We start from the raw sequence: 115343 nt of genomic DNA, 5'->3' as shown, positions 1-115343 counted from the left end.
CTAAATATAATGTTCAAGAGCGTGTAGAGGTTTGGCAAAACGTTTTGCAAGCAAAACCTAAGGCACAATTGGTGATAGGTGCACGTTCAGCAATGTATTTGCCCTTTAGTAAGTTGGGATTGGTAATTGTTGATGAGGAACACGAGAGTTCTTTCAAGCAATTTGATCCGGCACCAAGATATCACGCTAGAGATGCTGCTATAGTATTAGGTCATTTACATAAGGCAGGTATTCTGTTAGGTTCGGCAACACCAAGTGTAGAAAGTTATTACAATGTGCAAACGGGTAAATATGGCTACGCGGAAATTACCAGACGTTATGGTAATGTGCTAATGCCAGAAATGGAGTTGGTAGATATTAAAGAAGCTTCTAGAAAAAGAAAGATGAAAGGTCATTTCTCTGAGCGTCTTTTTATGGAAATTGAAGAAACCCTTAAAGAAGGTGCGCAAATCATACTTTTTCAGAATAGACGTGGTTTTGCGCCATTAATGGAGTGTTTAACATGCGGTCATACACCGCAATGCCCAAACTGCGATGTAAGTTTAACGTATCATCAATATAGAAATCAATTACGTTGTCATTACTGTGGTCATCATACAGCATTGCCAGAAATTTGTTTTGCATGTGGTAGTCCAGATTTAGATACCAAAGGTTTTGGTACCGAACAAATAGAGAAAGAGGTTTCAGCGTTATTTCCAGAAGCTAAAGTTGGTAGAATGGATTTAGATACTACCAGGGGCAAACATGGTTATGAAAAAATAATTACGGCTTTTGAGCAAAACGAGTTAGATATTTTGGTAGGTACCCAAATGGTAACTAAAGGCCTCGATTTTAGAAATGTGAATTTGGTAGGGGTTATGAATGCAGATTCGTTATTAAATTTTCCTGATTATCGTGCTCATGAGAGAACCTATCAATTATTAACGCAAGTATCGGGTAGGGCAGGGCGAACCAAAAAAAGAGGTCGCGTAGTTATACAGACCTATAATCCATATCATCAAATATTAAAACAAGTAACTACCAGTGATTATGAAGGTATGTATACCGAGCAGCTGTATGAAAGAGAGCAATTTAAATATCCTCCGGTAAATAGAATTATTAAGGTAACATTTAAGCATAAAAATTACAATGTGCTGAATGAAGCTGCAGATTGGTTTGCAGGGGCGCTACGTACTAATTTTGGTGGTACTGTTTTGGGACCTGAATATCCGCCAGTGGCGAGAATTAGAAATCAGTATTTGAAACATATCGTTATAAAAGTTCAAAAAGCACATTCATTGCCGCAGACAAAAGCAAATATTAGGCGAATAGAAAAATCGTTTAAAGCAGTGGCAATGTATAGAAGTGTTAGGGTCATATATAATGTAGACCATATATAAACTAAAAAAGACCGCTAATTAGCGGTCTTTTTTGAAAGTAAAATTATACCATATATTATACGTTACTTAGCGCTTCCGCTAATTCTGTCTTTTTATTTCTACTTAGAGGTATTGATCTACCGCTAACTTCAACGTTTTTACTGTTGAATTTTTCAACCTTTTCAAGGTTAATGATGTATGATTTGTGAATTCTTAAAAACTTATCTTCTGGCAATTGCTTTTCAAAAGACTTCATTGTTGATAAGATTACGATATTAGCTTCATCAGTTACTAGTTTTATGTAGTCACCAAGTGCTTCAATCCACTTAATATCATTTAAAATAACCTTTCTTTTCTTTAGGTTACTCTTTACGAAAATGTGCTCTTCGTCTTCATTGACTCTGTGCAATTGTTCGTAGTTCGCAACAGCTCTTTTAACAGATGCGTCAAAACGTGCCATGGTAATCGGCTTATGTAAATAATCCGTTACGTCATAGTCAAATGCTTTAAGTGCATAATCTGGTTTACCGGTAATCAAAATTACCTGAGGACTGTTTTCTAGGGACTCGAGTAGGTCAAATCCTGTAATGATTGGCATCTCAACATCAAGAAATATAAGATCGATCTCATGGTTCTTGATTCCGTTTTTGGCCTCGATAGCATTACTGTATTCAGCTACCATTGTCAAATTCGGATGATTGTTTACCAACTTGGCAACGGCCATCCTTTGCATAGATGAGTCGTCAACGATGATACTTCTTAACTTCATAAGGGTTGATTTGTGGGGTTAAATCATCGACAAAGAACCGAAAAAACATGCTGAACTGCAACAAAAGATGTGAACAATGCACTGTTGATCGTGTAATTGGTAATGATGATATATTTAAGATTTGGATTAATTTTTAATGTTGTTACCACTTAATAACGAAGAATATTCGTATTTCTTATAATTATTTTAAAAAAATATCTATTTTTGCACTCTTTAAAAACAAATATAATATGAACCATTACGAAACTGTTTTCATTTTGAATCCCGTTCTATCTGATGTTCAGATAGAGGAAACAGTTAAGAAATTCGAAGATTTCTTAATTAACAATGGCGCCAAAATGGTAGCTAAAGAGAATTGGGGGCTAAAAAAATTAGCTTATCCTATTCAAAACAAAAAGAGTGGCTTTTACCACTTGTTTGAATTTACTAACACTGGTGAGGTAGTTACACCTTACGAACAGGAGTTTAGAAGAGATGAACGTGTTATGCGTTTCTTGACCGTTAAGTTGGACAAGCACGCTGTTGCATGGGCAGAAAAAAGAAGAACAAGAAACAAAACCGCTAAAGCTTAAGTATTATGGCAACATTACAACAACAGGCAAAAGGAAAGAAAGATGGAGAGATCAGGTATCTTACTCCATTAAACATTGAAACCAACACTAAGAAGAAGTATTGTCGTTTTAAAAAATCTGGTATTAAGTACGTAGATTATAAAGATGCTGATTTTTTATTGAAGTTGGTAAACGAGCAAGGTAAATTGTTACCTAGAAGACTTACTGGAACTTCATTGAAGTATCAAAGAAAAGTGGCACAAGCCGTAAAAAGAGCTCGTCATTTGGCATTAATGCCATATGTTGCTGATTTATTAAAATAAAAGAAAAGAATCATGGAGCTTATATTAAAAGAAGACGTACAAAATTTAGGTTTTAAAGACGACGTAGTAAATGTTAAGAACGGTTACGGAAGAAATTTCCTTATACCTCAAGGCTTAGCTGCTATGGCTACCGTTTCTGCTAAAAAAGTTTTAGCTGAGAACTTAAAGCAAAGAGCACATAAAGATAAAAAAGTTGTTGATGCTGCTAAGAAAGTAGAAGAAGCATTAAAAGCTTTAGAATTAAAAATTACTGCTAAAACAGGTACTGCCGATAAATTATTCGGTTCTGTTACCAATGGTGATTTGGCTGCTGCAATTGAAAAAGAAGGTCATGCAATTGACAAAAAATTCATTAGCATTCAAGGTGGTGCGGTTAAAAGAACTGGACCTTACAACGCACAAATTAGATTACACCGTGAGGTGATTGTTGATTTTGCTTTCGAAGTAGTTGCGGAGCAAAAATAATTAACTATCTAAGTTGATAAATTTAAAAGAGCTATGCCTGCATAGCTCTTTCTTTATTGGTATTTTTGTTAAAGAACTCATAAATAACTCAAAACCAATTAAAATGAAAAACAACTTGTTTTTTCAAGTACTGTTCCTACTTTTTGTAGGCGCAGCTTACGGTCAAGTTACCACCTCAAATATTCGAGGTTTAGTAATGGATGACCAAAATCTTCCACTATTTGGCGCAAATATTGTCGCTGTCCACACTCCAACGGGTACTAAGTACGGATCAATTACCAATGAAGATGGTAGATTCAACCTTTTAAACCTTCGTGTTGGTGGTCCTTACAAAGTTGAAATTTCATATGTAGGTTTTAAACCTTAAGAACTTACCGATGTTAATTTGTCATTAGGGCAAACTTTCAATGTTGATATTAAATTAGCAAGTGAAAGTCAAGCATTAGATGAAGTTACTGTTGTGTCTGATCGTTCAGGTACTTTTAGTAGCGACCGTACTGGTGCGGAAACAAGCGTAGGTAGAAGAGAATTAACACGACTACCAACTATTTCTCGTTCTGTTGCAGATTTTACACGTTTAGAGCCAACGGCAAGTGGAAATTCATTTGGAGGACGAAATGACCAATTCAATAATTTCTCTTTAGATGGAGCTATTTTCAACAATCCTTTTGGTTTAGATGCTGCGACCCCAGGTGGTCAAACAGATTCGCAACCTATTTCTTTAGATGCAATCGAGCAAATTCAAGTATCAATAGCGCCCTATGATGTAACACAATCAGGATTTACAGGAGCTTCTGTAAATGCAGTTACTAAGAGTAGTTCTAACGAATTTCACGGTACTGTTTACGGTTTCTTCAGAAATGAAGATATGACCGGTGGTAAAATTAAAGGTGATGACATCGTTAAGCCTAAACTAGATCAAAGTCAGTACGGAGTAAGTATTGGTGGTCCAATTGTTAAGAACAAATTATTCTTCTTCGCCAACTTTGAAAAAGACGAACGTACAGATTTAGGTACTAATGGTTGGGTGCCAAATACAGGTTCAGGAGCAATCAATGAATCTAGAGTATTAGAAAGTGATTTAATTAATGTGCAAAATCAGTTATTGGCAGTTGGTTATGATCCAGGTACTTACGAAGGTTTTACACATGATGCTGAATCTATAAAAGGTCTTTTTAAGTTAGATTGGAATATTAACGATAATAATCGTTTAGCAGTTATTTATAACTTTTTGAAATCTTCAAAAGAGAAACCTGCACACCCAACGGCAATACAATTTAGAGGTCCTAATGCAAACACATTACAGTTTCAGAATTCAGGATATGAAATAAATAATGACCTAAAGTCTATTCAAGTTGAATTGAACTCAACCTTATCAGAAACGGCTTCTAATAAGTTACAAGTAGGATATACCCACTTTGACGATTATAGAAATCCGTTTTCTACACCCGCTCCTTCAATTAATATAGCAAAAGACGGGTCTAATTATATAATTGCGGGGCACTAGCCTTTTTCTGCACATAATAGATTGGATCAAAAGGTATTTCAGATAACGAACAATCTTAATTTCTATAAAGGTGATCATACGTATACAGTAGGTTTCTCATTAGAGAAATTTATGTTCGATAATTCTTTTAATCTAACAGCTTACGGATTTTCAAAATTTGGAAGCGTAGATATAGCTGAATTTGATGCATCATCTTATGATTTTGCTGGTCCACAAGCTACTTTTAATGCTAACAATGCGGTACCAGATGGCGAAGGTTGGGCTTTGGCAGAAACTAATGTAGGTCAATTGGCATTTTACGTTCAAGATGAATGGAATGTAAGCGAGAAATTTAAATTAACATACGGTGTTCGTTTCGATAAGCCGTTGTTCTTTGATTCTGCAGAAAAAGCACAAGATGTAATCGATAGAGGTTTTGTTATTGCAGATCAACCATACCAAAACCCAAATACGGGTGAAACTGTATTTATAGACAATACTCAAATGCCTTCTAATGATTGGTTGATTTCACCAAGAGTAGGTTTTAACTATGATGTGTACGGCGATAGATCTTTACAATTACGAGGTGGTTCTGGTTTGTTTACAGGTCGTTTCCCATTCGTATGGTTAGGAAATCAAATTTCATCACCAGATGTATTTTTCTTGCAAGCGGTTGATCCAGATTATAAGTTTCCACAAGTTTGGAGAACTAATTTAGGTGCAGATAAACGTTTAGATAATGGTATGGTCCTTACTGCAGATTTATCTTATACTAAAGATATCAATGGACCACATGTTCATAACTGGGCATTGACTTCTCCTTCAGGTAATTTGTCTGGGGTTGATACAAGAGCGACTTATACCGCTGGCGATTTATTAAATAGCTTTGGTTTAGGGGCAGGACCTTACGTTTTTACAAACTCTAATAAAGGTAGAATTTGGAATGCGTCATTAAAAGCTCAAAAGACATTTGATAAAGGTTTGTATGCAATGTTGGCATATAGCTATTTAGATGCTAAAGATGTGAATTCAATTGAAGCAGAGATTACATCAGATGCTTTTGCAGGCAACCCAATTATTAACGATGCAAATGCAGATGTTTTAGCACCTTCTAAATATGGGGATAAGCATAGATTCATTGGTGTAGCCAGTAAAAATTGGGAATACGGTAACGGTAAGTGGGGAACTACACTTTCTACATTCTTTGAATATGCTCAAGGTGGTAGATTTAATTATACTTATGGTGGTGATATTAATGGTGATGGATCAGGAATCAATGATCTTATTTATGTACCAACATCTACTGAAATAGGTCAAATGCAATTTTCGGGAACAGGTCAAGGTGCTGCTTTTGATGCTTTTATTGCTCAAGATGATTACTTAAGTGATCGTAGAGGGCAATATGCAGAGCGCTATGGGGCTTTAGCTCCATGGAGAGGTAGATGGGATGTTAAGTTCTTGCAAGATTATAAAATCACTGTATCAGAAGGAAAAACAAATACTATTCAATTTAGTGTTGATGTATTGAATATTGGTAACATGATCAGTTCTGATTGGGGATTGGTTCAACAACCAAACAATATTCAGCCGGTAGGTGTTACGGTTGATCCAGATTCTAGTATACCAACATATACTTTTAATCCAGAGTTGACAGAAACATTTGGTTATGATGCTAGTTTGTTATCTAGATGGCAAGCACAAGTAGGATTGAGATATATATTCTAAGTTTTTAAAATTAAGTTGTAAAAGCCCTAACAAATATGTTAGGGCTTTTTATTTTTGCAAAATGAAATATACGAGGCTAACAAAAGAACAGTTGGAAGAATTGCATCCAGAATTTATTAATTTTCTGGCAACACAATCTATTACGGGTGATGAGTGGGATTCGATAAAAAAAGATAAACCAAAAGTAGCAGAGGAAGAACTAGACGTTTTTAGTGATTTGGTTTGGGAAGGAGTGTTGAGCAAGGTTTCTTATTTAGAGAATATTTCAGATAAGCAAATGCACCTATTTCATTTAACCGATAAAGAGATGAAATTGATATCGGTAAAAGTGATGAATCCAGAAATTGATTTAACTACTCCTGTAGGTTTTGATTGGTTTAAAAGAAATTGGCAATCAGATTTTGTAGAATATTTGACCGCAGCAAAAGCATATACCGATGATAAGAATGTGGATAAATTTTTGTTACTACAACAAGGCGCGGTAATTACTAAAGGAGATTTGTATAAGTGGTTCGAGAAAGTGATAGGTACTTCTTAAAACAACTAAAATCTAATATTCATACTATTGAAATGTTGCCTTACTTATTTGAAGGTTATATTTGTAATACAATAAAAAATTAATGGCACAGAAACCATCTATACCAAAAGGAACTCGTGATTTTAATCCATCAGAAATTGCAAAGCGTAATTACATTTTTGATATCATAAAAAAGAATTTTCAAACGTATGGCTTTCAGCCCATTGAAACTCCTTCTTTTGAAAATTCAGATACGTTATTGGGTAAATATGGAGAAGAAGGTGATCGATTAATTTTTAAGATATTAAATTCTGGCGATTTTATTAGTAAGGTAGATGATGCTACTTATGCGGATAAAAACTCGAACAGTATTGCTCCTAAGATTACAGAAAAAGCATTGCGTTATGATTTAACAGTGCCGTTTGCACGTTACGTAGTAATGCATCAAAATGAGTTAGATTTCCCTTTCAAGCGTTATCAAATTCAGCCAGTATGGAGAGCAGATAGACCTCAAAAAGGTAGGTTTAGAGAATTTTTTCAATGCGATGCCGATGTCGTTGGGTCAAATTCCTTATTACAAGAGGTAGAATTAATTCAGTTGTATGATGCCGTATTTTCCGATTTAAAATTGGAAGGGGCAACCATAAAAATGAATAATAGAAAAATATTGGCAGGTATAGCAGAAGTTATCGGAGCTAAAGATTTACTAATAGATTTTACCGTTGCTTTAGATAAGCTAGATAAAATAGGGGAGGACGGAGTTAAAAAAGAAATGCTTGCTAAAGGAATTTCTGAAGAAGCTATTGAAAAAGCATCTCCATTATTTTTACCTCAAGGCAGTAATGAAGAGCAATTAGAACGATTAGATTCACTTTTAAAAGATTCTGAAGAAGGAAAAAAAGGACTGGAAGAACTTCGTTTTATCTTAGAAACGATAGCTGTTTTAGGCTTGCAATCTGCTAATTTATCTATTGATGTAACTCTTGCACGAGGACTAAATTATTATACAGGAGCCATTTTTGAAGTTGCAGCACCAGAAGGTGTGAAAATGGGATCTATAGGTGGTGGTGGTCGCTATGATGATCTTACCGGTATTTTCGGACTAAAAAATGTAAGCGGAGTAGGTATTTCTTTTGGTCTAGACCGTATTTATTTGGTGTTAGAAGACTTAAATCTTTTTCCAGAAGCTATTGATCAATCACTTCAAGTATTATGTGTCAATTTTGGTGAAAAAGAAGCTATGGCTGCTTTAAAGCTTGTAAGTCAGTTGCGTAAGTCGGGTGTTAAAGCTGATATTTATCCTTCGAGTGCCAAGATGCAAAAGCAGATGAAATATGCTAATAACCGCAATGTACCTTATGTTATTTTAATAGGAGAGCAAGAGTTGGATAAGAATACTTTCGTAGTTAAGAATATGAAAGAAGGTTCACAAAAAGAATATAGCTTAAGTAAAGTTTCAGAATTTATAAGTCAATTGAGCTAAGTACTTTAAAATCAGATTGATTTACTGCGTCATTTTTGATTATATTTGGTTAACCAATCTGGTTGTGCAATTTTGTATTGTATGACCGATATGTTTAAATCAAATCAAAATCAAGTTATACAAATAAAAAAATAATGACGAATAGTAACAAATTATCTGGAAAAAATATACTCATAACTGCTGGTGCTCAAGGAATTGGAGAAGCAATTACCAAACATTTTATTGATAGTGGTGCCAATGTTGCTATTCATTATTTTTCTAGTGCAGATACTGCAAATGAATTAGTAAAATATGCTACTGATAAGGGTTTAAAGGCAATTGCTATAAGTGGAGACCTAACGAAAGAAGAAGATGCGAATGCGTTAGTAGAGAAAACAGTTGAAGCTTTAGGAGGTCTTAATATCTTGATCAACAATGCAGGTTCGTTAGTGGCACGTAAGATGCTAAGCGAAATGGAAACTGAATTTTGGCACAAGGTGATGGATATTAATCTTACATCAATGATGTTCGTAACCAGGGCAGCAGCACCTTATTTAGCAAAAAATGAAAATAGTAGTATTGTCAACTTAGCTTCATTAGCTGGGCGTAAAGGAGGGCATCCAGGATCTTTAGTCTATTCTACTAGTAAAGGAGCCATTTTAACTTACACGAGGGCACTTGCTTCAGAATTAGGTCCACAGGGCACACGTGTAAACGCTGTTGCACCTGGTCTTATCTTAGGCACTTCATTTCACAATACACATACTACTAAAGAATCTGCTGCAGAAACTACAAAAGGTATTCCTATACAGAGAGCGGGTAATGCAGACGACGTTGCCAGAGCAGTATTGTATTTAGCATCTGAATACGATGGCTTCATTACTGGTGCTACGCTTGATATCAATGGTGGTGTCTACAATATGTAGCATTTCATAAAACTATAGAGAACGCTAGTTTGTAATTACGAACTAGCATTTTATTTTTATTTTCTTAAAATATAAATATGCTAAAGACTCCTATCATACATCCAACAATTATGGAAGCGCTTGGACGTTCAGGTCATTTTGCACAAGTGGTCATTGCGGATGGTAATTTACCTGTAGGTGCGATGTCTGGACCGAATTCTACAACAGTTCACCTTAATTTTAAACCAGGCTTATTAGATGCTCTTACGGTTCTTGAGGGTATATTAAAAGTTTGCCCGGTACAAGGAGCTATAGTAATGGAAAAGCCTGCAGAAGCAAATGCTGAAATTCACGATGCATATAAAAAATTACTTGGTGATGTTACTTGGGATGAAATGGAGCGCTGGGCTTTCTACGATAAAATTAGAGATCAAAATACTACGCTGATTATACAAACAGGAGAGCAACGTCGTTTTGCTAATTTAATTTTAACCGTTGGTGTAGTTAAGATGGCTGAAGAGTCCGGATTTTAAATGATTCCTTTTTCCTCTCGGAAATACTACTTTCTAAATACTGTTTATTCTATGGGATATCTCTTTTAGTATGGTTTCATAATACAAAATGTCATGAGGTACATAATTGAATTTGGAAACGTCTTTTAACTCAGAACTTAACTGTTTTTTTGAGACTAGTTTTAATGCTTCAACCTCACTGTCTTGTTTCTGTAGCGAATTAAGTGGCATTTTTAGTTCAGCTATAAACGTATGATGAAACTCATTGTCTTTCAGTACTTCATTGTGATTTTTTACGGATTTAAAAATCCCTATTTTTTCTAAATCAGAAGAGGCTATTGTCAATCCTATTTCTTCTTGAATTTCTCGTAAGGCGGATGTAATAATTTCTTCACCAGTACCAATATGTCCGGCAACAGATACATCCCACAGTAAAGGATAAACATCTTTGTCCTTCCCGCGTTGCTGCAGTAAAATTTTTCCATCCGAAGTATAGAACCAAATATGAACGGTTTGGTGAAACCATCCATTTTTATGCGCTTCAGACTTCATGGCAGTCATGTTAGTCATGTTGCCTTCACTATCCAAAATGTCTATTAGTTCGTCCATAGCACAAAAAAATCCCTCCGATGAAAGAGGGATTGTATAAATTTAATCGAAGTAGCTAAAAGTTTCTCCGTCTTTAATTGTTAAGAGTGTTTCGTAAATCAAACGAATTACATTTTCAACATCGTCTTTATGAACCGTTTCTACCGTTGTGTGCATGTAACGCAATGGTAAAGAAATTAGCGCAGAAGCAACACCACCATTACTATATGCAAAAGCATCAGTATCTGTACCAGTGGATCTAGATGCAGCCATTCTTTGAAATGGTATCTTATTATCTTCGGCGGTTTTAATGATACGTTCACGTAATTTATTCTGTACCGCTGGGGCATAAGAAATTACAGGTCCAGCACCAATTTCTGTATGGCCTTGTATAGCCTTGTTAATCATTGGTGTAGTAGTGTCGTGACAAACATCTGTTACTATGGCTACATTTGGCTTTATGGTCTGGGTAATCATCTCTGCTCCACGTAGACCGATCTCTTCTTGAACGGAGTTGGTAATGTAAAGTCCGAATGGCAGCTTTACTTTATTTTCATGAAGTAAACGAGCTACTTCAGCAATCATAAATCCGCCAGCACGATTATCAATCGCTCTACAAACATATTTGTTCTTGTTAAGAATTTGAAACTCATCTGGGTAAGTGATAACACAACCTACATGAACCCCTAGCTTTTCTACTTCTTCCTTATTTGTGGCACCAACATCAATAGTAATATTCTCAATTTTTGGAGTTTCCTCTTTAGGTCCCTTTCTAGTATGTATTGCCGGCCAGCCAAAAATACCTTTGACAATACCATTACTTGTATGAATATTTACCCATTTAGATGGAGCTATTTGATGATCACTACCACCGTTTCTAATAACATGAATTAAACCGTTGTCAGTAATGTAGTTTACATACCAAGAAATTTCATCAGAATGCCCTTCAATAACTACTTTGTATTTGGCATCAGGATTTATAACACCTACAGCAGTACCGTACGTGTCGGTAATGAATGTATCTACATAAGGTTTTAGGTAGTCCATCCATATTTTTTGCCCTTCCCACTCATATCCTGTCGGGGCAGCATTATTCAAGTATTTTTCAAAAAAGTCTTCAGACTTATTAGTAATTATTTTTTTATTAGCCATCAAAATAAGTTTAGAATACAAACTTAAGAATATTAGCGTTGTATTAGTAATAACCTTCTTTAATAATCGTTAATTTTGGCAAGACTTTTGTTTAGCTCATGGTAATGAAACATAACTTTTTACTACTTTTTTTACTCTTGAACGGTATTTCTATTTGCAATGCCCAGGTTGCAGAACAAGAACTTGATTCTATTACAGAAAAGATGATTATTGTTGCTGGTGATTCCTTGGTGCAAAGTTCAATTGCACTAGAGGAAGCTTATGTATTTGGCAAGCTTAAATTTTCATCTTACGATGATAAATTGCGGTATTACATTTTACGTAGAAAGACGCAGAAAGTATATCCGTATGCAAAAATGGCAGCGGAACGTTTGGTAGAGTTGAACGATAGTTTGGCTGATATGAAGAATGATAGAAAGCGAAAAAAATATACAAAAAAAGTACAGAAGTTTATTGAAGAGGAATTTTCTGAAGAGTTGAAAAAGTTAACACGAACCGAAGGTCAAATTCTAGTGAAGTTAATTTATAGGCAAACAGGTACAACTGCATTTGATTTGGTTAAAGACTTACGTAATGGCTGGCGCGCGTTTTGGTACAATACTACAGCGAAGCTTTTTAGTATTAGTATAAAAGAAGAATTTCATCCTGATTTAATAGAAGAAGACTATTTAATTGAAGATATATTACAACGAGCTTTTTCTAAAGGTAAACTTGAAAGGCAAGAAACCGTTCTTGATTACGATTATGATAAGTTGTATAATAAATGGAAGAGAACAACTAAAGTGCCTAAAGATTAAGATGATTTTGGTTTCTTACCGAACATAGAATCCATTATAGTCATTATGCCTTTAAAGCCTGTTCTAACGGCGAAGAATGCAAGAATTATCCCAATAATACATACAGGCCAAAATAAAAAGTTTTCTTGATTTTTAAATGCTTGATATAATACTATAGGTGCGGTAAACATTAATACCACTGTTATGGCTAGGCGTTTTAAACCAGTTACCAGCATGTCTTTATCAGTTCGTCTCATTGTCTGTAATTATTATACTATCCTTGTATTCCTCAATTATGGCAAAATAACCCAGGGCAAAATTATCTGACCTTTCTATATTATCAAAAATCTCGTTATTATCGATGCCCGTAATATTTATAATATTTCCGCGAACAGTTGCTGCAGGCGTCTGAAATGGACCTTGGTCACCACCAGACTGGACAATAATTTGGTTCATATAGTTATAAAATGATTCGTCTACACCTAAAAGGCTGATATCGACCACGGAGCTAGTATCTAGCTCTAAGTCATTATCATAAAAGTATGAAAACACAAAAGTTTGTCCTTGATAAAATTCATCTTCAGTTACCAGAAATTCTCCAAAATCTAAGTCTAAAAGATAAAAATCATCACTATCATCAGGGTCTGTAAAGGTTACGATAACCTCTGTTTCATCACCTGAAAATAGTGTTTCATCACCTTGAACTAGCGAGTCTATTGGCACCGATTTTACATAAGTGGTAGTTGCGAAATAGCGCTCGTCGTTGGTTTCTATTGTAAGTTGAAAAACATCTCCTTCATTTATACTACTAACTCTAATTCTTTGGTCACTGTCAAATGTTGGGTCTGGAACCCATATACCGCTGCCTGGTTCTAGTTCTGCTAAATTCGATACGCCGCCACCTTCTAGTATTTCAGGAGCATCTGGGTTTGGTGTGCCATAATAAATGATAGCACTGTTGATAGAGGCAATAGTGTTCTTGTCAAAGAATGAACTACTTTCAGAAACGACAATTTCTATAGGTAGATATTCTTGTGATTCATCAACTCTTATAACACCGTTTACGATAAGTCTAGTTTCGTTTTCAGGGAGCTCTAAATCGATTACGTCTTCACAAGAAATGAAAGACGTAAAAGTTAACAATAATAACAAATAACGTTTCATAGCTTATAATTTAAAGTTGTAGGTAACTGCCGGCACAATACCAAAAATTGAAGTACGAACAGCTTCGTTGACACCAGTATCATCATTTTGTCTAAAGCTAATAGAAGCTGCATTTCTTCTGTTATAAACATTGTAAAGGCTAAATACCCATTCTCCTTTTATTTTCTTATTCTTATTCTTTCTGGGTGTTAATGTTGCAGACAGATCTAGACGATTATATGCTGGTAGTCTTTGGGTGTTTCTAAAACCGTAATAAGGTACTGTCAAACTTTGAAATTCAAATTGACCAATAGGGTAGTTGGTCGGCTGCCCTGTTTGGTAGGTGAAGTTACTACTGACACTCCATTTTTCATTAACATCATAATTTACGAACAAAGATACATCATGCGTTTTGTCGTAAGGTGTGTTATACCAATTGCCAAAATTAATACCTGATTCTAAATTGCTACGACCATCATCTGCGGTAGATGCTCTACCAGGGGTGCGTTGCTCAGATTTTGATAAGGTGTATGCTAACCAACCTTGTAATCTGCCTTCGTTTTTACGTAATAAAAACTCCAAACCGTATGAACGAGCTTCTCCGTTTAAAATTACCTGCTCTATGGCATTGTTTGCAATTAAATTAGCACCATCGATATAATCTATTCTGTTTTGAACGTCTTTATAGAAAACTTCAGTTTCAACCGAATAATCTCCATCTTTTAAATTTTTAAAGTATCCGAAGGCATATTGATCTAATAACTGCGGTTTTGTAAACGGTCCGCTTGGTGTCCAAACATCTAAAGGAGTAGGGGAGCTTGTGTTCGAAAGTAGATGTAAGTATTGTGCTAATCTTGTATAACTAGCCTTTATAGAGCTCGTTTCGCTTAAGGTATAAGACAGTGATACTCTTGGCTCAAAATTACTGAAGTTCGATATTGTGGTTCCTCTACCAGGATTTATGACATCAATAGGCTCAGCTTCTTTATAAATCAACAAAAAAGGATCGAACTCAACAGGGTTGTTATTGGCATAGACATTCAGTTCATCTTGACCAAGTCTCATAAAATGGCTAAAACGTAAACCGTAAGCCAGACTTAAATTATCGGTAACTCGGTGTTCAAAATCTACATAGGCAGCAAATTCGTTGGCGTATTTCTGAATTAGTTGTTCTTCGACAATTCCTGATTCGTCATTACTAGGTTCTATTTTACCAGGATTAAATTGATAGTACACATTATTGACTCCGTAGTTTACCTGTAACTTATCGGTAGCGTAATGTTTTAAATCGTATTTGATATTGAAATTACGAATGCCTGAATTCCAGTTGAATCCTACGAAATCTAATTTCAATCCGTAATAGTAATCCGAGTAAATTAGTGATAGGTTTGAGAAGAGTTTGTCAGAGAACAAATGGTTCCATCTAAAATTACCAACAGTATTTCCGTAGGTATTAACAAAGCTATCATTAATGCCGAATACATCTCTACCAAAATAACCAGATAGAAAAATATTGTTTTTATCGTTTAACCTATAATTTAACTTGGTGTTAAGGTCATAGAAGTAAGCTGTATTGTCAACATCGAAAAGAGGTAAAAAAAGATGTGCGTACGAGGCTCTACCACCAATAAGAAAAGCAGCTTTATCTTTTTTAATAGGGCCTTCAATTAAAAGTCTACTAGCTACGGCACCAATACCACCGTTCATTTTAAATTCTTTGCTATTTCCTTCTTTTTGAAAAATATCTAAAACGGAAGAAACCCTACCGCCGTAACGAGCGGGAATGCCACCTTTGTATAGTTTTACATCTTTTATAGCATCAGGATTAAACACAGAAAAGAACCCGAATAAGTGTGATGAATTAAAGATGATAGCTTCATCTAAAAGAATTAGATTTTGATCAGCTGCACCACCACGTACATTAAAACCAGAAGCACCTTCACCGGCATTAGTAACCCCAGGAAGCAGGAGAATAGACTTTATGACATCAGCTTCACCAAGAATTACCGGTATTTTTTTAATGGTACCAACCGATAGTGTATTAACGCTCATTTGTGGTTTTCTAATATCCATCTTTTCCACGTTCTCGGTAACAACAACTTCTTCTAATTGTTCAGCTTCTTCTTCAAGTGAATAATCGATACGCCTATTTTCGGTTAGGGTTATTTCTTGTAGAATGTCTTCAAAACCTAAATAACTAATTAGAATAGTATATGTGCCTTCTGGTAATGTAATGGAGTAAAAACCATACTCATTAGTTGTAACACCAGTGCTTAATTCAGGTATGGCAACAGTAACTCCAATAAGTGTTTCGTTACTGCTAGATTCAGCTATAGAGCCACTTAAAGTAAATTTTTGTTGACCCCATGATGAAAAAGAGAAGCATAGCAGTGATATAAGAATAAATGGTAAATATCTATTCATCAATTTTTTTTGTAAAAATACTTAGAAATAGGGGATACTCCTAAAACAAATGTAACTCGATAATCGATATTAACTACAAAAGGAGTTGTTTGGAGTTAAATGATTATAAGCTCGTTATTGTTCTGAAAATTTTGGTAGAATAGTTTTTTAAAAAAAAAACACCCTCAACATGTATTGAGGGTGTTTTCTAAATAAGATTATAAGATTAAATGGATTTTAAAATACCATTTAAGGTTGTACTTGGTCTCATCGCTTTTTCAACCAAAATAGGATCTGGTTTATAATAACCGCCAATATCTTGTTTAGTACCTTGAGCATCTATTAATTCGGTAAGAATCTGAGATTCATTATCATTAATTTCAGTACTTACTTTTGAAAATATCGATTTCAATTCAGCATTGTCATCTTGTAAAGCTAATGCTTCAGCCCAATATTTAGCTAAGAAGAAGTGACTACCTCTTGTATCAATCTCTTTTACCTTTCTAGAAGGTGACTTATCGTTCAGTAGGAACTTTTCAGTAGCGCTATCTAAGGTATCACCTAGAACTTTTGCTGCAGCATTTGAATTCTTTTCACCGTAGAATTCTAACGAAACCCCTAGGGCTAAAAACTCACCTAAAGAATCCCATCTAAGATGACCTTCTTCTATAAATTGCTCTACGTGTTTTGGAGCAGAACCGCCTGCACCTGTTTCAAAAAGTCCGCCTCCATTCATTAAAGGAACAATCGATAGCATTTTAGCACTTGTACCTACTTCTAGAATAGGAAATAAGTCGGTAAGGTAATCACGTAATACGTTACCAGATACAGAAATAGTATCCTTACCGGCTTTCATTCTTTTTAAAGTAAACTCAGTAGCCTTAATAGGTGACATTATTTGAATGTCTAAACCTTTGGTATCTTCTTGAGCTAGGTAAGTATTTACTTTTTTAATTAGCTCGGCATCATGTGCTCTATTTTTATCTAACCAAAATATAGTAGGATCATTAGTAGCCTTAGCTCTTGATACAGCTAATTTTACCCAGTCTTGAATAGGAGCATCTTTTACTTGGCACATACGCCAAATATCACCCTCGCTTACTGGGTGCTCAATCAAAACCTTACCAGTTTCTTGGTCTATAACTTGAACTTTGCCACTTTTTTTAATTTCAAAAGTCTTATCATGAGAACCATATTCCTCAGCTTTTTGAGCCATAAGTCCAACATTTGGTACCGTACCCATTGTTGTAGGGTCAAAAGCACCGTGCTTCTTACAGAAATCTATAGTAGCTGAGTAAATGCCCGCATAACTACTATCTGGTATAACGGCTTTGGTATCTTGAGCTTTCCCTTCTTTATTCCACATTTGACCAGAATTTCTAATCATAGCTGGCATAGAAGCGTCAATAATAATATCGCTAGGTACATGAAGGTTGGTAATTCCTTTATCAGAATTTACCATAGCCAAATCAGGTCCGTTCTCAAGTGCTGCATCTAAATCTTCTTTGATAGCATCTTTTTCGCTCGCAGGAAGTTCTTCAATTTTTTGATATAAACTGGCTAAACCATCATTAGGGCTAATACCTAATTTATCAAATGTGTCTGAATATTTATCAAAAACGGACTTTAAGAAAGTTTCTACGACTAGTCCAAATATAATTGGATCAGAAACTTTCATCATTGTAGCTTTTAAGTGCACAGAAAAAAGAACTCCTTGATCTTTAGCATCTTTAATTTCTTTTCGTAAGAAATCAAGTAAAGCTGTTTTGCTCATTACAGTGGCGTCAATAATTTCACCCTTTAATAAAGCTAATTTGTCTTTTAAGATAGTTTCAGAGTCTTCTGAAACTAATTTTATTTGAACAGAAGTGGCATTGTTTAATGTCAATGATTTTTCATTTGCTTGAAAATCACCGTCACCCATCGTTGCTACATGAGTTTTAGAGCTAGAGCTCCAAGCGCCCATGCTGTGTGGATTCTGTTTTGCGTAATTCTTTACAGCTCTAGGTGCTCTACGGTCAGAGTTACCTTCACGTAGTACTGGGTTTACTGCACTACCTTTTATCTTATCGTATTTCGCCTTAATTTCTTTCTCCTCATCATTCTTAGGCTCATCTGGGTAGCTAGGTAATTTATAACCTTTAGACTGCAATTCTTTTATAGCTTCGTTCAACTGAGGAACAGAAGCACTGATGTTAGGTAATTTGATAATGTTCGCTTCAGGCTGTTTTGCCATATTCCCCAATTCTTCCAAATCGTTGGACACTTGTTGTTCTTTCGTTAAAAACTCTGGAAAAGTAGCAGCTATTCTGCCAGCTAAAGAGATATCTTTAGTTTCAATTTCAATTCCTGAAGATTTTGTGAAAGCTTTTACGATTGGTAAAAAAGACTCTGTAGCCAATGCAGGCGCTTCGTCTGTTTTGGTATAAAAAATTTTGGACATTTGCGGTTTGTTTTAATTTAAGCGCAACAAATATACGATTTTCTAAAAGTTTGAAAGCGGGGAGTGGTCTTTATATTTATGACTAAGAGAGAAGATTTGTTAAATAACAAAAGCCATATCAATGTACGCATACAATGATATGGCTTTTTAGAAAAAGTTTACGGACAGTTTGTTTTAATTTTTCATTAAAACGGCAACCCTTGATTGCACCCGCTTCACTAATTCAACGTTTAAAATGTTTTTCGATTCTCAGGTACGTAACCTAACATCTACACATCATTTCTTTTTTAATGTCTTCACTGAAGATTAAAAACCTAGTATATAGTTTTTTTAAAATTCAATTAATTTTAAGTTTTAAGAGCGACAGCTAATAAGCTTAAAATTTACCTCATTTAATAATCATTAAATGAATCGGTCAAACAATAATACGATAGAACGTAAACCTCGTAGTGGTGATAAAATGAATATTTTCTCATTTACATTTCTTAACCACACTCTAATTTACAAAAAAAACTAATTCAAACCTTATTTTTGTAAGTTTTTATTAATCAACATATTATGAACATAAGTTATTCACTTTTGTTCATAAAAAAAGCACCGTATCAATATGAAACGGTGCTTTGTATTATTTAAGAAGAGAAATTTATCCTCTTATCTCTTTAATTCTAGCTTTCTTACCAGTTAATTCACGGAAGTAGTAAATTCTAGATCTACGAACTTTACCACGTTTGTTAACTTCAATTTTTTGAAGTGCAGGTAAGTTAATTGGGAAGATACGCTCAACACCAACAGTACCTGACATTTTACGGATAGTAAAAGTTTCTGTTGAACCAGAACCTCTACGCTGTATTACAACTCCTTTAAAGAACTGAGTTCTCGTTTTTTCACCTTCCTTAATTTCGTAGTACACAGTGATTGTGTCACCAGAAGAAAATTTTGGAAATTCTTTTTTAGTTACGAACTCGTCTTGTACAAATTTTATTAATGATTCCATGGTATAGTTAATTGGAATTAAATTAAAGCAACATTCACGATTATCGTCAGAGGTTGTTCTAACAGGGTGCAAAAATAATACTTAAATTAAAACACACAAGCATTTATGTGGTTTTTCTTTAGTATTCAAAATTAAGCTACTCAAGTAAGTCTGGACGTAGTTTTTCTGTACGCTCGTAAGCCTTATTTTCTCTCCATTCTTCAATCTTTCCAAAATTACCGCTTAATAGAATATCGGGTACGTTCATACCTTTGTATTCCGCAGGTCTCGTATATACAGGTGGTGCTAATAATCCGTCTTGAAAAGTATCTGTCAATGCAGAGGTTTCATCGTTCAATACTCCTGGTAATAATCTAATGATAGAATCGCAAAGTACCGCTGCACCTAATTCTCCACCAGAGAGCACATAATCACCAATAGAAATTTCTTTGGTAATGAAAGCATCTCTTACACGTTGGTCTACACCTTTATAATGACCGCAAAGTATAATGATATTTTTTGCCATTGACATTGTGTTGGCCATTTTTTGGTTCAATGTAGTACCATCGGGAGTCATATAAATAACCTCGTCATATTCGCGTTGCGATTTTAAATCGGTAATACACTTATCTATTGGTTCTATCATGAGCACCATTCCGGCGCCGCCACCAAATTGATAATCATCAACATTTCGGTACTTAGTTTCAGTATAATCTCTTAGATTGTGAAAGTGGACTTCTACCAATCCTTTTTCTATAGCTCTTTTTAATATAGAAGCTTCAAACGGGCTGGTAAGTAACTCGGGTAATACGGTAATAATATCTATTCGCATCTTTTAATTTTGCATCATCATTTAACCTGCCAAAAGTAATGAAAAGCGTGGTAATCTTTTGTCCATCCTAATTTCTCATATAATTTTTGCGCCGGATTGTCAATAGCGGTTTCTAAGGCGAGTCCTTTGTAATTATTCTTCTTGCAAAATTCTTGTGCTTTCAGCAGTAATTGTTCTCCAACAGACGCGCCTCGGTAATTGGTATCAACAAACAAATCATTTAGTATAAGAGATTTTTGTAGGCTGACAGAAGAGAAGGTGTAGTATAGCTGCACAAAACCAATAGCTTTGTTGCCTTCATATGCTGCGAATATGATAGATTCTTCTTTTGTAATTCTATCATTTAAAAATTTGGCGGCGGCATCGGTATCTGATTCCATTTTATAGAATACTCGGTATCCATCGAAAAGAGGAATTATATCGGTTATATCTGCTATTGTAATTCTGCGTATACTTTTCATATCAAAAAAAAGCTCCGTTAAGGAGCTTTTAATTATTTAGTTTTCTTCTGTTTATTTATCTCATCTTGTAGTTGCCTACTGACTTTTTGCTCACGCTCTAGGGATCTTCTTCTATGATCTTCGTATTCAACCTCTAGTTCAGAAAGATTTTGTTTTGCTTCTTGAGTCAAAATATTACTATTTCTAAACTTATAGATGAACAAACCAAGGGTTAGAAATAATCCACCGATAATCGTCCAAAGAACAAAATTATATGTTCCTTTAGAAACGGGCAAGCCTAGGAAAAACATGCTATCTTTTTCTTCGGTTACAGCACCTAAATTAGTTGTCGTTTCTTCTAACTTATTATTTAAAGATGTAATAGTAGTCTCATGTTCTGCAATCGTTGCCTTAAGCTCAACAGTTTTTTTATTCATGGCAGCTATAGAATCTAAAACATTCTTACGAATCTTAAATAGATTAGTTTCTTTTACCACTTCATATCTAATACCGTCAGCTCTATAATTACCTGAACGCTTAGCAATAAAATCGAATTGATTACTAATAGGACCTTCGTCTAAAGACAGTTTATCATCCTCTTCTTCAGTATCTTGTGCAAATTGTAAGTTACTAGCTAAAAGCAATGCCAGTAGTAAAAGTATTCTATAGAATTTCATGTAATAGATTCTTAGGTTAATTTGAATAATTTAGAGTCGACTAAAGTACTTTATAATTGTCGAATTATAAAATAAAGCACAAAGCTAAAAAACCTTTATTTAACTACGTAGCATATTAATAAATAGATGTTATAATTTAAAAAAATTAATAATACGTAAAACGACGAACTTTGGCGATATACTTTGCTAAACGAATAACCTGATGTGAATAGCCATATTCATTGTCATACCATATATATAAAATGATATTTTTTCCTGTATCAGATACAATTGTCGCCATGCTATCATAAATAGATGGGGCAGAGGTGCCTATGATATCTGATGAAACCAATTCCTTATCCAACGAATATTTTATTTGCTCTACCAAGTCTCCTTCAAGAGCATATTTTTTAATCATGCTGTTAACACCTTCAAGAGATGTTTTTTGGTTTACATCAAGATTTAAAATAGCCAAAGAACCGTTAGGTACAGGAACTCGAATAGCGTTAGATGTCAATTTGCCTTTTAAAGATGGTAATGCTTTGGTTACAGCTTTTCCTGCTCCAGTCTCGGTAATTACCATATTAAGTGCGGCTGCACGACCTCTTCTGTATTTACCATGCATATTATCGACCAAATTTTGGTCATTTGTGTATGCGTGTATAGTTTCTAGGTGACCTTTTTCAATTCCTAAAGTTTCTTCAATGGCTTTTAGAATAGGAGTGATCGCATTTGTTGTACATGAAGCAGCTGAAAATATTTCAGTTTCATCTGGATCATATTCTAAATGATTTACACCATGTACAATGTTTGCAACTTCTTTACCTGGTGCTGTTAACAACACCTTTAAAGCTCCTTTTGCTTGTAAGTGTCTTTCTAATTGTTCTTTAGTTCTAAATGCGCCGGTATTGTCAATGACCAAAGCGTTATTGATGCCATATTCTGTATAGTCAATTTCTTCTGGCATGTTCGCATAAATAACATGTACCGTAGTGCCATTTATAATAAGTTTCAGGTTAGCGTAATCTACTTTTACTGTACCGTTAAAAATACCATGAACAGAATCCGTTCTTAATAAACTGGCTCTTTTTTCAAGATTTTCAATACTTGGTTTGCCTCTTACTACAATTGCTCTTAATCGTAGTTGATTTCCTTTACCTGTTTTAGACATTAATTCTCTGGCGACCAATCTGCCAATGCGTCCAAATCCATATAACACAACATCTTTCGGTTCAATGCTTTTGAAATCTTGTGCAGATTTTAGTTTATCAATTACAAAAGATTTTACATTGTTTAAGATGTTAGTATCGGAATGGTATTCATAGGTTAGTTTACCTATATCAAGCTTTGATGGTGGTAAAAGCATGTCTGAGATAGAACGTAAAATTTCAACCGAATCAAAAATTGATATTGGTTTTTGTACGAATTCACCAGCATACTCATGTAAATGAATAATATCACTTACATTTTTGTCAATAACCTGATTTTTAAAAAGGACAATTTCAATTGATTTATCATACCATAAGTCGCTTACGATTTTGATGAATTCAGTCGTAGCTTTTCTACGGTCTGCTTGAAATGCCAGCTCTTTTTCAAATGTGGTCTGTGGAGCCATAATTAGTTGATTAATTTTATAATTCGCACAAAACTAGAAAAATTAACCATTTAAGATAAATATTTTTCAAAAAAAAGCCTTCGTTTTTGCGAAGGCTGTATTTTTTGAGTGGTTTTTTACTGGAAGATCAGTCGGTCTCGTTCTCCGTTTGAACCTACCATGACGATTACTGTTTTTCCATATTTAGAAATACTACCAAATGCAGTATATGCATCGTCTATATTTCCTATTTCGTGATCGTCTACCTTAATGATTACTTTTTCAGATAAACCATATCCTCTGTATCTTTCAGGCACACCCGTGATTTTTACACCCGATGTTGTTTTATAAACCTTCTTGTCATGTTCGGTAAGGTTTCTTACTTCTAAGCCCATTTCAGGTACAATTAGGGCTTGTCTTTCTTTTAAAACTAACGGTAACGTTAATAGCTCTTTGTTTCTGTCAATAACAAAGGCTAAAGTATCTCCAGGTCTTTTTGTTGAAAGGTATCCGGTTAAATCAGGGTATTTATGCACATCTATTTCATCGACTTTTTTAATAATATCACCGACAACTATTCCAGCTTCCTGTGCCGCAGACTCTTCTTCTACCAATTCAATAAAGACACCGTCAATATTATTAATACCTTTTTCAATAGCATCTCTAGTGTTTACTGGCGCAGGACTTATTCCCATAAATCCTTTCTGAACATTACCGTATTCCAAAATGTCTTGAACTACTTTTTTTGCAATATTGCTAGGTACGGCAAAAGAGTAACCAACATAAGATCCGGTCTGTGATGTAATCGCGGTATTAATACCTACTAAATCTCCATTGGTATTTACTAAAGCACCACCTGAATTACCAGGGTTTACAGCGGCATCGGTCTGTATGAAAGATTGATTTTTTCCAAGATTACGAGCTTTAGCACTAACTATACCTGCAGTAACTGTGGAAGTTAAGTTGAAAGGATTGCCTACGGCTAACACCCACTCGCCAATTTTGGTATGGTCAGAATCGCCAAAAGCTAAATAAGGTAACTTTTCGTTTGCTTCGATTTTAATTAAGGCAATATCAGAATTAGGGTCAGTGCCTATAAGTTCAGCATTATATGTTCTGTTATTATTTAAAGTAACTTGTAATTGAGTCGCTTTATTGATAACATGATTGTTGGTTACAATATATCCGTCAGAAGATATGATTACTCCCGATCCAGTACCCACCTGTGGTACGGCACTTCTACTAGTTCCATAAAAAACATCGAATATCGTGGTAGGTCCTTTGCTAAGTGTAATGTTCTTGACGTGTACTACGGCATTTACGGTGTTTTCAGCGGCAGATGTAAAATCAACTTCATTTATACCTGTACCTCTTGCAGACGTTGGGGTATAACTCGCATTTATAACACCACCATTATTTTCTTGACTGATAATTGTGAAGTTTTCTTTCTCGAAAAACAGCTTGTAAGCACCCAATGTAATTGCACCGGCAAAAACAGATACTAACAAGAGACTTGCTAATCTTTTCATATTCATTAAAGTTTTAACGTATTCTACACAAAATTACTTGTTTTTATGCTATTCTATAAGCGTTTAACTACTTTTTAACTACCAAGCAAAAGCTAATTATGTACTATCTTTGAGTCTTTATTATCTCATGGAAAACACTTTTTATAAATATCAAGGTACGGGTAACGATTTTGTGATGATTGATAATCGCAATAGGCAATTCCCTAAAGACGATATCAAATTAATAGCTAAAATCTGTCATAGAAGATTCGGAGTAGGTTCTGACGGACTTATTTTGTTGGAGAATGATGAGGCTACCGACTTTAGAATGGTCTATTTCAATGCCGATGGAAATGAAGGAAGCATGTGTGGCAATGGCGGTAGATGTATTGTAGCTTTTGCTCATTTTCTTGATATTATAAAAAAGGATACAACATTTATTGCAGTAGATGGTTTGCACGAAGCAACGATTACTGGTGATGTCGTAAGTCTTAAGATGACAAACGTTAGTGAGGTAAAAAAGAAGACAAATGCCCTTTTTATGAATACGGGCTCACCACACCATGTTCAAATGGTGAAAGATTTAAAGTCATTTGCTGTCACCAAAGAAGGAGCGCGTATGCGTTATGGAATCTATGGAGAAAAAGGGAGTAATATCAATTTTGTGGAAGCCAATGTTGAAGGTGGTTTTGATATAAGAACCTACGAACGTGGTGTTGAGGACGAAACCCTATCATGTGGTACAGGGGTGACGGCGGTTGCTTTGAGCATGTATCATTTAGGATATACCAAGAATAAAACTATTGCAGTAAATGCACTTGGGGGAAATCTTGAGGTTACTTTTGAAGAAAATCAGGGTATCTATAATAATATCTATTTACAAGGTGAAGCTAAGCAAGTATTTAAAGGAGAACTAACGTGGTAACATTAAAAGGAGAACAGATTTATCTAAGGGCTTTAGAACAAAAAGACCTCGATTTTCTGTACGCACTAGAGAATGATACAGATGTTTGGGAAGTAAGCGGTACGGTAACGCCGTATTCTAAAGATGTACTGCAGCTTTATCTAGATAGTGCTCATCGAGATATTTACGATGTAAAGCAATTGCGTTTAGTTATATGTTCGCAAGAACACTTAGCTTTAGGTTTAATAGATGTTTTTGATTTTGAACCTAATCATAAGCGTGCAGGTATTGGTATTATTATACTTGATAAAAATCAAAGAAATAAAGGAATAGGGGCAGAAGCAATAACTTTGCTGTGTAATTACTTGTTTGAAGTTTTGGGTTTAAGGCAGGTCTATGCCAATATTTTAGAGGAAAATGCGCCAAGCTTACATTTGTTTAAAAAGTTGGGTTTTCAAGAAATTGGAATGAAGAAAGATTGGGTACGATTTAAAGATACCTATAAGAATGAAATATTATTGCAAAAGATAAATAGTTAATGAACATCAAGCGTATTTTATTGGGAGTAGTACTCTTAGGTATAATTGGAGGTGGAATTTTTGGGTACACATTTTATGGTATTTTTTTTACTCCTAATACTAGTTTTGACAATGAAGAGGCAATCGTATATATTCCTACAGATGCCACAATAGATGATTTAAAAGAAGGGCTTTCTACTGTGTTAGAAGATTTTGATTCATTTGAGGCTGCTGCAGAAAGAAAAGGGTATTTATCCAATATAAAAGCAGGTAAGTATAAGATAGGTAAAGGAATGAATAACAATGAGATAGTAAACTCATTGCGAAGCGGGAGTATACCGGTAAAAGTATCATTTAATAATCAAGAAAGTATTAATGATTTGGCAGGTAGAATTGCAAGTCAGATTGAAGCTGATAGTGTATCCCTTGTTGCTGCGTTCGATGATCAAGAGTTCTTGAAGGCTAACGGATTTGACGATGCAAATAAAATATCACTGTATATACCTAATAGTTATGAGTTCTTTTGGAATACATCTGCAGCGTCTTTTAGAGGTAAAATGTTGAAAGAATACAATCGTTTTTGGACCGATACTCGTAAAGAGAAAGCTAGTGCACTAGGTTTAAAGCCGAATGAAGTAATTGCCTTGGCGTCAATTGTTCATAAAGAAACAGCAAAGGTAGATGAAAGACCTACTGTTGCTGGTGTGTATTTAAATAGATTGAAAAAGGGAATGTTATTACAGGCAGATCCTACTGTTATTTATGCGATAAAGAAAGAGACCGGAAATTTTGATACCGTTATAAAAAGAGTTTTGTATAAAGACTTAGAGATGGATTCTCCTTACAATACTTATAAATATGCTGGTTTGCCACCAGGACCTATTGCAATGCCTGATATTACGGCAATAGATGCTGTTTTGAATCCTAAGAAGCATAATTACTACTACTTTGTAGCGAATGTTGAAAAGTTCGGTTACCATATGTTTGCAGAGAATTTAACGCAGCACAACCGAAATAAAGCACAGTACATCCGATGGATTAACGCTCAGAAAATCAATAGGTAAGCTTTCGTCCGAATTTTAGAACTTCTTAACTAAATCTGTATTCTTTTAACAGAACCTTCTTAAACTCTTATAATTTCAGGTCTACCTTTGCCGCAGAAATTTAAGCAAGCAAATAGTAATTGCTGTAAGTCTTAAGAAATATATGATATGAGAAGATGGATATTAGCAAGTTGTCCTCTTATTGCGATTTTTATTTTATCTGGTTATGGGTTTAAATCTTTTACGGTTGAAGTGCCTAGGCAGTTAAAAGTTAAGGAATCTTTTTTGGTTTCTTATCCTCAAGAAGAGGCTATATTGGCAAATTATCAAATCGCTCCCCCCTTTCTTGGTAGTCAATTTATAGGCTTTAAAGAAGCGTTAGCTTTTAAAGAATCTCAAGGCAATTATTTTGTCACTAATACTTACGGGTACTTAGGAAAATATCAATTTGGTCTAGGTACGCTAGAGTTAGTAGGTGTTTATGACGGTAATCGATTTTTGAAAAACCCTGTGTTACAAGAAAAAGTATTTCAAGTTAACACATCTCGAAACAAGTGGATCTTAAGAAGAGATATTAAGCGTTATGTTGGTGTACGAATGAATGGTATTCAGGTAACGGAATCTGGTATTCTAGCAGCAGCACATTTAGCCGGACCAGGCAATGTAAAACTATATCTAAGATCTCACGGTCGAATGGAGATCTCAGATGGTTACGGTACTAGTATTTCAAACTATATGAAAAAATTTGCCGGTTTTGATGTCTCTATGGTTGAGGCAAAACGAAACCCAAGAATTTAAGATTTTAAGTAGATATGAAAAAGGGAAACCTTGGCATTTGTTTGTCAAGGTTTTTTTTATGCTTGAATTATGAAAATAGCAGGTCTTTTATGTAGATCTACATTTTCTTTTTTCCAATTTATGGCAGTTTTTGTTTTTATATATTCTGTTGGTAATGTAATATCTGCCGCCACGCAAATTCTTGTACTAGGGACTAATGTTTTAATAAGCTCTTCTAACATTTTGTTGTTACGGTACGGAGTTTCAATAAAAACCTGAGATTGATTGTCTTCTTTCGATTTACGTTCTAGGCTTTTAATATATTTTTTTCGATCAGAACCGTCTACAGGTAAGTAGCCATTAAAGGCAAAGTTTTGACCGTTCATGCCACTTGCCATTAAAGCTAATAGAATGGAAGAGGGACCAACCAAAGGTATTACTTGAATATTTTTGTCGTGTGCAATTTTAACTACTGCGGCGCCTGGATCTGCGATACCTGGACAACCAGCTTCAGAAAGTATACCAACATCAAAACCTTCTAAACACGGATTTAGAAAGCTAGGGATTTCAGCTGCTTCGGTAAACTTGTTTAAAGCAAATAGTTTTAAGCTAGGTTGGGATTTTCTAGGGCTTATTTTTTTAATAAAATGTCGAGCGGTTTTTTCGTTTTCAACGACATAGTGGTCTAATTTCTCAATTGTTTGCTTAATTGAAATTGGTAAAACCTCTAAAGGTGGCATATCACCTAATGTCGTGGGTATTAAATATACTTTTCCTATTTTTCCGTTTTGTACGCTCATCTATTTGTTTTGTAATCTTGTGGCTATGCTATCACAAGCTTGGTCAATCATTTGAAAAACATGTTCAAATCCGTCTTCGGCATCATAATATGGATCTGGAACCTCTTTATCTGAAGAACTTATTTCATTTAAAATAAGCTTCACTTTTTCTACATCGTCATTATTTCTTGCTAGACCTATGATATTGGTGTAGTTACTTTTGTCCATTGCATAAATGAGGTCAAAAGAATCAAAATCAGAAACGGTAAATTTTCTGCAGACCTGATTGCTTATGTCTAAGCCATGTTCATGCGCTACCTTAATTGATCTTGGGTCGGGGGAATTACCTATATGGTAACCTCCAGTGCCTGCAGAATCAACATAAATTTTGGTAGCATCAACTTTGTTTTTTAGAATGCCTTCTGCTAATGGGGACCTGCATATATTACCTAGGCAAACCATCAACACCTTCATGCAACGTAAGTTTTAAGAAAATTTCTTAGTTAAGTCATCTATGTATTTGCGAAACTGCTTATCGGTTTCGGCAAGGTTGTCAACAGTTTTACATGCGTGTAAAACAGTAGCATGATCTCTTTTGCCAATTTGTGAACCAATACTTGCTAATGAAGCTTTGGTAAACTTCTTCGCAAAGAACATAGCCAATTGTCTTGCTTGTACAATGTGTCTTTTTCTAGTTTTAGATTGTAAAGTAGCCACATCCATTTCAAAGTAATCAGAAACTACTTTTTGTATGTAATCAATAGAAACTTCGCGTTTGGTATTCTTTACGAACTTTTCTACAACCTGTTGTGCAAGCTCAATCGTAACTTCTCTTTTGTTCAAGGTAGATTGTGCTATTAAAGAAATAATTGCACCTTCTAGTTCTCTAATATTTGTTTTAATATGTTTAGCAACATATTCTATTATGTCTTCAGGTATTTCAACACCATCTCTATATAACTTGTTCTTTAAGATAGAGATTCTTGTTTCATAATCAGGGCTCTGCAGTTCTGCCGATAATCCCCATTTGAAACGAGAAAGTAAACGTTGTTCGATGTCCTGCATGTCTACAGGTGCTTTATCTGAAGTAAGTATTACTTGCTTGCCATTTTGATGCAAGTGGTTGAAAATATGAAAGAATACATCTTGCGTACCAGATTTACCTGATAAGAATTGTACATCGTCAATAATCAATACATCTATTAATTGGTAGAAATGAATAAAGTCATTTCTGGTATTTTTCTTAACAGACTCTATATATTGTTGCGTAAATTTCTCAGCTGAAATATATAAAACGGTACGTTCTGGATATTTATCTTTTATTTCAACACCAATAGCATGAGCTAAGTGTGTTTTTCCTAGACCAACACCACCGAATACTAATAACGGATTAAAAGATGTGCCACCTGGTTTATTAGCAACCGCCATACCGGCAGATCTTGCTAAACGGTTAGAATCACCTTCTAAGAAGTTATCAAAGTTATAATTAGGGTTTAATTGAGATTCTATCTTTATATTTCTAATACCTGGAATTACAAACGGATTACGTAATTCTGGATTTTTAGATTTAATTGGAACATCCATTTCTTGAGCTGCCATAGCGCCTCTGTTTGAACTCGGAATCTTTTCGGTAAAAGGTTCTTTGTTTCCGTAAGTGTTTTCCATTCTAATGATGTACACCAACTTTGCAGATTCTCCTAATTCTTTGGTGAGAGCAACTTTTAAAAGTTTAACGTAATGCTCTTCTAGCCACTCGTAAAAAAATTTACTAGGTACTTGAATACTTAATGCGTTCTCAGATAGTTTCACCGGTTTAATAGGTTCAAACCAAGTCTTGAATGCCTGCGGTTGGATATTATCCTTAATAAAAGCCAAACAGTTTTTCCATACGGAATTTGCAGTAACACTCATAATAAATTTTACACTTTTAATGGTTAGTGTTGAACTATAGGCGATTATAAAAAATCAGTATAGGTTCTCTTTCAACTTGGGCAAATATGTGAACAAATTATTGAAAAAAAAAATCGATTGTCATTGAATTTGACCTTTTTTTTTCTCATGTTCGCTTACTCAATAGGGGAGCTTTTAAATATATACTTTTTACTTGAAATAAATGCGAACAAACGAAATTTCTTTTCGAATTAGATACTCAGAAACTGACCAGATGGGGGTTGTCTATCATGGTAACTATGCTCAATACTTAGAATTGGCAAGAGTTGAATGGTTAAGGGCGTTAGGTATTTCTTACAAAAGCATGGAGGAAGGCGGAATTATGCTTCCGGTAATAAGTTTGTCCATAAAATATTTGAAGTCGGCATTGTATGATGATTTAATAACTGTTAAAGTTATTTTGAATAAAAAACCTGCTGTAAGAATTGAATTTGATTATGAAATTACGAATGAAGCAGGAGAATTATTAGCTACGGCAAATACCGTGTTGGTTTTTATGGACATGAAGCGCAAAAGACCGACTAGATGTCCGCAATTACTTTTAGATAAATTAGACTATTAGAAACTATTCGATTTCTTTAATCTCTAATTTGTGATGAGCTTTTAAAAGTTTCATTGTCTCATTAAAATCACTTTTATTGATAGACAATATCATTTTACATTTTAGATGTAAATCTTGAGATACAATATTCAATTGGTGTTTTTTTACCAAGCGCATTACAATATCCATTTCTGAATACTCAAACGTTACCGAAAGCTGTTGTTGTAAAACTCTGGTAACTATTTTAGCATTTTCTAAAGCTAACTTTGCGGCTTCTTTGTAAGCACTTATTAATCCGCCGACACCTAATTTGGTTCCGCCGAAAATACGAACAACCGAAACTAAGGTATTCGTAACATCAAAAGACTGCAACTGACCATAAATGGGCATACCTGCAGAGTTGTTTGGTTCACCATCATCATTAGCGCGGTACGATTTTGTTTCAATACCCATTTGCCAAGCATAGCATACGTGGTTTGCTGTGGGGTATTCTTTCTTAAGCGCTTCTATATGTTCTTTAATGGTGTCTTCATCAGAAACCGGAAAACAATAGCCATAAAACTTGCTCTTTCGCTCTTTGAACAAAATAGGACCAGATGGTTTGGCGATTGTTTTATAGGCGTCCATTGTAGTGATCGAAATATTTTAAATGAAAGTCATTAGTTGCTGACCAAAAGCGACCAGAATGATACTAAAGATAGCCAATCCTATTCCAAACCAGTTTTTGAACGTTAGGCGCTCTCTAAAAAGTAAAATACCAAGCAAAGTTGAGAACATAACAATAGCAACATTGTTTATGGTAAAAACCGAAGCACTGTTCCACGTAGGATGTTGTAGCGCTTTTAATAAAAAGTAGATGGAAAAATAATTAGGTATACCTAAGCAAATACCGCCTAGTATATTTTTGAAATTAATTTTAAGTCGTTGCTTGGTAGATTTAAATGCTATGAAGAATAAACCGAATATACCTGCAGCGGCAAAAACAGTAGCTGAGAACAAGGCATATTCCTCTTCGGGCATATGCGCATCTTGAAAATACTTTATGCTGGTATCGATAGTTCCGGAACCTAGAAAGACCAAAACAGGTAGTGCAAAAGCCCATTTCTCCGCTTTGATCTTCTTTTCTTTTAATGACGTAAAGTAAACGGCTAATAAGGCTAATATGATTCCTATAATTTCTAATACTCCAAGTGATTCTTTATAGAAGAACACTCCGAATAGTACCGGTATGGTTAACGACATTTTTGTAGCAACCGAAGCAACAGAGACTCCTAGTTTCTGAGAGGTGGCTGCCATTAGATTGAATATAAGTATGAAAAGAAGACCTAAAGCGATACTGCCCCAAAACCAACTTTTCTGTGGTATTTCAGCTAGGTGTATAGGCTCATTATAATAAATGACACCTACAGTGCAAGCAACAAAGTAATTGGTAATTATGGCATATATCGTTTGAACCTGATATTTGGCATACAATTTAAAAATAACGAAGATTAGACTTGAGAAAAGAATGCTAAGCGCTAAATACATCATTTAGAGATGGCTTAAAGTTTCTAGAACATCTTCTTTACCTACTTGAAGATTCCAGCAATGTATACCTAGCTTAGAAGCGGCATCTGTATTATCTTTAGTGTCATCTAAAAAGAACGTCTCATTTGCATTTAATTCATTTTCTTTCAAGACAAATTCATAAATATCTGCATTAGGTTTGCGCATTTTCATTTCTTGAGATAGGTAGAAAACCTCAAAACAGTTTTTAAACCTGTTGAAGCGTTCCAATCCCATGGATTCTTTCACTTTGTCTATGTGTAAATCATTGGTATTACTTAATAAAAACAATCGGTATTTATTATCGCTATTTAGTTTTTCAATGAATTCTAAGCGTTCTTCGGGAAAATCTAAAATAATGGAATTCCATGCGTCTTTAATTTGATTATTAGAAGCATTGGTAAAAATACCCTGTAGTCGATTAACAAATTCATCAGACTCCATTAATCCCATTTCGTATTCTTTAAAAATAGTATCCAATTCCGGGGTCAATTCAGTGAATCCGAATTTTGCCATTTCTAATAAAGGGGCTTGCTTATCTAGATTAATGAAGATATCTCCAAAATCAAATATGATATTTTTAATCATTACGTATTATGGTTAGTTGGTCGGTTAAAATTTGAATTTGTTTTAGTTTGCGTCCTGATATTTTCGGTGCGGCAATGCCTTTAGAGAATCTGTTTGTTCCTTTGAAAATTCGTGCTTCATCCCAAAGGTTAGCATCAATAAAACTTTGTAGTGTTTGTAATCCGCCTTCGATTATGACACTTTGTATTTGTTCTTCGTGCATCATATCGCACAGTTGTTGTGGTATGTTAGAATTAAAATCTAAGACTTTATAAGTTACTTCGGCAATATCATCTTTGCGTTCATTTATTTCGGTACAAACAATGGTCTTTTGTTTTCCGTCAAATACATGGTAATCCGTTGTTATTTTTAGACTTCTATCTAATACTATGCGTGTTGGTGCTTTGCCGTCCCAATCTCTTAAGTTTAATTGCGGATTGTCATCTAAGACCGTATTCGTGCCTACCAAAATACCAGCCTCTTCACTTCGCCATTTATGCACTAATTGTCGCGATTTGGTATTGGTGATCCAATAGGGTTTCTTCTCTTCTTCACGTTTTAAAGGTTCAGGAGCAATAAATCCGTCAGCGGTTTCTGCCCATTTTAAAATTAAGTATGGTCGTCTTTTAGTGAAAAAAGTAAGAAAGCGTTTGTGATGTTCCTCGCATTCTTTTTGTAGAATACCAACTAGTACAATACAACCTGCTTCTTCTAATTTTTTAATTCCTTTACCGGCTACTTTCTCATGTGGATCCTTTAAACCTATAACAACTTTAGGGATTCCCATTTTTATTATTAAATCTGCACAAGGCGGAGTTTTACCGTAATGAGAACAAGGTTCTAAGGTTACATAAATGGTAGATGATTTTAAAAGTGAAACATCAGAAACGGAGTTAATTGCATTTACCTCAGAGTGAGCGCCACCGTAGGTACTTGTAAATCCTTCGCCTATAATTTTATCATTATGTACAATTACAGCTCCTACCATAGGGTTAGGTGCTGTTAAGCCTAGTCCGTTCTTTGCTATCTGTAAACAACGAAGCATATAGGTTTCATCGGTAGAAAGCGCGTCTTTATTTAACGGCATTGAATTGTTGGTATCTAGATTATTAATGGACATCAAACTTTAACATTATACGCATATCACGTATCTTCACACTTCAAAAATAGTACTTTAAAACCTATTGCCTTATTCTTATGGAAAATGTCATTATCCGTGAAATTAGAAAGGGAGATAACCCGCAAGTAGCCAAAGTTATACGACAGGTATTAGCGGATATGGGTGTTCCAAAAGTGGGAACAGCATATGAAGACCCTTCATTAGATAACATGTTTGAACACTATGAGAAACCTAAGGCAACTTATTTTGTTATAGAAGAGAATGGTTCTATTTTGGGATGTGCAGGTATAGCTCAATTAGATAATTATGAGGGTAATGTAAGTGAGCTTCAGAAAATGTATTTTTTGAAAGAGGCTAGAGGTAAGGGTCTAGGGTATAAAATGATAAGCGTTTGTTTAAATCGTGTCAAAGAATATGGTTTTGATTCTTGTTATCTAGAGACATTACCTAGTATGGAAGCTGCTCAGAAATTATACAAGAAAATGGGCTTTGAATATATAGAGGACAGAATGGGAGATACGGGTCATTATTCTTGTCCCGTATTCATGCTTAAAAAAATGTAACTGTGTTATTAAAGGAGATTAAAAATATATTTCATTTAGAATTAGATGCTATTTATGGTAAGGACGAGGTCAATAGTTTCTTCTATTTACTAATTGAGCATTATTTTGATTTAGAACGTTTTGTTTTAGCAATACAGCCAGGGCTGCTAATTGATAAAAGACAAGAGACTGTTATATTTCAAGCCTTATCTGAATTAAAACTAGAAAAGCCTATTCAGCATATTATTGGAACATCATATTTTATGGACCTAGAGTTTAAGGTCAATGAGCATGTATTGATACCAAGACCTGAAACTGAAGAATTGGTTCGTTGGATATTGGACGATGTAAAAGATGTAAAACAATCATTGACTATTCTGGATATGGGTACAGGTAGTGGCTGTATTCCAATTTCTTTGGATAAGAATTTGACGAATGCAAAAGTATTCGGATTGGATATTTCTGCGGATGCTTTGAAAGTAGCAGTGGAAAATAACCGATTACTTAGTGCTAACGTAAATTTTTTCAAAGCGGATATACTTTCACTAGATAAAGAAACGGCAACAAAAGAATTAGACCAGAAGTTTGATATAATTATATCTAATCCGCCATATGTGCGAGAATTAGAAAAAGAAGAAATGCATAATAATGTCATAGACCATGAGCCTGGTTTGGCACTTTTTGTTCCTGATGAAGACCCTTTAAAGTTTTATAGCGCAGTAGTTAATTTTGCAGCTGACCATCTAAATGAAGACGGATGTTTGTATTTAGAGATTAATCAGTATTTGGGCAAAGAAACGATGAATTTACTTGAAGAATCTAATTTCAAGACTATAGAGTTACGGAAAGATATGTTTGGCAATGACCGCATGATAAAAGGAATAAGAAAATGAAAAGTATTGTAGTTTTTTGCGGTAGTAGTGAAGGTGTTGATTCTGCATATGGTTTACAGGCATCAGAATTAGGAGAGATTTTTGCGAAAAAAACTATTCAGTTGGTGTATGGTGGCGCTAAAATAGGCATCATGGGTAAAGTAGCTGAAGGAGTATTAAACAATGGAGGAAAGGTGATAGGAGTAATTCCTGTATTTCTAAAAAAGAAAGAAGTGGTTCATGAGGGGTTAACAGAATTAATCGTTACCCAAAACATGCATGAACGTAAATTGAAGATGCATGATCTATCTGACGGAATACTAATGTTACCTGGCGGATTTGGAACCTTGGAGGAATTTTTTGAAATGTTGACCTGGTCTCAACTGGGGCTACATCAATATCCGATAGGAATATTAAATACAAACGGATTTTACGATTCCCTTTTAAAGATGATGCATGAAATGGTCAAAGAAGGTTTTGTAAAACAAGAACATATAAATACTATTTTGGTGGACGATGATATAAATTCATTACTAGAAAAAATGGAAAATTACATTCCGTTACCAACACCAAAGTGGATTATTAAAGAGCAGCTTTAAGGAATATGAAGGCAAAAATAGAAGCACTTAGAACAGCGTTACGAGAGCATAATCATAATTACTATGTGTTGGATAGTCCGACCATTTCTGATTATGATTTTGATATGAAATTGAAAGAATTACAGGATTTGGAGGCAAAACATCCAGAATTCTATGATGCCAGTTCACCTTCACTTCGGGTTGGTGGAATGATCACTAAGAATTTTGCGACCGTAGTTCATGAGCACAGAATGTATTCTTTAGATAATTCTTATTCTAAAGAAGATTTAGAAGATTGGGAGAAACGTATTCAGCGTAACCTAGGCGATGTGCCTGTTGCTTTTACCTGTGAGTTAAAGTATGACGGTGCATCTATCAGTATAACCTATGAAAAAGGAAAACTGATAAAGGCAGTTACTCGTGGTGACGGAATTCAGGGAGACGATGTCACCAATAATATTAAAACGATAAAATCTGTTCCGCTGCAACTAAAGGGAGATTACCCTGAGAAGTTTGATATACGTGGAGAAATCGTTTTGCCTTTTGACGGATTCATGAAAATGAACGAAGAGCGCGTAGCAAATGGAGAAGATCCATATATGAACCCTAGAAATACAGCTTCAGGTAGTTTAAAGCTTCAAGATAGTAGTGCTGTTGCGGAAAGACCGTTAGAGTGTTTGCTATATAGTATAGTAGGTAGAAACTTGAATATAGATTCTCAGTTTCACATGTTAGAGAAAGCCCGTGAATGGGGTTTTAAAGTGCCAACCGTTGCAAAGCTTTGCAAAACCACAGATGAAGTTATGGCTTTTGTTGAGGAGTGGGATGTAAAACGACATGAGTTACCTTATGAAACTGACGGTGTAGTGATTAAAGTAAATAGTCTTCAGAATCAAGAAGAACTAGGGTTTACTTCAAAATCACCAAGATGGGCAATGGCGTATAAGTTTAAGGCAGAGCAAGTCTTTACTACGCTAAATGAAATAAGCTATCAAGTTGGTCGTACAGGGGCTATCACTCCCGTTGCAAATTTAGAGCCCGTGTTATTGGCAGGTACAACAGTAAAAAGAGCTTCATTGCACAATGCAGATCAAATTGCAAAATTAGATGTGCGTGTAGGTGATACCGTATTTGTAGAAAAGGGAGGAGAGATTATTCCCAAAATTATAGCGGTAGATTTAACTAAAAGACCTGCAGATTCTAGACCTACTGTGTATATACATCAATGTCCGGAATGTGGAACAGAGCTGACTAGAACAGAAGGCGATGCTAAACATTACTGTCCGAACGAATATGGGTGTCCGCCACAGATAACTGGTCGTATTCAGCATTTCATTTCAAGAAAGGCAATGGATATTGAAGGCTTAGGTGGTGAGACTGTTGAATTACTATTTAAAGAAGGTTTAATAGACGATTATGCCGATTTGTACAAACTCACCAAAGAAGATGTATTGCCTTTGGAGCGAATGGCTGAGAAGTCCGCAGACAATTTAGTCAAAGGCGTATCGGAATCGGTGCAAGTGCCTTTTGAGCGTGTTTTGTTCGCTTTAGGTATTCGTTTTGTAGGGGAGACCGTGGCAAAGAAATTGGCAAAAGCGTATAAGAATATAGATGCGCTAAAAGAAGCAACTCTAGAGCACTTGACTTCGGTAGATGAAATAGGTGATCGTATAGCACAAAGTGTGATAGACTTTTTTGCAAATGAAAAGAATATAGATGCTATAGAAAGATTACGTAGCTACGGAGTGCAATTAGAAATATCTGCAGAGAAATTACAAAACCAGACCGATACTTTAGCAGGTAAAACCTTTGTAGTATCAGGTGTTTTTGAGATATTAAGTAGAGATGAACTTAAGAAGAAAATAGAAGATAATGGAGGTAAGGTAGGTTCTTCCATTTCATCAAAGACTAGTTTTTTGGTTGCAGGGGATAAAATGGGACCAAGTAAGCGTACCAAGGCAGAGAAGTTGGAAATACCGATTATCAGTGAGCAAGATTTTATAAACATGTTAGCATAAACAACTATGGACGTTTTTACAATAATTTCAGTACTAGTATTTCTATCGGCAATTTTTGGCTATATAAATGCTCGTTTTCTAAAACTACCTAACAGTATTGGCTTAATGCTGATTACAATTCTGTTTACATTGGCAGTTTTTTTAATAGGTTATATTGATGACACTTTAATTAATGCAGAGCGATATATTATAACCCAGATTGATTTTAAAGCTGTATTGCTAGATATTATGTTGAGTTTCCTGTTATTCGCAGGAGCACTTCATACAAATTTTGAACAATTAAAAGTACAGCGTTGGCCTATATTGGTGTTCTCTACCTTAGGTGTGTTGGTATCAACCTTCTTAGTAGGTATGAGCATGTATTATTTATTACAATTGATAGGAATGGATATCTCTTTTATCTATTGTCTATTGTTCGGTTCGTTAATCTCACCTACAGATCCAATTGCAGTATTGGGAATATTGAAGAAGGCAGGAGCACCAAAGCAATTGGAAACTAAAATTGTGGGCGAATCTTTGTTTAATGATGGGGTAGGAGTAGTTGTTTTCTTAACCATTTTTCAATTGGCATCTGCCACTGAGGTAGCTGTTAGTCCGTTAGACATCTTAGAACTTTTTGGAGTTGAGGTCATAGGTGGGTTGGCATTAGGTCTGGCACTAGGTTGGGGAACATGGAAGCTTATGAAATCTATTGATGATTATGATATAGAAGTAATCATCACCTTGGCAACGGTAATGGTAGGAACGTTGATTGCGCAGAAATTCCATTTGTCTGCTCCATTGGCAATGGTTGCTGCAGGTTTGGTAGTTGGTAATGACACGGTACGTAATTCAGCCATGTCAGAAACTACAGAAACCTATGTAGATAAATTTTGGGAGCTGTTAGATATTTTATTGAACACTTTACTATTTGTTTTAATAGGGATGGAAATGCTTGTACTATCCTTCAAAACAGAATATGTAATTGCCGGATTGCTGGCAATTCCTTTAGTATTGATTTGTCGTTATTTATCGCTGTTACTACCTATTAAGTTCTTTGAAAAGAAGTTAGACTTTGTACCGAGAACTAATTTGGTGATGACCTGGGGCGGATTGCGTGGTGGTATATCCATAGCATTGGCATTAGGCTTATCTGATGAAATGCATAGAGATGCATTTTTAGTGATTACATACATAGTTGTGGTATTCTCTATTATCGGACAAGGCTTAACAGTAGAGAAGCTTATTAAAAGAGTTGTAAAATGATACCAAAGACCTATCTTGAATTTGAAAAGAGTTTAGAACTGTCCACTGTTCCAAAAGAATGGTCAGACGAACTAAAAGCGGCTTGGTATGATGCCAAAGGCGATTGGGAAGCTTCTCATAACATAGCACAAGACATGCACAGTACTTTGGGTAGTTGGTTACATGCGTATTTGCACCGTAAAGAAGGTGATCGTTTTAATGCAGGGTATTGGTATCGTTTGGCGAAAAAAGAATATCCTACAATCAGTTTAGATGAAGAGTTAAAGGTAATTGTTGAGTATATACTTGCATCAAAATAAAGTAATAAATATAGGTTTAGTAACTGGCTTTATGGGTTGAATTCTTTAACCATTCTATGCATTCCTTTCAATTCTTCTTTAAAGTATGGAATATCTAAAGTTGTTTTACTGTGAAATTCAAAACCAAGCTTTTTATAAAAAGAAATTGCATTTTCATTTGTGTCAATTACGCTTAAAAACATTTTTGTTTTCCCTCGCTCTTCTATTCTTTTAATAATATCTTTCAGCGCTAACTTTCCAATTCCAATTCCTTTACATTCTGGAAGAACATATATTTTCTCTAATTCTACGCTATTCTCAATCTGTAAATTGGGTCTTGAATTCGTACAGATTTTTATAAAGCCAACGACTTTTAGGTTATGTTGAATAAAATAGTATTCCATATTAATATCGGTTAAATCCGATGTAAGTCTTTCGGTACTAAATTCTTTATTCACATACCATTCTAATCCTCCATCGTTCCAGTGATTATAGAAATTTAGAGAATATGCAGCAATACAGATTTTCTTTAAATCTATAAGGTCCGATAGAAATGCTTTCTTTAATTCCATTTTACTTTTCAGATTGTTTCAACTTGATAGTTAACTTAAAGCCCTTAATAAATTCTAAATTTGGGTTATATAAAGGGCAATATGCTTTACGGGGGTATGTCTGTTTAGACCATTTTAAAATCTAACAATAATTCTCCTTCAATAGAAGCTTGTAAATGATCACCTTTAAATGTCTCACCTGCACCCACTTCTGGTGTACCGGTAAAAATCATGTCACCAGGGTTCAAGGTCATGAATGTGGATACAAAACTGATAATTTCTGCAAAGTTATAAATGATATAACCAGTATTACCAACCTGTTTCTTTTCTCCGTTGATTACTAAATCAAAATTAATATTATCTAATTCAGGAAAGTCCGATACTGGTTTAAAACCAGCAATTGGCGACGCACCGTCAAAACCTTTTGCCAAAGCCCAAGGTCCCTTTTTTTCTCTACTTGCCGTTAGCACATCTTTTGCTGTATAGTCGATACCGATTCCTATTTCTGAGATATAGGAGTTTGCATCCGCAATACTAACGTCTTTAGCGGTTTTACCTATTTTAACGACCAATTCTACTTCATAGATCAGCTGACCGGTTATCACTGGAAAAACGACATCTTTACTATCAGTAACTAAAGACGAATCTGGTTTTGTAAAAATAAGTTGAACATCATTTTTTAATCCGTCTATTTCAGATTTATCGACTACATAATTTTTTCCTATGCCTATTATTTTCATTGCTTATTATCTTAATGTGTAATTCAGTTTATGGGACTAAATTAATGATTATTACAACTATGGGATAACGAATTTCTTGAAATCACATTATCTCTTGGTTTTGTTTTAGGATTATGTTGAGGTATCGTTTTATTTTATAATATCCATTTTTCTAAAGGCCGATAGTGTAATGGATTTTCTTTTTTTGTTAAATTCATTCATATTGATATCAGAAGAAAATGGTTCTAGATTAGTGGCAAAGAAATAGGTATTGTCAGCTACTTCAACATAACCTACAAACCAACCATTAATTTTTTCGCTACGTATGGATAAGCCTGTTTTACCGCTGACCGTATAGTTATTTTCCGTATTGATGATCATGATTTTTTGAACGATGTCTTTTGTTCTTTTTGAAATAGGTAGTTTGTTACCATAGAACCTTTTTAAGAAATCGATTTGTTGCATTTGGTTGATACGTGATGTTCCTTCCAACCAAAAGTTTCGAATGTTTAACGAGTCTATATGCAGATCACCATAGTGTAGTTTTTCTGCATACGTGTTCATTCTTTCAGGGTTGATTTTTGAAGCTACTTCTTGATAACAGGGCACGCATGAGTATTGAAAAGCACCTTTTAACGCTAGATCCTGTTCCCATATATCTAACCATCTGTCTTCACCGTTCCATTTAAAAATGGTACTGTCACTTTCAATGACTCCGGTTTCAAGTCCTATAATGGAGTTTGCAATTTTAAAAGTCGACGCAGGCAATCTTCCTTGGTTTGCCCAATCAAAATCATTGGAATAATAGATGTCTTTCTTTAAATCATATATGACTACGGAACCCTTTACATCTGAGGAATCTATAATAGATTGAAATTCAGTATTTTCTATCTTATTTTCAATAGAATTAGGTTGTTCAATAGAATGGTCCTTATTTTGTTCTTTACATGAACTGACACACAATAAGAGTAAAGCGATATAGCTAAATTTCAATGGCATTAGAAAAAATATAAGGTTAATAAAAAGAACTTTAAAGATAAATATTTGAATTTATAAGAAGTAACCTTATGCTTATAACTAATTTTTTTTTATTCCGATGTGAAGCAAATCATTTCATGTGTTTTATTAATTTTTGGTAGCGGTTTTGTTTTGATTGAGTGCTTTTGTTTGTTTTATCGCCATAAACAATACAATTACCCCAATAATTCCAATAATTAAATTCCCCGTAGAGGTAATATCAAAGGGATTGAGTACAATTATCATTAAGCTGGCTACCACCCATAAAATGTCTTGAATAATAATCCATAGCACAGCTAATCTTCTTTGTTTTTTAATCTCATACCAAATAGTAATGGTGAAATAAAGTAACACCAAACCAACCACCCAAAAGATAGTAGTATTGTCCGTACCGAATAGTGCAGCTATTTTAGAATTAAATATAATCAGTAATATGCCTGAAATGCTAGAGAATATGGCATTGGCTTTTAAAGCGTTTTGTAATTTGTTCATGAGTTGAAAATCTTGTTTTTGCAAATTTCCGTAATCAAGACATCATCTCTCTTGACAAATGATAGTTAATTCAATTTTCTCAACCTACTTAATGATTCTGGTGTAATACCTAACATAGAAGCTATGTATTGCAATGGTACGGTATTAAAGAGTTCCGGTTCTTCTTCTAGTAAGCTTTGAAATCTTTGTTTTGCTGTGGTATGTAGTTGGGAGAACATACTTTTTTCTAACAAGGCGAAAGAATTCGCCAACAGAAGGTTGTCAAATTCCAACCATTTTGGTTCTGTTTTATTTAGTTTAAAATGATCTTCTCTATTGATGACATTAAGAGTGCAATCGGTAATAGCTTGAATGTTCCAGTGGTTATGGGTTTCAAAAACAAAGCTTGAAAGTGATGTAATAAATTTACCCGAACTACCTATCCATAAGGTGATTTCCTTGCCATCAACAATGTCGTACATTCGCAAATAGCCAGATGCAATAAATGCCATTTGTCTGCAGGCTTTTCCAGATTCTAAAAAGAAATTACCTTTAGAAATATTCATTGGTTTAAAAACCGAAATAATAGCATCCATTGAGCTATTGTCGATAGTTACTTGATTTGAGATGCATGTTTTTAATTTTTCCATTTTGATGAGTGATTGTTATTCATAAATACAAAAATTAAAAGAGATTAGTAGTGTGCAAATACATGAATTTTTCTATTTAGTTTTAAAGGGCTCTAGCACAGAAAATATAAATTATTTCAAGATGATGGAACATAAATAAAGCTTGCTGGTTAACAATGCTAAAGTTTGCAGAATTATTATAAGTTAATGCATTTGGAATTTAATTTAGGATTTATGTGGTTAAGATATTATTTAATCCGTTTTGACAATCATAGTATTTATTAAGAGATGGTGTTTGACTTATGCTAAACTAATTACACTTTTCTTTTCTATATCCATACATGATAATATCGTAGAAATAAATTTACAACACCTTCCTAAAACAAACACTATTCTTCATATGCTCATAAGGGGCGTAGTTATCGATAACGGTATAGTTATTCTTTTTGTAGAGTGCAATGGCTTCAGGTTGTCGTAATCCTGTTTCTAAGACGGAGTAGCTGTAATTCAATTCTTTTGCCCACTCTTCTAATACTACTAGTACTTTTGAGGCAATTCCTTTTCCTCGGTAATCTGGTTGAACATACATGCGTTTAATCTCAACCGAGTCTTTGTTAAACTCTTTGAAAGCGCCGCAAGCAACAAGGGTTTCGTCAGCATAAAAGACAACACAATTTTTTAAGGACATAATGCCATTAAATTGCGCGTAAAAAGTATTTTCATCACCATCGCGCAGTGCTAAATCTGCATCAAGCAGCGCTACTAATTCCTTAAAATTTGGGTTATCGCTAGAACAACGTTTATAGTAAAGCATGTTAAGATCTAATTTTTAGACTTTAATTGTGTATCCGTTAGCTATAGTGTTTTTGTTATCAAAATAGAAATCTATACGACCAAGGTTCACGCCAAAACATCCCACTTGATTAACCAATACATCACGGTCTGCAGTATTGGTAACTACAGTTGGTTTATCTAAAAATGTATGGGTATGACCACCAATAATTAAATCGGTGTATTTAGTTCTCTTTGCTAGCTTTAAATCATCTGGTTTTTCAGTGCTATATTCATATCCTAAATGAGAAAGGCAAATAACCAAATCGCACTTTTCCTCTTCCTTAAGTTTTGTCTCCATATCGGTTGCCAGTTCATAAGGGTCAAGAAATATGGTTTCTTTATAGAGTTGTTTGGTGACCAAACCAGCAAGTTTAATCCCTAATCCGTAGACACCAACTTTAATTCCGTCCTTCTCATAAATTTTATAAGGTTGTGTTAATCCGTCCAAAATCGTATTTGAAAAGTCGTAATTGGCACTGATAAAATTAAATTTAGCGTAAGGTATTTGCGCTAATAATCCGTCAATACCATTGTCAAAATCATGATTGCCAATAGTGGTAGCATCATAATTAAGCATGCTCATCAATTTAAATTCTAGTTCACCACCATAAAAATTGAAGTAGGGGGTACCTTGAAAAATATCACCGGCATCAAATAGAAATGTATGTGGGTTTTCTTTTCTAATGCTATCTACCAAACCAGCTCTACGCGCCAAACCTCCCAACCCAGGAAAATCTGCATGGTCTTTGGGGAATGCATCTACATGGCTATGTACATCGTTGGTATGTAAGATAGTAATATGCTTTTTTGTAAAAACGTTGCAAGAGTTTAGACCTAAGCCACCAAGAGTCAATAGACTAGACGATGCGGCAGTATTTCGTATAAATTTTCTTCTTTCCATTTTACTGTAATTGATAGTATCTTAAATCTACTTTTGGTGCAAGGGTATCCACTTTAGAAAAGAAATCTATCATGGCATTTCGTATTTTATAATCGGTTTCTGTTTTAGAAAGCGCTTCTTTAAAAAAGTTCATATTGTCGCCACCAGTTACTAGATAGTCAGAAGTAGCAACATAATAAGATTTGTTTTTATCTACAGGTTTACCGTTAATATTAAAAGTATTGACCGTGTTGTCTTTATTAAGTATAAGCTGTATACCAGCAACAGGGTGTGCTCTTTTAGATTGTATTAGGTAGTCGACCATTTTTAATAGGGCATCGCCTTTAAGTTCTACGACTACTACCGAATTTTCAAAAGGCATTACTTCGTATGCAGTTCTAGAAGTTACATTACCCACAGATATAATAGATCGAATACCACCATGGTTTAATAATACCAGATCAATAGTATGCCCTGTACGTTTATTGAATATTGAATTGGTTTCACTCAATACAATATCTGCCATTAAATTACCAGCTGTGGTATTGAATTTGCCATCGGTTTTGGTGATTACAAAAGGTGCATACGCCAAAGTACTGTCTAAAATACTTTCAACGCGATCATGATAAGGCTGAATAAATTTCTCAATACTGTCAACTGAAGTAAAACTAGTGTCGATAGGTATCTGCTTGCCAGTCAGTTCTTTTAGTTGCTCAGGGCTGTTTTTACAAGATGCTAAATTCAGTAATGTTATAAATATAACATAATGTTTTATATTTAAAATACCAAAGTGTTTTAACTTCGCCATAGAGTTGCAGGGATATTATTTACATTTGTCTAAATGTAAAAATACATGTTTTTAAAAGAAATTAAGGACAAGTTTAAACGGAAATCTGGCCGTAAGATATTAAAACAATTGGTGGCAACACCAGTTGCTGTAGCGCGTGAGGGTAAGGGAATACGTTCTGTAGGTTGTATTGTGGATTTAGATAAATTTGAGAAATCTGAAGTGTTTTTTCAGTTTCAGGAAGAGTTATCGTTGCATCCCAATGCGGTTAAAATTATTGGATATAAGCGTTTTTATGATAAAAACTCACCATATGCCACTCCTGTTTTTTCAGATAAGGACTTAGGGTGGAACGGTGAAATTGAAAACAGTTATGCCCTTGAGTTTTTAGGACGAGAATATGACCTTTTAGTGAATTATTATAATGAGGATAGCCTGTTGTTGAATTTAATGTCGGTGAAGGCAAAGGCTCGTTTAAAAGTAGGATTTACAGAAGTGGGACCTACTTACAATGATTTAATGTTAGATACGCCATTGAAGGACTTTCAAATATTTAAAAAAGAATTGAAAAAGTACTTGGGCATTTTTAAAGAGATTTAATTATGAAAGATTTAAGGGGAGCAGGAGTAGCGTTGATAACGCCTTTTAAAGAAGATGGATCAGTAGATGTAGAGGCTCTTAAAAAAGTTGTAGCCTTTAATATTGAAGGCAATATAGATTATTTGGTAGTATTAGGCACTACTGCCGAATCGGTAACCCTATCAAAAGCAGAAAAGCTACTAGTTATGCGTACCGTTGAAGAAGCCAATCAAGGTGCATTGCCTTTAGTTATTGGTATTGGCGGTAATAATACCATGGCTTTGGTAGAAGAGTTACAATCTGCGGATTTATCTGCATATGATGCCATTCTATCTGTTTCTCCATATTACAATAGACCTACGCAAGAAGGTATTTATCAGCACTTCGCAGCACTTTCGCAAGCATCACCGTTACCGATTATTTTATATAATGTACCTGGTCGTACCGGTAGTAATATGTTGCCAGAAACAGTAGTACGCCTAGCAAAGAAATTTGATAATATAGTAGCAGTTAAAGAAGCTTGCGGAGATATGACCCAAGTTCAGGAACTAATATCAAAAAGACCAGAAGGTTTCTTAGTACTTTCTGGAGATGATATTTCGGCATTACCAACAATAGTTGCCGGTGGTGACGGGGTAATTTCAGTTATTGGTCAAGGTTTACCAGAAGAATTTTCAAAAATGGTTCATGAAGGATTAGATGGTAATACTGAAGTAGCCTATAGCTACCATTATAAAATGCAAGATGGTATGAAGTTGATTTTCGAAGAAGGAAACCCAGCAGGTATCAAAGTTATTTTTGAATATTTAGGCTTGGCAAAACCCCTTGTGAGGTTACCATTAATAACGGCAAGTGATGCTTTAAAGCATAGAATTGTTTCATTTATGGAATCTATGATACGCATACCAGCATAAATATTCGTTAAATCTTCACTTAGTAGGACATTCTTGTGGTGTAAAGCCTGTATTTTTATTGGTTTAAAATGTTTTTTAAATCCATTGATAATCACTAATTTTGCAAAATGTTTTTTAAAATGAGGAGAGTTTTTCCATTACTATTGATTGCCATTGCTTTACAATCTTGTAGCGAGTACCAAAAAGTACTTAAGAACGATGATGTAAAAGCGAAATACGACATGGCCGAAACTTTCTACGAAGAAGGTGATTTTAGAAGGGCTAACAGATTACTTGAGCAAATTGCGCCCAAGTATGTAGGTAAGCCTCAAGGTGAGCGTGTTATGTTCTTTTTATCTAATAGCTACTTTCAGCGAGAAGATTACAATATGGCAGGCTATCAGTTTGAGCGTTTTGTGAAATCGTATCCAAAAAGTGATAAAGCCGTTGAAGCTACTTTTTTAGGAGCCAAAAGTTTCTATAAATTATCTCCAGAGTATTCTTTAGATCAGACCGATACAGATAAGGCGTTGTTGAAATTACAGAATTTCATAAACACATATTCAGAATCTGAGTTTTATGCCGAAGCCAATACTATGGCGCAAGAGCTTACAACAAAAAAGCAAGAAAAGGCGTTTGAAATATTAAAGCAGTATAACAAATTGGGTGAGTTCAATTATGATATGCTTAAATCTGCAGTAGCGGCGAGCGATAATTTTGTGTCAGATAATCCTGGTTCTCCTTTTAGAGAAGAAGCAATGTTTATTAAGGTTGAAGCATTAACGCACATGGCTGTGAATAGTTTTGAGCAATTAAAAGAAGAACGTTTAAAAAATGCCAAGTCTGCTCATGCGGCAATGAAAAAGCAGTTTCCAGAATCTAAATTCGATAAGGAAGCTACAGATTTAATTGAAAAAATTGATAAAGAATTACAACGCATGCAAGCGCAGGTCGTTGAATCAAAATAAATAATTTAATTATGAATATGAACGATTTAAAAAACTCTAAGGCATCGGTATCTACGGTAACTATTAACCGTAATGAGTTTGATGCTCCTACTGAAAATATCTATGAGGCTATTTCAATTGCTGCAAAGCGTGCTGTTCAGATTAATTCTGAAATTAAGAAAGAGCTTTTAGAGAAATTAGAAGAGTTTGCTACTTATAGCGATAGTTTAGAGGAGGTTTTTGAAAACAAAGAGCAAATTGAGGTTTCTAAGTTTTACGAAAAATTACCTAAGCCACACGCAATGGCGGTAGAAGAGTGGTTGATGGATAAAATCTACCATAGAAATACAGAAAAAGACGCTTAAGATATATGTTGAACGGCAAAAATATTCTTTTAGGAATCACAGGAGGAATTGCCGCTTACAAAACAACATTCTTAGTTCGTTTATTTATAAAAGCTGGCGCTAACGTTAAGGTCATACTTACCGATAGCGCCAGTTCTTTTGTTTCCCCACTTACTCTAGCTACTTTGGCTAAAAACCCGGTAGTGCTTGATTTTGTTAAGACAGAAGACAATACCGTCGACTGGAACAATCATGTAGAAATGGGGCTTTGGGCAAACTTAATGGTCATTGCACCGGCTACTGCGAATACTATGTCTAAAATGGCTAGCGGTAACTGCGACAATATTTTAATGGCTACTTATTTATCGGCAAAATGTCCAGTTTTTATTGCACCGGCAATGGATCTTGATATGTACAAGCACCCAAGTACCAAAAGTTCTTTAGATGCGCTTACTTCTTTTGGTAACATGATTATACCGGCAACAAGTGGCGAGCTTGCTAGTGGTTTACATGGCGAAGGTAGAATGGCAGAGCCAGAAGATATTGTAAGCTTTATTAAAAAGCAGTTATCTGATGGATTACCATTGTCAGGTAAAAAAGTGTTGATTACTGCAGGTCCAACCTACGAAGCAATAGACCCTGTTCGTTTTATAGGAAATCACTCCTCAGGATTAATGGGTTTTGAACTCGCTAAAACAGCGGCAAGTTTAGGTGCAGAAGTTTATTTAGTGACTGGTCCTACACATTTGTCTGTTACTAGCGACAATATTCATGTTGTTAATGTAGTTTCAGCAGACGACATGTATCATAGCGCACAAAGATATTATGAAACCTCAGATATCGTAATTTGTGCAGCAGCTGTAGCGGATTATAGACCTAAGTCTGTAGCAGAACAAAAGATTAAAAAATCCGAAGAAAACTTCACTATTGAATTGGTGAAGAATAAAGATATTTTAAAAACCTTCGGTGATCATAAAAAAAATCAATTCTTAGTCGGTTTCGCCTTAGAAACTGAAAACGAAATTGAAAACGCAAAAGGTAAACTGAAACGCAAAAATTTAGACGCCATCGTATTGAATTCTATGCGAGATAAAGGTGCTGGTTTTGGTGGCATTACCAATAAAGTTTCATTTATAGATACCAATTCTAACATTACTACGTTTGAACTAAAGACCAAGGCAGAAGTTGCCGTGGATATCTTCAATGAAATTATTAAAAGACGGTATGCGTAAGGCTGTATTTCTATTACTTTTTACCTTTATTATTTTAGTTGCAAATGCTCAAGAATTAACTTGTGCAGTTACGCTCAATTCTGATCAACTATCTCAAGGTGATCAACAGGTTTTTAAAACCCTAGAGCGTTCGTTGAATGATTTTATTAATAAGACAAAGTGGACAAATAGAGTGTACAAAGAGAACGAAAGGGTAAATGCTCAAATGTTCATCACCATCACTTCCTATGAATCCAATAATTTTAGTGGTAATATTCAAATACAATCTTCTAGACCAGTTTATAATACCTCATATTCATCTCCGGTTTTTAATTATAAAGACAATGCGTTCAATTTTCAATACATTGAATTTCAACCTTTAATTTTTAATGAAAATCAGTTCGAATCTAATTTGGTAAGTGTGATGGCATATTATGTTTATGTAATATTAGGGTTGGATGCAGATACTTTTTCCTTAGAAGGAGGAACGGAGTTTTATAGAAAGGCACAGAATATTGTAACTCAAGCTCAGGGTAGTAATTCTGCCGGATGGAGCCAATCTGCCGATTCAAACAGAAGTAGATTTGAATTGATAGATAATCTATTATCAAATACCTATAAAGAGTACCGTATTGCGATGTATAATTATCACAGAAAAGGGCTGGACATATTACCTGATAACAATAGTACGGGCAAGCAAGTAATTGCAGGTACTATGAATTTGTTTCAGACGATGATCAATAGAAGACCAAATGCATTTTTGATTTCAACTTTCTTTGATGCAAAATCAGAAGAGATAAAGAATATTTTTTCTGACGGACCAAAAGTAGATATAGTGAAGCTTAAAGAAACTCTCAATAAAATAGCACCATTATACGCAACTACCTGGAACGATATTAAATATTGAACCATTTTACAAAACGGAATTATAGATTACCTTTGTGAATCTAAAATTCTAACGCGTGCTATCAACCCTTTCCATTTCTAATTACGCATTAATTGATCATCTAGAAGTAGACTTCAATAAAGGTTTCACGGTTATTACCGGTGAAACAGGTGCAGGTAAATCTATTTTACTTGGCGGATTATCTTTAGTGCTAGGTAAACGTGCAGATTTAAGCTCTTTGCGAGTTAAGGATCAGAAATGTATTATAGAAGGTACTTTCAAAATAGACACGTACGGACTCCAGAATTTTTTTGAAGAAAACGACTTGGACTATGAAGATAGTACGGTTATTAGGCGAGAGATTTTACCTAGCGGTAAATCGAGAGCATTTGTAAACGATACTCCCGTTACTTTAGGTGTCTTATCAACCTTAGGAGAAAATCTTATTGATATTCATTCTCAGCATCAGACCATGCAACTTACCGAAAACGACTTTCAGTTGAAATTAGTCGATGCATTGGCAAACAACCAAAAACGGTTATCAGAGTATAGAAAAGGGTTAAAAACTTATCGAAAGGCTCAGAAAGAACTTGATAAACTTATTGAAGTTCAAAGTACAGCCAATAAAGAGCAAGATTATAATACGTTTTTATTAGAAGAACTTGAAAAGGCACCATTGAAAGTAGGTGTCATTGAAGACTTAGAGGAAGAATACGAACAACTGAATAATGTTGAGTTGATTATGGAACAGCTGTCAAAAGGAGATCAGTTGTTTAATGACGAGCAAATTGGTGTTTTGCCTTTGGTAATAGAAATGCGTCAATCACTTTCAAAATTGGTCGACTTTGGATCGAACTATAATGATTTATTCGAGCGCGTAAAATCTGTACTGATAGAATTAGATGATGTCAGCTCGGAATTGCAACGATTACAAGAAGGAGTAGAAGCGAACCCTGATCAGTTAGAACAGGTGAATAACAAACTGCAGTTGTTATATAATTTATTGAAAAAGCATAATGTTAGCGACGTAGCTGAATTGATTATTATTAAGAATGACCTTGCAGATAGAGTTTTTGAAACTGCCAATTTAGATGACAAAATAATATCAAAAACTAAAGAAATTCAAGAGTTAGAAGCAATTTTAGAGGGGCAAGCAGTTGTTTTGAGTAAAAAACGTAATTCCGTAATTCCGCAATTAAAGAAAAAACTAGAATCTGATCTTGGTTTGTTAGGTATGCCTAGTGCATCATTCGAAATAAAACTAAGTACCGCAGAAGCATTTACAGCTACGGGTAAAGATGAACTTTCATTTTTGTTTACGGCTAACAGAGGCGGTAGTTATGGAGAATTGAAAAAAGTAGCATCTGGTGGAGAATTGTCAAGAATAATGTTGGTAATTAAAGCGATACTGGCTAAGTATGAAAAACTACCAACTATCATGTTCGATGAAATAGACACAGGTGTATCTGGAGAGATTTCTAACCGCATGGCAGATATCATGAAAGATATGAGTACCGATTTGCAGGTATTCTCTATTACACACTTACCACAAGTAGCATCAAAAGGAAACCATCATTTCAAAGTTTTTAAAACGGAAGGTAAAGAACGTACCATGACGAATTTAAAGCAATTGACAGATGATGAAAGAGTAGTGGAATTAGCCCATATGCTAAGCGGAAAAGATTTGTCAGATTCTGCGTTGGCACATGCAAAAGAACTATTGAATGCATCATCGGGTGCTTAAAGCACTATATTTTTAGAATTTGTAATTGGTCTTACGACAACCAAGTCTTTAAACACTTAAAATAAGGCTGTTGTTTTTAGGGTTTTTAAGTACCACTTCAATTCTGAATTAACATATTTTAGATATCTTTGAATATTAAATCTAACTATAGAATCAACCAGCATGGGATATAACTTATTAAAAGGAAAAAGGGGAATTATTTTTGGAGCACTAGACGCGAATTCTATTGCATGGAAAACAGCACAAACAGTACACGCAGAAGGTGGTACTTTTGTATTGACAAACGCCCCAATTGCCATGAGAATGGGTCAAATAGATCAATTGGCTAAAGAAACAGGTTCAGAAGTTATACCAGCAGATGCTACCAGTGTTGAAGACTTAGATAATTTAGTAGCTAAGGCTGTTGAAATTTTAGGTGGAAAAATTGATTTCGTATTGCATTCTATCGGTATGTCGGTTAACGTACGTAAAGGTCGTGCTTACACAGATGAGAAATATGATTTCACAGCAAAAGGATGGGATGTATCAGCCCTTTCTTTTCATAAAGTATTACAGTCACTTTATAAGGCAGATGCTATGAATGAGTGGGGTAGTGTTGTAGCGTTGACCTATATGGCAGCACAAAGAACATTCCCAGATTATAATGATATGGCAGATAACAAAGCATATTTAGAGTCTGTTGCTCGTAGCTTTGGTTACTTTTTTGGTAAAGAGAAAAATGTACGTGTAAATACAATTTCTCAGTCACCAACTGCAACTACAGCAGGACAAGGAGTAAAAGGCTTTGATGGTTTTATTAGCTATGCAGAAAAGATGTCTCCGTTAGGGAATGCTTCAGCTCAAGATTGTGCTGATTATACCATAACATTATTCTCTGATCTTACGAGAAAAGTGACTATGCAAAACTTGTTTCATGACGGTGGTTTCTCTAATACAGGGGTTAGTCAAGAAGTTATAGAGAAGTTTTAATCGTAATTTTAATTTTCCAATTTTGTTGGAGCCTATTTATTAAAGGAGGGTAATCATGGACTTATCGTTTTCTTTTATCATTCCCGTATACAATAGACCCAACGAAATTAAAGAATTGTTGGACAGTCTACGTTTACAAACCTATGACAAAACTTTTGAGGTGGTTATCGTCGAAGACGGATCTACCATTTCATCTGAAGAAGTCATAGGTGAGTATGTAGACTCTTTGGCTATATCATATTATAAGAAACCTAATTCTGGTCCTGGTGATTCTCGTAATTACGGAATGTCTAGGGCAAAGGGAAATTACTTAATAGTCTTAGACTCTGATTGTATTTTACCACCACAGTACCTTGTGGAAGCAGAAAAGAGTTTACAAGAAGATTATGTGCATTGCTATGGCGGTCCAGATGCAGCACATGAATCTTTTTCTACCGTTCAAAAAGCAATTAATTACGCTATGACCTCTTTTCTGACCACAGGCGGAATTCGTGGAGGAAAAAAAGCGGTAGATAAATTTCAGCCCAGAAGCTTTAATATGGGCATTTCGAAAGAAGCTTTTGAAAATGTTGGCGGATACGGAAATATTCACCCGGGTGAAGATCCAGATTTAACGATACGTATTTGGAATAAAGGGTATAGAACAAAATTGATTTCAGAAGCATTTGTATATCATAAAAGAAGAATAGACTGGAATAAGTTTTACATTCAGGTAAATAAATTCGGTATGGTACGCCCAATTTTAAATAAGTGGCATCCAGAAACAAAAAAGGTTACGTATTGGTTTCCGACCGTTTTTTGCTTCGGGTTATTGGTTTCGATTATATTGGCGATAGCAGGGTTTATGGTGCCATTGTATTTTTACTTTTTATACTTTCTACTTTTATTTATAGATGCCCTTCGTAAAACTGGTAATTTAAAAGTAGCCTTTCTATCTTTAGTGGCAACTGCGATACAATTTTTTGGATATGGGTACGGATTTTTTAAATCAACCCTGTATATTAATACCACTGATAAGAAGCCAGAGGAAATTTTTCCGAAATTATTTTTTAGAGCGAACTGATGGAACGTTTAATAGAGTGGGTAAAAACAGGGCTAAAGAAAAGAAAGGTAAAAGTCTTTCTTGTGTTCTTATTATGTGCATCACTCGCTTGGCTAATTAATAAATTATCGCTAACCTATACTAATAACACTACTTTTCAAGTAGAATATATTAATATTCCTGAAGAATTCTTATTGGCGAATACTCCTAAAGATGAAATTCAAGTACGGTTACAAGCTGCTGGATTCCAGTTTTTAGGATATGAACTGAAACCCAAGCATATTCAACTAGATGTTAGTAAGGTGATGCATAAAGATGGTAGTTACTATCTAACGTCTGACCAAATTAGAATTCAATTAGAATCTCAACTTAACAATTATAGTACACTGACCGATTTTGAAAGCGATGCAATATATTTCGATTTTACTTCTTTAGAGACTAAGAAAGTGCCGGTGAAGGCATTAATAGAAATGACTTTCGCTACTAATCATATTCTTGAAGGTAATATTATGATTGAGCCAGATTCTATTCAAATATCTGGGCCTAAAAGCCAAATAGATACTATAAATCAAATAAGAACTGAATTGTTTAAATCAGAAAATGTAAATAGCTCATTTTTAAATGAAATTATTTTACAATTACCAAAGCAATTAAAAGGAACTACATTTTCTAAACAAAAAGTAAAGGTCTCTGGTAAGGTGGTCAAATTTTCTGAACAGGTTATAAAAGTTCCTGTTCATGTCATTAATCTACCTGAAAATATAAAGGTTCGTACTTTTCCAGAAATTGTTGAAGTTCGTTGTCAAGGTACTTTAGAGCATTTGAAACAATTGGAGGTAGAAGATTTTTCAGTAGAAACAGATTATGCTAAGGTGTCGAAAGAAACAGAAAATAGATTGTCTGTGAAATTGGTGAAATACCCAAGAACGCTAAATAATGCTGTAATGAGTACAAATGAAGTCGAATTTATACTTCGAAGAGAATGATAATAATTGGTCTTACAGGAGGAATAGGAAGTGGCAAATCTACTGTTGCTACTATGTTCAAAGAACTAAGTGTTCCGGTTTACGACTCAGACCAACGTGCAAAGTATTTAATGAATACTTCTGTCATTATCAATAAACAATTGGTGCAGCTGTTGGGGGATGAAGCTTATGAGAAAGGTAAGTTGAACAGACCGTATATAGCAGCGAAAGTTTTCAATGATTCCGAACTATTGGCGAAACTTAATAATATAGTACATCCGGTAGTAAGGCAGGATTTCATAGATTGGACAAATGAACAAGACTCATGTTATGTAATTCAAGAAACAGCATTGTTATTTGAGAACAAATCGCAAGAATTATACGATGACGTAATTTTGGTAACAGCGCCAAAAGAAATACGCATTGAGCGAGTATTAAGTAGAGATAATAGTACAAGAGAGCAAGTTGAAGCTCGTATGAATAATCAACTTGAAGATAAAATCAAATTAGAATTAGCCAATTTTATTATCGAAAATATCGACTTAGAAAGAACTAGAGAAAAAGTTCTTCAAGTTCACGCATCTATACTTACTGACTGTTAGTAATTTAGCAATTTTAACATTTTTGTTAAGGTTAGGTTAAACGTACTATCCTCTAACTGTTAAATCTTTAATTTTAACACCCAATGAACAAAAAGTTATTTGTGCTCTTAGTGGTTTTAATGAGCCTTTCACTTATTGGTCTGATTTTCGTTCAAAGTTTCTGGATTAGTAAATCCATAGATAGTGGAGAAGAACAATTCTCTAGCAGTGTTTCTGAAGCATTGAACAGTGTCACCAATAAAATTACCGAAAGAGAATCTAAAAACTACTTCGACAGGTATTTACATGCAAAGGATAGTGCAGGAGGAGAGCTTAAAGGTACTCAGCTTACTAATTTTTTCTTTATTGATAGAGATGTCAATTCTAATGAAATATTGTTGTATGAACACGGTATTTTAGAAGAAGATTACGGAATCTCGTCTACGTTCTTTGATAGTAGTGATGGTGCAGATACTACCATCATTAAAAGTTATACCAGTAAACGTACAACTTCAATTTTTAGAGAAGATCCTGACTTGGAGGGTAAAACACCACGTTTAAATCCTATCCAAAGATTTGAAAAAATCGGAGGACTTAATAAAATGGAGAAGGCTGCCATGGAAGATGTTTTTATGGTTTATGCCAAGCGTGTTCCTATTCATAAGCGTGTTTCTAAACAAGAAATTGAGTTGCTTTTACAACGAGAGTTAGAGAATAGAGGAGTTGATATAGCATTTGAATATGGAGTGTATAGCAATGGTTTACCGACCAAAGTGAGATCATCTAAATTTAAATATGCAGAATCGAATATTTATAGATCACCCATGTTCGTAGATTATGAAGGAGTTTCAAATTTCGATTTGTTAATTTCCTTTCCTAAGAAAAAGCGATTCTTGGTACAATCTATTTTAGGTCTCGCAATGCTTTCATTATTGTTTACCATAATAATAGTTGTGGCTTATGCAGGAGCAATTTATCAGTTAATTCGTCAAAAACAGATATCTGAGATAAAAACAGATTTCATAAATAATATGACGCATGAGTTCAAAACTCCGATTGCGACCATAAATCTTGCTGTTGAGGCGATTAGAAATCCGAAGATAATTAATGATCAAGAAAAGGTCTTAAGATATCTACAGATGATTCGCGATGAGAATAAAAGAATGCATGCTCAAGTAGAAAATGTATTGCGAATATCTAAGTTGGAAAAAAATCAACTTGATATTAGTAAGGATAGGGTAAATGTTCACGACATAATAGAAGATGCTATCACTCATGTACAATTAATAGTTGATGATAGGGGGGGATATATTCATACACATTTAGATGCTGAGCGTTGTGAAGTTTTAGCAAATGAAATGCATTTTACCAATGTAATCGTCAATATGTTGGATAATGCGATTAAGTATTCTGAAGAGGCACCTAAAATAGATGTGTTTACAGAGAGAGCTAAAAATTATATTATTATTAAAGTACAAGATCAAGGTGCTGGTATGAGTAAAGGTGTGGTTAAGAAAGTGTTTGAAAAATTCTATCGAGAGCATACAGGAGATATACATAACGTAAAAGGACATGGATTAGGATTGTCTTACGTTAAAAAAATAGTAGAAGACCACCAAGGCGAAGTTTATGCCGAAAGTGAAAAAGGAAAAGGAAGTACATTTTACATAAAACTGCCGTTAATATAAAAATATATGGAAACAATAAACAAGAAAATACTTTTAGTAGAGGATGACCCGAATTTTGGGATTGTATTGAAGGATTATTTGTCAATGAATGACTTCGATGTCGTTTTGGCGAAGAATGGAATGGAAGGTTTTGAGAAGTTCAAAAAAGATAATTATGATATCTGTATTTTAGATGTTATGATGCCTTATAAGGACGGTTTCACATTGGCGAAAGAAATTCGTGAGAAGAATGAGAATGTTCCAATTGTTTTTTTGACGGCAAAAACAATGAAGGAAGATGTTCTTAAAGGATATAAAGCTGGTGCAGATGATTATTTGAACAAGCCTTTTGATTCTGAAGTATTACTAATGAAATTAAAAGCAATTCTTCAAAGAAAAGCTTCTAATGGATTAGCTGATAGCAAGAAATTTGAATTTACAATAGGTGGTTTCCAATTAAATTCTAAATTGAGATTCTTGAAATATAAAGATACCGAGGCAATTAAACTTTCTCCTAAAGAGAATGAATTGTTACGTCTATTGGCTTTACATGAAAATGATTTAATGCCAAGAGAATTAGCTTTGACTAAAATATGGAGAGACGATAACTACTTTACGTCTCGTAGTATGGATGTTTACATTGCTAAATTACGTAAGTATCTTAAAGTTGATGATACGGTAGAAATATTGAATATTCACGGTGAAGGTTTCCGTTTGGTGGTAAAGACCGAAGGAGAATAATTTTCAACAAGAACAAGTATAAAAAAAGCATCATATTAGGATGCTTTTTTGTTTTTATAACTTTTCGATAATATGATTTACAATGTCTTCGGGCGTTTGATCTATTGAAACTGTAAGGGCATCTAAGGGAGTTTCAAGGTCATCGAATTGAGATTGCAATAATCCCGCAGGCATATAATGGTTCTTTCGTTCGTTCAATCGAGTGTTTATAAGCTCAAAACTACCTTCTAAATAAACAAATTGATGATTGTTCGCTAGGTTTTTGCCTAGTATGGTTCTATACTTTTGTTTTAGGGAAGAGCATACAATAACCGCTCCAGTAGATAAATTCTCGATACCAACTTCGTTGAGTTTCTCTAACCAGCCCTGGCGATCATCATCGTTTAATGGGTGGCCTTCTTTCATTTTCTTAACGTTCGCTTCTGGATGAAAACTATCGCCGTCAAAAAAAGGGAATTGTAATTTGTCAGCGAGTAGCTTACCAATAGTAGATTTTCCACTACCTGAAACACCCATTAAGAATAAGATTTGTTTTTTAACCATTTTTTTAATTTACAATATCATTATCAATTTCTGATAATAGTGTTTTAGGGTCGTAATCGTATTCAACCCACTGAGTATCTTTATTTCTTAAAAACCATGTCAATTGTCTTTTTGCAAATCTTCTGGTATTTTTCTTAATTTCAGATATAGCGAAATCTAAAGTCCATTCACCATCAAAATAGTTAAAAAGCTCTTTGTACCCAACCGTTTGCAAGGCGTTTTGCTCTTTGTACGATAACAAGCCTTTTGCCTCTTCTAAGAGTCCGGCTTCGATCATTAAGTCTACACGTTTATTAATGCGTTCATATATTAACGGGCGTTCAGCTTTCAATCCAACAGATAAAACTTTAAATTCTCTATCTGCTTTGGGTTTGTTTAAAAACGAAGAATAGGGGCTGCCACTACCAATAGCAACTTCTAATGCCCTAATAACCCTTTGAGGATTATAGATGTCTACCTTTTCAAAATATATAGGATCTAGTTGCTTTAGTTTCTTTTGTAGTGGTCTTATACCATCTTCAGCTAGTTCTAAATTTAACTTTTCACGGATAGATGGGTCTACTGTAGGGAAAGTGTTTAAGCCATCGGTAACTGCATTTACATAAAGTCCGCTACCACCAACCATAATTACTACATCATGTACTTTAAAAAGGTCGGATAGTTTTTGAATAGCTTCCCGTTCAAAATCACCAACGGTGTATTCTTCTGTAATGCTTTTGTGTTGTATAAAATGATGATTAGCTTGTTCTAGTTCTTCTAAACTAGGTACAGCAGTACCAATATTCATTTCTTTGAAAAACTGTCTAGAATCAGCTGATATAATTTCTGTTTTATAATGCTGGGCTAAAAGTATTGCCAATTTGGTCTTACCAATGGCTGTAGGGCCTACTACTGATATAAGTATTTTATTCATTTAATATTGATCCGCAATTATAACAATGGGTGGCATCATCTCTATGACCTTCTTTGCTACATGTTGGACAGGATTGTGTGTTTATATGAACATAGCTGCCAGAATCCTTCAAGTTAGAAGTGTCTTCTCTGCTTTGTTTTGAAAATTCAGCCGTAACCATCCCTGTCGGTACGGCGATTATGCCGTAACCTAAGAGCATAATAATGGTGGCAATTGCTTGTCCTTGTGGGGTAATTGGTGCAATATCGCCATAACCTACGGTGGTAAGTGTAACGATGGTCCAGTAGATACTTGTGGGTATGCTCGTGAAACCAGCTTCATCACCTTCTATTAAGTACATGAGTGTTCCCATCATCACCGATGCAATAAGCACTGCAAATAGAAAAACGGTAATTTTTGCTCTACTAGCTTTTAAAGCTCTTTTTAATTGCGAGGCTTCCCCAAGAAAACGAGCAAGTTTTAAAATACGAAATACACGTAATAATCTAAATGCACGAACGGCTAAAAGGACTTGAGATCCTGCAAAAATATAAGATATATATAACGGGATAGTAGATAAGAAATCTATGATTCCGTAAAAGCTAAATATGTAATGACTTGGCTTTTTGATAGAGATAATACGAGCAATATATTCAATTGTAAAAAAGATGGTTACTATCCATTCCAATACAAAAAGAATTTCATGATATTCGGCATCAATAGCTTTAACACTTTCGAGCATGATAAGAATAACACTGAAAATGATAATAACGAAAAGAATAATATCGAACAGTTTACCCATAGGGGTATCTGCTTCATAAATTATTTCATGAATTTTACGTTTCCAGGGTGATAGTTTTTCGTCTTCCTTCAAACTAATCGTTTATTTCTACTATTTTAAGTACTCTCTTCTTTCTTAAATAAGATTCAATAAGATAATTAGCATCGCGAGTACCGTTCATAGGGGTGATTATGCTTTCTAAGATATGAATATTATTTATTTGATAGTTGAGATCATAGAATCCAAATCCGACTAAAGAACCATTTCTGATTAAAATAGCACTTTGTTCCCCAATTTCTCGACCTTTATCTACCACTACAACATTCTTACCGTTAATGTTGTTTTTAGTAGTTGCAGCAATAACACGTTTATTGTATTCCGCTACATCTTCCTTGTTTATACATGCACCTTTACAATTGCCTTCGTCATAACCAGAGCAATTATTACGAGCTTCGCTAATGCCGTTTAATTTCTCACATAGGTCAAACTCTTTTGTAATTTTATATAAATAATTCTTAGCACTAAATATTCCGTTAAAAAGTCCTAGTGGCTCTTTACATTCTCTATAAGGTTTAATTTCTAACGAGAAATAGTCATTTTCATTAACGCTTTTGCAAATAGCGTGACTATACATTCTTTTTTTAGGTATGGTACTGTATTTAGGTCTAAGCTTTAATAGTTCTTCGTATTCCTTTAAAATGGCAACTAGTTCATTACCTGTAAGTTCAAAAGTAACTTTTTTAGTGTCTTTGGTTAGCTTTCTAGATTTGTCGTTGGTTTTGGTGAAGATTTGATTGACCCTCTTTTTGATATCACTTGATTTACTAAGATGAATAATATCACCATCTTTATTATGCATATAAAAGACGCCCGTTTTATTGGGTAGGTCTCTTACGATATCTAATTGTTTTTCAGAGAGCTCACCTTGGGTTTCTTTTCTAATAGTGTCTTTAATGATAATTTTTTCAGAGTCCTTGGCAAGTAATAGTTTAAAGAGTTTTATTGTTGCCAAGGCATCACCATTAGCTCTATGGCGATCACTTACAGGTATGCCCAATGATCTAACCAACTTGCCTAAACTATAAGATTCGGCATCGGGTAATAATAATTTAGATAAATCTACGGTACAAAGGGTTCTACGTTCAAAATTATACCCTAAACGTCTAAATTCTGTTCGTAAAATTCTATAATCGAACTGAGCATTGTGCGCTACAATAACCGTATCTTCTGTAATTTCGATAATGCGCTTAGCTACCTCGTAAAATTTAGGGGCGGTTCTGAGCATTTTACTATTGATGCCGGTTAGTTTTACAACAAATGGTTGTATTTCCCTTTCAGGATTTACCAAGCTTATAAATTTGTCAACTACTTTTTGACCATCAAATTTGTGAATAGCAATTTCAGTGATTCCCTCTTCATTAAATTTTCCTCCAGTAGTTTCAATATCTAAAATTGCGTACATGTATTATAATATAATTTATGGGGTAGTAATGTTTTAGATATTAATTTCTAGATCCAAAGATACTACTTCCTATACGTACCATGGTGCTACCTTCTTCAATTGCGATATTGTAATCACCGCTCATACCCATAGATAGGGTAGTGAAATCTACATAATTACTTTTAAGTTTTGTAAAAAGTGATTTAAGGCTAGTAAATTCTCTACGTACTTGATCCATGTTATCGGTAAAGGTTGCCATACCCATTAATCCCGCGATTTTCACATTCTTGAAAGCTTTGAATTCTTCGTTAGCCACTAAATCAAGTAGTTCTTCTTCGTTAAACCCGAACTTGGTATCTTCTTCTGCTATATGTACTTGTAATAGACATGAAATAACCCTATTATGTTTTTCTGCTTGTTTGTTTATTTCTGCCAATAATCTAGGGCTATCAACACCGTGTACCAAAGAAACGTATTCAGCCATGTATTTGACTTTGTTACGCTGAAGGTGCCCGATCATATGCCATTCAATATCTTTTGGCATATTCTCCCACTTTTCGGTCATTTCTTGAACTCTATTTTCTCCAAAAATTCGTTGTCCCTCATCATACGCTTCTTGAATGTATGATATGGGTTTCGTTTTTGATACTGCAACCAAAGTTACCGTGTCAGGAATGTTCTTTTTAATGGCTAATAGATTTTCTTTTATAGACATATAACTATGAATTCTTAGATGCTTTTAGTTTGTAAATTGGCTTGATACTACCTCAGCTTTTCTGCTTTCAGCGTAATCATAAAATCCTTCTCCAGATTTAACTCCTTTTTTACCTGCCATTACCATATTTACTAATAGAGGTGATGGTGCGTATTTAGGGTTTTTGAATCCATCATGCATTACATTTAAGATAGAAAGACAAACATCTAAGCCTATAAAATCTGCTAATTGTAATGGACCCATAGGGTGTGCCATACCTAATTTCATGACCGTATCAATTTCTTCAACACCAGCAACACCATGATGTAAAGTTTCAATTGCCTCATTAATCATGGGCATTAAAATTCTATTGGCTACGAAACCAGGGTAATCATTTACCTCGGTCGGAGTCTTTCCTAATTTTTTAGAAAGCTCCATAATTGCAATTGTAGTCCCGTTAGAAGTGCTATAGCCTCTAATAATCTCTACTAATTTCATGATCGGAACAGGATTCATGAAATGCATTCCAATAACTTTTTCCGGTCTACTAGTGGCTGCGGCTATCTGAGTTATGGAAATAGAAGAAGTGTTTGATGCTAAAATGGTATTTGTATCACAGACATCATCTAGTTCTTTGAAAATTTTCAACTTGATGGTGACATTTTCTGTGGCAGCTTCAATGGCAAGATCAACCTTGGATACACCTGCTTTCAATTCTGTAAAAGATTTGATATTTGCTAGTGTATTTTCTTTGTCAGATATAGTTATTTTTTCTTTGGCTACCATTCGGTCCAAATTCTTGGCAATGGTAGCAAGACCTTTATCTAAAGCTTCTTTAGAAACATCAATTAAGTGAACCTGAAATCCGTTTTGAGCAAATACGTGGGCTATACCATTACCCATTGTACCTGCACCTATAACTGCTATTATATTCATATACTCTTTGGATTAAATGCTGCAATTATTTGTAAAGCAACTTTTAGTGCTTGTGTACCTTGTTTTAAACTTACTACAGGGGTAGTATTGTTGTTTATTGCCTCTGCAAAAGATTCAAGCTCATCTAAAATGGCATTGTTGGTCTCAATAGATGGATTCTCAAAATAAATCTGCTTTTTAATACCTTCTGCATTCTGTAAAATCATGTCGAAATCTCCAGGTTCTTCTGGTGCATCTTTCATTTTCACGACTTCAACTTTCTTTTCTAGAAAATCTACCGATATATAGGCATCCTTTTGAAAGAAGCGCGATTTTCTCATGTTTTTCAAAGAAATTCTACTAGCTGTTAAATTAGCAACACAGCCATTAGCAAACTCTAATCTAGCATTTGCAATATCTGGTGATTGACTAATAACTGAAACTCCGCTAGCATTAACCTGTATGACTTGAGAATTTACAACACTTAAAATAGCGTCGATATCATGAATCATTAAATCTAAAACTACAGGGACATCTGTACCTCTAGGGTTAAATTCAGCCAATCTATGAGCTTCAATGAACATTGGTTCTTTGATAGCGTGTTTTACAGAAGTAAAAGCAGGGTTGAAACGTTCTACATGTCCGACTTGTCCTTTTATGCCATATTTTTTTTCTAAGGCAAGAAGTGAATTAGCTTCTTCTATAGTATGGGTGATTGGTTTTTCAATAAAAATATGCTTACTTTTTTCAATAGACTTTTTAGCACAATCGTAATGTGAAAGTGTTGGAGTTACGATATCAACAACATCAACGGCATCAATTAAATCATCGAGGTTTTTGAAATAGGTATATCCGAACTCTGAACTTACTTTTTCTCCGTTTGAACTATCGGCATCGTGAAACCCTATCAGTTCATACTTTTTAGATTCGTTTAGAAGTCTAAGGTGGATTTTACCTAGATGCCCAGCTCCTAAAACACCAACTTTTAGCATTTATTTCGTTTTTACCAAAAATACGCATAGTTAGGTACTTTTATCCTATGCGATATTTCAATTTTATAAAAAATAGAGATTAGTTTTCATTGCTTCTTCTGTCGTTTGAAGAACTTTGTTAACTTTGAAGGACAAACCGACTACCATTGAAAGATACCTTAAAACACAGGGGAATGCGCAACCATTTAGCGCAAGTATTGATAGACAAAGGAATAGCTGATAAAAAAGTGCTAGATGCCGTTAGAGAGATACCTAGACATTTGTTTATTGATAGTAGTTTTGAGGGGCATGCCTATCAAAATAAAGCGTTTCCTATTGCTGCAAACCAAACAATTTCGCATCCATTTACCGTTGCTTTTCAAACTGAATTACTAGAAATCGAACCTGGACAAAAAGTTTTGGAAATTGGTACGGGTAGTGGGTATCAAACTGCCGTTCTTTTAAAACTAAAGGTTAAAGTGTATACTGTTGAAAGACAGTTAGAATTATTTAAGAAAACCAATCTCTTTTTTAAGAAGATGGGGTATAGACCTAAGCAAGTAATTTTTGGCGATGGTTATAAAGGCTTGCCTAAAGAAGCACCTTTTGATCGTATAATCGTAACTGCCGGGGCGCCAGTAGTACCAAAAGCATTATTAGCTCAATTAAAAGTAGGAGGTAGGTTGGTAATACCTATTGGTTTTGAAGAACAGATAATGACATTATTTGTTAGAACCACAGAAAAAGAATTCTCTAAAACCGAATACGGTTCTTTTAGATTTGTGCCTTTACTAGAAAATAAAAATTAATTATTAAAATTCTTTTTAATACGATCAAGATCTCTCTTGTTGTCACGGTCCTTAATAGACTCTCTTTTGTCGTAAAGCTTTTTACCCTTTGCCAATGCAATCTGCATTTTTGCAAAACCTCTTTCGTTGACAAATACACGAAGTGGTACAATGGTTAAGCCAGATGTATTTACTTCTTTGCTGAGCTTTTTAAGCTCTCTTCTTTGTAGAAGTAATTTACGCTCTGCCTTAGGTTTATGGTTAAAATGAGATGCATGAGAATACTCGTCTATTTGCATGTTAATTACAAATAGCTCATCTCTATCGTTAAACTCACAAAAACTTTCTGAGATAGAAGCTCTACCTTCTCGTATAGCCTTAATCTCGGTACCCGCTAGAACGATACCTGCGGTATATTTATCTAAAAGCTCATATTCAAAACGAGCTCTTTTATTCTTAATGTTTATTGTATTCTGCATCTTAGGCAAAAGTAAGAACAATTAAAAGAATGTCTTAGCCTTTTTAAACTAATTGCTGGTGTTATGAAAAGACGGAAATATTAATCAGGACAGTTACAATTGAAAATAAGTTTTTCTACAGAAGACGTACCATTAATTATTTTAACAATAAATAGAGTTCCATTCTCACTATCGTCGATATCAAAATATTTTTGCTCATCAATTAATTTATTAACAAACTCAGGTGTAGTGTTGCTGTGACCAACAACTAAAACGTTGTTATTTAAATTGTCTGTTTTAAATTGAGCAATATCGATCGTGCTAGGGTCGTAATATTGAACATCGATATTTTGCTTCACAGAGGTTGGTGCAGCAGTCATTGCGGTTCTGTTGTAGTCAGTAGAATAAATAGCGTTTAATTCTGTATCCGCAAGAATTTCTGCCCAATGCATAGCTCTGCCTAGTCCTTTTTGGTTTAACTCCGGGTCAGCATCATCAGGATTATTTCTGTCCTTTTCTGCATGTCTTATAAGGTAAAATGTGGAAATTGAAGTTTCTTCTTGGGATTTGTCAATTACTGGTTCATCTTTGCAAGAAAGATTGATTGCTAGCAAAATGAAAAGAACAATTTTGAATGCTTTCATGAAATTATGTTTGGTGTATTAAATTAATAACTAAAATTACTTCAAAATAGTACTATAAATAGTCTATTTTTTGTTTTTTTGCATATGAAAAATTTTTGTGGGGCGCTTCTTATTGGATTTGTAGTTCTAGGTCTTAAGGCTCAAGAAGTCGTTTTGCCTACTGATTTTAGGCAACAAAACCTCACGGAATATAACGGGAGCTTGATAAATCCTGCTTATAGTTTAGATCGCAATAATCCTTCTTCAGTAGCTTTGTGGGCTAGATGGCAATGGCAATCTTATGATGGTGACCCAACCTCGTTATTTTTAAATTACACAACAAGACTTAATGATGTTTCTGCTGCTGGTGTTGGTTTTTTTCAGCACAATACAGGAATTTTCTTGAATACCGGCGCAGCTCTAAACTATGCTCATACCATAGAATTGAGTGAAGGTGTTGTTTTAGGTGTTGGTTTAAACGTATTCGCTTTTCAACAGAAGTTAGCAGATGATCGCTTTTTTATACCTAACCCGTTACAGACTACTGCGGAGAATGATTTTATTCTGCAAATGGCACCAGGAGTTAATTTAAGTATTGATAGATTTAATATTGGTTTAGTATCTGAGAACTTATTCGATTATAATTTCACTTCTAATGAGCGTAACTCTAGTCCTGATGATAGATTGTTTCAGGCTTTGGTGAGTTATGATATTCCGATTAGTGTTTTAAGTACAGATGATAGTTCGCTTTTAAGACCCATGTTGTATTATAAGACGATTCCAGGTTTGGATAATCAAGTCGGGCTGACTACATTGTTAACGACCAATAAATATTGGGCACAAGCAGGGTATAATAGTTTTTACGGATTCTCTGGAGGTGTTGGAGGTCGTTTCTTTAAGCGATTCTCTTTTGGTGCGTTAATTGAAGTGGGTACTAGTTCAGATTTAAAGGGACAAGATCCTTCTTTCGAATTGGTAACATCATATAAGTTAGGTACGCTTCAAACACCTGAAGAAAAACTCGAAGAACAATTGATTGCCCAAGAGGAAAAACAAAAAGAAGATGCCCTTGTTAAACAAGAGGAGAAAGAAGTATTGTCTAATGAACTGACTAAGGCAGAAAAGTTAGCGCTTAAAAGGGAGTCTAAAAAGCAAGAGCGTTTAGCACTTATTGAAAGCAATAGATTAAAAGATTCAATTCAGGCCGCTTCAAGAAAATCTGATTTGGTTGTAAAGGAATCGAAAAGAGATATCAGAAGAAAAAGAGATTCTGTAGAAAATGCAAGGGCAGCACAAGCATTAGCTTCTGCAAAAGCATTGAGGCAGCAGAGACAACAAGATTCAATTGCTACGGTAATGAAGAGAGAATCTGAGGCAATTGCATTGGCTCAAAAGCATCGTCAAGATTCTATAGCTCAAAGTGAAGCTTTAGCAATGCGAAATGAAGTTGTAAAGGTTAAAGCTGGTGAGAAGTATGAAGAAGTAACCAAAGAAGGTTCTTTAGAGCCTGGTTATTACTTAATTGCCAATGTATTTGGTACTAAGAAGTATTTAGACGCTTTCTTGGTAGATATGCAGAAAAAAGGAATCAATGCAAAATCATTCTTTAGGCAAAAGAATAAGTATAATTATGTTTATCTAGCAAAATACAACTTCATCAAAGAAGCTAGAGAAGCTAGAGACTCCAAATTAGGAGGGAAGTACACTGATAAAATCTGGATATTCAGGGTTACGGGGGAGTAGTAAATCTAACTAATCTAGTTTGTACCGTTTAGAAAACTTAAAGAGTGATACAAAGGTTTATTTAAGTTCTCTCTTAATTAATACATCTAAATAAGTTACTGTATTCAGTAGGTATTTACGGTCTTTTGTAATCGTAGCCATTGCAATGGCACCTTGAATAATCGTAAATAATTGTTTTGAGAATTGTAATGGAGAAACCGGTAGTTTAAGCTCTCCTTTATTTATTCCGTTTTCAAAGACTAAGGCTATTTTTCCTTCAATATCCTTTATGGTTTCCTTTGCGGCGGCAGCAAGTAGTTTGTTATTGTGTTGTGCATCTATACCAACGTTTAAAATAGGGCAACCACCCATTTTCATGGTGAATATGTCGTACTTTTTATAGAACTCAATAAGATTCTCAATTTTGGCCATAGCCTTACCTTCAATTGATAAATGTTCATCGATAGCAGTTAACAGTAAGCTTCTGTTGTATTCAAATGCCGCTAACGCTAATGCTTCTTTATTTTCGAAATTACCGTATAGCGCACCTTTGGTTAAATTAGTTGCATCGGTTAAATCGCTCATAGTTGTGCCTACATACCCGTGTTTATTAAAAACGGGTGCGACAGTCTCAATAATAAATGCGGTAGTTCTTTCGGCTTTGGTTGACATAATAGACTGTTTTATGTAAAGATAAATAATCTATACTGTATGGTATATACTGTTAATAAAAAAAAGCGCTCATATATTTCATATGAACGCTTTTCTAACAAATTTTAAAAATTATACTGTAATTTCCTCTTGATTTCTAAAAACTAAACTATTGTCAAAGGCGTCAAGTAAAACAACGCTGTCAGCTTTAATTTCACCACTTAGTAACGCTTTAGACATATTATTTAGAACTTCTTTCTGAATAGTTCTTTTAACCGGTCTTGCACCAAATTGAGGGTCGTAACCTTTCTCTGCCAAATAATCTATAGCTTCTTCTGTAGCATCTAAAGTAATTTGTTGTTTGTCTAACATTTTCTTTAAACTTTCCAATTGTAGTCTTACAATTTCTTTGATGTTGTCTTTAATCAAAGGTGTAAACATTACAATATCATCAATTCTATTTATAAACTCAGGTCGAACAGTTTTCTTTAAAAGACCCAGAACTTCAACTCTAGCGGTCTCAGCTGCACTAACAACATCTACTGCATTTTCAAATGTTTCTTGAATAATGTCACTACCCATGTTACTTGTCATGATAATAATTGTATTCTTAAAATCAGCAACACGACCTTTGTTATCAGTCAATCTACCTTCGTCTAATACTTGTAATAAGATATTGAAAGTATCTGGATGCGCTTTTTCGATCTCATCTAAAAGCACAACAGAATAAGGTCTTCTACGAACCGCTTCAGTCAATTGTCCGCCTTCATCATAACCTACATATCCTGGAGGTGCACCTACAAGTCTACTAACCGAATGTCTTTCTTGATATTCGCTCATGTCTATTCTTGTCATGGCATTCTCATCATCGAATAAGTACGACGCCAAGGTTTTAGCAAGCTCAGTTTTACCGACACCGGTAGTTCCTAAGAAAAGAAACGAACCAATAGGTTTTTTAGAATCTTGGAGTCCGGCTCTACTTCTACGTATAGCATCAGAAACTGCTTCAATAGCTTCTTCTTGACCTACCACGCGTTTGTGTAAAACTTCTTCAAGTTTCAATAGCTTTTCGCGTTCACTTTGCAACATTTTAGTAACAGGTATGCCTGTCCATTTTGCAACTACTTCTGCGATATCATCACTAGTAACTTCCTCTTTTATTAAAGTACCTGCATGTTGTTGCTCTGCTAAGTCATCTTGTAGCTTAGTTAAACTCTCTTGCGCTTCTTTAATTTTGCCGTATCTAATTTCTGCTACTTTGCCATAGTCGCCATTTCGTTCAGCGCGTTCAGCTTCAGCTTTAAAATTTTCAATGTCGAGTTTTGTCTGTTGAATATTATCAACTACAGATTTTTCACTTTCCCATTGTGCAAAAATTTCATTTCGCTCTTCTTTTATGTTGGCTAAATCTAGATTTAATACCTTAAGTTTTTGCTTGTCATCTTCACGTTTAATCGCTTCGATTTCAATTTCGATCTGCATTATTTTACGATCAAGCACATCAAGCTCTTCTGGTTTAGAATTAATTTCCATTCTAAGTTTAGATGCAGCCTCGTCCATAAGGTCAATAGCTTTGTCTGGCAAGAATCTATTGGTTATATACCGTTGTGATAATTCAACAGCAGCAATAACCGCCTCATCTTTAATACGTACTTTATGATGAGCTTCATACTTTTCTTTTATACCTCTAAGGATGGAAATAGCACTTTCAGTATCTGGCTGGTCTACAACCACCTTTTGAAATCTTCTTTCAAGAGCTTTGTCTTTTTCGAAATACTTTTGATATTCATCTAAAGTAGTTGCGCCAATAGATCTTAACTCGCCTCTTGCAAGTGCTGGTTTTAAAATATTAGCGGCATCCATAGCGCCTTGTCCGCCGCCTGCACCAACAAGCGTGTGTATCTCGTCAATGAATAAGATGATATTACCATCGGCACTAACAACTTCTTTTATAACAGCTTTTAGTCGTTCTTCAAATTCACCTTTGTACTTGGCACCAGCAATTAAAGCTCCCATATCTAAAGAGTAAATTACTTTATCCTTTAGGTTTTCAGGAATATCGCCCTGAATAATTCTATGTGCTAAACCCTCAACTATAGCGGTTTTACCCACACCAGGTTCACCTACTAGAATAGGATTGTTTTTAGTACGTCTAGATAAAATTTGTAAAATTCTACGTATTTCTTCGTCACGCCCAATTACGGGATCTAGTTTGCCTCTATCTGCTAATTCATTAAGGTTTTTAGCGTATTTATTAAGTGAGTTATAGTTGTCTTCAGCACTTTGCGAAGTAACCTTGTCGCCATTACGCAATTCATCTATTGCAGCCATTAAATCTTTCTCGGTTGCTCCTTGATCTTTTAAGATTTGGGATATCTTACTTTTAGATTTTAAGATGGCTAAAAATAGATGCTCTATAGAAACATATTCATCTTCCATTTTTTTGGCGATGATACTAGCTTCGTTTAAAGTCTTACTGGCTTCTCTAGAAAATTGTAAGTCACCGCCTTCAACTTTTGGAAAGCTTAAAAGTTCTTTTTCTAAAATTTGTTGAACTAGTGAAAAATTAATCCCAAGCTTTTTAATTAAAAAGGGCATTACATTTTCTTCAACTTCGGTAAGTGCTTTAAATAGGTGTTCGTTTTCAATTTGCTGATGTCCGTTATTTTGGGCAATCAGCTGGGCTTGTTGAATAGCCTCCTGTGATTTTATTGTGAAATTATTTATATTCATATTCTTTAGGTTTTAGTTAATTGTAATACTTTTGATAGCTAATATTCAACAATCTTACCAATTAAGATTTCAGGACAAAATGGCTGAAAAATCAAAAAATAGACTGACAATTAGTCAGCTTAGATGTGTTGAAATGACAATATTAAATTAAGAATTTTATGGGAATATTTGGTGGTTTATTTGGAGGTTCTAGCGGTGGTGATGAAAAAAAATCATCAGGCATACCGTGGATACCTCTGAACTCTGTGGCTCAGTTAAGTGATATCAAAGAAGTGTCTAGTAGTAGGCCGCAGCTCATATTCAAACATTCCACATCTTGCGGAATTAGTAGAATGGTGCTGAATATGTTCAAAAGTAGTTACGGGCTAGAAGAGGGACAAATGGATCTTTACTTTTTAGATTTGTTGGCGAATAGAGATGTTTCTAATGCCGTTGCTGCTGAGTTTGGTGTAATGCATCAATCTCCTCAGCTATTAATAGTAAAGAATGGGGTAGTGGTAGTGCATGATTCGCACAATGCAATATCTAATATTAAGCTAGAACAATACATATAAAAAAAGCCCCGGAATTACGGGGCTCTTTTTTAATTGAAACTTTGATTTTTCAATATATTTTTAAGATTATTCTTTAAATCTTCACCGGCATCATAAACCATTTGTTCATTGCTGGGGAATGGTACTCTTGCGAGTTGTAAAAGAGAAACCAGGTCATTGTCCAACGCTCTTTTATCGCCATCGTAATTAGCATAAATATGTTCGAATATGAATTGACTAGTTAAAGGGTATTGATTTATTTTTTGTTGTTTCTTTAAATCTATAAAATTTACGACACCAGTTACCTGTGCACTTTTAAACTGTGTAAACTGGTAAAAATTACATCGTACCGTTTTAAATTTGTCAACTTTAATGCTATTGCCTAAACTGTCAGAAACTACATTGCCATTGCGGTCTTCTACAAAAGTATAGCCATCTTTAATTTGTCTTTCCTTGCTAATTTGTTTCTCCCTAATTTGTTCAGGAGAGATGTTTATGTCTTGAAAAGAAACTTCCATTTGATAATCATACACTTGATTTTGTATTCTGTTCGTATGGTATTCCGTCCAGTTAGAGTTCAGTCCGTATGTATTCAAATTTAAAAGTTCATCTTCTAACCTTTTTGGTATAATCTGATTTGTATTGTTTGTCATATCAACAATTACATAATCTAAGCCTTTTTGATATGCTTCATCTATTTTCGAAATAACATCTTTATAATTCGGATTTATTTCCTGTAAATAATTTAAATCATTGTACGCATTTCTAAAATCAGCTTTATAGTTAGCGTCAGTTAAAAGTGTATTTGCCTTGTTATATAAAAACTCAGATAATTTAGATTTTGCGGCAATGATATCATCATCATAATTCTTAAAGCTGAATTGCGCTCTTCTGCCTTCATCTTGAATTTGTAACGGCAGTAAGGGGCGAATTCGCTCTTGAATAGATTTAAGCCTACCGTAGGCATTGAAAATCTCTTCATAGTTTGCAGCGTTACCATCCTTTTTAAGGAATTTAATGTGTTGCAGCTCTCTTTCGGTATTTTTTTTATACCCTTCTTCAAGAAGAACTATATATTGCTGATTGCTTTTTTTGGTCTTATTCTCTGCAATATTCATTACTGCTTTATTAATTGCAGCCTCGTAATTACCAGAATTCAGAGCCTCCTGTGTTTTCTTGACACCACTACAAGAAAGTAGTAGGCCGATAAAACTAAATAGTAGAAATTTTTTCATGTCTATTATTTTTATGATTTATTATAGCTATTCAACAGCCGTGCCATAAAAGGGTTATTATTAAACGTAATAGGATGATGAATAGTATATATTCGATGAGATGCATGAATTCATTATTATTTAATAAGCTATAACAGTATAGTTATTAACTAATTTTAATAAATAAGTTATGTGTTTGTGCTCTTTTTTGCATTTCAATAGATGCGCTATTTGTATTTTTGCAACTTATTTAAAAGAAATATTATCATGCAACGCGACACTACTATTTTTAATTTAATTGAAGAAGAGAGACAACGTCAAATCAATGGCATTGAATTAATTGCCTCTGAAAATTTTACTAGTCCTCAGGTAATGGAAGCTCAAGGATCAGTACTTACAAATAAGTATGCTGAAGGGTATCCTGGTAAAAGATATTACGGCGGTTGCGAAGTAGTAGATAAAGTAGAGCAGTTGGCTATTGATAGAGCAAAAGAGCTATTTGGTGCGGCATATGCAAATGTGCAACCTCACTCGGGTTCTCAAGCTAATGCAGCGGTATATCACGCATGTTTACAGCCAGGTGATAAAATTTTAGGATTCGATTTATCTCATGGTGGTCACCTAACACATGGTTCGCCTGTTAATTTTTCGGGCAGATTATATAATCCTGTATTTTACGGGGTAGATAAAGAAACTGGAAGGTTAGATTATGATAAAATTCAAGAAGTAGCTACAAAAGAACAGCCAAAGCTTATTATAGCCGGAGCTTCTGCATATTCTAGAGATATGGATTTTGAGCGTTTTCGTAAGATTGCAGATAGTGTGAACGCTATTTTATTAGCAGATATTTCTCACCCTGCGGGATTAATTGCGAAGGGTCTTTTAAATAACCCAATTCCTCATTGTCATATTGTAACAACAACGACACATAAAACATTAAGAGGTCCAAGAGGTGGATTGATATTGATGGGAACTGATTTTGAAAATCCTTTTGGTATCAAACTTAAAAATGGAAATCTTAGAAAAATGTCTGCTTTATTAGATTTAGCTGTTTTTCCAGGAAATCAAGGTGGTCCTTTAGAACATGTTATCGCTGGTAAGGCAATCGCCTTTGGTGAAGCGTTAACAGAGTCATACGCAACGTATATAGCTCAAGTAAAAACAAATGCCGATGCGATGGCTAAATCTTTTGTGAAACGAGGTTATAATATCATTTCTGATGGTACAGATAATCACATGATGCTGATAGATTTAAGAAATAAAGATATTTCAGGTAAAGATGCTGAGAAGGCATTGGTTTTAGCAGATATTACTGCTAATAAAAATATGGTGCCATTTGATGATAAATCGCCATTTGTAACTTCTGGTATTCGTTTTGGAACAGCAGCAATAACTACAAGAGGTCTGGTTGAAAGCGATATGGAAAAAGTAGTAGATTTTATTGATCAGGTAATTACAAATCCTGAAAATGAAACTATTATAAAGGAAGTGAAAGGGAAGGTTAATGCAATGATGAATACAAGACCAATATTTAATGCATAATTAGAAGTTAGTAATTGATTTAGAGTTTTTATTCAGATAAAAACTCTAAATCACCACTAACATAAGTATTCTTATTTACGTCGTAAATAGAAGCCTCATCATCTTTATCTAAGTAAATTCCCCAAAATTCTGAATAAGATTTTGGAGCCATATTTAATTGTTCATCATCTGCTTCAATATTCTCGATATAATCTTCGAATATGGGAACAAATATTTCGTAAGGTTTTTGAGTAAGTCCCCTCGTTAAAAACACATAATTAAATGCTATTTGTTTTAAAATATCATTTAACTGTGTTGATATACTCCTATCATAAATTCTTTTTATAACAATACTAGTGTCGTTTAAGAATAGTGTAAATTCTTCAATATCAATGTTGTATTGATTTTTAATATCAAGAGTCTCTAAAGCTATATGTAAGGGTGAATCTTCTTTTTCGCTACTTCCCCATCTACCTGTATTAAAATGGGCAAGTAGTTCAAGCAAATCTAAATTGCAGGTAACTTCTAAAACTAAACTGATAGAATTAAAGGTAATATGCTGGTTGTTAAGCTTTACATTAGAAAAATAATGAAAACCAATAGCGCTTAGAAATTCATCGATACCAGAAATCTCTTTAGTATATTCTAGTTTTGAATTATTAATAAAATTTTCGTAGTTAAACGGCATAAAGGTAGAAATTTATAGCATTCTTTAACATAAAGATACTTTTCTCACTTTGCAATTTGGCTTAGTAAAACCTTAGAATTTCGGAGGATATTATGATAAAATGAACTTAAAAATTGTAAACATTTGATAATCAGTAAATTGTAATTTAAAGTGTTATTTATAAAAAGCCTCGTGTTTTTGCTTCATTTATCAAGGCAAGGTCATTACCGTTTTTAACGTCGAATAAGGCTTTTAGTTGTCGTTTTCTAGCTTCTACAGTAGTGTTTGCAGAACCAATTAATGGTGCAATATCTCTAGTGTGTATGCCTTGAGATAGATGGTAAAGAATCTTTTGATCTTGTTCATCAATAACAATGTTGGTTGACATTCTGCGACGTATTGCAGATAGGGCGCTAGCAGTATAATAAGGAGATTCGTTAACAATGGTTTCTACCATTGTTTTAAGTGACATTTCGTCTATTTCAGATTTAACCATATACCCATCTGGATTTACAGTTTTAAAAATATTATTAATTCTATAATTGTCACTGTAAGAAGACATGAATACCACCTTTGAATTAGGTACTTCATTTCTCGCTACAATGCCTAAATCAATACCTGTTCTAGGGTCTTTAGATTGTGGTGAGAATAATTGAATATCTAATAGAATAATGTCGTAAGGTACAGCGCGCTTTGAAGTTTCAATTTTAGTTTTTCCTTTTTCGAAACTGGTAGCAATTTCTACCTTAACATTAAAGTCGGTAAATTCAGAATCCTCAAGAATATATTTATATCCAAGAGCAGTCATTTCGTGGTCATCTACCGTTAAAATTCGTACAGTGTTCATAATTTACGATTCTATTGTAATTTACTAAACGTATTTATATTAGGTATTATTATTGCTTGTTTTTTTAATATCAACTTTAACAGGAATATTTAAAGAAATGGTAGTGCCTTGTCCTTCAGTTGAATCTATATGAAAGATACCATTTAGTTTTTCTATTCTAGAAGTAATGTTTCTTATTCCTATTCCTTTTTTGCCTTTATTAATATTATAACCAATACCGTTATCACTCATGATAACATTGAATTGATCGTCGTTTCTATAGAAGGTAACTTCGAAGTATGAGCATTTGGAATGTTTAATTGCGTTTTGAAACGTTTCTTGAATTATTCTATATACATTAATTTTAATATCACCGTCCAAGCTATCCCAGTTTTCATCTTCGTTAAAATGAAAGATTGTTTTGATGTTTGCATTTTTGTTGTTAGAAAGAAGGGTTTCAACAGAATCAGTAAAATTATTTATTTTTTGATAGGCACTATGGCTTAGCTCATGAGATATAGATCGTATTTCATTTTCAATTTCTTGTAAGGATCCTAGTGCTTTAGATTTTTCTTGAATAGCCTCATCTGTAGCTCGCTTATTTAAACCGGTTAATATCATTCGGGCACCAAGCATTTTGCCGAGCACACCGTCATGAAGTTCTTCTGATATTCGTTTTTGCTCTAATCGCTTTACCTCATCGACTTTTTGTTTTTGGGTTAACATGAGGTTGAAAATCTCTTGGTTGTTAGCCTGTTGTTGCTGATCAAACCTAAGTTTTTGATTTTTAGCTCTTTGATTAATAATGATATATATGGATAGACCCAGTAAAAAGAACCCGGTGGCAATACCGATCCAAATTTGCTTTTGTTTAGAGAGTACTTCTTTCTCGCTTTCGAGCTCTATATTTTCAGCTATAAATTCATCGGTTTCAAAGCGTATGCGAGCAAATTTATTTTGCTGCTTACGGTCTTCTTTTTGTAGGCTATCATTAAGTGTAGTAAACTTTTTAAAATAGCCTGTAGCATATTGTTTGTCTAAGATTGCTAAATATTGCCATGTTTTTAAAAGCTGCTCATTTGAATTTGCAGCATAGGCTAACCTTTCAGATTCTTTGGCTTTGATTACTGCACTTATAGTATCATTAGCGAATGCCTTGTATTCTGCGTAATTATAATAACTTGATGATAAACTACCTAGGTCATTTTCTTTCTGCTTAATTTCAATTGCTTTGATGAAAAGGTTTTCAACATCAACGGTATCTTTATTATATAATTTAGAAGTGGCAAGATTGCTTAACGCCTTGGCGTACAGTGAGGGATTTTTTACGAATAAGTTATTGGTTCTTAAAACGTCTTCAAAATTTTCAATCGCTTTTAGGTACTGTTCGTTGTTCCTGTAGGTTACTCCGATATTATTAATGAGAGTGGCTACGTTAATATTGGAATTGGGAGTCTTTTTTAAATAAAATAATGATTCTTTGTAATAGGAAAGTGATTTGTCATATTCTTCTAAATCGTTCAAAACAATACCCAAAAGATTATAACTACTAGATAGTTTTTTATTGTCTTCAATCGATTTAAAATGTTCAATAGCTTTTACGGTATTTGCTTCGCTACCTATGTAATCTTTGATTTTCATTTGAATGATAGCCATGTTCAAATGCAATTGTCCTGCACTGAAATTGTCTTCAGAAGTTTCAAAAATATCTAGTGCTTCTCCAAAGTAAAAAAATGCACTATCTTTTATAGCCCTATTATTAAAATAAGCAGCCAAATCCCAGTATGCATTTGCCACACCTACGGAATCATTAATTCTTGTATTGACGGAAATAGCGTTTTTATTTATTTTACGATACAGTAAACTGTCGGTAATAAAATTTGGGATATACGATAGTCTAGAGAAATATAATGCTTTTAAAGAGTCGTTAGCTGTATTTTTCGCTTGGTTAAAAGCTTTTAATTGTAACACTAATTTTTGTTCTTCAGAAGTCTCAAGTTTATTACTTTCAGATATCCAAGCAGAGATACTGTCGTTAGTGTTATATGTTTCTTGAAGTGCTTTCGCAGGTTTTGTTTTTGAACAAGCTAGGCAAAGTAGAAAGATTGTGAATATATAAAAATAGGACTTGTTCAAAAAAAATGATTTTATGATGAAGAAAAAACCAAGGTATAAAAAAAGCCTTTAACAATCATGTTAAAGGCTTTCTTGTATTTATAAATTTTATTTATGCAATCCCTTTTGGTGGTTTTCTGTCTTCTGGGAAAGTTGCGCAATCATTACAAGCAAGTGCTTTTGAAATATCGTTCATGAATTCAAATTCATTTGCTGTATTCTGAATAATTGATGTTGCCATACCTATAGTCATTATTGCAACTGCTAAAATACTTGTAACTTTTTTCATACTGTTTCTGTTTTTTAGGGGTTTTGGTTTATGATACAGCCAAAGTAATACCGTTCGTTGAGCAACGAAGGCAAAATTTTTAGTCTTAAGTAGATGACCTGATTCTGTTAGTAAACGAACCAATTGTGAGAGAATTCTTTAATTTAGAGAAGAAAAGGTATTTTTTGAAAGAATATTCTTAAGGTTATTCATATTCTCTCTGTATGTTTTTGAAAAAGGAATATTCTCGTTTACCGCTTTAATTGCACAGATAGATTTTCCGAAGTTGATACGAGATACATAGCTTGTGTTTACAATATAACTTTGGTGAACACGCATAAAATTATCAGGCAAGGTATTTTCAAAAGTCTTTAACGTTTTATAGGCGTTGATAATTGTACCGTCTTTCATGAAAAATTCGGTAGTATTATTATCTGCCTTTAAGTAAAGAATATCGTTGGTGTTTAGATATTGAAAATCATTATATGATTTTAGACATATTGTGGCGGGCGCCTTATCTTTTGGCATTCTTTTTTGCAATTTCAATAAGGACTTGCGAATATCAAATTCATTAAAGGGTTGTAGCCAGTAATCAAAAAAGCCATTTTTTATAGCATCGTACGCGTAATTCTTAGTAGATGCAATACCAATTAATATAGGTAACTGATTCATGTATTGATGAATTTCAGTAACCATTAAAAATACAGATGAATAATCATTGTTAAGATTGATAAAAACAATATCTGGAGAGTACTTTAATATATCATTTAATCCGTCGGAAGGGTTGTTGGTAGTGTTTAAACATTCAAAGTCACCATATTCATCCAAAAATGCATGCAACTGCAAATTTGAAACAGCATCAGAGTCGATTATGGTGTATGTATAATTCAAATGAAATAGCGTATACTACGAAATTAAACATAGGTAAGAAAAGCTAGACCTAGAATGTCCTTATAAAAAGAGAGGACATGTTTATAAAATCAGTAGTTACGGGGCTTGTGAGAGAAAAATCTTTCAATTTTTCTCGTACTATGATTAAAAATTTTCCTCGATGGCTTGATAAGCACCCAAATCTGGATTAGGTATTCGTGCTGTTTCAATGATATCTAACGGCGTAGAATTCGCAATATTTAAATCACCTTTATTGATGACTTCAGAATCTAACCCAATTCTAAAATCATTTTCAAATGGACGAAAATAATCTAACTCTCCATTAAAAATAACATTGGGGTAGTGGACTTCACTTTCAAAATCATAAAGTATATTATTCTCTGTAGAAGATTGATTTTCGCTGAATTTGATATAACAATTTTGAAAACTAAAGTTGAAAGAATTTTGATTATTGCTCTGAAGCGAAATTTCATTAGCGCTATTTCCGTCGATTATGCAGTTCTTAAAATCTGCAGCCAATAAATCAAATCCGTTATTTGGACTGGTAGTCGAAGTATTGCTTATAGCTAAACTAGCATTAAATCGAAACCCTTTGTTCCAATAATTAGCAATTGTAGCATGTGTAAATGAGTAATTACCACCATTCTCTATATAAAGAGAGGAGCTGCCTGCACTACCTAATATGATATTGGCAGCATTTACATGGGCATTTTTAGTCCAGAGATTATATCTTGAGCTATTCAGTATCTGGCTGTTTGTTATGGTCAAGGTTTCTTCTGGTTCATTCTCTTGCCCTTCAACGAATAAGCCTAATTTAGCGTTCTTAATAGTTAAATGGTTAATTGAGTTATTCTTACTCCCTGCACTTATCCAAATAGTTCCCCATTGCCCTGGTATATTGTTGAATTGGGTCTCAAGTCTATCTCCTTCGAAAATAACTTCTCCTTCTAGTAGCTCTTCGTTTTCGCTTAATTCTCCGTTTATACTAATCGTCCCCCCATTTTGTACTAAAATTCCAGAATTCTGATGGAAATGCACACGCGTACCTGCATCAATAATTAGTTCATTTCCGTCAGGGACTATGGCATAACCATAGATAACATAAGATTTGTCTTTTGTAAAATATAAATGTTCGTCAGGTAGTATAAATCCATCTATTTCAATAGGGTTTCCTGATTCGTCATTATAAAGTACAATAGCCTCTGTATTATTGTTTGTATTGTTGTCAGGGTAGAGTAGTATGGCATCTTTTGCCAAAGTCACTAATTCAACAGATTGTTGAAAAGGTTCTTTATCAAATTGAATAGCATCGGTGTATAAGAGCTCATTTGGGGTATTGTCATTTATGTCTATTGTAGTTTCTACCAAAATAAAAAGACTGTCTTCAGCGTAAAGCGGAATGTTTTCGAATTCTTTGCCAGCAACTCCATCTACGTTTAATCTGTAAAAACTTTCAACACCGTTTTTAAGGGTAATAGTAGGGATGATAATATCATCTTTAGTATCGTTATAAACTTTTAATGTATAGGTGCTGCTTCCTATATTTGAGAAAACCGTATCTAGGTAAACGGTGTCTTTAGAAAACGAAAGATGACCGTTACTTGGGGCGTATTCAAAATCTTTTCTACAAGAGGCGCTCCAAAGAATAATAAATAAAATGGTGAGTATTGTTAAGATTCTAAGGCGCACGCTACAATGGTTTTACTTCATCTAAGTTAAAGGAAAATTTCTTTGATCTCTTCAGGAATTCGTATAGGTCTATAAGATTTACTATCAAGAAGACACCATTCTGTGCTTGATCTAACCAGTAATTTGTTGGTTGTACCGTGTTTCATCTCTACAATTCTAACACATTTAGCTCCAGAACTAGATTCTATGTGTGTTGATATAACAATAGGGTCATCTAATACTGCTGCCCGCTTATATTCAATATGATGAGTTAATACTACCCAAATGACATCTTCCTGCATTTTTGCAGTTGCTACTGTTTGCCAGTGTTCTTTAGAAATGTCTTGTATCCACTGAACATAGCGCACATTGTTTACATGGTTTAAATCGTCTAAATCGTCATGCGAAACAACAATTTTTTTTTGAAATGCCATATTTCTATTTTTTCTCTATTTGCACTTCAAACATTTTGTCCCAGAACTTACCGGTAACAAAAAATGTTTTGCGTTCAGGGTGATAGGCAATTCCATTAAGCACATAATTTGTTTTATCCCAATTTTCAGTTTTAGTAATGATATCACTTAAGCCGCTAAAATTGATAACACCTTCTATAGCGCCTGTTTTACTATCAATAATCATGACACTTGGTTTTTGATAAACGTTGGCGTAAATTTTTCCATCAACATATTCTAATTCGTTGGCTGAATTAAATATTGAAGAATTGGTTACCGTTTCTATATAGCCTTCTTCGGTCATAGTATCTGGATTTATAAACCATATTTTTTCTGTTCCATCGCTTTTGAAAATTTTAGAGCCGTCGTTTGTTAATCCCCAGCCTTCACGACTTTTTCCGTATTGAAAATTGTCCAATTTTTTAAAAGAGTTCAAATCATATATAAAACCTAGACCACTTTGCCATGTAAGCTGATAAATTTTATTGTTTAATATGGTGATACCTTCTCCAAAATAAGTTTCATCTAAATCTATTTGTTCAAAAACTTTTCCAGTTTTAAAATCTAATTTTCTTAAGAAAGATACCCCCTTTTTTCCTGTAGACTCATATAGGGTATCATTATGAAATTCTAAGCCTTGTGTATAAGCTTTAGTGTCATGTGGGTATTCCTTAATGATGGTGTAGGTGTAAATTTCTGGAGCTTTTTTAGAAAGTACTTTTAAATTTTTATTAATATCGACGGTTTCACCATCAAAAGTAATTTTCGCTGTTAGAATCTTGTTTCCTAATGTGGGTAAATCTATTTTTATTTTATCATTATTGACCGGAATTTTGGTGCCATCAATACTATATTCAACGCTTTCTATCTGTTTATCCTTTTTATTTTTAATACTTATACCAATTTCTTGGTTCAAATTAACTTGGCTTGCATTTTTCTCTAAGCTAATTTCGAATAGGGAAGATGCTTTTTGGTTGCCGCTGCCGCAAGCGGTGAACAAACTGGTAATAAGAACGATACAAAAGAAATTTATAATTTTCATTGAGAAAACGGGTGTTTAAGTTTATGTAGTAAGTGTATACAAGAAGGGTTTCTTGTTATTAATAGGCAATTTAATTCATAAAAATTAGAAACTAAAGGATTGTCAAAGTTTTAAAAGATTGTATATTTGCACCTGGCAAGTCCTACACGACCAGCTCCTGTAGAATCCCCCAGGGTGGGAACACAGCAAGGGTATATGGTCGTAGCGGTGCGATGTAGGTAGCTTGCCTTTTTTTGTGCCTTAAAATGAAATTTTACAAATTAAGGTAACATATTCACAACCAATTCTATATAACGTTTAGCATCGCTTATTTTCTATAAAATGAAAACAAAAGTAGTACTAATTACAGGTGGGTCTTCAGGTATTGGCAAAGCAATAGGTATACATTTAAAAGAAAAAGGATATAAAGTTTACGGTACCACACGTAGCAAAAGTAAATATCCATCATTTTCAGATTTTCCACTTTTAGAGATGGATGTTAGAAATGTAGAGACTATAAAAAGTTGTATTGCATCATTATTAGAGCTTGAAAATAGAATTGATGTACTGATAAATAATGCAGGTGTAGGTATAACTGGACCAATGGAAGAAACCCCTCATGAAGAAGTATTAAAAGCCTTTGCAACCAATTTCAACGGACCATTAAATGTGATGAACAATGTATTGCCCGTTATGCGTGAGCAAAAAGAAGGTCTTATTATTAATATAACCTCTATTGCAGGTTATATGGGATTACCATATAGAGGAATCTATTCAGCATCAAAAGGAGCATTAGAAATTGTTACCGAGAGTTATAGAATGGAAACTAAATCTTTTGGTATTAAGCTTACAACATTGGCGCCGGGAGATTTTGCTACTAATATTGCCTCTGGTAGATATCATACCCCTGTATATGAAAATTCAGCTTACAGAAATGCTTATAAGAGTACTTTAGAGGCTATAGATGCAGATGTAGATAGTGGTGGTAATCCGGCTGATGTAGCTAAGAAGATTGCTAAAATTATAGAAACAAAAAACCCTAAACCTCATTACCAAGTAGGTTCATTTATTCAAAAATTCTCTTTAACACTCAAAAATTTATTGCCGGGTCTTTGGTTTGAGAAGTTGCTAGAAGGGCATAGTTCTTAATAATCTATAATAATTTTTACAAAAAAATAGTTACTAATTCTTATAGATATTAGAAAAGCCATCTACTATTACCGCATTTTCAGTTATAATAGCTTTGTTCATAGGGTATAGTACTAATTTTTCAGTAAGCTCTTTAAAATCGTTGCTATGATATTGTGATGAAGGATCTACACCGAGTGTGGCTATAATAGTTTTCCACTGGTCGAAATCAGTTTTAATATTAATACCGATAAGTTCATGATCAGGTTTCTTTTCTTTTAGGGTAGATACTCGTTTAAATATCTCTAAATATTGTTTTTTATTAGTGCCAGACCAGAAATAAAACAAAACTTTCTTGTTAGCTGCAATTTCAGTTAATGTCTTGCTATCATTGTTGAAGGTCATCACCTTTAAATCGGGAATAACTTTTGCAGGCTGAAGATTTGCAATACCTTGATAAAGGTTTTCAATTTCTTCTATATGCATATTGTTTTTAGAAACTTTCTTAAATTCCTTTAAGAATATTTCTGTGTTTTCAGGAGCATCCTTTTTCTTTAGTAAATAGTCAAATGCTACATTTCTAAAAAGATTATCTCTCAATTCTTTTTCAATTACAAGACTGTCAATTAGATGTAATTTATGCTTTTTATAATGCAATTGTTTGCTTTCGTCTTTGTGGGCGTTCTTGCACTCATTTTTACAGCTCATGTAAGATAAGTTACCAAAATGAGCTTTCATAAAATCGTAATAAGGTCTAAGGTAAGTCAATGTATGATCACCATAATTTATTTGATTTCTATACGCGTAAAAATCTTTAGGTAAATCATGAAAATTTTCCTCAGCAGTTTTTCTTTTATGTTGAAAGGGGTAAATTTCTTTATATCTATTATAGGTATAATCTATACTACCGGTTAATAATCTAATTGCTTCTTCAGAAATTAAATTTTCTAAAATTAACTCGTTTAGAATAGCAATTTTGTCTTGCCTTAGAGATTCTATTTTATCAGCGAAGTCTATTGGGTCTAATTCATAATACTCAGAATACATGGCAGAATCTTCTTCTTCAGTTGCCAGGAATAATTCTAATAGAAAATTATTAGTCTCTTCATTAGTACCAGAGAAAACCAAAGACTCATCAAAATAGATAGTATTAAGCCTAACCATAAGGCTATCACCCTTTTCTAAATATACATATTGATGTTCTGGAGCTAAGTTAAAGTGGTACAAACCGTTTTCAATCGAAGAAAGCTTAAACTCAAATCGGTTTTTGCTATCAATTTTTGCAGAATCGATTTTTATACTGCCTTTTAGCAAAACAACTTGATCACTTGTAGGATTCACTATTTCACCAGCAAACAATACTGTTTCAGAATCTTTTTTTGTGGAGGAACAACCCATTAATAAGGCTACGCATGCAGAGAGTAAAATTCTTATCATATAGTATATGGGACTGGTGATTTTCAAAAATAACAAACCTAATCACCAGATGATGTTAATAGCTAGTTAAATGTTGTGAACCGCTAACTTAAGAATCTTTTGTTGAATTTGATGCTAAACTAGGTAGTGTAAGCCTAGAAATTCAGTATTTTTGCACGGATTTTTAAAATTTTGTTTCTATGTTATCTGTTTCTAATCTTTCTGTTCAATTTGGAAAACGAGTGTTGTTTGATGAAGTAAATGTTGCTTTTACGCAAGGTAATTGCTACGGTATTATTGGTGCCAATGGTGCAGGTAAATCTACTTTTTTGAAAATTCTTGCTGGTCAAATGGATCCAACCTCTGGTAATGTTCATTTAGAGCCAGGTAAGAGAATGTCTATATTAGAACAGAATCATAACTCAGCTGATGACTTTACTGTATTAGAAGCGGTGGTAATGGGTAACAAACCATTATATGAGATAAAAAAAGAAATCGATGCCCTTTATGCTGATTACGATGATAAAAATGCAGATAGAATAGGGGAGTTACAGGTCAAGTTTGAGGAGATGAATGGTTGGAATGCAGATAGTAACGCTGCTGCATTACTTTCTAACCTGGGTATTAGTGCCGATTTGCATTCTACTTTAATGTCTGAGTTAGACTCTAAATTAAAAGTACGTGTACTTTTGGCGCAAGCATTATTCGGTAATCCTGATGTTTTGATTATGGATGAACCTACCAACGACCTGGATTATGAAACAATCAGTTGGTTAGAGAACTTCTTGGCAGATTATGAAAATACGGTGATTGTAGTAAGTCATGACCGTCACTTTTTAGATACGGTTTGTACTGATATAGGTGATATTGATTTCGGAAAATTGAATTTATATTCTGGTAACTATACGTTTTGGTATGAGAGTAGTCAGTTAGCGGCTCGTCAACGTGCACAACAAAACAAGAAGGCAGAAGAGAAAGCAAAAGAACTGCAAGAATTTATTGCTCGTTTTAGTGCAAACGTTGCAAAAAGTAAACAAGCAACTTCTCGTAAAAAAATGCTTTCAAAATTAAAGATTGATGATATTAAACCATCTAGCCGTAGGTATCCTGCAATTATTTTTGACAGAGAGCGTGAGGCTGGGGATCAGATTTTAAACGTTGAAGGACTTTCTGCTTCTACAGATGAGGGCGAGCTATTATTTAGCAACGTAAACATCAACTTGGCAAAAGGAGATAAAATTGCCATAATATCAAGAGACTCTAGAGCTACTTCAGCATTCTATGATATCATAAACGGTAATAAAAAGGCAGATAAAGGTACTTTTCAGTGGGGTATAACTACTAACCAATCTTACTTGCCTGCAGATAATTCAGATTTCTTTACCGGTAACATCAACTTGGTAGATTGGTTACGTCAATACGCTAAAACAGAAGAAGAACGCGAAGAAGTATACATTCGTGGTTTCTTGGGTAAAATGTTATTTAGTGGTGAAGAAGCGCTTAAAAAATGTACTGTTCTTTCTGGAGGGGAAAAAGTACGTTGTATGTTAAGTAGAATGATGTTAATGCGTGCCAATGTATTAATGTTAGATGAACCAACAAACCACTTAGATCTAGAAAGTATTACGGCATTTAATAATTCACTAAAGAATTTTAAGGGTACTGTAATGTTAACTACACATGATCATGAGTTTGCGCAAACTGTTGCAAATAGAATCATAGAATTAACGCCTAAAGGCAACATTGATAGGTATTCAACGTTTGATGAATATATGTCTGATAAGACATTGAAAGATCAGCGTAACAAAATGTACGCTAATTAAGCATAGAATAGATTAACCCAAATCGATGTTTTATGAAAACCTACAAATATGTGGCTTGCTTTATGCTAGCCTTTAGTTTCTTCGCATGCGAAAAATCTTCAGATCAAGTTGATGAAGAAATCGCTACTAATGTACAAGTTGACTACACCGTTTTTTTACAAAATAACAATCAGTTAAATGGTATTGTTGTGGGATCTGCTAATGATGAATTTGCTGTTAAAAGTACTGTAAACTCATTTAGTAACATTCCATCAAATGCTATAAAATATCGTACTACAACCGATATAGGGTATTATTCCACTACTAATTGTCAGGCAACCTTTCAAAGGTTTAATGCAGAAGATTCTTCTTCAGAGTCAGTATCATTATTTAGTGATATAGATGCATGTTCTATAAATGTACTTGCAATGGCATATTCAAATGAACTTGCTGCTGTTGCTTATGAAAGAGAGCTATTGGGTAAAGACAAGCAATTTGTGGTTCGCATAAATTCAACTACTGATGCAGCAGTTAATGCTGTAGAAATTTCTTTGGAAAAGAAGCCGGTGGATATTGTTATGTCATCAAATCGTTTGTTTGTGTTAACGTTAAATGAGTTTGTAAGTGATGAATTTCATTTATCGGTAATTGATTTGGATGATAATGAAGTTTTGATAGAATTAGATTTAGGTTTAGACGCACAGCGTCTATTTACCAATAACAATGGTATGGTGATTATTAGCTATCCAGAGTTACATACTATTTTAAATCCCCTTACATTAGAAAAATCGTACACCACATATGGTGAGAATACTGAGCCTGGATTTGTAACAACGAAAGATTTTTTCTTAGATAGCGCAGGTAAATTTTATTTTCAAAAGAATATACCAAGTGCAGAAATTGAAGAAGTACCAGCGATATATGACTTTGAAAAGAATAGCACTGTAGTATATCTATTTGAAAATTTCTTAACTGAAACTGAACTGAATATGAGGTACAGTATAGACCAAACCACATCAATAGCATACGATGAAAAGAACAATTACGTTTTAATAGGCTATCAGAAAAAAGGACAAGTAGATAAAGGTGGAATTCTGAGAATAACTCCTTCACCCGATTTCAAGCTTATTGATAATATTGATTTAGAGGGCGTTCCAAAAACCATATTTGTAAAGTAGCACTAATAACTAACTATTGAAATATTTGCTGTTCCAAATAGCAGGGTTAAAGTTTTTGCCCATTGCAAATCCGTAGAAAATTACAACAGAAGCAATACACTTGAACATAAAAAAGTTCAAAATCCAAAATTGCGCATTTGAATTAGTTTTTGAGAATAGTCCGTCTGGTATCAACATCGTTGTAATGAAACTCATCAATAAAACTAAAATAGCAAGGTTTACAATGCTTTTAAAAGGCCACATTAAAAGCTTTCGTAATGGGTGAAGGTCATTTCCCCATTGATGTATTAAATAATGATAACCATTTCCGATAGGAGCAAATAGCAAAGGGTCGTCTTTATCTTCTAGTTTAAAAAGTTTAGAAGGTGCTATTATCTTAAATCCTTGTATTTCTAAGTTATGTTCTTTTTCTAAACTTTTAATTTTTGACAACGCTTCTGCCGGTATTGTTCCTTTAAAATATTTGGTATCTAAAAAGCGTAAACGATAATCTATACAAATTTGCTTGATTTCATCTATGTGATAAATTTTAGAACTTTCTAATTTATCTGCGTTAAAATTATTGTTAGGTATACCCTTACTTGTCGTAACGTTTTGCTCAATTCTATTAAATTCATCATCTACATTTGAAAGAATACTATAAACCTCTTTCATTCTCGCATCTTCCGTTGAATTCTGCTTATTTCTAGTTTTAGAGAGTTTTTGTTCAATATTTGTTTTAGATAACAGCATATTCTTTTTTTTTAGCAATACACTCAAAGTTAGTTAATTAGTTATTTTATCAAAATCTTGTTTAACTTAATTAAAAGTTAATAAAATGTTAAAATCGTTCTATTACCTAATTCACACTAGGTGTCAAAGACATCTAATTGTATATTGACGACGAAATCGAGCTGTTTATCGATTTTAAGAACATTTGCCCCTTAATAACCACCTATTATGAAAAAATGGATATCCCTCATGTCCTTGTGCACCCTATTTTTAGGGGTTCAGACCTATGCACAGGACAATGCGATTGATTTTAAATTTGAAAATCTAATATCAACTATTCAATCGGAAAAATCCATAATAGAACGTACGGCAACCTTCGAAAATCATTCTTCATTGTTAAATGCCCTCAGAGCCACAAATTTAGATAAGGTTTTAGATTATACCGGAGAATTTACTGTTTTTGCACCATCTAACCTTGCATTTGAAAAGCTATCAAAAGCGACAATCGATAAGTTATTTGATCCAGAAAATAAAAAGGCATTAAAAGCGATGCTTTCTTATCATATAATTGCAGATAAATTATCGGCTTCTAGTATTTTAAAAGCGATGTGCAGAGGTAATGGTATCGCAAAATTTACTACCATACAAGGAGATAAAATAACAGCGACTATGAAAGGTATAGACATTGTTCTTACGGATAAATCTGGTAATAGTGCTATAATCACAACTGCAGACTCTAATCAATCTAACGGCATCATTCATGAAGTTGATACCGTTTTTGTTCCAGAAAAAATGTTTTAATTAACGCAATATTGCTCCTAAATTACGTTCGTAAGTACTTTGTAATTTAGACATAATCTTTTCTATTTGCTTTTCTGTCAATGTGCTTTTATCATCTTGCAAAGTGAAGCTCACTGCATATGATTTCTTGCCTTCTGGTAATTTTTCACCTTCATACACATCAAAAAGAGTCATGTCTTTTAAATATTTACGCTCTGCACCAAAAGCAAGGTCATGAAGTTCACGATACGTAGCTTTATTATCTAAAAGTAACGCAAAATCTCTTTTTACTTCTGGGTGTTTAGGTATTTCTTTAAAGGTAACAGGTGTTGTTGTAATTTGTTTTAAAACAGCTCCCCAATCAAAATCAGCGTATAATATATCTTGTTTTATATCAAAATGTTTTAGAATAGACTTTTTAATCAGCCCGAAAGAAACCAATTCTTTTTTCTTGTTTGTAAATGTTAAGCCTTCTGAGAAAATTGTAGAAGTGGTAGGTTCGCTTTTTAAATCAGCTAAACCAAGTCTTAATAATACCGATTTAACAATAGACTTTAATTCAAAAAAGTTCGTAGGCACAGCTTTTGTTGTCCAGCTATCTTGAACAGAGTCTCCTGTTAATAAAATACTCAGATATTTTGGTTCTATTCGTTTATCACCTTTGGTGTAATATGTTTTACCAAATTCGAACAATTTTAGATTACCCCTTCTTCTGTTAATATTGTAACTAGCAGTTTCTAAAGCAGAGAACAAAGAAGTTCTACGTAAAACAGAAAGATCACCACTTAATGGGTTAATAATTTCAATAGACTTACGTTCTTCATCCTCATCTTTTAATAATGATGTATAGTCAGGATTCGTTAAACTATTGGTTAAAATTTCATAGTAACCTTTTGCTGCCAATGCATTTCCAATGGTGTTTTGAATTGTGTGGTCTGCAGTTGCTTCTGTAGTGGCTATAGAAGCATTCAATTTTTGACTAAAAGCAACATTGTTATAGCCATAAACCCTTAATATTTCTTCTATAACATCCACCTGACGCTGCACATCAACTCGGTACGATGGTACTTCAAGACCCATACCGGCTTCAGTAACATTTTTAACTTTAATATCAAGAGATGCCAATATAGATTTAATGGTGTCTTGTTGAATTTCTTGACCTATAAGCTTGTTGATTTTTTCAAATGCAAGAAAAACTTCAAAATTAGGATGCTTTTTAGGGTATAGATCATAGACGTCAGATGTTATTTCACCACCTGCTATTTCTTTAATTAACAAGGCAGCACGTTTTAAACTATACTCTACGTTTTCAATATCAATACCGCGTTCAAATCTAAATGAAGCATCTGTATTTAAGCCATGCCTTTTGGCAGATTTTCTAATAGAAACCGGGTTAAAGTATGCGCTTTCTAAAAATATAGATGTAGTTTCTTCTGTTACACCAGATCCCAACCCGCCAAATATACCAGCTAAACACAAAGGTTTTTCGGTATCGCAAATCATTAAGTCATCTTCATGCAAGGTTCTTTCAATACCATCTAACGTAGTAAATTTGGTCCCTTTCGGTAAAGTCTGAACCAAAATTTTATTACCTTTTATTTTATTGGCATCGAAAGCGTGTAGCGGCTGCCCAAGTTCGTGTAGCACATAATTAGTAGCATCTACAACATTGTTCTTTGGCGTTATACCTATAGACTTAAGTCTATTTTGAAGCCAAGTAGGTGAGGGTTGAACAATTAAATTGCTTAATGTAATACCACAGTAACGCGGAGCTAGTTCAGTTTTTAATACATCAACATCAATTTTAAGAGATCTGTCATTAATATTAAAATGACTTGTAGAAGGGGTAATCAGTTCTTTTGTGATCTCCTTTTGTTTAAGTCCTGCCTTTAAATCTCTTGCTACACCAAAATGGCTCATAGCGTCAGCACGATTTGGCGTTAAGCCAATTTCAAAAACTTCATCCTCTTCAATATCAAAAACTTCTGAACAAGGAGTTCCGACTTTTAGATTTTTATCAAGTACCATTATACCATCGTGACTACTACCAAGACCTAATTCGTCTTCGGCGCAAATCATACCAAAGCTTTCTTCTCCCCTGATTTTCCCTTTCTTAATAGTCCAGGCTTCACGTTCAGCGGTATAAAGAGTTGTACCAATTGTAGCTACTGGTACTTTTTGTCCGGCAGCAACATTCTTAGCTCCACAAACAATTTGCACGGGTGCCTCTAAGCCAATATCAACCATAGTGACATTTAGCTTATCAGCATTTGTATGTTTTTCACAACTTAAAACGTGACCTACAACGATACCTTTTAATCCGCCTTTAACAGATTCAAATTTCTCAACACCTTCAACCTCTAAACCTAAATCGGTTAAAAGTTCTCCGGTTTTTTTTGATTCCCAATCTATTTGTATGAACTGTTTAAGCCAGTTATATGATATTTTCATTCAAAATATTTATAGGTTGCAAAGATAAAACAATGCCCTAATACATTCAATAAGCTATGAAGTCTTTATTTTAATTTTTAATTCTGCTATTTTAATTGTTTATTAGAAGTCAAATTAAAAAATAGGTATGAGATATAGTATTGCAGTGCTATCCGTTTTAATGTTATTTGTTGGGTGTAAGCAGAATACACAAAATGTAAGTTTGTCTGATGGTGTTTGGCTTGTAGAGCTAGATGTTATGGATAATCAAGTATTACCTTTTAATTTAAAAGTCAATAAAAAAGACGATGGAAGTTACACAATGCAAATTTTTAATGCGGAAGAGGTTATAGATGTAGATGAAATTGAAATTAAAGGTGATTCTATAATTATGCAGACACCTGTTTTTGAAGGTTTTTTAGCGGGTACTTTTACCGAAAATTCAATAAAAGGTCAGTTTATTAAAGAAAGTTTAGATAGAATAGTGCCGTTCAATGCTGTATATGGTACTGAAGATAGGTTTGAAACTAAAAATAAGCGTACTGATGGCAATGTAACTGGTATTTGGGAAACCTATTTTAGTCCAGATTTAGATGAAGAATATATTGGTAAGGGTATTTTCTTGCAAGAAGATAATAGGGTTACAGGTACTTTTAGAACTACAACAGGAGATTATAGATTTTTAGATGGCATACTTGATGGTGATTCTTTAAAATTATCTGCTTTTGACGGTGCTCACGCTTTTCTATTTAATGCAAAAGTTACCGATTCTAGCATGAATGGTGTTTTTTACTCTGGAAATCATTTTAAAGAACCTTTTGTAGCAGCTAGAAATGATGGTTTTGAACTGCCAGACCCAGATTCATTAACTTTTTTAAATGAAGGTTATGAAAAGTTAGCATTTACTTTCCCAGATGTAAAAGGCAATTTGATTTCTTTAAGCGATGAAAAATATCAGGGTAAAGTGGTTGTTGTTCAGCTAATGGGTACATGGTGTCCAAATTGCTTAGATGAAACCAAATTTTTAGTAGATTATCTAGAAGATAATAATGATATTGAAGTTATTGGTTTGGCTTTTGAATCAGCTAAAACTAAAGAAATAGCAATAAAAGGCATCGAACGACTGAAAGATAGAATAGAGGTGAACTATCCTATTTTATTAGCGCAGTATGGTACTTATGATAAACAAAAAGCACAAGAAAAATTACCGATGCTTAACCATGTGCTTTCATACCCAACTACCATATTTATGGATAAAAAGGGGAATGTTCGAAAAATTCACACAGGTTTTAATGGTCCCGCCACAGGCGAGAAATTTGTTGAATTCAAAAAGAATTTTAATGAATTGATGACTGAGTTGGTCAGCGAATAATTAGATAATAGTAGATTTTCCTAAGCCGATGTTTTCATCGTTAATACTAAAATTACCATCTAATTCCATAATATTGTCGGCTAAAAAATCGCCAACATAGTTAGTGCCATATTTAGAGCTTCCTAAAATATCTGGAGTTACTATTTTCTTAGAAAATGATTTTAAAACTGCAGCTACAACGGCATCAGACTCTTCATTCATTTTAAAATGTTGCAATAGCATAGCCATACTTAAGATAGAAGCTACTGGGTTTGCAATGTTTTTACCTGCTGCATCAGGGTAAGAACCGTGAATTGGTTCGAACATAGCATGCTCAAGTCCGACGGAAGCTGATGGTAAAAGTCCTATTGAACCTGCAATTACGCTACCTTGATCAGAAAGAATATCTCCAAACATATTGTCGGTTAAAATGACATCAAATTGAGCCGGATTTAAAACCATCTGTACGGCAGCATTGTCTATCAATTGATAATTAAGCTCTACATCTGGGTAGCTCTCGGATATTTGCGTTACCACACGTCTCCATAATCGCGAAGTTTCAAGTACATTAGCTTTGTCTACCAAGGTTACTTTCTTTTTTCTGGAACGAGCAGATTTGAACGCTAAATGAGTAATTCTACTAATTTCAAATTCACTATAAGAACATATATCTGTTGCAATATTCTTTTCTTCGTCAAAAGTTTTTTCACCATAATAAATTCCTCCAGATAATTCTCTAAAAATTACTAAGTCTGTATCTTTTACTTGAGCTTTTGATAAAGGGGATTGCTTAACTAAAGAAGGAAATACCTTTACGGGTCTAATATTTGCAAACAGACCTAATTTCTTGCGTAATTTCAATAGCCCTTGTTCTGGCCAAACTTTTGCTTTTGGGTTGTTATCAAATTCGGGTAGACCCAAAGCGCCAAATAATGTAGCATCGGTACTTTTACAAAGTTTAAGAGTTTCTTTTGGTAACGGACTACCAGTTTGCTTAATCGCAGAAGCACCAATGAGTCCTTTTTGAAATGTAAAACTATGACCAAAAGTTTCTTCAACAGAACGTAAGCACTTAATGGATTGCGCTACGACCTCAGGTCCAATTCCGTCTCCTTCTAAAACAGCAATGTTTAAATGCATAATTAGCTAATACTTTGTAAATCTATATTTGAAGTCTCAATAATTTGATGAATATCATCATCTTTTACTTCTTTTCTAGTGTCGGCATACTTTAAAAACTCTTGATAAACATCGTCAAGTTGAACTTTGGATAACTCGTAACCTACAATTTTAGCTCTGTAGGCTAGTGCAGCTCTACCACTTCTAGCGGTTAAAACAATAGAAGACTCAGTTACTCCAACATCTGCAGGGTCAATGATTTCATAAGTTTCTCTATTTTTTATAACACCATCTTGATGTATACCAGAACTATGGGCAAATGCGTTGGCACCAACAATTGCTTTATTTGGTTGTACCATCATACCCATTTTACTAGATACCATTAAACTGGTATCATAAAGTAATTTGCTGTTTATGGTGGTATCATAATTTAAATCTGGGTGTTGGCGTAAAATCATGACAACTTCTTCTAATGACGTGTTGCCTGCGCGTTCACCAATACCGTTAATAGTACATTCAATTTGTCTTGCACCATTAATGACACCAGAAATAGAATTTGCAGTAGCCAAACCTAAATCATTATGGCAGTGACAAGATAAAATTGCTTTTTCTATACCTTTTACATTTTCACGTAAATACTTTATTTTGGCACCATATTCGTCTGGCAAGCAATATCCAGTGGTATCTGGTATGTTTAAGACGGTAGCACCTGCTTTTATAACCGCTTCACAAACACGAGCTAAATATTCATTATCTGTACGACCGGCATCTTCGGCGTAAAATTCAACATCTTCTACGAAAGTCTTTGCGTATTTAACAGCATCGATTGCACGCTCTATAATAGCATCTCTGTTAGAATTGAATTTAAATTTAATATGAGAGTCAGATGTACCAATACCAGTATGAATTCTTGGCATTTTAGCATATTTAAGAGCTTGGGCAGCAACTTCAATATCGTTTTTGACAGCACGTGTCAATCCACAGACTGTAGCATTTTTAACGAGTTTGGCTATGGCTTCGACAGATTGAAAATCTCCCGGGCTAGAAACAGGAAAACCGGCTTCGATCACATTAACCCCTAGTAAATCTAGGCGTTCAGCGATTACCAATTTTTGTTCCCGGTCTAATTTACAGCCCGGTACTTGCTCTCCATCTCTTAAAGTAGTGTCAAATATTTGTACTATCTCTTTACTCATTATATTTACGTAGTTTTACTCGTCAAACGAATATATAACCTAAAATACAAGTTACTTTAATGTTGTTAACTTGTTTACAACGTTAAGCTAGTTTTTTGGGTATGTAAAGTATTGATTAACAATTATTTAAACTCTTATTATTACGATGACAAATGCGCATAAAGATGCTTTGTTCGTTTTGGTTAAGTCACTTTCTAAATCTGAAAAGCGTCAGTTTAAGCTTTATGTGGGTAGATTGGGTGTAAATACAGATGCCAAATTTTTGGCGCTCTTCAATCTGTTGGATAAAATTAAGCAATACGATGAAAAAACCATTTTGGAAAGTGGTATTGTTAAGAAAGCCCAACTTTCTAATCTTAAAGCACATTTGTATAAACAGATTTTAGTGAGTTTAAGACTAAATCCTGTGAACCAGAATATAAGGGTTCAGATACGTGAACAGTTAGATTTTGCAACGATATTATATCAGAAAGGACTTTACAAACAAAGTCTAAAAATTTTAGATAAGGTAAAGGGCATTGCTATAGAGAATGAAGAAAAGAATATAGCTTATGAAATTGTTGAGCTTGAGAAGATAATTGAAACCCAGTATATTACAAGAAGTATACCCGATCGTGCCGATGAACTTGCTATACAGGCAAAAGAATTATCTGGACATAATGTAATGACAAGTAAGCTGTCAAATCTTTCTTTACAGCTTTACGGAATGATGTTAAAAGTAGGGTATGTAAGAAGTGATGAAGATTATCAAAAAGTGAAAACTTATTTCAATAATCATCTACCTTTATATAATATTGAAGACTTAGGTTTTCGAGAAAAATTATGGTTATATAAAGCCTATTTGTGGTATAGTTTTCTTACCCAAGATTTCCTATCATGTTTTAAATATGCCAGTAAATGGGTAGATCTTTTCTATGACCATAAAGAAATGATCTATTTAAATCCTGTATTCTTTTTAAAAGGAAATCACTATTTGCTAGAATCTCTTTTTTATGTACAATACAGTTCTCAGTTTAGAGAAGTTTTAGAGCGTTTAGAAACGACTATTAAAGAAAAAGATTTTCCGGATAACGATAACATCAACTCCTTGGTATTTATGTATTTAAATGCCAATAAATTGAACTTGCATTTTCTTGAAGGTACGTTCGAAAAAGGCTTGTACTTGGTTAAGATTATTGAATATGGAATAAATAAACATAGAGATAGAATCGATGTACACCATGTTATGGTACTTTATTATAAAATCGCCTGTCTGTATTTCGGTATTGGAGATAACAAAACTTGTATTCAATATCTAAAAAAGATAATCGATAATAAGAATTTAAAGATGCGTGAAGACTTAATGTGTTTTGCACGTGTTTTGAGTTTAGTTGCTCATTATGAGGCAGGTATGGATTATCATTTAGAAGTTCAATTAAAAAGTACGTATAAGTTTCTTCTAAAAATGGACGATATGCATGCAGTACAAAAAGAGATGATCAAGTTTCTTAGAAGTCTAGGTGGTATATATCCAAATCAGTTAAAAGCAGAATTTCAGAAGTTATATAACGAACTTAAAAAGTACGAAGATCATCCGTATGAAAAGAGGGCTTTTTTATATTTAGATATATTATCATGGTTAGAGAGTCATTTACAGAATAAACCAGTTTCTCAAATCATGAGAGAAAAAGCACTAGCTAAAATACGTTAAGCGTAATTTATGTAGATGAAAAGTAATCACATTCAGCATTTATTAGAAATTAACCTTGCAATGCTATTTATAGCCACTTCTGGGGCATTAGGGCGTTATGTTCAGTTACCAGTGCCGGTTGCTATTGGTGCAAGGGCGCTATTAGCTTTTGTAGCGCTGTTTCTATATTGTAAATGGAAGGGTTTCAGTTTAAAAATTGATAAAAAAGATATTCCAGTAATCTTGCTTAGTGGGGTGTTAATGGGTGTACATTGGGTCGCCTATTTCTATGCTTTAAAGCTATCTAATGTAGCAATTGGTATGCTTTCTATATTTACCTATCCAGTGATTACGGCATTTTTAGAACCTATTCTTTTGAAAACGAAGTTTGAATTGATGCATTTACTGCTTGCATTTTTGGTGCTTACGGGTATGTATTTTTTGAGTCCTACGTTAGATTTTGAGAATTCATATACTGTAGCCATTGGTTTTGGTGTATTTTCAGCTCTGGCATATGCACTTAGAAATATACTTTTGAAAAAGAAAGTGGCGAAATATAATGGGTCTATGTTAATGACTTACCAAACGGCAATTGTTGGTGTTATTTTGTTTCCGTTTTTATTTACTGTTTCATCAGAAACAATCATAAGTCAATGGAAAGTTCTTGTGGCACTTGCTGTTTTAACTACAGCTATTGGTCATACTATGTTTTTAATGACTTTCAAGCATTTTAATATAACGACAGTAAGTATTTTAAGCAGTGTACAGCCTATTTATGGTATTATAATCGGTGCTATATTTTTGTCAGAAATACCGAAGGGAACTACAATTTTAGGCGGAATACTAATTTTAAGTTCCGTGGTAATAGAAAGCATCCGTTCTAAAAAACCAACTTAAAGATTCGTTTTAATTTTGAGAATTGATTCCTGGTGTACTAGCTCCAAACTGACTGATTATATTATCTCCGAATTTAGTAAACTGTTCGTTTTTAGCCATCTCTCTTACTTTTACAGGGTCAAAATCACCATTGAAATATAAAAAAGAACCTGTTTGACTGTTGTTATTGTAAATCAGAATTTCTTTGACTAGATTTTTCTTCTCTCTTACAGAAACTACATTACGTTTTAAATCATCGTTCTTTCGAAAAACTTCAATAAATGAGTTTCCGGTAATACCGTTCATTTGTTGATTCAAAAACTGAGTTTTACTCGCTGTAGCACTCGGAAACTGCATATACCTTAAATCTTTGGCATTACCGACCATAGCCTTCATCTCAGGCGAAATTTCACTGATCATTGATAGCATAAATTGCGGAACACGAACTGCCTTTACTTGGTTGTCATTTTTATGAGCATTGTAAAAGGTGTCAATAGAGTTGTAGCTGCCGCACGAAGTAATTAGTAGTAATACGCTTAGTGCGTAAATTTTCTTTAACATGGTTATAGTGTTTCTTTAAAAGTAGTGAAATTAAAGACACGCATTCCAAATAGGGTCATTTGGCGGTGGAGCAATAATTTCTAAAGGTTCTTTTTTTACCGGATGCATTAAACTTAGTTTTCGTGCATGTAAATGTATACTTCCGTCAGCATTACTTCTGTCAAACCCGTATTTTAAATCCCCTTTAATAGGACTTCCTATTGCAGTTAGTTGCGAGCGAATTTGATGATGGCGACCTGTTTCTAAATCCACTTCTAAAAGAAAATAGCAATCTAATTTTTTTAAGATTCTATACGTTAAAATTGCTTTTTTACTGTCAGGAACTTCTTTGATATTGGCGTACGACTTATTTTGTTTGGTGTTGCGCTTCAACCAATGAACTAACCTTTTCTCAGGCTCTTCAGGACTGTTTTTTACAATTGCCCAATAGGTTTTTTTGGCATCTTTTTCTGCAAACATTTTGTTCAGCCTAGGTAAAGCTTTAGAGGTTTTTGCAAATACCACTATACCTGATGTTGGGCGATCTAAACGGTGCACAACACCTAAGTAAACATTACCCGGTTTGTCGTACTTTTTCTTTAAAAAAGCCTTTACAGTATCACTCAATGGCTGATCACCGGTTTTATCACCTTGTACAATATCACCAGGGCGCTTATTAATAACGATTAAGTGATTGTCTTCAAATAATACTTGAAGGTTGTTTACTGTAGAATGTTCTTTTTTCGACAAAATTTGGTCTTATTATTTAATTATTTAGATTGCTAGTTTCTTACCTCTTATAATTAAAAAAACAAACATCAATACCCCTATAGTAACCGCAATATCTGCAATATTAAAAATTCCTGTTCGAAAAAATCCTAATCTAATTTGAAAGAAATCTGTTACTGAGCCATATGCTATTCTATCTATTAAATTTCCTAGCCCACCACCTATAACTAATGCAAATGCAGATACAAGTAATAGGTTTAAGTTGGGCTTACTTATTATTCTGTAGAGCATTATCAATAACAATAACATTGGTAAAGCCTGTAAAAGAAATCTTTTTAAAATAGGAGGGAAGTCTTGTCCAAAACCGAGCATGGCGCCAGTATTTTCAACATTAGTAAGAATTAAATGATTCTTAATTACGGGAATATAAGCTTCAGGTTCCACTTTTTGGCGAGTCAACTCTTTCGATACCTGATCACAACCAACCGTCATTAAAACAATGATTAGAATTAAGAATCTAGTAAAGTATTTAGAACGCTTCAAAAAGAATTTATTAATTAATATTGTTCATCATCATTTGGGAAATCTTGACTTTTTACATCGCTTACATAGTTAGAAATAGCTTTGCCCATTTCTTCATATAGGTTCATATATCTACGTAAAAAACGAGGGTTAAATTCATGCGTCATTCCTAATAGATCGTGAACCACAAGTACTTGACCGTCAGCATGTTTTCCACCACCAATACCTATAGTCGGTATGGTTAGACTTTCAGAAACTTTTTTGGTAAGCTCAGCTGGTATTTTTTCTAGAACCAAACCAAAACATCCTAGTTTCTCTAGTAATTTGGCGTCTTCCATTAGTTGTTCTGCTTCTTCCTCTTCTTTTGCACGAACTGTATATGTTCCAAATTTATATATAGACTGTGGTGTTAGACCTAAATGACCCATAACAGGAATACCGGCAGCAAGAATTCTTTTAACCGATTCTTTAATTTCTGCGCCACCTTCTAATTTTACAGCATGTGCACCACTTTCTTTCATAATTCTAATAGCAGAGCGTAGAGCTTCTTTTGGGTCACTTTGGTAGCTTCCAAAAGGTAAATCAACAACAACCAGTGCTCTGTCTATAGCCCTAATAACCGAAGATGCATGATAAATCATTTGATCTAAAGTTATAGGTAATGTGGTCTCATGGCCTGCCATAACATTACTTGCGGAATCACCTACCAAAATAACGTCAACCTTAGCGGCATCAACAATCTTGGCCATTGAATAGTCATATGCAGTAAGCATAGAGATTTTCTCTCCATTCTTCTTCATATCCACTAGTGATTTTACAGTGACCCTTTTATATTCTTTTTTAGCTACAGACATATTTTAATATTGATTAAGAGCTATAAAAGTAAGGAGTTTTACTGAGATTAAGCATTCAGGATATAATCCATTTAAAAGTGTACAACTAAAATTTATCTATTTTTATATTTAGTAGTTTTAAGAAGCTGATATATGAAATACATCTGTGTCCTATTTACATTATTTGCTTATAATATGGTCAATGCACAAATAGAAGAAGAAGTAAAGGTTAAGTACGCTGTAGAGACTTTTTTTTACGCTTTTAATGGAAAAAATGAAAGTGCCATAAAACGTGTTGTGGATACTGATATCAAAATGCAGACAGTAAATTTAAATGCGGAAGGCAATATGGTTGTTCAAAATACGAATTTTAATGATTTAATAAATTTTATGATTACCACACCAGATTCTATACCTTTTCATGAAAAGATTCTGGATTATAAAATTCAAATAGACGGCGGTATGGCGCACGTTTGGGCGCCATATGAATTTTGGTACAATGGAGAATTCAGTCATTGCGGCGTTAATTCTTTTCAGTTATACAAAGAAAAAGATGCTTGGAAGATCATTTACTTAGTTGATTCTAGAAGAAAAGAAGATTGCAATCCGGTTTCAGAGTAAATGTATATATGCTATTTCCATGGTCTTGAGTTTGATGAATCTGCTGAAGGAAAATCAGTAGGAACTTCTTGCGTTACTTTTCCTGTTGCTGCCCATTCAGTTCCACGTTGTAAAGTTGTAATAAAACCTACGCATTCCAGAGAATAGTCAAAATGCCCTAGCGTTGAATGAAAAACACGCCCCTTACCATAATTTATAGCCATTAGCTGAGGAACATTTTGTCCTAATCCAGTTACATTAGGATCCCATGGTGGAGCATTTTTTTCTACATCGGCATAAGCTGTAGCTAATATTGTAGCATTTTCAAACGGACCTCTCATACGTTCATACAACTCATCGGGTGTGTGCAACCATTTTTCTGGAATACCTTTCATGATTGGGTGTTCTGGAGCTCTGGTAGTTAATTGAAACTTATATTCAGGTCCGTGAGAACCACAAACCCCTTCAGAAGAATCTTTTATTAGTTCACCAGCATCATTATAATATACGTAAGGTCCAGATTTTTCATCTCGACCTCCCCAGGCACCTAATCCAATCATTTTATTAAATTCTTCCCATTCACCCCAGGCATTGTCCGCAGCATGCACCACTACTAAACCACCACCATTGTTCATATAAGTTTCAAAATCATTTCTGGTTTTCTCAGGCCATAAAGGAGAATCAGCGCCAAGGTTAGAAATAATGACATCGTAATCATTGAAATTAAATGTGAAGTCTGATGTTTGAACCGGGCTCTCAGATATAAGATAGGTCTTATCTGTTAATGGATAAGTTTCTATAAATGAATGGTATGCTTCTGGTCTATCCTTGTTGTATTTGATGCCCAACCACACAGAGTCCATTCTATGAATATCTACCGTAAATAGGTTTGTCTGCTCTAAATAACCTTTCATCATCATGGTAGTCTTTGGCCAAATATAATGATTGTTCTGACCGTCAATAATCAAGGCTTTCAGTTTGGCTGTAGGTTGAACGTTTTCAGCTACTTCTTTCTTTTTTTCTCCGCAAGACGCCAGTACTAAGCTTAATAATACAACTGCCATTAAATTTTTCATGTTGATGGTTTCATATAAATGTTGACTTTAAATGTACATGAACTAGATAAGATGGCAAAAACCAAATTAAAAATAAGTTAGACGCAAAAAATGTAATTCTTGTTGCGGATGAAAAAAACTGCTATTAAATTAGCACTAAACAAAAGTTGAGTACAATGAAATTATTAGGAATAGGGTCTAGAATTCTGCATAAAGAGTTAGGTAAAGGTGTAATTACAAATGTTTCTAGTACCATGTATTGGGTGACATTTATGGATAATGGTTTAGAAACCATTGATATAGATTCTGAATATGAGGTGATAGAGGCAATTGAAAATGAAGTAGATACCGTAAGTTTTTTCGATGTAGAAAGTTCTTTAGTTGCAATTCTTCAAAAGTGGAGCGATGCTACACAACGTGTTGCCATTGCAGATAAGTGGAAAGGTGGAAATTTAATTATAGAACCCGGTGAAGCGGGTATGAGTAATAAAGAAATACCAATTAATACCTTCTTTCATAAAATTGTAATGGTGAGAGACCGTATACGTGTAATGGAGCAAAAAATAAATTCGAGTAAGAATTTAGATGATCAAGAGAAGGTTGATTTACAACAATATATTACGCGTATTTATGGTAGTTTAACAACGTTTAATGTGCTTTTTAAAAACAAAGGAGATCAATTTATTGGAGAAAAAGGAGGGAAGTAGTTTCTTTTTTGATTTTAATTTTGAACTCTTAGAGCTTTAACAATTTCATATTGTTTATCAATTATAGCTTCGTTAAAACCATGGGCTGCATTAGAAACAGTAAAATATTCTTTTCTAGGAGCCCTAATTTTTTCAAAATAAGGTTTGTTAAGTTCTGTAGAGCATAATATATCATGCTTTCCTTGAATCATGAAAACGGGTAATCGAAAGACAACTGCGGTATGCTCTAAGTTGATATTACTTACCATTGATTTTATACCAATGTTCTCGTCACCAACAAGGTTTAGAAAAGAGTAGTCATCTCCATTGTATCTATCTCTACTATCTTCGTTATTCTCATATGATGCTGCAACTTCCCTCCAAGAAGAAGGGGCAGGAGTTGTATTTTCTCTTTCGTATTGTTTAATGATTCGTAATAGCTGTCCGTAAGTTTTTGCTTGTATATATGGTGGTGCCCCTAAATTATTCAACTTATCTATAACTACATTATCATTATTCCGGTCTGCTAATTTTTTAACTTCTAAATATGCATTTTTAATATTGTCAAGAAAGTTTACAAATTGAGCATGACCTATATATGCGTGATATAAATCTGGATTTTTCTGAGCCATTTCAGTAGCCAGTATGGATCCCCATGAGGTTCCTATTAGTATTACTTTTTTCTTGTTAAATTGTTTTAAAAGATATTGGGTTACCGAGATGCCGTCATTGACCATTTCATTAACTGTCAACGGGTTATTTAAATAAAATACATCATTAATATCTTTGTGGCAATTTTTTCCAAATGTTTTACCAGCACCTCGTTGATCCCAATGCACAATGGTAAATTCTTTCAGCCAATCAGCGTAAACATCTTCTTTATAATGGCTCATGGTGCTACCTGGTCCGCCATGTATTATAAGTATAATAGGGTTATCAGAGTCATCACCTTTAATTGTAACCCATTGTTCAATACCGCCAATGGTAATAAACTTTTCTTCAGCAATTTTGTTTTGAGCAAAAGATGTATTAGTTATAAGTAATATGAAAATGAAAATGATATTTTTTAATTGCATTTTGTTGATGATTTGAAGATGATTTGATGATGAATATGGGTGCTACGAAGATATCGTGCCTTGTACAACTTATAACTACAGCTTAAATATATTAACTAATATTTCACTTATCCTGTAATTTATCAATCGCTTACTGATAAAATCAAAATACAAGTGCTGTATCATATTTTATTGTAAGTGAGGTGATTTAATGTTTTCATAAATTTTGGGATATAATTATTTCTGCATGATAATAATTCAATTTATTCTTCTTTTGATATATTTTTTAACAACTATTGTTTTTAATTAATCATTAACTATTTTAGGATAAAAATTACAATATGGGTAAGATTATAACCTTCGGTGAAGTTTTAATGCGCATTTCTCCACGTGGAAACAAGAAGTTTGTACAATCTAATATTGTTGAATTTTATTTTGGAGGTACAGAATTAAATGTGGGCATTTCTATCTCTAATTTTGGAGGTAATGTTAAACACATAAGTGCAATTTCTGATGATTTTATAGGAGATACCGCAATGACTTATATTCAAAAGTTTGGTGTAGACACATCTTCTATCGTAAAATCTAAAAGACCTTTGGGAGTTTACTTTCTTGAAGTAGGCGCAGTTATTAGACCAAGTATGATCTCCTATAACCGATCTCATTCGGCATTCTCTGAAATTGAACCTTCAAAGGTAAATTGGGAAAATGCATTAGAAGATGGAGAGTGGGTGCATTGGACAGGGATAACACCAGCATTGTCTCAAGGAGCGTATGATGTTCTTAAAGAAGGATTAAAATTAGCAAGGCAAAAAGGACTCGCCGTTTCAGCAGATCCTACTTACCGAAGCGGATTGTGGAAATATGGTCAAGACCCAAAAGAAGCACTAATTGAACTCTTACATTATTCAACAATTTTTATTGGCGGGGTTAATGAGATCAATGAGGTATTAGGTACTGATTTTGGCTATAGTAATGAAGATTTTATTGAAGCTAGTAAGCAGTTAATAGCAGAGTTTCCGTCTATAGAAAAAGTCTTTGATAAAATAAGAACTTCTCTAAACTCTTCATGGCATAAAATTAGAGCAAGAATGTGGAACGGTGTAGAGTTTAGAGAAACAGAAGATATTGATATTACCCATGTTGTTGACCGTATAGGTACGGGTGATGCGTTTGCTGCCGGATTAATTTATGGTTTACAGCAATACGATGATTACAAAGCAATGGAATTTGCAAGTGCGGCATGTGCCCTAAAACATACTTATGAGGGTGATGTGAATTTTGCTACGGTCACAGAAGTCAATAATATTATTGCAGGGAATATAACAGGGAGATTAGTACGTTAGTACCATATTTACTATGATTTACGCCTTCGTAGTCTAAGAACTGCTTTTAGCTTATGTATGCTTTTTGAGAAAGCGAATGAAAAAGCAAAAGTGGTTAACAATGCAATAAATGCAAGAGCACCAAGTGCACCTCCAAAACCTTGAAATAAATTATTCTTATTAATATAGATAATACTAAATAGAAAACCTGCAATTGTCAAATGGATATAGTTTCTTTTGGTCGTTGTTGAAATCATACCTATAAAAGAAGTTCCTATAAATACTACAGGAATATTTTTTGTTAGATAAGTATTTAATATAACTGGAAAAAAATAAAAGAACAAACCTATAAAAAGAGAAAGTAATGCAGATGCTCTTACTGGTCCTTGATTGTGATAGTGGCTAACATAGAAAGTCATTGTTGCGCCCAAAATACCAGTAATTATTTATCGCATTTAGAGGTGTCCTAATAAGGGGAAGCCTACATTTTTAGGGAAGCCTACAGTATGGTTATATTTAAATTTCATCAACAAAGAAAAGCGTTCTACATTTTTTAGCATACACGAAGCAAAAGAGCCTAAAAATAACTCAGCAGGATTTGGTAGTGACTCTGAAGTTTTACTTGTAGTGCCAAAGACAATATTAGATTCCTTTATATGTATTTCGCCATCATTATTGAAATCTGAGATAGCATTTATCTTATAATTCATAATTGAATTTATTTTAAAATAAAAAATAAAGAAATTCAGTAGTACCCATTAAAAAAGGAAATGAACTAGTAAATACAAAATGATACATCGAGCTTATAGCTTTGCAACTGAAGCAAATCTTTTCATTACATTATTATTCACCTAAAAATAGATATGGTCTAAATCTCATTTAAAAATAATGTTAAATGTACAATGCGAGGTTTTTTAAATTTATGATTTAAGTCAGCTACAGTAAAACTAAATTAAACAGCTTCCTTTTTCTCCGACAGATATTTCCAATAACGCTTTGGTACATGTTGAACATGTAGTTTGTTATTAATACGAGATTTTATAGTTGTGCTTTTAAAGTAGTTGTTCCAAAGATCTTGATATTCATATTCCGCTTCAGTAAATGCAGAACTCTTTTCAATACTATTTGAGTGAATATCTGTTAAGTCAAGTGATATAATTTCAACAGTATTCAAATCATAGAACAATCCGTATTTACGTTTAACATCATAAATTATCCATTGTTGGTCGGCGTAACGATTTCTAAAATGCTTAGAGATTAAAGGAAGTACATCAAAATCTGGTTCTATGTTCGCAAAATAAACATCGTCTTTTGTTAATTGAAACCGTGCAAAAGCTTCCATGCGATGCTTTTCTCTTCCGACCTTATGTGCAAGTTGATTTATCTTTAAAACTCCATCATCACTAAAATCAGTTGCTCCCTTGTGTTTACTTCCCATTAACTTTTGAATATAACGGTAGATTAAAGCTTCCATATTATTCTGTTCGCTCAAGAAGGCAAAATAAATATTTTTAATAGCAGTATTACTTTTGTTCCGTACTCCGTTCCAAACCCGTTGTGCTTTTTCAATATTTGTAAAAATAGTTTCTGTTTCAGCAAAAAGACCGCTCTGTAATTGCCCTTGTTTTTGAATATCGGCATGTGTAAGCTTATGTTCAAAGCCTATAAATACAGCAGTTAAAAAACCATTAAAACTACCATCGTAAACTAAAGTTTTTGAAGCATTCATAATAACCAGTTTTAGAAGTTGAAGAAAAAGATTCGTGATACAATTTTTAGTCTTTTTTTAATCTTAGTTTTTAATAATACCATTTGGTATCCTATTGCTAATATTTGACTCTGACTACGGTCAATAACAGTATTTGAAATTGAAATATTTGTCGAGTTCAATGTGTTATTAATATTTTCCATAGTCATTTAGTTTAATTAAATTATTAGTTTAGTTAAATAAGGATAATTGATTGTTGTACTGATTTTTGAATTTGCTATTTTGAGATTGAAGAATCATTCCTTTTATGGTAGCTGCGTCTAAATCTCTTCGTTCCCAATCAGAAGAGTTACAGATGATAAAATACTTTGCTCGATTGAGTGCAATTCCCATTTTTTTTAGATGCTCCCAGCTTAATCGGCGGTATTTTCTTCCGCTTATAATTTTATGAACAGAGCCCATTCCTATCCCCGGAATTCTTGCTAACATTCGTGGTTCTGCCTTATTAATATCTACAGGAAAATGATTTAGATTTCTAAGTGCCCACATCAATTTGGGATCGATATCCATATCTAAATTTGGATTATCTGTATCTAAAATTTCATTGACACTAAAGCCGTAAAATCGAAGTAACCAATCTGTTTGATATAATCGGTTTTCACGAAGCATGGGTACTTCAGAACCCAAAGAAGGTAATCTGCTGTCTGTAGAGATAGGAACATAACCAGAATAGTAAACCCGCTTCATCTGATAGTTTTTATAAAAGTGAGTGGCAGAATACATAATATCTTTATCACTTTCACCTGTAGCACCTACAATCATTTGCGTGCTTTGCCCTGCAGGAGCATATTTTGCAGTGCTTTTAATGATTTTACTTTCTTCCTTATAACGTATAATTTCATTCTTCACCTTCAGCATTGGTTTAATGAAATCTTCATGTTTTTTATCTGGAGCTAAAAGTTTAAGGCCGGAGATAGTGGGGATTTCAATGTTAACCGATAAACGATCAGCATATAAACCGGCCTCATACATTAATTCATCACTTGCACCAGGTATTGATTTGAGGTGAATATACCCGTTGAAGTTTTCTTCTTCGCGTAATTTTTTCGCTACGGCAATAAGTCTTTCCATAGTATGGTCTGCGCTTTTAAAGATGCCAGAACTTAAGAATAGCCCTTCTATATAATTTCTTCTATAAAAATTAATGGTAAGATCTACTACTTCCTGAATTTTAAATGCAGCTCGTTGAATATCATTGCTTTTACGGGTAACACAATAGGCGCAATCAAAAATGCAATGATTAGTCAGCAAAATCTTTAAAAGCGAAACACAACGACCATCTTCTGTATAGGTATGGCAGATGCCATTACCAGTATCACCTAAGCCATTATCCTTGTTTTTGCGGTTGCTGCCACTACTTGAGCAGGATACATCATATTTAGCGGCATCGGCGAGAATATTTAATTTTTCTTTTATTCTATTAAAATCCATAGTAACTGGTAATTAATCCAAAATTATGGAAATATTCCTAATTATGGAAATAATCCAATTAATATTTTGGATATAATCCATAATCACTATATTTGAAATATAAAGAGGTATAAAATCTTTATTGAGGCGGAAAAGAATATGGAAAACGAACTGACATTAAAGCGATTTACTGATTTAAGAAGAGAGCTAGGCTATACTCAAGCAGATTTTGCTGCACTAATTGGTGTTTCTAATACAACAGCAGATATAGAGCGAGGTAGAACTAAACTTTCTGGTAAAGTTGTTTTAGAGTTGTTGAAGCAATTTAAAATTAATCCGCTTTGGTTGTTTGGTGAAAGTGAAGAACAGTATTTAGAGACTTCAAGAACTAGTGTTATACCTAAAGTGGTAACGGTTGATTCTGCAAATCGCGAAAATATGGTTTTGGTGAATGCAAAAGCAGCAGCCGGTTATCCTCAGAATATATCAGATACTAGTTGGTATCAACAATTACCTGCATTCGATTTACCTATTCCTGAATTTAGAAATGCAACCTATAGAGGGTTTCAAGTAGAAGGTGATAGTATGTTACCTAATTTGCATCCGGGAGAATGGGTTTTGGCTAGGGCAATTGAACATATAGATTACGTGAGTGCAAATAAAATGTATGTTGTTGTACTTCAAGATTCCATTATGGTTAAGAAAGTAGAAAAACGACCAAACTCAAATAATATTACCCTAATCTCTTTAAATGAAACCTACCCGCCTTATGATATTAAACCATTTCAGATTCAAGAAATATGGGAGGTGAGTAGTAAAATCACTTTTAATGTAGATGCTACTACAGATAATAGTCTTTTACGTCAGTTGCAAGAATCAATGAAGGAGTTAAAAGATCAATTACAACACGTTAAGAAGGTTAATTAAAAGTAAAGCTTTAATATTTTTTAATATACATTCCGCTCTCTTTTAATTTAAAACCTAAGCTTTTATAGAGAGAAATTGCCGCAGTTCTGTGGTGACCACTGAATAAAAGAACGTCGTCAAGTTTTGATATTTCTGCCTGTTCTAAAAGTTTTTCCATTAGCTTTCTCCCAATACCTTGACCTCGGTATTTAGAAGAAACGACTACATCTTCAATCATTCCTTTGTGTCCAGATACCACTTTGTATTTTGCCATCATAGCAATACCAACTAATTTATCATCGTCCAAACAAATTACAACATTTGTAGTATTGTAATCAGAAAGAGCTGTTGCCAAATCTAATTGCGTTAACTCAGCATTCAATTGTTTATAGAGTTCAGTAAGTTGAGATTGTAGGTCTGCCGTAACTTCTTTAAAAGTGATTAGTTTAATATCCATAAGCTAAGTTGTTTTAAGAATTTAAAATTACTTCATTTTCTACAGTTAGTTTAATCTCTCGATACTTTCTAAAATGATTATATTTAAAAGAATGTAAAGCCGAACATTTTATGAGGATTCTTCTATTAGTCATCATGTTATTTATTTCAATCTCTGCAAGTAGTCAAGTTGATGATGAAAAATTACGTATTGGTTACACTGCTGCAGCACCTTTTATAGTTGAAAACGGAGAGGATGTGGCGGGACTTAATGTCTGGTTGTGGAAAAGGGTGGCTAGTGATTTGAATATTGAATATGAAATGATACCTATGGAATTTTCGTCAATGTTAGATTCTCTTCGCACTGGCGGAATTGATTTAAGTATTAATCCGTTAACCATTACCAGTCAGCGTAGTAAAGAGATGGAGTTTACACATTCTTTTTATGCTTCTAATGCTACTATAGCTATTGCTGAAGTTTCTTCTTTTGATAGATTGAAATCATATTTAAGTGGTTTTTTAAATGTCGGCTTTCTAAGCGGCTTACTGATTTTGCTATTTATTATCTTTTTATTTGGGGTGCTAGGGTGGCTGTTTGAGCGTAAAAAGAATCCAGATGTATTTAGACCTGGAAGAAGCGGACTATGGGATGGCATGTGGTGGTCTGCTGTAACTTTGACTACTGTCGGTTATGGCGATAAGGCACCTGTTACCAAATTTGGTAAGATAACCGCCTTGGTTCTTATGTTTGGTGGTCTTCTATTTATTTCAGGATTAACAGCGAGTATAGCATCGAGTTTAACCGTAAATCAACTTACTACAAATCCTGATGGTTTTAATGAATTTAAGGGAAGGGCAGTGGGCACTATAACTAACTCTGGTACTGAAAACTTCTTGTCAGAACATTTTTTTAAAGATATTCATACGTATCCAAATGTACCAACTGGTTTAAAAAAATTGAACCAAGGTAATATAAATGCATTCATATATGATGAGCCTATTTTAAAATATGCCATTCAAAGAGATTCTACATTACATGAATTAGAGTTACTACCGATTAAATTCGATATACAGTTCTATGCCTTCGCACTCCCAAAAACACATGTAGAATTAGAGCAACGTATTACTCAGAGAATTCTTGAAATAATAGAAACCGAAGAATGGGATATTGTTTTAAATGAATATGGCTTGGCTGAATTTTAGCCTTTACGGCGTTCTAGTAATACCATCATCATTAAGCTTAATATGATAATATCATCATCATTACCGTTCAGTTTTTTTACTTCACTAACCTTAAAGCGACGACCAACTAATGATTTCTCTTTAGACAATCGAACTACGGTTTCATTGTTACCATTGATTACCAAATAAGCTGGGTTTAGAAATAGTCCTGTAAATAGGTTAATAATAGGTATTTGCCCTACTAAGCCATCCATCACCTTTACCCATGCATTCTCTTCTCTAATAGTATACTTCAATTGTTTGTTTTCGTCAAAAACTTCGTAATGTGCTTTCCATAAAGAAGCCCATCCCTTGCGGCCGATTTTTCCAAACTCCTTACCTGCCGTATCTGAGAAAGAATAGCATGCAGAAAAGTCGATCCACCTATCTGCTTTAATATTATATAGTAAATTAGATTTACTGTCATTTTGATAAACACCAACGTTTTCTTTAAACTTGAATAGCTTTTGTTTTACATAAGCTACCATTTTACCATTGGCATCTACAGCTGAAAAATCGTTTGACAGTGTGCCGATATGGAAAGTAAAATCTAATGGAAATTTATAATCTTGCATAAAATGGTTTTTAGGTAAAATGGTTAAACTTTAATGGAGTAATTATATGTTAATAGGTAGCTTTAACTTCTCCCATTGATATGGAAAATGGACCTAGTTTATGTTGGGTAGGAAGGAAAACGCCGCTATCTGTTTCAATCCATTCTTCCCATGTAGCTTCCACACCACCAATTGGAATAATTTTTGTCCAAAGTTTAAAACTCTTAGGTCTTCCGCTAGGTTCTATTATCCATAGATATGAATCGCCAGGTGTATCGCCACCTTGGGTGTAAGTTACAAGAAGCGCTTCAGAACCATCTTCCATATCTACTAAATAGCGCTCGGTGCCGCGGTCAAAAGCTTTAAAGGGTGCTACTAGCCAAAAAGAATCATTATTGAAATAGCTTTGGGCATCTTCAATAAGGTCTTGTGTTTTTTCATAAGACGCAAGCTCATTATTAATCGTAGCAGTACTTGAATGCGGAGTGATTAAGTCTAAGTTTACAACGATGTCATCATAACTTACTATTACAATTTGCTTTTCTCTATCCCATTTATAGGTGTGGTCACCTCGAAAAGACCATTCTAATACTTTAGTTCTATTGTAATTTTTGTAATTAAGTGCATCAAACATTCTGTACGCCAAAGCATCAGCTTCGGGTCCAGATTCACCAGTAGGTACAGGTTCATTATAGAGGTAATATAAGACACCATAGCCTATTATCGCCAGTAAAATAACTATACCAATAAACTTAATTAATTTCTTTAGCATAATGTATTCAAATAATTCATTAATAATTAATTGTAACTAAACTTTAATCGATTAAAATTAAATTTATTTAAGACTAAAATCCTATTGCGGCATCGTCTCCACGTTTATCGGCACCCCCTTCAAGTTTGCCATTTGCTAAAACGCGAATAGCATCAACTTTACCTATAATCGGGGTTCTTTCTTCATTAATGATATATCCTTTAGATTTCATTTCTTCTTTTAATTCTGTAGAAAATCCGTCTGGTTCAAAGATGACCATATCTGGTAACCATTGATGATGAAACCGAGGAGCGTTAACGGCATCTTGCATGCTCATTTTAAACTCATATCCATTTAAAATAGTTTGTGCTACAGCAGTAATAATTGTGGACCCACCCGGTGTGCCAACAACCATCCATAACTTGCCATCACGTTCAACGATGGTTGGGGTCATGCTACTTAGCATTCTTTTTTCAGCAGCAATACTGTTAGCTTCTGCGCCAACTAGACCGAACATATTCGGTACACCGGCTTTAGCGCTAAAATCATCCATTTCGTTGTTTAAGAAGAAGCCAAGCTCATCTGAATACAACTTAGAGCCATACGCGCCGTTTAATGTAGTTGTTACAGAAACAGCATTACCTTCTTGATCAACAATAGAGTAGTGGGTAGTTTCCATACTTTCTACAATCTCAATATTGCCATGTTCCACTTCAGAAGACTTAGTGGCCTTGTCAAAAGAAAAGCTTGCCATTCTTTCGGCAAGGTATTCATCACTTAATAATTTGTTATATGGTATTTCAACAAAATCAGGATCACCTAAAAAGTAGTTTCTGTCGGCATAGGCTCTTCTTGATGCTTCAGTAAACAATTGTACCATTTTAGGAGAATTGTGACCGAGTTTGGCAACATCATATTGCTCTATCATTTTAAATATCTGATTGATGGTTACGCCACCACTACTAGGCGGACTCATAGAAATTATATGCAAGTCTTTGTAGTTAAAAGTAATAGGGTCTCTCCATACTGCTTGGTATTTTTCTAAATCTTCTTCTGTTACGTACCCTCCTTTTTCTTGAATAAATGCAGCAAGTTTTTGTGCTACTTCACCTTTATAGAATCCGTCTCTACCATGCTTTGCAATACTTCTAAAAGTATTTGCCAAAGCAGGATATTTAATGGTATCGTTCAATTTATATTCGGTCGCAAACTTGGTACTGTCGCTGTTTACCTCAATAAATTTATCGCGTTGGCTTGTTAGTCTTTTTTCTTGATTGGCGGTTACCACTACGCCACGCTCTGCTAAAGCAATAACGGGAGCCATAATTTCTTCAAGTGGTAGAGAACCAAATTTTTTGTGCACCTCAATTATACCGGCAACGGTACCTGGAACACCAACTGCCGTAGCCCCTAATGTGCTTTTACCTGGTATTACATTACCCAATGAATCTAGGTACATATCTTTGTGCGCAGATAATGGTGCTTTTTCGCGGTAGTCTAAAGATCCTGCTTCGCCATTTGCTTTTCTGTATACCATAAAGCCGCCACCTCCTAAATTACCTGCAAAAGGATAAGCGACAACTAAAGCCATTTCGGTTGCAACCATAGCATCAAAAGCGTTACCACCTTGTTGCATAATATCACTGCCTATTTTAGAAGCTTCTTCACGAGCTGATACTACCATTGCTTCTTCGGTAACTGTGCCAGTTGGGACTGCAGGATTCTCTTTGCAACTGCCTAAAGTCATGAATGCAGCTAGCATTACTATTATTTTTATTTGGTTCATAGTTAGTTAAATTTATTATTTAAATAATTGAGTTTAATGTATTGGTTAATAGATTTTAATAATTATCATTTATTTGTCAGTGAAGTGAATTTTTGTTTTGAAAAAGTAATAAGTTCTTCGAAGAACTCGGTAAATTCAGCCTCAAAGTCATCATAGTGTTCTTCGAGGTCTAGAATGGCAAAATTCATTTTAGATTTATTGTTGGTTCTACGATTCATACCATTTAGTACACGAGCGATTCCGTCCATTTTAGAATAGTTGAATATCCAATTATCGGCAATCATATAAGGCATCATTTTTTTGACTCCGATAGGTAGAATCTCGTAATTATCTTCTAAAAGATCATAGAAGTTATCCACAAAAACATCTAACGGAACATCAGAATATCTAGACCAATTTTTAGCTAAGAAGTGATCGTAGTAGATATCGACGATAACTCGGCTATAGTGACTGTAGTTTGCATGAAGTCTTTTGCTGCTAATTTTTGGTATAGCATGGCTATCTGTATACGTGTCTATATGACGATGAAGTTTTATGCCTTTCTGAACCTTTATTGGAAGGTGGTCAAATTTATTGGCACGTATGCTATCGGCTATAAAATTGCCTATGGTAATTTCTTTGTCGTTAAAAGACAGGTAAATATGAGCTAAAAAATTCATTCGCCTAAATTATGCTAAGTAGTTCGAATTTACAAAGAAGGGCAATAGTGATAAGTATGATACGTTTATATTTGCAAAAAACTTATTAAGATTATATGACACTAATAAAATCTATTTCAGGAATACGAGGAACAATAGGAGGTAAGCCA

118 protein-coding genes, 1 other RNA gene and 1 pseudogene (2 of these 120 running past the window's edge) are annotated in these 115343 nt (G+C 34.1%); 52 read left to right on the top strand and 68 right to left on the bottom strand.

Features of this window, described 5'->3' with window-relative positions; translation table 11 throughout:
* Positions 1-1379, top strand: the 3' portion of a protein-coding gene (gene priA / locus Q0871_RS02915; RefSeq protein ID WP_299317948.1) for a primosomal protein N'. The gene continues 1078 nt to the left of window position 1, outside the view; only the last 1379 of its 2457 coding nucleotides appear in the window; the start codon falls outside the window, past its left edge; the stop codon is at positions 1377-1379.
* A gap of 55 nt (positions 1380-1434) precedes the next feature.
* Here priA and Q0871_RS02910 read toward each other — a convergent pair whose 3' ends face one another.
* Positions 1435-2127, bottom strand: coding sequence for a LytTR family DNA-binding domain-containing protein (locus Q0871_RS02910; RefSeq protein WP_027067302.1), 693 nt, complete (start codon positions 2125-2127; stop codon positions 1435-1437).
* Positions 2128-2357: 230 nt separating this feature from the next.
* Between Q0871_RS02910 and rpsF the strand changes: the two genes are divergently transcribed.
* From rpsF to Q0871_RS02870, 8 genes and pseudogenes are all read left to right on the top strand, one after another.
* Positions 2358-2699 (top strand): 30S ribosomal protein S6, encoded by a 342-nt coding sequence (rpsF, locus tag Q0871_RS02905; RefSeq protein WP_027067301.1) that lies wholly within the window; start codon positions 2358-2360, stop codon positions 2697-2699.
* A gap of 5 nt (positions 2700-2704) precedes the next feature.
* Positions 2705-3001, top strand: coding sequence for a 30S ribosomal protein S18 (rpsR, locus tag Q0871_RS02900; RefSeq protein WP_027067300.1), 297 nt, complete (start codon positions 2705-2707; stop codon positions 2999-3001).
* Between the two features lie 12 nt (positions 3002-3013).
* Positions 3014-3466: a 50S ribosomal protein L9 gene (gene rplI, locus Q0871_RS02895; protein WP_299317653.1), complete on the top strand. Its 453-nt coding sequence runs from the start codon at positions 3014-3016 to the stop codon at positions 3464-3466.
* 103 nt (positions 3467-3569) lie between these two features.
* Positions 3570-6677 (top strand): annotated as a pseudogene (locus Q0871_RS02890) (TonB-dependent receptor).
* 61 nt (positions 6678-6738) lie between these two features.
* Positions 6739-7215 (top strand): DUF6495 family protein, encoded by a 477-nt coding sequence (locus Q0871_RS02885; RefSeq protein WP_299317651.1) that lies wholly within the window; start codon positions 6739-6741, stop codon positions 7213-7215.
* Positions 7216-7297: 82 nt separating this feature from the next.
* Positions 7298-8677: a histidine--tRNA ligase gene (hisS, locus tag Q0871_RS02880; RefSeq protein WP_299317649.1), complete on the top strand. Its 1380-nt coding sequence runs from the start codon at positions 7298-7300 to the stop codon at positions 8675-8677.
* Positions 8678-8811: 134 nt separating this feature from the next.
* Positions 8812-9582, top strand: coding sequence for an SDR family NAD(P)-dependent oxidoreductase (locus tag Q0871_RS02875; protein WP_299317647.1), 771 nt, complete (start codon positions 8812-8814; stop codon positions 9580-9582).
* Positions 9583-9659: 77 nt separating this feature from the next.
* Positions 9660-10094 carry an RbsD/FucU family protein gene (locus tag Q0871_RS02870; RefSeq protein WP_299317646.1) on the top strand — a complete coding sequence of 145 codons (435 nt, stop codon included), beginning with the start codon at positions 9660-9662 and terminating at the stop codon, positions 10092-10094.
* A 33-nt stretch (positions 10095-10127) separates the two neighbouring features.
* On the opposite strand, the gene Q0871_RS02865 is transcribed toward Q0871_RS02870, so the two are convergent.
* Together Q0871_RS02865 and Q0871_RS02860 are read right to left on the bottom strand one after the other, a co-directional pair.
* Positions 10128-10682: an NUDIX domain-containing protein gene (locus tag Q0871_RS02865; protein ID WP_299317645.1), complete on the bottom strand. Its 555-nt coding sequence runs from the start codon at positions 10680-10682 to the stop codon at positions 10128-10130.
* A 42-nt stretch (positions 10683-10724) separates the two neighbouring features.
* Positions 10725-11813, bottom strand: coding sequence for a M42 family metallopeptidase (locus tag Q0871_RS02860; RefSeq protein WP_299317643.1), 1089 nt, complete (start codon positions 11811-11813; stop codon positions 10725-10727).
* Positions 11814-11917: 104 nt separating this feature from the next.
* Between Q0871_RS02860 and Q0871_RS02855 the strand changes: the two genes are divergently transcribed.
* Positions 11918-12610, top strand: a complete 693-nt coding sequence (locus Q0871_RS02855; RefSeq protein ID WP_299317641.1) for a DUF4294 domain-containing protein — start codon at positions 11918-11920, stop codon at positions 12608-12610.
* Here Q0871_RS02855 and Q0871_RS02850 read toward each other — a convergent pair.
* From Q0871_RS02850 to Q0871_RS02805, 10 genes are all read right to left on the bottom strand, one after another.
* Positions 12607-12846 carry a DUF6095 family protein gene (locus tag Q0871_RS02850; RefSeq protein WP_299317639.1) on the bottom strand — a complete coding sequence of 80 codons (240 nt, stop codon included), beginning with the start codon at positions 12844-12846 and terminating at the stop codon, positions 12607-12609. The two genes, Q0871_RS02855 and Q0871_RS02850, sit on opposite strands and share 4 nt — an antisense overlap.
* Entirely contained in the window at positions 12833-13753 is a 921-nt protein-coding gene (locus tag Q0871_RS02845; protein ID WP_299317637.1) for a DUF4249 family protein, read from the bottom strand. Before Q0871_RS02845 ends, Q0871_RS02850 begins: the two co-directional genes overlap by 14 nt.
* 3 nt (positions 13754-13756) lie before the next feature.
* A complete protein-coding gene (locus tag Q0871_RS02840) occupies positions 13757-16156 on the bottom strand; it encodes a TonB-dependent receptor (RefSeq protein WP_299317636.1) in 2400 nt (799 codons plus the stop codon).
* 205 nt (positions 16157-16361) lie between these two features.
* Entirely contained in the window at positions 16362-18578 is a 2217-nt protein-coding gene (locus tag Q0871_RS02835; RefSeq protein ID WP_299317633.1) for an NADP-dependent isocitrate dehydrogenase, read from the bottom strand.
* Positions 18579-19221: 643 nt separating this feature from the next.
* Positions 19222-19572, bottom strand: coding sequence for a 50S ribosomal protein L19 (gene rplS, locus Q0871_RS02830; RefSeq protein ID WP_027067287.1), 351 nt, complete (start codon positions 19570-19572; stop codon positions 19222-19224).
* A gap of 136 nt (positions 19573-19708) precedes the next feature.
* Positions 19709-20383 (bottom strand): tRNA (guanosine(37)-N1)-methyltransferase TrmD, encoded by a 675-nt coding sequence (gene trmD, locus Q0871_RS02825; protein ID WP_299317631.1) that lies wholly within the window; start codon positions 20381-20383, stop codon positions 19709-19711.
* 17 nt (positions 20384-20400) lie between these two features.
* Positions 20401-20844: an N-acetyltransferase gene (locus Q0871_RS02820; RefSeq protein WP_299317629.1), complete on the bottom strand. Its 444-nt coding sequence runs from the start codon at positions 20842-20844 to the stop codon at positions 20401-20403.
* 32 nt (positions 20845-20876) lie between these two features.
* Entirely contained in the window at positions 20877-21500 is a 624-nt protein-coding gene (locus Q0871_RS02815) for a tRNA (guanine-N1)-methyltransferase (protein ID WP_073244801.1), read from the bottom strand.
* A gap of 145 nt (positions 21501-21645) precedes the next feature.
* Positions 21646-23094: a glyceraldehyde-3-phosphate dehydrogenase gene (locus Q0871_RS02810; RefSeq protein ID WP_299317622.1), complete on the bottom strand. Its 1449-nt coding sequence runs from the start codon at positions 23092-23094 to the stop codon at positions 21646-21648.
* A 116-nt stretch (positions 23095-23210) separates the two neighbouring features.
* The gene (locus Q0871_RS02805) at positions 23211-24602 is read right to left on the bottom strand and encodes a trypsin-like peptidase domain-containing protein (protein WP_299317620.1); all 1392 of its coding nucleotides are present in this window, start codon (positions 24600-24602) and stop codon (positions 23211-23213) included.
* Positions 24603-24729: 127 nt separating this feature from the next.
* On the opposite strand from Q0871_RS02805, the gene dapF reads away from it, so the two are divergent.
* The 4 genes from dapF to Q0871_RS02785 all read left to right on the top strand — a co-directional run bounded on the left by dapF (position 24730) and on the right by Q0871_RS02785 (position 27844).
* Complete coding sequence (dapF, locus tag Q0871_RS02800; RefSeq protein ID WP_299317618.1) at positions 24730-25506, top strand: diaminopimelate epimerase; 777 nt, start codon at positions 24730-24732, stop codon at positions 25504-25506.
* Complete coding sequence (locus Q0871_RS02795; protein ID WP_299317616.1) at positions 25500-26024, top strand: GNAT family N-acetyltransferase; 525 nt, start codon at positions 25500-25502, stop codon at positions 26022-26024. The genes dapF and Q0871_RS02795 overlap by 7 nt, the downstream gene beginning before the upstream one ends.
* Positions 26024-27067, top strand: a complete 1044-nt coding sequence (mltG, locus tag Q0871_RS02790) for an endolytic transglycosylase MltG (RefSeq protein WP_299317613.1) — start codon at positions 26024-26026, stop codon at positions 27065-27067. Before Q0871_RS02795 ends, mltG begins: the two co-directional genes overlap by 1 nt.
* Before the next feature lie 147 nt (positions 27068-27214).
* Positions 27215-27844 (top strand): hypothetical protein, encoded by a 630-nt coding sequence (locus Q0871_RS02785; RefSeq protein WP_299317610.1) that lies wholly within the window; start codon positions 27215-27217, stop codon positions 27842-27844.
* A 56-nt stretch (positions 27845-27900) separates the two neighbouring features.
* Here Q0871_RS02785 and Q0871_RS02780 read toward each other — a convergent pair whose 3' ends face one another.
* Genes Q0871_RS02780 through dnaA form a run of 3 tightly spaced genes read right to left on the bottom strand, consistent with a single transcriptional unit; the run spans position 27901 to position 30513 of the window.
* Complete coding sequence (locus Q0871_RS02780) at positions 27901-28623, bottom strand: SAM-dependent methyltransferase (protein ID WP_299317607.1); 723 nt, start codon at positions 28621-28623, stop codon at positions 27901-27903.
* Positions 28624-29076, bottom strand: coding sequence for a low molecular weight protein-tyrosine-phosphatase (locus Q0871_RS02775; RefSeq protein ID WP_299317605.1), 453 nt, complete (start codon positions 29074-29076; stop codon positions 28624-28626).
* 12 nt (positions 29077-29088) lie between these two features.
* The gene (gene dnaA / locus Q0871_RS02770) at positions 29089-30513 is read right to left on the bottom strand and encodes a chromosomal replication initiator protein DnaA (RefSeq protein WP_073244787.1); all 1425 of its coding nucleotides are present in this window, start codon (positions 30511-30513) and stop codon (positions 29089-29091) included.
* A 202-nt stretch (positions 30514-30715) separates the two neighbouring features.
* Here dnaA and Q0871_RS02765 point away from each other — a divergent pair, with 202 nt between their 5' ends.
* Positions 30716-31114, top strand: coding sequence for a thioesterase family protein (locus tag Q0871_RS02765; protein WP_299317600.1), 399 nt, complete (start codon positions 30716-30718; stop codon positions 31112-31114).
* 3 nt (positions 31115-31117) lie between these two features.
* Here Q0871_RS02765 and Q0871_RS02760 read toward each other — a convergent pair whose 3' ends face one another.
* The 4 genes from Q0871_RS02760 to ribD are packed head-to-tail and all read right to left on the bottom strand — an operon-like array spanning position 31118 to position 34292.
* Entirely contained in the window at positions 31118-31720 is a 603-nt protein-coding gene (locus tag Q0871_RS02760) for a YigZ family protein (RefSeq protein WP_299317597.1), read from the bottom strand.
* Positions 31721-31738: 18 nt separating this feature from the next.
* The gene (locus tag Q0871_RS02755) at positions 31739-32623 is read right to left on the bottom strand and encodes an EamA family transporter (protein ID WP_299317595.1); all 885 of its coding nucleotides are present in this window, start codon (positions 32621-32623) and stop codon (positions 31739-31741) included.
* Positions 32624-33226: an HAD-IA family hydrolase gene (locus Q0871_RS02750; RefSeq protein WP_299317592.1), complete on the bottom strand. Its 603-nt coding sequence runs from the start codon at positions 33224-33226 to the stop codon at positions 32624-32626.
* The gene (gene ribD, locus Q0871_RS02745; RefSeq protein ID WP_299317946.1) at positions 33219-34292 is read right to left on the bottom strand and encodes a bifunctional diaminohydroxyphosphoribosylaminopyrimidine deaminase/5-amino-6-(5-phosphoribosylamino)uracil reductase RibD; all 1074 of its coding nucleotides are present in this window, start codon (positions 34290-34292) and stop codon (positions 33219-33221) included. The genes Q0871_RS02750 and ribD overlap by 8 nt, the downstream gene beginning before the upstream one ends.
* A gap of 110 nt (positions 34293-34402) precedes the next feature.
* Here ribD and Q0871_RS02740 point away from each other — a divergent pair, with 110 nt between their 5' ends.
* From Q0871_RS02740 to Q0871_RS02715, 6 genes are read left to right on the top strand one after another with little or no spacing between them, the layout of a single operon-like run.
* The gene (locus tag Q0871_RS02740; RefSeq protein ID WP_299317588.1) at positions 34403-34888 is read left to right on the top strand and encodes a GNAT family N-acetyltransferase; all 486 of its coding nucleotides are present in this window, start codon (positions 34403-34405) and stop codon (positions 34886-34888) included.
* A gap of 2 nt (positions 34889-34890) precedes the next feature.
* On the top strand, positions 34891-35760 hold the full coding sequence (prmC, locus tag Q0871_RS02735; protein WP_299317585.1) for a peptide chain release factor N(5)-glutamine methyltransferase: 870 nt from the start codon (positions 34891-34893) through the stop codon (positions 35758-35760).
* Positions 35757-36338: a TIGR00730 family Rossman fold protein gene (locus tag Q0871_RS02730; protein ID WP_299317582.1), complete on the top strand. Its 582-nt coding sequence runs from the start codon at positions 35757-35759 to the stop codon at positions 36336-36338. Before prmC ends, Q0871_RS02730 begins: the two co-directional genes overlap by 4 nt.
* 5 nt (positions 36339-36343) lie before the next feature.
* A complete protein-coding gene (gene ligA / locus Q0871_RS02725) occupies positions 36344-38335 on the top strand; it encodes an NAD-dependent DNA ligase LigA (protein WP_299317579.1) in 1992 nt (663 codons plus the stop codon).
* Between the two features lie 6 nt (positions 38336-38341).
* Positions 38342-39580: a sodium:proton antiporter gene (locus tag Q0871_RS02720; protein ID WP_299317577.1), complete on the top strand. Its 1239-nt coding sequence runs from the start codon at positions 38342-38344 to the stop codon at positions 39578-39580.
* Positions 39577-39879 carry a hypothetical protein gene (locus Q0871_RS02715; RefSeq protein WP_299317576.1) on the top strand — a complete coding sequence of 101 codons (303 nt, stop codon included), beginning with the start codon at positions 39577-39579 and terminating at the stop codon, positions 39877-39879. Before Q0871_RS02720 ends, Q0871_RS02715 begins: the two co-directional genes overlap by 4 nt.
* A gap of 29 nt (positions 39880-39908) precedes the next feature.
* Here Q0871_RS02715 and Q0871_RS02710 read toward each other — a convergent pair whose 3' ends face one another.
* The 8 genes from Q0871_RS02710 to Q0871_RS02675 form a co-directional block, all read right to left on the bottom strand.
* Positions 39909-40430 carry an N-acetyltransferase gene (locus tag Q0871_RS02710; RefSeq protein WP_299317575.1) on the bottom strand — a complete coding sequence of 174 codons (522 nt, stop codon included), beginning with the start codon at positions 40428-40430 and terminating at the stop codon, positions 39909-39911.
* Between the two features lie 104 nt (positions 40431-40534).
* A complete protein-coding gene (locus Q0871_RS02705) occupies positions 40535-41149 on the bottom strand; it encodes a fumarylacetoacetate hydrolase family protein (protein ID WP_299317573.1) in 615 nt (204 codons plus the stop codon).
* A 129-nt stretch (positions 41150-41278) separates the two neighbouring features.
* Positions 41279-42127, bottom strand: a complete 849-nt coding sequence (gene blaOXA, locus Q0871_RS02700; RefSeq protein WP_299317571.1) for a class D beta-lactamase — start codon at positions 42125-42127, stop codon at positions 41279-41281.
* 126 nt (positions 42128-42253) lie between these two features.
* Positions 42254-42637, bottom strand: a complete 384-nt coding sequence (locus tag Q0871_RS02695; RefSeq protein ID WP_299317570.1) for a hypothetical protein — start codon at positions 42635-42637, stop codon at positions 42254-42256.
* A 65-nt stretch (positions 42638-42702) separates the two neighbouring features.
* Positions 42703-43266: a Crp/Fnr family transcriptional regulator gene (locus tag Q0871_RS02690; protein ID WP_299317568.1), complete on the bottom strand. Its 564-nt coding sequence runs from the start codon at positions 43264-43266 to the stop codon at positions 42703-42705.
* A 343-nt stretch (positions 43267-43609) separates the two neighbouring features.
* Entirely contained in the window at positions 43610-44059 is a 450-nt protein-coding gene (locus Q0871_RS02685; RefSeq protein ID WP_299317566.1) for a GNAT family N-acetyltransferase, read from the bottom strand.
* 15 nt (positions 44060-44074) lie between these two features.
* A complete protein-coding gene (locus Q0871_RS02680; RefSeq protein ID WP_299317564.1) occupies positions 44075-44980 on the bottom strand; it encodes a bifunctional UDP-sugar hydrolase/5'-nucleotidase in 906 nt (301 codons plus the stop codon).
* Position 44981: 1 nt separating this feature from the next.
* Positions 44982-45767, bottom strand: coding sequence for a 5'-nucleotidase C-terminal domain-containing protein (locus tag Q0871_RS02675; RefSeq protein ID WP_299317562.1), 786 nt, complete (start codon positions 45765-45767; stop codon positions 44982-44984).
* 45 nt (positions 45768-45812) lie between these two features.
* Between Q0871_RS02675 and Q0871_RS02670 the strand changes: the two genes are divergently transcribed.
* The 13 genes from Q0871_RS02670 (at position 45813) to Q0871_RS02610 (ending at position 58315) form a co-directional block, all read left to right on the top strand.
* Positions 45813-46346, top strand: coding sequence for a hypothetical protein (locus Q0871_RS02670; RefSeq protein ID WP_299317561.1), 534 nt, complete (start codon positions 45813-45815; stop codon positions 46344-46346).
* A 2-nt stretch (positions 46347-46348) separates the two neighbouring features.
* Positions 46349-47239, top strand: coding sequence for a 4-hydroxy-tetrahydrodipicolinate synthase (gene dapA / locus Q0871_RS02665; RefSeq protein ID WP_299317560.1), 891 nt, complete (start codon positions 46349-46351; stop codon positions 47237-47239).
* 119 nt (positions 47240-47358) lie between these two features.
* Positions 47359-48186 carry an outer membrane protein assembly factor BamD gene (locus tag Q0871_RS02660; protein ID WP_299317559.1) on the top strand — a complete coding sequence of 276 codons (828 nt, stop codon included), beginning with the start codon at positions 47359-47361 and terminating at the stop codon, positions 48184-48186.
* A gap of 17 nt (positions 48187-48203) precedes the next feature.
* On the top strand, positions 48204-48530 hold the full coding sequence (locus tag Q0871_RS02655; protein WP_133672899.1) for a DNA-directed RNA polymerase subunit omega: 327 nt from the start codon (positions 48204-48206) through the stop codon (positions 48528-48530).
* A 5-nt stretch (positions 48531-48535) separates the two neighbouring features.
* Entirely contained in the window at positions 48536-49741 is a 1206-nt protein-coding gene (coaBC, locus tag Q0871_RS02650; protein ID WP_299317556.1) for a bifunctional phosphopantothenoylcysteine decarboxylase/phosphopantothenate--cysteine ligase CoaBC, read from the top strand.
* Positions 49734-50627, top strand: coding sequence for a DUF4835 family protein (locus tag Q0871_RS02645; protein WP_299317943.1), 894 nt, complete (start codon positions 49734-49736; stop codon positions 50625-50627). The genes coaBC and Q0871_RS02645 overlap by 8 nt, the downstream gene beginning before the upstream one ends.
* A 55-nt stretch (positions 50628-50682) precedes the next feature.
* On the top strand, positions 50683-52350 hold the full coding sequence (recN, locus tag Q0871_RS02640) for a DNA repair protein RecN (RefSeq protein WP_299317554.1): 1668 nt from the start codon (positions 50683-50685) through the stop codon (positions 52348-52350).
* A gap of 162 nt (positions 52351-52512) precedes the next feature.
* Positions 52513-53319, top strand: coding sequence for an SDR family oxidoreductase (locus Q0871_RS02635; RefSeq protein ID WP_299317551.1), 807 nt, complete (start codon positions 52513-52515; stop codon positions 53317-53319).
* A 55-nt stretch (positions 53320-53374) separates the two neighbouring features.
* Positions 53375-54382, top strand: coding sequence for a glycosyltransferase (locus tag Q0871_RS02630; RefSeq protein ID WP_299317549.1), 1008 nt, complete (start codon positions 53375-53377; stop codon positions 54380-54382).
* Positions 54382-55347, top strand: a complete 966-nt coding sequence (locus Q0871_RS02625; RefSeq protein WP_299317547.1) for a hypothetical protein — start codon at positions 54382-54384, stop codon at positions 55345-55347. The genes Q0871_RS02630 and Q0871_RS02625 overlap by 1 nt, the downstream gene beginning before the upstream one ends.
* On the top strand, positions 55344-55928 hold the full coding sequence (gene coaE / locus Q0871_RS02620) for a dephospho-CoA kinase (RefSeq protein ID WP_299317545.1): 585 nt from the start codon (positions 55344-55346) through the stop codon (positions 55926-55928). Before Q0871_RS02625 ends, coaE begins: the two co-directional genes overlap by 4 nt.
* An 83-nt stretch (positions 55929-56011) precedes the next feature.
* Positions 56012-57595: a sensor histidine kinase KdpD gene (locus tag Q0871_RS02615; protein WP_299317544.1), complete on the top strand. Its 1584-nt coding sequence runs from the start codon at positions 56012-56014 to the stop codon at positions 57593-57595.
* 6 nt (positions 57596-57601) lie between these two features.
* Entirely contained in the window at positions 57602-58315 is a 714-nt protein-coding gene (locus Q0871_RS02610; RefSeq protein WP_299317543.1) for a response regulator transcription factor, read from the top strand.
* Positions 58316-58369: 54 nt separating this feature from the next.
* Here the strand turns inward: Q0871_RS02610 and Q0871_RS02605 are convergent, their stop codons facing one another.
* Genes Q0871_RS02605 through Q0871_RS02575 form a run of 7 tightly spaced genes read right to left on the bottom strand, consistent with a single transcriptional unit; the run spans position 58370 to position 64573 of the window.
* Positions 58370-58858 (bottom strand): gluconokinase, encoded by a 489-nt coding sequence (locus Q0871_RS02605; protein WP_299317541.1) that lies wholly within the window; start codon positions 58856-58858, stop codon positions 58370-58372.
* Positions 58859-58862: 4 nt separating this feature from the next.
* Entirely contained in the window at positions 58863-59771 is a 909-nt protein-coding gene (gene miaA, locus Q0871_RS02600; protein WP_299317540.1) for a tRNA (adenosine(37)-N6)-dimethylallyltransferase MiaA, read from the bottom strand.
* The gene (locus Q0871_RS02595; RefSeq protein WP_073244742.1) at positions 59764-60624 is read right to left on the bottom strand and encodes an ion transporter; all 861 of its coding nucleotides are present in this window, start codon (positions 60622-60624) and stop codon (positions 59764-59766) included. Before Q0871_RS02595 ends, miaA begins: the two co-directional genes overlap by 8 nt.
* A 1-nt stretch (position 60625) precedes the next feature.
* Positions 60626-61993, bottom strand: coding sequence for an exonuclease domain-containing protein (locus Q0871_RS02590; RefSeq protein ID WP_299317537.1), 1368 nt, complete (start codon positions 61991-61993; stop codon positions 60626-60628).
* 40 nt (positions 61994-62033) lie between these two features.
* On the bottom strand, positions 62034-62687 hold the full coding sequence (locus Q0871_RS02585; protein ID WP_299317535.1) for a YggS family pyridoxal phosphate-dependent enzyme: 654 nt from the start codon (positions 62685-62687) through the stop codon (positions 62034-62036).
* 24 nt (positions 62688-62711) lie between these two features.
* The gene (locus Q0871_RS02580) at positions 62712-63602 is read right to left on the bottom strand and encodes a 3-hydroxybutyryl-CoA dehydrogenase (protein WP_299317533.1); all 891 of its coding nucleotides are present in this window, start codon (positions 63600-63602) and stop codon (positions 62712-62714) included.
* Entirely contained in the window at positions 63599-64573 is a 975-nt protein-coding gene (locus Q0871_RS02575; RefSeq protein WP_299317531.1) for a Gfo/Idh/MocA family oxidoreductase, read from the bottom strand. Before Q0871_RS02575 ends, Q0871_RS02580 begins: the two co-directional genes overlap by 4 nt.
* 146 nt (positions 64574-64719) lie before the next feature.
* On the opposite strand from Q0871_RS02575, the gene Q0871_RS02570 reads away from it, so the two are divergent.
* Positions 64720-65361, top strand: a complete 642-nt coding sequence (locus Q0871_RS02570; protein WP_299317529.1) for a protein-L-isoaspartate(D-aspartate) O-methyltransferase — start codon at positions 64720-64722, stop codon at positions 65359-65361.
* Here the strand turns inward: Q0871_RS02570 and smpB are convergent.
* Together smpB and Q0871_RS02560 are read right to left on the bottom strand one after the other, a co-directional pair.
* Positions 65358-65819 (bottom strand): SsrA-binding protein SmpB, encoded by a 462-nt coding sequence (gene smpB / locus Q0871_RS02565; RefSeq protein ID WP_299317527.1) that lies wholly within the window; start codon positions 65817-65819, stop codon positions 65358-65360. The genes Q0871_RS02570 and smpB overlap by 4 nt on opposite strands.
* Positions 65820-65899: 80 nt before the next feature.
* Complete coding sequence (locus Q0871_RS02560) at positions 65900-66442, bottom strand: histidine phosphatase family protein (RefSeq protein ID WP_299317526.1); 543 nt, start codon at positions 66440-66442, stop codon at positions 65900-65902.
* Positions 66443-66526: 84 nt separating this feature from the next.
* Here Q0871_RS02560 and Q0871_RS02555 point away from each other — a divergent pair, with 84 nt between their 5' ends.
* Positions 66527-68164 carry a PorP/SprF family type IX secretion system membrane protein gene (locus Q0871_RS02555; protein ID WP_299317524.1) on the top strand — a complete coding sequence of 546 codons (1638 nt, stop codon included), beginning with the start codon at positions 66527-66529 and terminating at the stop codon, positions 68162-68164.
* Between the two features lie 57 nt (positions 68165-68221).
* Here Q0871_RS02555 and Q0871_RS02550 read toward each other — a convergent pair whose 3' ends face one another.
* Positions 68222-68815 carry a TetR/AcrR family transcriptional regulator gene (locus Q0871_RS02550; RefSeq protein ID WP_299317523.1) on the bottom strand — a complete coding sequence of 198 codons (594 nt, stop codon included), beginning with the start codon at positions 68813-68815 and terminating at the stop codon, positions 68222-68224.
* Positions 68816-68926: 111 nt separating this feature from the next.
* The gene (gene clpB, locus Q0871_RS02545; protein ID WP_299317522.1) at positions 68927-71527 is read right to left on the bottom strand and encodes an ATP-dependent chaperone ClpB; all 2601 of its coding nucleotides are present in this window, start codon (positions 71525-71527) and stop codon (positions 68927-68929) included.
* A 158-nt stretch (positions 71528-71685) separates the two neighbouring features.
* On the opposite strand from clpB, the gene ytxJ reads away from it, so the two are divergent.
* The gene (gene ytxJ / locus Q0871_RS02540) at positions 71686-72081 is read left to right on the top strand and encodes a bacillithiol system redox-active protein YtxJ (protein ID WP_299317521.1); all 396 of its coding nucleotides are present in this window, start codon (positions 71686-71688) and stop codon (positions 72079-72081) included.
* A gap of 29 nt (positions 72082-72110) precedes the next feature.
* Here ytxJ and Q0871_RS02535 read toward each other — a convergent pair whose 3' ends face one another.
* On the bottom strand, positions 72111-73295 hold the full coding sequence (locus Q0871_RS02535) for a hypothetical protein (RefSeq protein ID WP_299317520.1): 1185 nt from the start codon (positions 73293-73295) through the stop codon (positions 72111-72113).
* 246 nt (positions 73296-73541) lie between these two features.
* Between Q0871_RS02535 and glyA the strand changes: the two genes are divergently transcribed.
* Positions 73542-74816, top strand: coding sequence for a serine hydroxymethyltransferase (glyA, locus tag Q0871_RS02530; protein WP_299317517.1), 1275 nt, complete (start codon positions 73542-73544; stop codon positions 74814-74816).
* A 28-nt stretch (positions 74817-74844) separates the two neighbouring features.
* Here glyA and Q0871_RS02525 read toward each other — a convergent pair whose 3' ends face one another.
* The 8 genes from Q0871_RS02525 to Q0871_RS02490 all read right to left on the bottom strand — a co-directional run bounded on the left by Q0871_RS02525 (position 74845) and on the right by Q0871_RS02490 (position 82724).
* A complete protein-coding gene (locus Q0871_RS02525; RefSeq protein WP_299317515.1) occupies positions 74845-75483 on the bottom strand; it encodes a hypothetical protein in 639 nt (212 codons plus the stop codon).
* Between the two features lie 157 nt (positions 75484-75640).
* On the bottom strand, positions 75641-76309 hold the full coding sequence (locus tag Q0871_RS02520) for a histidine kinase (RefSeq protein ID WP_299317514.1): 669 nt from the start codon (positions 76307-76309) through the stop codon (positions 75641-75643).
* A 39-nt stretch (positions 76310-76348) separates the two neighbouring features.
* Positions 76349-78424 carry a tetratricopeptide repeat-containing sensor histidine kinase gene (locus tag Q0871_RS02515; protein WP_299317512.1) on the bottom strand — a complete coding sequence of 692 codons (2076 nt, stop codon included), beginning with the start codon at positions 78422-78424 and terminating at the stop codon, positions 76349-76351.
* A gap of 91 nt (positions 78425-78515) precedes the next feature.
* A complete protein-coding gene (locus Q0871_RS02510; RefSeq protein WP_299317509.1) occupies positions 78516-78692 on the bottom strand; it encodes a hypothetical protein in 177 nt (58 codons plus the stop codon).
* A 138-nt stretch (positions 78693-78830) separates the two neighbouring features.
* Positions 78831-79562: a LytTR family DNA-binding domain-containing protein gene (locus tag Q0871_RS02505; protein WP_299317507.1), complete on the bottom strand. Its 732-nt coding sequence runs from the start codon at positions 79560-79562 to the stop codon at positions 78831-78833.
* A gap of 144 nt (positions 79563-79706) precedes the next feature.
* Positions 79707-81251 (bottom strand): hypothetical protein, encoded by a 1545-nt coding sequence (locus tag Q0871_RS02500; protein WP_299317505.1) that lies wholly within the window; start codon positions 81249-81251, stop codon positions 79707-79709.
* A 26-nt stretch (positions 81252-81277) separates the two neighbouring features.
* Positions 81278-81664 carry a thioesterase family protein gene (locus Q0871_RS02495; RefSeq protein WP_299317502.1) on the bottom strand — a complete coding sequence of 129 codons (387 nt, stop codon included), beginning with the start codon at positions 81662-81664 and terminating at the stop codon, positions 81278-81280.
* 4 nt (positions 81665-81668) lie between these two features.
* Positions 81669-82724, bottom strand: a complete 1056-nt coding sequence (locus Q0871_RS02490) for a glutaminyl-peptide cyclotransferase (protein WP_299317499.1) — start codon at positions 82722-82724, stop codon at positions 81669-81671.
* Between the two features lie 133 nt (positions 82725-82857).
* Here Q0871_RS02490 and ffs point away from each other — a divergent pair.
* An RNA gene (gene ffs / locus Q0871_RS02485) (signal recognition particle sRNA small type) lies at positions 82858-82956 on the top strand.
* Positions 82957-83045: 89 nt separating this feature from the next.
* A complete protein-coding gene (locus Q0871_RS02480; RefSeq protein ID WP_299317496.1) occupies positions 83046-83852 on the top strand; it encodes an SDR family oxidoreductase in 807 nt (268 codons plus the stop codon).
* Positions 83853-83885: 33 nt separating this feature from the next.
* On the opposite strand, the gene Q0871_RS02475 is transcribed toward Q0871_RS02480, so the two are convergent.
* Positions 83886-85268 carry a transaldolase gene (locus Q0871_RS02475; protein ID WP_299317493.1) on the bottom strand — a complete coding sequence of 461 codons (1383 nt, stop codon included), beginning with the start codon at positions 85266-85268 and terminating at the stop codon, positions 83886-83888.
* 179 nt (positions 85269-85447) lie between these two features.
* Between Q0871_RS02475 and Q0871_RS02470 the strand changes: the two genes are divergently transcribed.
* Positions 85448-87070, top strand: coding sequence for an ABC-F family ATP-binding cassette domain-containing protein (locus Q0871_RS02470; RefSeq protein ID WP_299317490.1), 1623 nt, complete (start codon positions 85448-85450; stop codon positions 87068-87070).
* A gap of 32 nt (positions 87071-87102) precedes the next feature.
* Positions 87103-88227 (top strand): hypothetical protein, encoded by a 1125-nt coding sequence (locus tag Q0871_RS02465; protein WP_299317487.1) that lies wholly within the window; start codon positions 87103-87105, stop codon positions 88225-88227.
* A gap of 9 nt (positions 88228-88236) precedes the next feature.
* On the opposite strand, the gene Q0871_RS02460 is transcribed toward Q0871_RS02465, so the two are convergent.
* Positions 88237-88959 (bottom strand): hypothetical protein, encoded by a 723-nt coding sequence (locus tag Q0871_RS02460; protein ID WP_299317485.1) that lies wholly within the window; start codon positions 88957-88959, stop codon positions 88237-88239.
* 207 nt (positions 88960-89166) lie between these two features.
* Here Q0871_RS02460 and Q0871_RS02455 point away from each other — a divergent pair, with 207 nt between their 5' ends.
* Positions 89167-89739 carry a fasciclin domain-containing protein gene (locus Q0871_RS02455; protein WP_299317483.1) on the top strand — a complete coding sequence of 191 codons (573 nt, stop codon included), beginning with the start codon at positions 89167-89169 and terminating at the stop codon, positions 89737-89739.
* Here Q0871_RS02455 and pheT read toward each other — a convergent pair whose 3' ends face one another.
* Positions 89740-92169, bottom strand: coding sequence for a phenylalanine--tRNA ligase subunit beta (pheT, locus tag Q0871_RS02450; RefSeq protein WP_299317481.1), 2430 nt, complete (start codon positions 92167-92169; stop codon positions 89740-89742).
* 127 nt (positions 92170-92296) lie between these two features.
* Between pheT and Q0871_RS02445 the strand changes: the two genes are divergently transcribed.
* Positions 92297-93520, top strand: coding sequence for a TlpA disulfide reductase family protein (locus Q0871_RS02445; protein WP_299317479.1), 1224 nt, complete (start codon positions 92297-92299; stop codon positions 93518-93520).
* Here the strand turns inward: Q0871_RS02445 and leuB are convergent, their stop codons facing one another.
* The gene (leuB, locus tag Q0871_RS02440; protein WP_299317477.1) at positions 93521-94639 is read right to left on the bottom strand and encodes a 3-isopropylmalate dehydrogenase; all 1119 of its coding nucleotides are present in this window, start codon (positions 94637-94639) and stop codon (positions 93521-93523) included.
* 2 nt (positions 94640-94641) lie between these two features.
* Positions 94642-95814: a 2-isopropylmalate synthase gene (locus Q0871_RS02435; RefSeq protein ID WP_299317475.1), complete on the bottom strand. Its 1173-nt coding sequence runs from the start codon at positions 95812-95814 to the stop codon at positions 94642-94644.
* A gap of 145 nt (positions 95815-95959) precedes the next feature.
* Here Q0871_RS02435 and Q0871_RS02430 point away from each other — a divergent pair, with 145 nt between their 5' ends.
* Together Q0871_RS02430 and Q0871_RS02425 are read left to right on the top strand one after the other, a co-directional pair.
* Positions 95960-97504: a hypothetical protein gene (locus tag Q0871_RS02430; RefSeq protein ID WP_299317473.1), complete on the top strand. Its 1545-nt coding sequence runs from the start codon at positions 95960-95962 to the stop codon at positions 97502-97504.
* A 15-nt stretch (positions 97505-97519) separates the two neighbouring features.
* Positions 97520-98380, top strand: coding sequence for a DMT family transporter (locus Q0871_RS02425; protein WP_299317471.1), 861 nt, complete (start codon positions 97520-97522; stop codon positions 98378-98380).
* Positions 98381-98389: 9 nt separating this feature from the next.
* On the opposite strand, the gene Q0871_RS02420 is transcribed toward Q0871_RS02425, so the two are convergent.
* The 4 genes from Q0871_RS02420 to panB are packed head-to-tail and all read right to left on the bottom strand — an operon-like array spanning position 98390 to position 101004.
* Complete coding sequence (locus tag Q0871_RS02420) at positions 98390-98920, bottom strand: DUF4252 domain-containing protein (protein WP_299317470.1); 531 nt, start codon at positions 98918-98920, stop codon at positions 98390-98392.
* Between the two features lie 30 nt (positions 98921-98950).
* Positions 98951-99649 carry an RluA family pseudouridine synthase gene (locus Q0871_RS02415; RefSeq protein ID WP_299317468.1) on the bottom strand — a complete coding sequence of 233 codons (699 nt, stop codon included), beginning with the start codon at positions 99647-99649 and terminating at the stop codon, positions 98951-98953.
* A 24-nt stretch (positions 99650-99673) separates the two neighbouring features.
* Positions 99674-100171, bottom strand: coding sequence for a signal peptidase II (gene lspA / locus Q0871_RS02410; RefSeq protein ID WP_299317466.1), 498 nt, complete (start codon positions 100169-100171; stop codon positions 99674-99676).
* 14 nt (positions 100172-100185) lie between these two features.
* Positions 100186-101004: a 3-methyl-2-oxobutanoate hydroxymethyltransferase gene (gene panB, locus Q0871_RS02405; protein WP_299317464.1), complete on the bottom strand. Its 819-nt coding sequence runs from the start codon at positions 101002-101004 to the stop codon at positions 100186-100188.
* 132 nt (positions 101005-101136) lie between these two features.
* On the opposite strand from panB, the gene Q0871_RS02400 reads away from it, so the two are divergent.
* On the top strand, positions 101137-101604 hold the full coding sequence (locus tag Q0871_RS02400; protein WP_299317462.1) for a nuclear transport factor 2 family protein: 468 nt from the start codon (positions 101137-101139) through the stop codon (positions 101602-101604).
* Positions 101605-101615: 11 nt separating this feature from the next.
* Here the strand turns inward: Q0871_RS02400 and Q0871_RS02395 are convergent, their stop codons facing one another.
* Entirely contained in the window at positions 101616-102659 is a 1044-nt protein-coding gene (locus Q0871_RS02395) for a ThuA domain-containing protein (RefSeq protein WP_299317460.1), read from the bottom strand.
* Between the two features lie 155 nt (positions 102660-102814).
* On the opposite strand from Q0871_RS02395, the gene Q0871_RS02390 reads away from it, so the two are divergent.
* On the top strand, positions 102815-103345 hold the full coding sequence (locus tag Q0871_RS02390) for a hypothetical protein (RefSeq protein ID WP_299317457.1): 531 nt from the start codon (positions 102815-102817) through the stop codon (positions 103343-103345).
* 14 nt (positions 103346-103359) lie between these two features.
* On the opposite strand, the gene Q0871_RS02385 is transcribed toward Q0871_RS02390, so the two are convergent.
* A complete protein-coding gene (locus tag Q0871_RS02385) occupies positions 103360-104400 on the bottom strand; it encodes an alpha/beta fold hydrolase (protein ID WP_299317455.1) in 1041 nt (346 codons plus the stop codon).
* Positions 104401-104720: 320 nt separating this feature from the next.
* Between Q0871_RS02385 and Q0871_RS02380 the strand changes: the two genes are divergently transcribed.
* Positions 104721-105725 carry a sugar kinase gene (locus tag Q0871_RS02380; protein WP_299317453.1) on the top strand — a complete coding sequence of 335 codons (1005 nt, stop codon included), beginning with the start codon at positions 104721-104723 and terminating at the stop codon, positions 105723-105725.
* An 11-nt stretch (positions 105726-105736) separates the two neighbouring features.
* On the opposite strand, the gene Q0871_RS02375 is transcribed toward Q0871_RS02380, so the two are convergent.
* The 4 genes from Q0871_RS02375 to Q0871_RS02360 form a co-directional block, all read right to left on the bottom strand.
* Positions 105737-106135, bottom strand: a complete 399-nt coding sequence (locus tag Q0871_RS02375; RefSeq protein ID WP_299317450.1) for a hypothetical protein — start codon at positions 106133-106135, stop codon at positions 105737-105739.
* A gap of 24 nt (positions 106136-106159) precedes the next feature.
* Positions 106160-106414 (bottom strand): hypothetical protein, encoded by a 255-nt coding sequence (locus Q0871_RS02370; RefSeq protein WP_299317448.1) that lies wholly within the window; start codon positions 106412-106414, stop codon positions 106160-106162.
* A gap of 242 nt (positions 106415-106656) precedes the next feature.
* A complete protein-coding gene (locus Q0871_RS02365; protein ID WP_299317446.1) occupies positions 106657-107433 on the bottom strand; it encodes a TIGR03915 family putative DNA repair protein in 777 nt (258 codons plus the stop codon).
* A gap of 210 nt (positions 107434-107643) precedes the next feature.
* Entirely contained in the window at positions 107644-108903 is a 1260-nt protein-coding gene (locus Q0871_RS02360; RefSeq protein WP_299317443.1) for a putative DNA modification/repair radical SAM protein, read from the bottom strand.
* A 138-nt stretch (positions 108904-109041) separates the two neighbouring features.
* Between Q0871_RS02360 and Q0871_RS02355 the strand changes: the two genes are divergently transcribed.
* A complete protein-coding gene (locus Q0871_RS02355) occupies positions 109042-109809 on the top strand; it encodes a LexA family transcriptional regulator (RefSeq protein WP_299317442.1) in 768 nt (255 codons plus the stop codon).
* A gap of 10 nt (positions 109810-109819) precedes the next feature.
* Here the strand turns inward: Q0871_RS02355 and Q0871_RS02350 are convergent, their stop codons facing one another.
* Positions 109820-110245, bottom strand: a complete 426-nt coding sequence (locus Q0871_RS02350; RefSeq protein ID WP_299317440.1) for a GNAT family N-acetyltransferase — start codon at positions 110243-110245, stop codon at positions 109820-109822.
* A gap of 110 nt (positions 110246-110355) precedes the next feature.
* Between Q0871_RS02350 and Q0871_RS02345 the strand changes: the two genes are divergently transcribed.
* Positions 110356-111426: a transporter substrate-binding domain-containing protein gene (locus Q0871_RS02345; protein ID WP_299317438.1), complete on the top strand. Its 1071-nt coding sequence runs from the start codon at positions 110356-110358 to the stop codon at positions 111424-111426.
* Here the strand turns inward: Q0871_RS02345 and Q0871_RS02340 are convergent.
* The 4 genes from Q0871_RS02340 to Q0871_RS02325 form a co-directional block, all read right to left on the bottom strand.
* Positions 111423-112019 (bottom strand): hypothetical protein, encoded by a 597-nt coding sequence (locus Q0871_RS02340; protein WP_299317436.1) that lies wholly within the window; start codon positions 112017-112019, stop codon positions 111423-111425. The two genes, Q0871_RS02345 and Q0871_RS02340, sit on opposite strands and share 4 nt — an antisense overlap.
* 49 nt (positions 112020-112068) lie before the next feature.
* Complete coding sequence (locus tag Q0871_RS02335; protein ID WP_299317433.1) at positions 112069-112770, bottom strand: hypothetical protein; 702 nt, start codon at positions 112768-112770, stop codon at positions 112069-112071.
* A gap of 73 nt (positions 112771-112843) precedes the next feature.
* On the bottom strand, positions 112844-114535 hold the full coding sequence (ggt, locus tag Q0871_RS02330) for a gamma-glutamyltransferase (protein WP_299317431.1): 1692 nt from the start codon (positions 114533-114535) through the stop codon (positions 112844-112846).
* A 65-nt stretch (positions 114536-114600) separates the two neighbouring features.
* Positions 114601-115194 carry an acyl carrier protein phosphodiesterase gene (locus tag Q0871_RS02325; protein ID WP_299317430.1) on the bottom strand — a complete coding sequence of 198 codons (594 nt, stop codon included), beginning with the start codon at positions 115192-115194 and terminating at the stop codon, positions 114601-114603.
* A gap of 95 nt (positions 115195-115289) precedes the next feature.
* On the opposite strand from Q0871_RS02325, the gene glmM reads away from it, so the two are divergent.
* Positions 115290-115343: the start of a phosphoglucosamine mutase gene (glmM, locus tag Q0871_RS02320; protein WP_299317418.1), read on the top strand. It continues 1335 nt past the right edge of the window; 54 of the gene's 1389 nt are visible here — the first part of the coding sequence; it begins with the start codon at positions 115290-115292; its stop codon lies off the right edge, out of view.

Source organism: uncultured Maribacter sp., assembly GCF_947500985.1.
GTDB lineage: Bacteria > Bacteroidota > Bacteroidia > Flavobacteriales > Flavobacteriaceae > Maribacter.
Note: the sequence above shows the minus strand (reverse complement) of the source record. Positions and strands in the feature narration are given on the sequence as shown.

Excerpts from the sequence above, each read along its gene's own strand:
- Q0871_RS02850 (WP_299317639.1), bottom strand. The coding sequence starts at position 12,846 with ATGAGACGAACTGATAAAGACATGCTGGTAACTGGTTTAAAACGCCTA.
- Q0871_RS02550 (WP_299317523.1), bottom strand. The coding sequence starts at position 68,815 with ATGTCAACCAAAGCCGAAAGAACTACCGCATTTATTATTGAGACTGTC.
- Q0871_RS02695 (WP_299317570.1), bottom strand. The coding sequence starts at position 42,637 with ATGAACAAATTACAAAACGCTTTAAAAGCCAATGCCATATTCTCTAGC.
- Q0871_RS02445 (WP_299317479.1), top strand. The coding sequence starts at position 92,297 with ATGAGATATAGTATTGCAGTGCTATCCGTTTTAATGTTATTTGTTGGG.
- coaE (WP_299317545.1), top strand. The coding sequence starts at position 55,344 with ATGATAATAATTGGTCTTACAGGAGGAATAGGAAGTGGCAAATCTACT.
- leuB (WP_299317477.1), bottom strand. The coding sequence starts at position 94,639 with ATGCATTTAAACATTGCTGTTTTAGAAGGAGACGGAATTGGACCTGAG.
- ribD (WP_299317946.1), bottom strand. The coding sequence starts at position 34,292 with ATGCCGTTAAATAAAGACGCGCTTTCTACCGATGAAACCTATATGCTT.
- Q0871_RS02660 (WP_299317559.1), top strand. The coding sequence starts at position 47,359 with ATGAGGAGAGTTTTTCCATTACTATTGATTGCCATTGCTTTACAATCT.
- Q0871_RS02520 (WP_299317514.1), bottom strand. The coding sequence starts at position 76,309 with ATGAACACTGTACGAATTTTAACGGTAGATGACCACGAAATGACTGCT.
- Q0871_RS02690 (WP_299317568.1), bottom strand. The coding sequence starts at position 43,266 with ATGGAAAAATTAAAAACATGCATCTCAAATCAAGTAACTATCGACAAT.
- ggt (WP_299317431.1), bottom strand. The coding sequence starts at position 114,535 with ATGAACCAAATAAAAATAATAGTAATGCTAGCTGCATTCATGACTTTA.
- Q0871_RS02420 (WP_299317470.1), bottom strand. The coding sequence starts at position 98,920 with ATGTTAAAGAAAATTTACGCACTAAGCGTATTACTACTAATTACTTCG.
- Q0871_RS02860 (WP_299317643.1), bottom strand. The coding sequence starts at position 11,813 with ATGGCTAATAAAAAAATAATTACTAATAAGTCTGAAGACTTTTTTGAA.
- Q0871_RS02675 (WP_299317562.1), bottom strand. The coding sequence starts at position 45,767 with ATGGCGAAGTTAAAACACTTTGGTATTTTAAATATAAAACATTATGTT.
- Q0871_RS02775 (WP_299317605.1), bottom strand. The coding sequence starts at position 29,076 with ATGAAGGTGTTGATGGTTTGCCTAGGTAATATATGCAGGTCCCCATTA.
- Q0871_RS02835 (WP_299317633.1), bottom strand. The coding sequence starts at position 18,578 with ATGTCCAAAATTTTTTATACCAAAACAGACGAAGCGCCTGCATTGGCT.
- Q0871_RS02390 (WP_299317457.1), top strand. The coding sequence starts at position 102,815 with ATGAAATTATTAGGAATAGGGTCTAGAATTCTGCATAAAGAGTTAGGT.
- Q0871_RS02360 (WP_299317443.1), bottom strand. The coding sequence starts at position 108,903 with ATGGATTTTAATAGAATAAAAGAAAAATTAAATATTCTCGCCGATGCC.
- Q0871_RS02465 (WP_299317487.1), top strand. The coding sequence starts at position 87,103 with ATGAAAACCTACAAATATGTGGCTTGCTTTATGCTAGCCTTTAGTTTC.
- Q0871_RS02750 (WP_299317592.1), bottom strand. The coding sequence starts at position 33,226 with ATGATTAAAAATATCATATTTGATTTTGGAGATATCTTCATTAATCTA.
- Q0871_RS02740 (WP_299317588.1), top strand. The coding sequence starts at position 34,403 with ATGGAAAATGTCATTATCCGTGAAATTAGAAAGGGAGATAACCCGCAA.
- rpsF (WP_027067301.1), top strand. The coding sequence starts at position 2,358 with ATGAACCATTACGAAACTGTTTTCATTTTGAATCCCGTTCTATCTGAT.
- Q0871_RS02855 (WP_299317641.1), top strand. The coding sequence starts at position 11,918 with ATGAAACATAACTTTTTACTACTTTTTTTACTCTTGAACGGTATTTCT.
- Q0871_RS02580 (WP_299317533.1), bottom strand. The coding sequence starts at position 63,602 with ATGAATATAATAGCAGTTATAGGTGCAGGTACAATGGGTAATGGTATA.
- Q0871_RS02585 (WP_299317535.1), bottom strand. The coding sequence starts at position 62,687 with ATGTCTATAAAAGAAAATCTATTAGCCATTAAAAAGAACATTCCTGAC.
- Q0871_RS02325 (WP_299317430.1), bottom strand. The coding sequence starts at position 115,194 with ATGAATTTTTTAGCTCATATTTACCTGTCTTTTAACGACAAAGAAATT.
- Q0871_RS02840 (WP_299317636.1), bottom strand. The coding sequence starts at position 16,156 with ATGAATAGATATTTACCATTTATTCTTATATCACTGCTATGCTTCTCT.
- rplS (WP_027067287.1), bottom strand. The coding sequence starts at position 19,572 with ATGGAATCATTAATAAAATTTGTACAAGACGAGTTCGTAACTAAAAAA.
- Q0871_RS02810 (WP_299317622.1), bottom strand. The coding sequence starts at position 23,094 with ATGGCTCCACAGACCACATTTGAAAAAGAGCTGGCATTTCAAGCAGAC.
- Q0871_RS02610 (WP_299317543.1), top strand. The coding sequence starts at position 57,602 with ATGGAAACAATAAACAAGAAAATACTTTTAGTAGAGGATGACCCGAAT.
- Q0871_RS02525 (WP_299317515.1), bottom strand. The coding sequence starts at position 75,483 with ATGCCGTTTAACTACGAAAATTTTATTAATAATTCAAAACTAGAATAT.
- Q0871_RS02555 (WP_299317524.1), top strand. The coding sequence starts at position 66,527 with ATGAAAAATTTTTGTGGGGCGCTTCTTATTGGATTTGTAGTTCTAGGT.
- Q0871_RS02815 (WP_073244801.1), bottom strand. The coding sequence starts at position 21,500 with ATGAAATTCTATAGAATACTTTTACTACTGGCATTGCTTTTAGCTAGT.
- Q0871_RS02765 (WP_299317600.1), top strand. The coding sequence starts at position 30,716 with ATGCGAACAAACGAAATTTCTTTTCGAATTAGATACTCAGAAACTGAC.
- Q0871_RS02455 (WP_299317483.1), top strand. The coding sequence starts at position 89,167 with ATGAAAAAATGGATATCCCTCATGTCCTTGTGCACCCTATTTTTAGGG.
- Q0871_RS02460 (WP_299317485.1), bottom strand. The coding sequence starts at position 88,959 with ATGCTGTTATCTAAAACAAATATTGAACAAAAACTCTCTAAAACTAGA.
- Q0871_RS02805 (WP_299317620.1), bottom strand. The coding sequence starts at position 24,602 with ATGAAAAGATTAGCAAGTCTCTTGTTAGTATCTGTTTTTGCCGGTGCA.
- Q0871_RS02715 (WP_299317576.1), top strand. The coding sequence starts at position 39,577 with ATGATACCAAAGACCTATCTTGAATTTGAAAAGAGTTTAGAACTGTCC.
- Q0871_RS02590 (WP_299317537.1), bottom strand. The coding sequence starts at position 61,993 with ATGTACGCAATTTTAGATATTGAAACTACTGGAGGAAAATTTAATGAA.
- Q0871_RS02875 (WP_299317647.1), top strand. The coding sequence starts at position 8,812 with ATGACGAATAGTAACAAATTATCTGGAAAAAATATACTCATAACTGCT.
- mltG (WP_299317613.1), top strand. The coding sequence starts at position 26,024 with ATGAACATCAAGCGTATTTTATTGGGAGTAGTACTCTTAGGTATAATT.
- Q0871_RS02615 (WP_299317544.1), top strand. The coding sequence starts at position 56,012 with ATGAACAAAAAGTTATTTGTGCTCTTAGTGGTTTTAATGAGCCTTTCA.
- hisS (WP_299317649.1), top strand. The coding sequence starts at position 7,298 with ATGGCACAGAAACCATCTATACCAAAAGGAACTCGTGATTTTAATCCA.
- Q0871_RS02380 (WP_299317453.1), top strand. The coding sequence starts at position 104,721 with ATGGGTAAGATTATAACCTTCGGTGAAGTTTTAATGCGCATTTCTCCA.
- Q0871_RS02760 (WP_299317597.1), bottom strand. The coding sequence starts at position 31,720 with ATGGACGCCTATAAAACAATCGCCAAACCATCTGGTCCTATTTTGTTC.
- Q0871_RS02480 (WP_299317496.1), top strand. The coding sequence starts at position 83,046 with ATGAAAACAAAAGTAGTACTAATTACAGGTGGGTCTTCAGGTATTGGC.
- Q0871_RS02670 (WP_299317561.1), top strand. The coding sequence starts at position 45,813 with ATGTTTTTAAAAGAAATTAAGGACAAGTTTAAACGGAAATCTGGCCGT.
- Q0871_RS02680 (WP_299317564.1), bottom strand. The coding sequence starts at position 44,980 with ATGGAAAGAAGAAAATTTATACGAAATACTGCCGCATCGTCTAGTCTA.
- panB (WP_299317464.1), bottom strand. The coding sequence starts at position 101,004 with ATGTCTGTAGCTAAAAAAGAATATAAAAGGGTCACTGTAAAATCACTA.
- ytxJ (WP_299317521.1), top strand. The coding sequence starts at position 71,686 with ATGGGAATATTTGGTGGTTTATTTGGAGGTTCTAGCGGTGGTGATGAA.
- Q0871_RS02630 (WP_299317549.1), top strand. The coding sequence starts at position 53,375 with ATGGACTTATCGTTTTCTTTTATCATTCCCGTATACAATAGACCCAAC.
- Q0871_RS02435 (WP_299317475.1), bottom strand. The coding sequence starts at position 95,814 with ATGAGTAAAGAGATAGTACAAATATTTGACACTACTTTAAGAGATGGA.
- Q0871_RS02365 (WP_299317446.1), bottom strand. The coding sequence starts at position 107,433 with ATGAATGCTTCAAAAACTTTAGTTTACGATGGTAGTTTTAATGGTTTT.
- Q0871_RS02870 (WP_299317646.1), top strand. The coding sequence starts at position 9,660 with ATGCTAAAGACTCCTATCATACATCCAACAATTATGGAAGCGCTTGGA.
- Q0871_RS02605 (WP_299317541.1), bottom strand. The coding sequence starts at position 58,858 with ATGGTTAAAAAACAAATCTTATTCTTAATGGGTGTTTCAGGTAGTGGA.
- Q0871_RS02710 (WP_299317575.1), bottom strand. The coding sequence starts at position 40,430 with ATGGAATTAAAGAAAGCATTTCTATCGGACCTTATAGATTTAAAGAAA.
- Q0871_RS02720 (WP_299317577.1), top strand. The coding sequence starts at position 38,342 with ATGGACGTTTTTACAATAATTTCAGTACTAGTATTTCTATCGGCAATT.
- Q0871_RS02910 (WP_027067302.1), bottom strand. The coding sequence starts at position 2,127 with ATGAAGTTAAGAAGTATCATCGTTGACGACTCATCTATGCAAAGGATG.
- dnaA (WP_073244787.1), bottom strand. The coding sequence starts at position 30,513 with ATGAGTGTTACTGCAAATTCCGTATGGAAAAACTGTTTGGCTTTTATT.
- Q0871_RS02335 (WP_299317433.1), bottom strand. The coding sequence starts at position 112,770 with ATGCTAAAGAAATTAATTAAGTTTATTGGTATAGTTATTTTACTGGCG.
- Q0871_RS02820 (WP_299317629.1), bottom strand. The coding sequence starts at position 20,844 with ATGAAAAGTATACGCAGAATTACAATAGCAGATATAACCGATATAATT.
- pheT (WP_299317481.1), bottom strand. The coding sequence starts at position 92,169 with ATGAAAATATCATATAACTGGCTTAAACAGTTCATACAAATAGATTGG.
- Q0871_RS02575 (WP_299317531.1), bottom strand. The coding sequence starts at position 64,573 with ATGCTAAAAGTTGGTGTTTTAGGAGCTGGGCATCTAGGTAAAATCCAC.
- Q0871_RS02730 (WP_299317582.1), top strand. The coding sequence starts at position 35,757 with ATGAAAAGTATTGTAGTTTTTTGCGGTAGTAGTGAAGGTGTTGATTCT.
- Q0871_RS02635 (WP_299317551.1), top strand. The coding sequence starts at position 52,513 with ATGGGATATAACTTATTAAAAGGAAAAAGGGGAATTATTTTTGGAGCA.
- blaOXA (WP_299317571.1), bottom strand. The coding sequence starts at position 42,127 with ATGCCATTGAAATTTAGCTATATCGCTTTACTCTTATTGTGTGTCAGT.
- Q0871_RS02510 (WP_299317509.1), bottom strand. The coding sequence starts at position 78,692 with ATGAAAAAAGTTACAAGTATTTTAGCAGTTGCAATAATGACTATAGGT.
- Q0871_RS02425 (WP_299317471.1), top strand. The coding sequence starts at position 97,520 with ATGAAAAGTAATCACATTCAGCATTTATTAGAAATTAACCTTGCAATG.
- Q0871_RS02430 (WP_299317473.1), top strand. The coding sequence starts at position 95,960 with ATGACAAATGCGCATAAAGATGCTTTGTTCGTTTTGGTTAAGTCACTT.
- Q0871_RS02845 (WP_299317637.1), bottom strand. The coding sequence starts at position 13,753 with ATGAAACGTTATTTGTTATTATTGTTAACTTTTACGTCTTTCATTTCT.
- smpB (WP_299317527.1), bottom strand. The coding sequence starts at position 65,819 with ATGCAGAATACAATAAACATTAAGAATAAAAGAGCTCGTTTTGAATAT.
- Q0871_RS02645 (WP_299317943.1), top strand. The coding sequence starts at position 49,734 with ATGCGTAAGGCTGTATTTCTATTACTTTTTACCTTTATTATTTTAGTT.
- Q0871_RS02755 (WP_299317595.1), bottom strand. The coding sequence starts at position 32,623 with ATGATGTATTTAGCGCTTAGCATTCTTTTCTCAAGTCTAATCTTCGTT.
- Q0871_RS02475 (WP_299317493.1), bottom strand. The coding sequence starts at position 85,268 with ATGATAAGAATTTTACTCTCTGCATGCGTAGCCTTATTAATGGGTTGT.
- dapA (WP_299317560.1), top strand. The coding sequence starts at position 46,349 with ATGAAAGATTTAAGGGGAGCAGGAGTAGCGTTGATAACGCCTTTTAAA.
- Q0871_RS02495 (WP_299317502.1), bottom strand. The coding sequence starts at position 81,664 with ATGGCATTTCAAAAAAAAATTGTTGTTTCGCATGACGATTTAGACGAT.
- Q0871_RS02785 (WP_299317610.1), top strand. The coding sequence starts at position 27,215 with ATGAGAAGATGGATATTAGCAAGTTGTCCTCTTATTGCGATTTTTATT.
- Q0871_RS02340 (WP_299317436.1), bottom strand. The coding sequence starts at position 112,019 with ATGCAAGATTATAAATTTCCATTAGATTTTACTTTCCATATCGGCACA.
- Q0871_RS02355 (WP_299317442.1), top strand. The coding sequence starts at position 109,042 with ATGGAAAACGAACTGACATTAAAGCGATTTACTGATTTAAGAAGAGAG.
- ligA (WP_299317579.1), top strand. The coding sequence starts at position 36,344 with ATGAAGGCAAAAATAGAAGCACTTAGAACAGCGTTACGAGAGCATAAT.
- Q0871_RS02535 (WP_299317520.1), bottom strand. The coding sequence starts at position 73,295 with ATGAAAAAATTTCTACTATTTAGTTTTATCGGCCTACTACTTTCTTGT.
- Q0871_RS02385 (WP_299317455.1), bottom strand. The coding sequence starts at position 104,400 with ATGCAATTAAAAAATATCATTTTCATTTTCATATTACTTATAACTAAT.
- miaA (WP_299317540.1), bottom strand. The coding sequence starts at position 59,771 with ATGAATAAAATACTTATATCAGTAGTAGGCCCTACAGCCATTGGTAAG.
- Q0871_RS02780 (WP_299317607.1), bottom strand. The coding sequence starts at position 28,623 with ATGAGCGTACAAAACGGAAAAATAGGAAAAGTATATTTAATACCCACG.
- trmD (WP_299317631.1), bottom strand. The coding sequence starts at position 20,383 with ATGCGAATAGATATTATTACCGTATTACCCGAGTTACTTACCAGCCCG.
- dapF (WP_299317618.1), top strand. The coding sequence starts at position 24,730 with ATGGAAAACACTTTTTATAAATATCAAGGTACGGGTAACGATTTTGTG.
- Q0871_RS02490 (WP_299317499.1), bottom strand. The coding sequence starts at position 82,724 with ATGAAAATTATAAATTTCTTTTGTATCGTTCTTATTACCAGTTTGTTC.
- Q0871_RS02625 (WP_299317547.1), top strand. The coding sequence starts at position 54,382 with ATGGAACGTTTAATAGAGTGGGTAAAAACAGGGCTAAAGAAAAGAAAG.
- Q0871_RS02345 (WP_299317438.1), top strand. The coding sequence starts at position 110,356 with ATGAGGATTCTTCTATTAGTCATCATGTTATTTATTTCAATCTCTGCA.
- Q0871_RS02400 (WP_299317462.1), top strand. The coding sequence starts at position 101,137 with ATGAAATACATCTGTGTCCTATTTACATTATTTGCTTATAATATGGTC.
- Q0871_RS02865 (WP_299317645.1), bottom strand. The coding sequence starts at position 10,682 with ATGGACGAACTAATAGACATTTTGGATAGTGAAGGCAACATGACTAAC.
- Q0871_RS02395 (WP_299317460.1), bottom strand. The coding sequence starts at position 102,659 with ATGAAAAATTTAATGGCAGTTGTATTATTAAGCTTAGTACTGGCGTCT.
- Q0871_RS02885 (WP_299317651.1), top strand. The coding sequence starts at position 6,739 with ATGAAATATACGAGGCTAACAAAAGAACAGTTGGAAGAATTGCATCCA.
- rpsR (WP_027067300.1), top strand. The coding sequence starts at position 2,705 with ATGGCAACATTACAACAACAGGCAAAAGGAAAGAAAGATGGAGAGATC.
- clpB (WP_299317522.1), bottom strand. The coding sequence starts at position 71,527 with ATGAATATAAATAATTTCACAATAAAATCACAGGAGGCTATTCAACAA.
- Q0871_RS02560 (WP_299317526.1), bottom strand. The coding sequence starts at position 66,442 with ATGAAAGCATTCAAAATTGTTCTTTTCATTTTGCTAGCAATCAATCTT.
- Q0871_RS02685 (WP_299317566.1), bottom strand. The coding sequence starts at position 44,059 with ATGCTTTACTATAAACGTTGTTCTAGCGATAACCCAAATTTTAAGGAA.
- Q0871_RS02655 (WP_133672899.1), top strand. The coding sequence starts at position 48,204 with ATGAACGATTTAAAAAACTCTAAGGCATCGGTATCTACGGTAACTATT.
- glyA (WP_299317517.1), top strand. The coding sequence starts at position 73,542 with ATGCAACGCGACACTACTATTTTTAATTTAATTGAAGAAGAGAGACAA.
- Q0871_RS02350 (WP_299317440.1), bottom strand. The coding sequence starts at position 110,245 with ATGGATATTAAACTAATCACTTTTAAAGAAGTTACGGCAGACCTACAA.
- Q0871_RS02470 (WP_299317490.1), top strand. The coding sequence starts at position 85,448 with ATGTTATCTGTTTCTAATCTTTCTGTTCAATTTGGAAAACGAGTGTTG.
- rplI (WP_299317653.1), top strand. The coding sequence starts at position 3,014 with ATGGAGCTTATATTAAAAGAAGACGTACAAAATTTAGGTTTTAAAGAC.
- Q0871_RS02370 (WP_299317448.1), bottom strand. The coding sequence starts at position 106,414 with ATGAATTATAAGATAAATGCTATCTCAGATTTCAATAATGATGGCGAA.
- Q0871_RS02705 (WP_299317573.1), bottom strand. The coding sequence starts at position 41,149 with ATGAAAATAATAGGCATAGGAAAAAATTATGTAGTCGATAAATCTGAA.
- coaBC (WP_299317556.1), top strand. The coding sequence starts at position 48,536 with ATGTTGAACGGCAAAAATATTCTTTTAGGAATCACAGGAGGAATTGCC.